At 41.9% G+C, this 115343-nt stretch carries 121 protein-coding genes and 1 other annotated feature (1 of these 122 cut by a window edge); of the genes, 3 read left to right on the forward strand and 118 right to left on the reverse strand.

Annotated features, from left to right (window positions below; all coding sequences use genetic code 11):
* The 62 genes from QT716_RS04040 to QT716_RS04345 all read right to left on the reverse strand — a co-directional run.
* Positions 1 to 807, reverse strand: the beginning of a protein-coding gene (locus QT716_RS04040; RefSeq protein ID WP_317934640.1) for a chemotaxis protein CheA. The gene continues 1236 nt to the left of window position 1, outside the view; only the first 807 of its 2043 coding nucleotides appear in the window; the start codon lies at positions 805 to 807; the stop codon falls past the left edge of the window.
* Between the two features lie 12 nt (positions 808 to 819).
* A complete protein-coding gene (locus tag QT716_RS04045) occupies positions 820 to 1926 on the reverse strand; it encodes a protein-glutamate methylesterase/protein-glutamine glutaminase (RefSeq protein WP_317934641.1) in 1107 nt (368 codons plus the stop codon).
* The gene (locus tag QT716_RS04050; protein ID WP_317934642.1) at positions 1923 to 2789 is read right to left on the reverse strand and encodes a MinD/ParA family protein; all 867 of its coding nucleotides are present in this window, start codon (positions 2787 to 2789) and stop codon (positions 1923 to 1925) included. Before QT716_RS04050 ends, QT716_RS04045 begins: the two co-directional genes overlap by 4 nt.
* On the reverse strand, positions 2782 to 3858 hold the full coding sequence (gene flhF / locus QT716_RS04055; protein ID WP_317934643.1) for a flagellar biosynthesis protein FlhF: 1077 nt from the start codon (positions 3856 to 3858) through the stop codon (positions 2782 to 2784). The genes QT716_RS04050 and flhF overlap by 8 nt, the downstream gene beginning before the upstream one ends.
* Before the next feature lie 38 nt (positions 3859 to 3896).
* Complete coding sequence (gene flhA, locus QT716_RS04060) at positions 3897 to 5930, reverse strand: flagellar biosynthesis protein FlhA (RefSeq protein WP_317934644.1); 2034 nt, start codon at positions 5928 to 5930, stop codon at positions 3897 to 3899.
* 25 nt (positions 5931 to 5955) lie between these two features.
* Positions 5956 to 7035, reverse strand: coding sequence for a flagellar biosynthesis protein FlhB (gene flhB / locus QT716_RS04065; RefSeq protein WP_317934645.1), 1080 nt, complete (start codon positions 7033 to 7035; stop codon positions 5956 to 5958).
* 4 nt (positions 7036 to 7039) lie between these two features.
* A complete protein-coding gene (fliR, locus tag QT716_RS04070; protein ID WP_317934646.1) occupies positions 7040 to 7816 on the reverse strand; it encodes a flagellar biosynthetic protein FliR in 777 nt (258 codons plus the stop codon).
* A gap of 5 nt (positions 7817 to 7821) precedes the next feature.
* Positions 7822 to 8091 (reverse strand): flagellar biosynthesis protein FliQ, encoded by a 270-nt coding sequence (gene fliQ / locus QT716_RS04075; RefSeq protein ID WP_317934647.1) that lies wholly within the window; start codon positions 8089 to 8091, stop codon positions 7822 to 7824.
* 12 nt (positions 8092 to 8103) lie between these two features.
* The gene (fliP, locus tag QT716_RS04080) at positions 8104 to 8769 is read right to left on the reverse strand and encodes a flagellar type III secretion system pore protein FliP (RefSeq protein ID WP_317934649.1); all 666 of its coding nucleotides are present in this window, start codon (positions 8767 to 8769) and stop codon (positions 8104 to 8106) included.
* Positions 8762 to 9343, reverse strand: coding sequence for a flagellar biosynthetic protein FliO (locus QT716_RS04085; RefSeq protein WP_317934650.1), 582 nt, complete (start codon positions 9341 to 9343; stop codon positions 8762 to 8764). Before QT716_RS04085 ends, fliP begins: the two co-directional genes overlap by 8 nt.
* 115 nt (positions 9344 to 9458) lie before the next feature.
* Positions 9459 to 9821 carry a response regulator gene (locus tag QT716_RS04090; protein ID WP_317934651.1) on the reverse strand — a complete coding sequence of 121 codons (363 nt, stop codon included), beginning with the start codon at positions 9819 to 9821 and terminating at the stop codon, positions 9459 to 9461.
* 18 nt (positions 9822 to 9839) lie between these two features.
* Positions 9840 to 11033: a flagellar motor switch phosphatase FliY gene (gene fliY, locus QT716_RS04095; RefSeq protein ID WP_317934949.1), complete on the reverse strand. Its 1194-nt coding sequence runs from the start codon at positions 11031 to 11033 to the stop codon at positions 9840 to 9842.
* Positions 11026 to 12027: a flagellar motor switch protein FliM gene (fliM, locus tag QT716_RS04100; RefSeq protein WP_317934653.1), complete on the reverse strand. Its 1002-nt coding sequence runs from the start codon at positions 12025 to 12027 to the stop codon at positions 11026 to 11028. Before fliM ends, fliY begins: the two co-directional genes overlap by 8 nt.
* A gap of 35 nt (positions 12028 to 12062) precedes the next feature.
* Positions 12063 to 12491, reverse strand: a complete 429-nt coding sequence (gene fliL / locus QT716_RS04105; protein ID WP_317934655.1) for a flagellar basal body-associated protein FliL — start codon at positions 12489 to 12491, stop codon at positions 12063 to 12065.
* Positions 12481 to 12702, reverse strand: a complete 222-nt coding sequence (locus QT716_RS04110) for a flagellar FlbD family protein (RefSeq protein ID WP_317934657.1) — start codon at positions 12700 to 12702, stop codon at positions 12481 to 12483. The genes fliL and QT716_RS04110 overlap by 11 nt, the downstream gene beginning before the upstream one ends.
* Before the next feature lie 132 nt (positions 12703 to 12834).
* Complete coding sequence (gene flgG, locus QT716_RS04115) at positions 12835 to 13704, reverse strand: flagellar basal body rod protein FlgG (protein ID WP_317934658.1); 870 nt, start codon at positions 13702 to 13704, stop codon at positions 12835 to 12837.
* A 98-nt stretch (positions 13705 to 13802) separates the two neighbouring features.
* Positions 13803 to 14177, reverse strand: coding sequence for a TIGR02530 family flagellar biosynthesis protein (locus tag QT716_RS04120; protein WP_317934659.1), 375 nt, complete (start codon positions 14175 to 14177; stop codon positions 13803 to 13805).
* Positions 14178 to 14198: 21 nt separating this feature from the next.
* Positions 14199 to 14846, reverse strand: a complete 648-nt coding sequence (flgD, locus tag QT716_RS04125; RefSeq protein ID WP_317934661.1) for a flagellar hook assembly protein FlgD — start codon at positions 14844 to 14846, stop codon at positions 14199 to 14201.
* A 2-nt stretch (positions 14847 to 14848) separates the two neighbouring features.
* Positions 14849 to 16189, reverse strand: a complete 1341-nt coding sequence (locus QT716_RS04130; protein WP_317934663.1) for a flagellar hook-length control protein FliK — start codon at positions 16187 to 16189, stop codon at positions 14849 to 14851.
* 45 nt (positions 16190 to 16234) lie between these two features.
* Entirely contained in the window at positions 16235 to 16840 is a 606-nt protein-coding gene (locus QT716_RS04135) for a MotE family protein (protein WP_317934664.1), read from the reverse strand.
* A 4-nt stretch (positions 16841 to 16844) separates the two neighbouring features.
* Positions 16845 to 17297 carry a flagellar export protein FliJ gene (gene fliJ, locus QT716_RS04140; RefSeq protein WP_317934665.1) on the reverse strand — a complete coding sequence of 151 codons (453 nt, stop codon included), beginning with the start codon at positions 17295 to 17297 and terminating at the stop codon, positions 16845 to 16847.
* A complete protein-coding gene (gene fliI, locus QT716_RS04145) occupies positions 17294 to 18625 on the reverse strand; it encodes a flagellar protein export ATPase FliI (protein ID WP_317934666.1) in 1332 nt (443 codons plus the stop codon). The genes fliJ and fliI overlap by 4 nt, the downstream gene beginning before the upstream one ends.
* A gap of 2 nt (positions 18626 to 18627) precedes the next feature.
* Entirely contained in the window at positions 18628 to 19401 is a 774-nt protein-coding gene (gene fliH / locus QT716_RS04150) for a flagellar assembly protein FliH (RefSeq protein WP_317934667.1), read from the reverse strand.
* The gene (gene fliG, locus QT716_RS04155; RefSeq protein ID WP_317934669.1) at positions 19394 to 20407 is read right to left on the reverse strand and encodes a flagellar motor switch protein FliG; all 1014 of its coding nucleotides are present in this window, start codon (positions 20405 to 20407) and stop codon (positions 19394 to 19396) included. The genes fliH and fliG overlap by 8 nt, the downstream gene beginning before the upstream one ends.
* A 13-nt stretch (positions 20408 to 20420) precedes the next feature.
* Complete coding sequence (gene fliF, locus QT716_RS04160) at positions 20421 to 22019, reverse strand: flagellar basal-body MS-ring/collar protein FliF (RefSeq protein ID WP_317934670.1); 1599 nt, start codon at positions 22017 to 22019, stop codon at positions 20421 to 20423.
* 62 nt (positions 22020 to 22081) lie between these two features.
* Positions 22082 to 22384: a flagellar hook-basal body complex protein FliE gene (gene fliE, locus QT716_RS04165; protein ID WP_398292319.1), complete on the reverse strand. Its 303-nt coding sequence runs from the start codon at positions 22382 to 22384 to the stop codon at positions 22082 to 22084.
* A 22-nt stretch (positions 22385 to 22406) separates the two neighbouring features.
* Positions 22407 to 22868 (reverse strand): flagellar basal body rod protein FlgC, encoded by a 462-nt coding sequence (flgC, locus tag QT716_RS04170; RefSeq protein WP_317934671.1) that lies wholly within the window; start codon positions 22866 to 22868, stop codon positions 22407 to 22409.
* 2 nt (positions 22869 to 22870) lie between these two features.
* The gene (flgB, locus tag QT716_RS04175; protein WP_317934673.1) at positions 22871 to 23263 is read right to left on the reverse strand and encodes a flagellar basal body rod protein FlgB; all 393 of its coding nucleotides are present in this window, start codon (positions 23261 to 23263) and stop codon (positions 22871 to 22873) included.
* Positions 23264 to 23621: 358 nt separating this feature from the next.
* A complete protein-coding gene (codY, locus tag QT716_RS04180) occupies positions 23622 to 24398 on the reverse strand; it encodes a GTP-sensing pleiotropic transcriptional regulator CodY (protein ID WP_317934674.1) in 777 nt (258 codons plus the stop codon).
* A 79-nt stretch (positions 24399 to 24477) separates the two neighbouring features.
* On the reverse strand, positions 24478 to 25878 hold the full coding sequence (gene hslU, locus QT716_RS04185; protein ID WP_317934675.1) for an ATP-dependent protease ATPase subunit HslU: 1401 nt from the start codon (positions 25876 to 25878) through the stop codon (positions 24478 to 24480).
* Positions 25875 to 26420: an ATP-dependent protease subunit HslV gene (gene hslV, locus QT716_RS04190; RefSeq protein WP_317934677.1), complete on the reverse strand. Its 546-nt coding sequence runs from the start codon at positions 26418 to 26420 to the stop codon at positions 25875 to 25877. Before hslV ends, hslU begins: the two co-directional genes overlap by 4 nt.
* Positions 26421 to 26432: 12 nt before the next feature.
* On the reverse strand, positions 26433 to 27332 hold the full coding sequence (gene xerC, locus QT716_RS04195) for a tyrosine recombinase XerC (protein WP_317934679.1): 900 nt from the start codon (positions 27330 to 27332) through the stop codon (positions 26433 to 26435).
* Between the two features lie 280 nt (positions 27333 to 27612).
* Positions 27613 to 28926, reverse strand: coding sequence for an FADH(2)-oxidizing methylenetetrahydrofolate--tRNA-(uracil(54)-C(5))-methyltransferase TrmFO (gene trmFO / locus QT716_RS04200; protein WP_317934680.1), 1314 nt, complete (start codon positions 28924 to 28926; stop codon positions 27613 to 27615).
* A 24-nt stretch (positions 28927 to 28950) separates the two neighbouring features.
* Entirely contained in the window at positions 28951 to 31029 is a 2079-nt protein-coding gene (gene topA / locus QT716_RS04205) for a type I DNA topoisomerase (protein ID WP_317934682.1), read from the reverse strand.
* A gap of 119 nt (positions 31030 to 31148) precedes the next feature.
* Complete coding sequence (gene dprA, locus QT716_RS04210) at positions 31149 to 32000, reverse strand: DNA-processing protein DprA (protein ID WP_317934683.1); 852 nt, start codon at positions 31998 to 32000, stop codon at positions 31149 to 31151.
* Between the two features lie 63 nt (positions 32001 to 32063).
* Positions 32064 to 32966, reverse strand: coding sequence for a succinate--CoA ligase subunit alpha (sucD, locus tag QT716_RS04215; protein WP_317934684.1), 903 nt, complete (start codon positions 32964 to 32966; stop codon positions 32064 to 32066).
* Between the two features lie 18 nt (positions 32967 to 32984).
* Positions 32985 to 34145 (reverse strand): ADP-forming succinate--CoA ligase subunit beta, encoded by a 1161-nt coding sequence (gene sucC / locus QT716_RS04220; RefSeq protein WP_317934686.1) that lies wholly within the window; start codon positions 34143 to 34145, stop codon positions 32985 to 32987.
* 128 nt (positions 34146 to 34273) lie between these two features.
* Entirely contained in the window at positions 34274 to 34555 is a 282-nt protein-coding gene (locus QT716_RS04225; protein WP_317934688.1) for an EscU/YscU/HrcU family type III secretion system export apparatus switch protein, read from the reverse strand.
* Positions 34552 to 36441, reverse strand: coding sequence for a hypothetical protein (locus tag QT716_RS04230; RefSeq protein WP_317934689.1), 1890 nt, complete (start codon positions 36439 to 36441; stop codon positions 34552 to 34554). The genes QT716_RS04225 and QT716_RS04230 overlap by 4 nt, the downstream gene beginning before the upstream one ends.
* A 71-nt stretch (positions 36442 to 36512) precedes the next feature.
* On the reverse strand, positions 36513 to 37295 hold the full coding sequence (locus QT716_RS04235) for a ribonuclease HII (protein WP_317934692.1): 783 nt from the start codon (positions 37293 to 37295) through the stop codon (positions 36513 to 36515).
* Positions 37296 to 37408: 113 nt separating this feature from the next.
* Complete coding sequence (ylqF, locus tag QT716_RS04240; RefSeq protein WP_317934694.1) at positions 37409 to 38260, reverse strand: ribosome biogenesis GTPase YlqF; 852 nt, start codon at positions 38258 to 38260, stop codon at positions 37409 to 37411.
* A gap of 17 nt (positions 38261 to 38277) precedes the next feature.
* On the reverse strand, positions 38278 to 38835 hold the full coding sequence (gene lepB, locus QT716_RS04245; protein ID WP_317934695.1) for a signal peptidase I: 558 nt from the start codon (positions 38833 to 38835) through the stop codon (positions 38278 to 38280).
* Positions 38836 to 38939: 104 nt separating this feature from the next.
* A complete protein-coding gene (gene rplS, locus QT716_RS04250) occupies positions 38940 to 39284 on the reverse strand; it encodes a 50S ribosomal protein L19 (RefSeq protein WP_025785070.1) in 345 nt (114 codons plus the stop codon).
* A 125-nt stretch (positions 39285 to 39409) separates the two neighbouring features.
* Positions 39410 to 40144 (reverse strand): tRNA (guanosine(37)-N1)-methyltransferase TrmD, encoded by a 735-nt coding sequence (gene trmD, locus QT716_RS04255; RefSeq protein ID WP_317934951.1) that lies wholly within the window; start codon positions 40142 to 40144, stop codon positions 39410 to 39412.
* Entirely contained in the window at positions 40144 to 40659 is a 516-nt protein-coding gene (gene rimM, locus QT716_RS04260) for a ribosome maturation factor RimM (RefSeq protein WP_317934696.1), read from the reverse strand. Before rimM ends, trmD begins: the two co-directional genes overlap by 1 nt.
* 91 nt (positions 40660 to 40750) lie before the next feature.
* A complete protein-coding gene (locus QT716_RS04265; protein ID WP_317934697.1) occupies positions 40751 to 40984 on the reverse strand; it encodes a KH domain-containing protein in 234 nt (77 codons plus the stop codon).
* A gap of 15 nt (positions 40985 to 40999) precedes the next feature.
* Positions 41000 to 41272, reverse strand: a complete 273-nt coding sequence (gene rpsP / locus QT716_RS04270; RefSeq protein ID WP_317934698.1) for a 30S ribosomal protein S16 — start codon at positions 41270 to 41272, stop codon at positions 41000 to 41002.
* A 101-nt stretch (positions 41273 to 41373) separates the two neighbouring features.
* Positions 41374 to 42729 (reverse strand): signal recognition particle protein, encoded by a 1356-nt coding sequence (gene ffh / locus QT716_RS04275; RefSeq protein ID WP_317934700.1) that lies wholly within the window; start codon positions 42727 to 42729, stop codon positions 41374 to 41376.
* A 13-nt stretch (positions 42730 to 42742) separates the two neighbouring features.
* Positions 42743 to 43075 carry a putative DNA-binding protein gene (locus tag QT716_RS04280; protein WP_317934702.1) on the reverse strand — a complete coding sequence of 111 codons (333 nt, stop codon included), beginning with the start codon at positions 43073 to 43075 and terminating at the stop codon, positions 42743 to 42745.
* 63 nt (positions 43076 to 43138) lie between these two features.
* Positions 43139 to 44155 (reverse strand): signal recognition particle-docking protein FtsY, encoded by a 1017-nt coding sequence (ftsY, locus tag QT716_RS04285; RefSeq protein ID WP_317934703.1) that lies wholly within the window; start codon positions 44153 to 44155, stop codon positions 43139 to 43141.
* 23 nt (positions 44156 to 44178) lie between these two features.
* Positions 44179 to 47742 (reverse strand): chromosome segregation protein SMC, encoded by a 3564-nt coding sequence (gene smc, locus QT716_RS04290; RefSeq protein ID WP_317934704.1) that lies wholly within the window; start codon positions 47740 to 47742, stop codon positions 44179 to 44181.
* A gap of 2 nt (positions 47743 to 47744) precedes the next feature.
* Positions 47745 to 48512: a ribonuclease III gene (gene rnc, locus QT716_RS04295; RefSeq protein ID WP_317934705.1), complete on the reverse strand. Its 768-nt coding sequence runs from the start codon at positions 48510 to 48512 to the stop codon at positions 47745 to 47747.
* Between the two features lie 125 nt (positions 48513 to 48637).
* The gene (locus QT716_RS04300) at positions 48638 to 48874 is read right to left on the reverse strand and encodes an acyl carrier protein (protein WP_317934706.1); all 237 of its coding nucleotides are present in this window, start codon (positions 48872 to 48874) and stop codon (positions 48638 to 48640) included.
* A gap of 231 nt (positions 48875 to 49105) precedes the next feature.
* Entirely contained in the window at positions 49106 to 49852 is a 747-nt protein-coding gene (gene fabG, locus QT716_RS04305) for a 3-oxoacyl-[acyl-carrier-protein] reductase (RefSeq protein WP_317934708.1), read from the reverse strand.
* Positions 49852 to 50793 (reverse strand): ACP S-malonyltransferase, encoded by a 942-nt coding sequence (gene fabD / locus QT716_RS04310; protein WP_317934709.1) that lies wholly within the window; start codon positions 50791 to 50793, stop codon positions 49852 to 49854. Before fabD ends, fabG begins: the two co-directional genes overlap by 1 nt.
* The gene (gene plsX / locus QT716_RS04315; RefSeq protein ID WP_317934711.1) at positions 50790 to 51782 is read right to left on the reverse strand and encodes a phosphate acyltransferase PlsX; all 993 of its coding nucleotides are present in this window, start codon (positions 51780 to 51782) and stop codon (positions 50790 to 50792) included. The genes fabD and plsX overlap by 4 nt, the downstream gene beginning before the upstream one ends.
* Positions 51779 to 52357 carry a transcription factor FapR gene (fapR, locus tag QT716_RS04320; protein WP_317934952.1) on the reverse strand — a complete coding sequence of 193 codons (579 nt, stop codon included), beginning with the start codon at positions 52355 to 52357 and terminating at the stop codon, positions 51779 to 51781. The genes plsX and fapR overlap by 4 nt, the downstream gene beginning before the upstream one ends.
* 141 nt (positions 52358 to 52498) lie before the next feature.
* Positions 52499 to 54547 (reverse strand): ATP-dependent DNA helicase RecG, encoded by a 2049-nt coding sequence (recG, locus tag QT716_RS04325; protein ID WP_317934712.1) that lies wholly within the window; start codon positions 54545 to 54547, stop codon positions 52499 to 52501.
* Positions 54528 to 55436: an L-serine ammonia-lyase, iron-sulfur-dependent, subunit alpha gene (gene sdaAA / locus QT716_RS04330; RefSeq protein WP_317934713.1), complete on the reverse strand. Its 909-nt coding sequence runs from the start codon at positions 55434 to 55436 to the stop codon at positions 54528 to 54530. The genes recG and sdaAA overlap by 20 nt, the downstream gene beginning before the upstream one ends.
* Positions 55437 to 55449: 13 nt before the next feature.
* Positions 55450 to 56112 carry an L-serine ammonia-lyase, iron-sulfur-dependent subunit beta gene (sdaAB, locus tag QT716_RS04335; protein ID WP_317934715.1) on the reverse strand — a complete coding sequence of 221 codons (663 nt, stop codon included), beginning with the start codon at positions 56110 to 56112 and terminating at the stop codon, positions 55450 to 55452.
* Positions 56113 to 56246: 134 nt separating this feature from the next.
* Entirely contained in the window at positions 56247 to 57911 is a 1665-nt protein-coding gene (locus QT716_RS04340; protein ID WP_317934716.1) for a DAK2 domain-containing protein, read from the reverse strand.
* A gap of 17 nt (positions 57912 to 57928) precedes the next feature.
* Entirely contained in the window at positions 57929 to 58291 is a 363-nt protein-coding gene (locus tag QT716_RS04345) for an Asp23/Gls24 family envelope stress response protein (RefSeq protein ID WP_317934718.1), read from the reverse strand.
* Positions 58292 to 58505: 214 nt separating this feature from the next.
* Here QT716_RS04345 and rpmB point away from each other — a divergent pair, with 214 nt between their 5' ends.
* Positions 58506 to 58694, forward strand: a complete 189-nt coding sequence (gene rpmB / locus QT716_RS04350; RefSeq protein WP_025785101.1) for a 50S ribosomal protein L28 — start codon at positions 58506 to 58508, stop codon at positions 58692 to 58694.
* A gap of 34 nt (positions 58695 to 58728) precedes the next feature.
* On the opposite strand, the gene spoVM is transcribed toward rpmB, so the two are convergent.
* From spoVM to gmk, 13 genes are all read right to left on the reverse strand, one after another.
* Positions 58729 to 58878 carry a stage V sporulation protein SpoVM gene (gene spoVM, locus QT716_RS04355; protein WP_317934720.1) on the reverse strand — a complete coding sequence of 50 codons (150 nt, stop codon included), beginning with the start codon at positions 58876 to 58878 and terminating at the stop codon, positions 58729 to 58731.
* 13 nt (positions 58879 to 58891) lie between these two features.
* On the reverse strand, positions 58892 to 59545 hold the full coding sequence (locus tag QT716_RS04360) for a thiamine diphosphokinase (RefSeq protein WP_317934721.1): 654 nt from the start codon (positions 59543 to 59545) through the stop codon (positions 58892 to 58894).
* Positions 59542 to 60210 carry a ribulose-phosphate 3-epimerase gene (rpe, locus tag QT716_RS04365; protein WP_317934723.1) on the reverse strand — a complete coding sequence of 223 codons (669 nt, stop codon included), beginning with the start codon at positions 60208 to 60210 and terminating at the stop codon, positions 59542 to 59544. Before rpe ends, QT716_RS04360 begins: the two co-directional genes overlap by 4 nt.
* Before the next feature lie 4 nt (positions 60211 to 60214).
* A complete protein-coding gene (rsgA, locus tag QT716_RS04370; protein ID WP_317934724.1) occupies positions 60215 to 61096 on the reverse strand; it encodes a ribosome small subunit-dependent GTPase A in 882 nt (293 codons plus the stop codon).
* A gap of 13 nt (positions 61097 to 61109) precedes the next feature.
* Positions 61110 to 63104 (reverse strand): Stk1 family PASTA domain-containing Ser/Thr kinase, encoded by a 1995-nt coding sequence (pknB, locus tag QT716_RS04375; protein ID WP_317934725.1) that lies wholly within the window; start codon positions 63102 to 63104, stop codon positions 61110 to 61112.
* On the reverse strand, positions 63101 to 63862 hold the full coding sequence (locus QT716_RS04380; RefSeq protein WP_317934727.1) for a Stp1/IreP family PP2C-type Ser/Thr phosphatase: 762 nt from the start codon (positions 63860 to 63862) through the stop codon (positions 63101 to 63103). Before QT716_RS04380 ends, pknB begins: the two co-directional genes overlap by 4 nt.
* A gap of 27 nt (positions 63863 to 63889) precedes the next feature.
* Positions 63890 to 65248, reverse strand: coding sequence for a 16S rRNA (cytosine(967)-C(5))-methyltransferase RsmB (rsmB, locus tag QT716_RS04385; RefSeq protein WP_317934728.1), 1359 nt, complete (start codon positions 65246 to 65248; stop codon positions 63890 to 63892).
* Positions 65245 to 66186 (reverse strand): methionyl-tRNA formyltransferase, encoded by a 942-nt coding sequence (gene fmt, locus QT716_RS04390; protein ID WP_317934730.1) that lies wholly within the window; start codon positions 66184 to 66186, stop codon positions 65245 to 65247. Before fmt ends, rsmB begins: the two co-directional genes overlap by 4 nt.
* Positions 66179 to 66700 (reverse strand): peptide deformylase, encoded by a 522-nt coding sequence (def, locus tag QT716_RS04395; protein WP_317934731.1) that lies wholly within the window; start codon positions 66698 to 66700, stop codon positions 66179 to 66181. Before def ends, fmt begins: the two co-directional genes overlap by 8 nt.
* A 26-nt stretch (positions 66701 to 66726) precedes the next feature.
* Positions 66727 to 69138: a primosomal protein N' gene (gene priA / locus QT716_RS04400; protein ID WP_317934733.1), complete on the reverse strand. Its 2412-nt coding sequence runs from the start codon at positions 69136 to 69138 to the stop codon at positions 66727 to 66729.
* Entirely contained in the window at positions 69138 to 70343 is a 1206-nt protein-coding gene (coaBC, locus tag QT716_RS04405; RefSeq protein WP_317934735.1) for a bifunctional phosphopantothenoylcysteine decarboxylase/phosphopantothenate--cysteine ligase CoaBC, read from the reverse strand. Before coaBC ends, priA begins: the two co-directional genes overlap by 1 nt.
* A gap of 88 nt (positions 70344 to 70431) precedes the next feature.
* Positions 70432 to 70656, reverse strand: coding sequence for a DNA-directed RNA polymerase subunit omega (gene rpoZ, locus QT716_RS04410; protein ID WP_317934737.1), 225 nt, complete (start codon positions 70654 to 70656; stop codon positions 70432 to 70434).
* Positions 70657 to 70660: 4 nt separating this feature from the next.
* Positions 70661 to 71278 (reverse strand): guanylate kinase, encoded by a 618-nt coding sequence (gene gmk, locus QT716_RS04415; RefSeq protein ID WP_317934739.1) that lies wholly within the window; start codon positions 71276 to 71278, stop codon positions 70661 to 70663.
* A gap of 137 nt (positions 71279 to 71415) precedes the next feature.
* Here gmk and QT716_RS04420 point away from each other — a divergent pair, with 137 nt between their 5' ends.
* Complete coding sequence (locus tag QT716_RS04420) at positions 71416 to 73107, forward strand: Rqc2 family fibronectin-binding protein (protein ID WP_317934740.1); 1692 nt, start codon at positions 71416 to 71418, stop codon at positions 73105 to 73107.
* A 359-nt stretch (positions 73108 to 73466) separates the two neighbouring features.
* Here QT716_RS04420 and pyrE read toward each other — a convergent pair whose 3' ends face one another.
* The 42 genes from pyrE to QT716_RS04630 form a co-directional block, all read right to left on the reverse strand.
* Positions 73467 to 74099 carry an orotate phosphoribosyltransferase gene (gene pyrE, locus QT716_RS04425; RefSeq protein WP_317934742.1) on the reverse strand — a complete coding sequence of 211 codons (633 nt, stop codon included), beginning with the start codon at positions 74097 to 74099 and terminating at the stop codon, positions 73467 to 73469.
* Positions 74096 to 74809 carry an orotidine-5'-phosphate decarboxylase gene (pyrF, locus tag QT716_RS04430; protein ID WP_317934744.1) on the reverse strand — a complete coding sequence of 238 codons (714 nt, stop codon included), beginning with the start codon at positions 74807 to 74809 and terminating at the stop codon, positions 74096 to 74098. Before pyrF ends, pyrE begins: the two co-directional genes overlap by 4 nt.
* Entirely contained in the window at positions 74806 to 75720 is a 915-nt protein-coding gene (locus QT716_RS04435; RefSeq protein WP_317934746.1) for a dihydroorotate dehydrogenase, read from the reverse strand. The genes pyrF and QT716_RS04435 overlap by 4 nt, the downstream gene beginning before the upstream one ends.
* On the reverse strand, positions 75717 to 76493 hold the full coding sequence (locus QT716_RS04440; protein ID WP_317934747.1) for a dihydroorotate dehydrogenase electron transfer subunit: 777 nt from the start codon (positions 76491 to 76493) through the stop codon (positions 75717 to 75719). The genes QT716_RS04435 and QT716_RS04440 overlap by 4 nt, the downstream gene beginning before the upstream one ends.
* A 54-nt stretch (positions 76494 to 76547) precedes the next feature.
* The gene (locus QT716_RS04445; protein ID WP_317934748.1) at positions 76548 to 77822 is read right to left on the reverse strand and encodes a dihydroorotase; all 1275 of its coding nucleotides are present in this window, start codon (positions 77820 to 77822) and stop codon (positions 76548 to 76550) included.
* The gene (locus QT716_RS04450; RefSeq protein WP_317934750.1) at positions 77788 to 78699 is read right to left on the reverse strand and encodes an aspartate carbamoyltransferase catalytic subunit; all 912 of its coding nucleotides are present in this window, start codon (positions 78697 to 78699) and stop codon (positions 77788 to 77790) included. Before QT716_RS04450 ends, QT716_RS04445 begins: the two co-directional genes overlap by 35 nt.
* Positions 78700 to 78855: 156 nt before the next feature.
* Complete coding sequence (locus QT716_RS04455; RefSeq protein ID WP_317934953.1) at positions 78856 to 80169, reverse strand: uracil-xanthine permease family protein; 1314 nt, start codon at positions 80167 to 80169, stop codon at positions 78856 to 78858.
* A gap of 28 nt (positions 80170 to 80197) precedes the next feature.
* Entirely contained in the window at positions 80198 to 80761 is a 564-nt protein-coding gene (gene pyrR / locus QT716_RS04460; RefSeq protein ID WP_317934752.1) for a bifunctional pyr operon transcriptional regulator/uracil phosphoribosyltransferase PyrR, read from the reverse strand.
* Positions 80762 to 80943: 182 nt separating this feature from the next.
* Positions 80944 to 81858: an RluA family pseudouridine synthase gene (locus QT716_RS04465; protein ID WP_317934753.1), complete on the reverse strand. Its 915-nt coding sequence runs from the start codon at positions 81856 to 81858 to the stop codon at positions 80944 to 80946.
* Entirely contained in the window at positions 81858 to 82337 is a 480-nt protein-coding gene (lspA, locus tag QT716_RS04470) for a signal peptidase II (RefSeq protein WP_317934755.1), read from the reverse strand. The genes QT716_RS04465 and lspA overlap by 1 nt, the downstream gene beginning before the upstream one ends.
* A 135-nt stretch (positions 82338 to 82472) precedes the next feature.
* Positions 82473 to 85229 (reverse strand): isoleucine--tRNA ligase, encoded by a 2757-nt coding sequence (gene ileS, locus QT716_RS04475; protein WP_317934756.1) that lies wholly within the window; start codon positions 85227 to 85229, stop codon positions 82473 to 82475.
* A gap of 79 nt (positions 85230 to 85308) precedes the next feature.
* Positions 85309 to 85521 (reverse strand) — a binding site (T-box leader).
* Positions 85522 to 85573: 52 nt separating this feature from the next.
* The gene (locus QT716_RS04480; protein ID WP_317934758.1) at positions 85574 to 86080 is read right to left on the reverse strand and encodes a DivIVA domain-containing protein; all 507 of its coding nucleotides are present in this window, start codon (positions 86078 to 86080) and stop codon (positions 85574 to 85576) included.
* A gap of 87 nt (positions 86081 to 86167) precedes the next feature.
* Entirely contained in the window at positions 86168 to 86944 is a 777-nt protein-coding gene (locus QT716_RS04485; protein ID WP_317934760.1) for a YlmH family RNA-binding protein, read from the reverse strand.
* Between the two features lie 68 nt (positions 86945 to 87012).
* On the reverse strand, positions 87013 to 87303 hold the full coding sequence (locus tag QT716_RS04490; protein ID WP_317934761.1) for a YggT family protein: 291 nt from the start codon (positions 87301 to 87303) through the stop codon (positions 87013 to 87015).
* A 19-nt stretch (positions 87304 to 87322) separates the two neighbouring features.
* Positions 87323 to 87805 (reverse strand): cell division protein SepF, encoded by a 483-nt coding sequence (locus QT716_RS04495; protein WP_317934763.1) that lies wholly within the window; start codon positions 87803 to 87805, stop codon positions 87323 to 87325.
* Positions 87802 to 88494, reverse strand: a complete 693-nt coding sequence (locus tag QT716_RS04500; protein WP_317934764.1) for a YggS family pyridoxal phosphate-dependent enzyme — start codon at positions 88492 to 88494, stop codon at positions 87802 to 87804. Before QT716_RS04500 ends, QT716_RS04495 begins: the two co-directional genes overlap by 4 nt.
* A 68-nt stretch (positions 88495 to 88562) precedes the next feature.
* The gene (locus QT716_RS04505) at positions 88563 to 88808 is read right to left on the reverse strand and encodes a PRC-barrel domain-containing protein (RefSeq protein ID WP_317934766.1); all 246 of its coding nucleotides are present in this window, start codon (positions 88806 to 88808) and stop codon (positions 88563 to 88565) included.
* A gap of 70 nt (positions 88809 to 88878) precedes the next feature.
* Positions 88879 to 89664, reverse strand: coding sequence for an RNA polymerase sporulation sigma factor SigG (sigG, locus tag QT716_RS04510; protein ID WP_317934768.1), 786 nt, complete (start codon positions 89662 to 89664; stop codon positions 88879 to 88881).
* A gap of 93 nt (positions 89665 to 89757) precedes the next feature.
* Positions 89758 to 90468 (reverse strand): RNA polymerase sporulation sigma factor SigE, encoded by a 711-nt coding sequence (gene sigE / locus QT716_RS04515; protein ID WP_317934769.1) that lies wholly within the window; start codon positions 90466 to 90468, stop codon positions 89758 to 89760.
* Positions 90458 to 91318 (reverse strand): sigma-E processing peptidase SpoIIGA, encoded by an 861-nt coding sequence (locus tag QT716_RS04520; RefSeq protein WP_317934771.1) that lies wholly within the window; start codon positions 91316 to 91318, stop codon positions 90458 to 90460. The genes sigE and QT716_RS04520 overlap by 11 nt, the downstream gene beginning before the upstream one ends.
* Before the next feature lie 147 nt (positions 91319 to 91465).
* Positions 91466 to 92650, reverse strand: coding sequence for a cell division protein FtsZ (gene ftsZ, locus QT716_RS04525; protein WP_317934773.1), 1185 nt, complete (start codon positions 92648 to 92650; stop codon positions 91466 to 91468).
* A 27-nt stretch (positions 92651 to 92677) separates the two neighbouring features.
* Positions 92678 to 93952 (reverse strand): cell division protein FtsA, encoded by a 1275-nt coding sequence (gene ftsA / locus QT716_RS04530; RefSeq protein WP_317934775.1) that lies wholly within the window; start codon positions 93950 to 93952, stop codon positions 92678 to 92680.
* Between the two features lie 91 nt (positions 93953 to 94043).
* A complete protein-coding gene (locus tag QT716_RS04535; RefSeq protein ID WP_317934776.1) occupies positions 94044 to 94415 on the reverse strand; it encodes a small basic family protein in 372 nt (123 codons plus the stop codon).
* A 2-nt stretch (positions 94416 to 94417) separates the two neighbouring features.
* Positions 94418 to 95131 carry a DUF881 domain-containing protein gene (locus tag QT716_RS04540; RefSeq protein ID WP_317934777.1) on the reverse strand — a complete coding sequence of 238 codons (714 nt, stop codon included), beginning with the start codon at positions 95129 to 95131 and terminating at the stop codon, positions 94418 to 94420.
* A gap of 28 nt (positions 95132 to 95159) precedes the next feature.
* Positions 95160 to 95885 (reverse strand): DUF881 domain-containing protein, encoded by a 726-nt coding sequence (locus tag QT716_RS04545; RefSeq protein WP_317934778.1) that lies wholly within the window; start codon positions 95883 to 95885, stop codon positions 95160 to 95162.
* Positions 95866 to 96663 carry a cell division protein FtsQ/DivIB gene (locus QT716_RS04550; protein ID WP_317934780.1) on the reverse strand — a complete coding sequence of 266 codons (798 nt, stop codon included), beginning with the start codon at positions 96661 to 96663 and terminating at the stop codon, positions 95866 to 95868. Before QT716_RS04550 ends, QT716_RS04545 begins: the two co-directional genes overlap by 20 nt.
* A gap of 16 nt (positions 96664 to 96679) precedes the next feature.
* On the reverse strand, positions 96680 to 97735 hold the full coding sequence (gene ftsW / locus QT716_RS04555; RefSeq protein ID WP_317934782.1) for a putative lipid II flippase FtsW: 1056 nt from the start codon (positions 97733 to 97735) through the stop codon (positions 96680 to 96682).
* Between the two features lie 68 nt (positions 97736 to 97803).
* Positions 97804 to 99159 carry a UDP-N-acetylmuramoyl-L-alanine--D-glutamate ligase gene (murD, locus tag QT716_RS04560; RefSeq protein WP_317934784.1) on the reverse strand — a complete coding sequence of 452 codons (1356 nt, stop codon included), beginning with the start codon at positions 99157 to 99159 and terminating at the stop codon, positions 97804 to 97806.
* 1 nt (position 99160) lies between these two features.
* Positions 99161 to 100132: a phospho-N-acetylmuramoyl-pentapeptide-transferase gene (gene mraY, locus QT716_RS04565; protein ID WP_317934785.1), complete on the reverse strand. Its 972-nt coding sequence runs from the start codon at positions 100130 to 100132 to the stop codon at positions 99161 to 99163.
* A gap of 56 nt (positions 100133 to 100188) precedes the next feature.
* Positions 100189 to 102084, reverse strand: coding sequence for a stage V sporulation protein D (locus QT716_RS04570; RefSeq protein ID WP_317934954.1), 1896 nt, complete (start codon positions 102082 to 102084; stop codon positions 100189 to 100191).
* Positions 102085 to 102160: 76 nt separating this feature from the next.
* Entirely contained in the window at positions 102161 to 104329 is a 2169-nt protein-coding gene (locus QT716_RS04575) for a penicillin-binding protein (RefSeq protein ID WP_317934786.1), read from the reverse strand.
* Positions 104330 to 104367: 38 nt separating this feature from the next.
* On the reverse strand, positions 104368 to 104736 hold the full coding sequence (ftsL, locus tag QT716_RS04580) for a cell division protein FtsL (RefSeq protein ID WP_317934787.1): 369 nt from the start codon (positions 104734 to 104736) through the stop codon (positions 104368 to 104370).
* A 16-nt stretch (positions 104737 to 104752) separates the two neighbouring features.
* Positions 104753 to 105685, reverse strand: a complete 933-nt coding sequence (gene rsmH / locus QT716_RS04585; RefSeq protein WP_317934789.1) for a 16S rRNA (cytosine(1402)-N(4))-methyltransferase RsmH — start codon at positions 105683 to 105685, stop codon at positions 104753 to 104755.
* 42 nt (positions 105686 to 105727) lie between these two features.
* On the reverse strand, positions 105728 to 106159 hold the full coding sequence (gene mraZ, locus QT716_RS04590; RefSeq protein ID WP_317934791.1) for a division/cell wall cluster transcriptional repressor MraZ: 432 nt from the start codon (positions 106157 to 106159) through the stop codon (positions 105728 to 105730).
* 182 nt (positions 106160 to 106341) lie between these two features.
* Positions 106342 to 107949, reverse strand: a complete 1608-nt coding sequence (gene bshC / locus QT716_RS04595; protein WP_317934792.1) for a bacillithiol biosynthesis cysteine-adding enzyme BshC — start codon at positions 107947 to 107949, stop codon at positions 106342 to 106344.
* A gap of 82 nt (positions 107950 to 108031) precedes the next feature.
* On the reverse strand, positions 108032 to 108424 hold the full coding sequence (locus tag QT716_RS04600; protein WP_317934793.1) for a DUF3397 family protein: 393 nt from the start codon (positions 108422 to 108424) through the stop codon (positions 108032 to 108034).
* Complete coding sequence (locus QT716_RS04605) at positions 108421 to 109311, reverse strand: 2-dehydropantoate 2-reductase (protein WP_317934794.1); 891 nt, start codon at positions 109309 to 109311, stop codon at positions 108421 to 108423. Before QT716_RS04605 ends, QT716_RS04600 begins: the two co-directional genes overlap by 4 nt.
* A gap of 58 nt (positions 109312 to 109369) precedes the next feature.
* A complete protein-coding gene (locus QT716_RS04610) occupies positions 109370 to 110923 on the reverse strand; it encodes an acyl-CoA carboxylase subunit beta (protein ID WP_317934795.1) in 1554 nt (517 codons plus the stop codon).
* A gap of 28 nt (positions 110924 to 110951) precedes the next feature.
* Positions 110952 to 111164: a biotin/lipoyl-binding carrier protein gene (locus QT716_RS04615; RefSeq protein WP_317934955.1), complete on the reverse strand. Its 213-nt coding sequence runs from the start codon at positions 111162 to 111164 to the stop codon at positions 110952 to 110954.
* 129 nt (positions 111165 to 111293) lie between these two features.
* Positions 111294 to 112052: an enoyl-CoA hydratase/isomerase family protein gene (locus QT716_RS04620; RefSeq protein WP_317934796.1), complete on the reverse strand. Its 759-nt coding sequence runs from the start codon at positions 112050 to 112052 to the stop codon at positions 111294 to 111296.
* A gap of 112 nt (positions 112053 to 112164) precedes the next feature.
* The gene (gene rpmF, locus QT716_RS04625; RefSeq protein ID WP_025785164.1) at positions 112165 to 112338 is read right to left on the reverse strand and encodes a 50S ribosomal protein L32; all 174 of its coding nucleotides are present in this window, start codon (positions 112336 to 112338) and stop codon (positions 112165 to 112167) included.
* A 23-nt stretch (positions 112339 to 112361) separates the two neighbouring features.
* Positions 112362 to 112895, reverse strand: coding sequence for a YceD family protein (locus tag QT716_RS04630; RefSeq protein WP_317934798.1), 534 nt, complete (start codon positions 112893 to 112895; stop codon positions 112362 to 112364).
* Between the two features lie 128 nt (positions 112896 to 113023).
* Here QT716_RS04630 and QT716_RS04635 point away from each other — a divergent pair, with 128 nt between their 5' ends.
* Positions 113024 to 114238, forward strand: a complete 1215-nt coding sequence (locus QT716_RS04635; protein ID WP_317934799.1) for a nucleotidyltransferase — start codon at positions 113024 to 113026, stop codon at positions 114236 to 114238.
* A gap of 2 nt (positions 114239 to 114240) precedes the next feature.
* Here QT716_RS04635 and QT716_RS04640 read toward each other — a convergent pair whose 3' ends face one another.
* On the reverse strand, positions 114241 to 115311 hold the full coding sequence (locus QT716_RS04640; RefSeq protein WP_317934956.1) for a SepM family pheromone-processing serine protease: 1071 nt from the start codon (positions 115309 to 115311) through the stop codon (positions 114241 to 114243).
* Positions 115312 to 115343 lie beyond the last annotated feature (32 nt).

The following is a 115343-nucleotide window of genomic DNA, read 5'->3' on the forward strand; positions in this document are numbered from 1 at the left end:
TTCGTTAACTGGAGCCTCTACAGATGCAGCAGTTTCTACATCACTAGTAAGAAATTGGACTGGCTGAATCTCAACTGTTTCAATCTCTGAAACTTTTAATACCTTCTTTTGGATATCGTCGGCATTCTCCTTTGAAATAAGAACTACAGTAAATAAGCTATCAAACTCCTCGTTTTCCAAACGTTCAACTGTAGGTGAAGTCTTAATGATTTCACCTGCTTTTTCAAGTATTTCGAAAACCATAAAGACCCTTGCTGCTTTCAGTAAACAATCTTCGCGTAGAAATATTTTTAACTCGAATGCGTGAAAACCTTGTTCGATAGATTGTGAGATAACTGTTTTCTCAAAATCGTCATAACTAAGCTCGTCAGTGTTCTTATATTTGTTTTCCGGGCTGTTTTTTTCGGTTGCTGCCTCGTTCGGTGATTGCCCTGCTTCTATTTGGTTGAGCATCTTCACTAAATTACCAACGTCTTTTTTCCCAGTTCCGCCCTCTTCAATATTTAGAATCATTTCTTCTAATGCATCGGAAGAAGCGAAAACAACATCTAGAATTTCTGCCGTAACTCTAATTTTAGAAGTACGGATAGCATCGAGCACGTTTTCCATTTTATGAGTTAGGTCAGCTATATCTTCATATCCCATCGTTGCGGACATACCTTTAAGAGTATGGGCAGCTCTAAATATTTCGTTCACTATTCCAAGATCATCCGGATTTTTTTCAAGTGCTAATAATTGTTCGTTACACGCTTGCACATGCTCTTTACTTTCTTCTAAAAACATATCCAAGTATTGGCTTGTATCCATCTCAAAACCTCCTTATAACTTCACTCGTTCTGTTAATAGCTTTCCGATATTTTGGACGTGTGCAGACATATCCGCAAGTCCCGCATCGTATATCGCTCTTGGCATTCCATATACAACTGAAGATTCTTCCGATTCCGTTATGGTATATGTATTGCAGTTATTTTTAAGGATCTTCATACCCTCTAACCCATCGTGCCCCATCCCTGTCATAATCGAAGTAACAAATTTCAGTTCCGGCAACTTCGCAATAGATTCCAGTAATACATCGACTGCTGGACGATGCCCCATGCGAGGAGGTTCTTCTTTGTCAAGATGAATGGCATAGCTTATCCCGATCCGCTTCACCTTCATATGTTTGCCGCCTGGAGCAATATAAGCAATATTCTTTTCAATTAATTCCCCGTTTTCTGCTTCCTTGACAGTAATATCACATAAAGTATTCAGGCGATCTGCTAAAGATTTCGTAAACCCGGCAGGCATATGCTGAACAATGAGAATAGGTACATTAATATCTTCTGGCAGGGTAGTCAGCACTTGCTGCAGTGCTCTTGGACCCCCTGTCGATGTGCCTATAACAATAAACTTTTTTACCGCAGAACGAGGATGCCCGCCTTCCTTATCAGTGTTAATCGCTTCTTTAGGAATTATTGCTGAAGGTATTTTGGGCGAAGCGGTCGATCTGCGGTGGAGAACTTTAGACATATCAATTTGAGCTGCATTGAAGACTTTGTTTACTATTATCTTTTCACTTTCACGCAAATTAAGTGAGATAGCACCACCCGGTTTTGCGATGAAGTCTATTGCTCCGTATTCCATTGCACGAATGGTATTTTCAGCGCCTTCTTTTGTCGTACTCGACAGCATCACAACGGGTAAAGGATTCTCCTTCATGATTTCTTGGAGTGCACTTAACCCATCGAGAACAGGCATTTCAATATCTAGTGTCAAAACGTCTGGATGGAGCAGACGAACTTTTTCAATTGCTTCCTTACCATTTCTTGCTGTACCCACCACATCTAATAAGGGATGAGACGAAACAATTTCAGTAATCAATTTACGCATAAAGGCGGAATCATCCACAACCAATACTTTTTTGGAGTTATTTGTATCCAAAGTCATCCACGCCCCCTCGCAAATAGTTTTTTTAACTGACCCAGAAATGTGCTAGTTTCTTTACTGTCTATATCGGTTCCGGAGGAAATATAATTAGCTGTAATTGCATTCATTCTTCTTGAGATTGTTGCATTTGGATATAAACTGACAAATGGCTGTTGAGCTACAACAGATTTATGGACTGCTGCATCTTCAGGGAGTGCTCCAAGCAAAGTAGTTTCCTTATTCAAAAACTTCCTCATTGCAAACTGTAAACGCGTGAATGCTTCATTTCCATCCTCTTTTGGCAGTACCCGGTTGTTTACGATGAAAAATTTCTTCTCCGGATCGCGAAGACAAATAAATTTCATCATAGAATAGGCGTCTGTAATGGAAGTTGGTTCAGATGTAGCAATCACAATAATTTCATCTACCGATAAAATAAGTTCAATTGCACTTTCTGAAGCTCCCGCTCCCATGTCAAATAGAATATAATCGTACTGTTGTTGTAAAGTTTCAAACGCACTTATTAAGCGTTGAAATCGACTTTCGGTCCACTCCAATACAGTTTCAAGACCAGAGCCTCCACATATAAAGTTCAATCCAAGCCGACTTTCTGCTACAACTTCTTCTAATGTACGCTCACCTGTTAAATATTCTCTAAGTCCATACTTTGCAGATGCGCCAAGAAGAATATGGACATTCCCCATGCCAATGTCCATATCTACAATGATCACGCTTTTACCTTGTGCCCGTAATGAACTTGCAAAATTCACAATGAAGTTAGTTTTACCAACTCCGCCTTTACCGCTAATTACTGCAAGGGAACGAGCTGTCCTGCCTTTAGATTGCATCATTTTAAGCCGCAGGGTTTCTGCCTGATCATTCATGTGGTTCCTCCTCTAGCAATAGAGTCAGTAACTTCTCAACAGTGGCTTCTTCCAGATCCTCCGGAACTTCTTGTCCGTCCGCAAAATATGCAATCCCCATGTTATAATCCCTCAACAAATTTATTACAGGACCAATGCTTCCGGTTTCATCTAATTTTGTAAAAATGAATTGTGATATTGGAAATTCCAGAAATTGATCTACAATCGACCTCATATCCGATTCCTTAGTTGTGGTAGATAGGACAAGATAAGATTCCATTTCCAAATTAAAATCAATAAGTTGCTTTAAATCATCAATAAACTTTTTATCTTTATAATTTCTTCCAGCAGTATCAATGAAAACAATATCCTTATTAGAAAGGGTGTTGAGTGCTTCTTTAAAATCCGATGCAGTATAAGCAACTTCAACAGGTGCTTGCAGAAGATTGGCGTAAGTCCTCAGTTGCTCGATTGCAGCAATTCGGTACGTATCTGTCGTGACAAAACCGACTTTCCTTTTGTTCTCAATTAAAGAACGTGCAGCAATTTTAGCGATAGTTGTAGTTTTCCCTACACCGGTAGGTCCGAGAACATTCACATATTTCTTTTTAAAATGAATACCGCCGAAAGGCAGATCTGCAAGTTCTTCTTTCAAAATATCGCGTGCAATCTTTTTTTGTTCCACTTCTGTAAAATCATTTTTCTCGCTTTTCATACGAGAAAATATGGTTTCCGCTATATTTTTTATCATCTCGGGATTTAGTTCTTGGGATCGTAATCTCGACAATAACGGCTGCATATCCTCTGGAAATCGATTAAAAGGGACGGGCTCATTATAATTTTTTAAGTACTGTTTCATTTCTTTCATTTCTTTTTTCATGTCGTGTATTATTTCATCTTGCTTCGTCTCAGGCTGGGGTTTGTTTAAAATTGATGAGGTGTGTTGGCTGTTAACTATAACCGGTTCGTCGTATCCAGCTATTACTTCCACACTTTTTTTCTTAAATAACCCTAAAAATCCTTTAGAACGGACAATTGTTGAACTTATAATAACAGAGTCCTCACCAAAGTCCTGACGAATTTGTTCCATCGCTTGGACCATTGTATCTGCTTTGTATTTTTTCAATTTCATGCGACATCCACCACTCCTACGCTCTGTACTTCAACTGATGCTTCTAACTCATTATAAGACAATATTGGAATTTGAGGGAAATAGCGTTCTGTTATTTGTCTTAGATACATCCTAACCGCTGGAGAGCATAAAATTACAGGTGATTGGTCTAACAGAGCAACTCGTTCAACTTCTCCTGCAATTGATTCTAAAATCGATTGTGAATCTTGTGGGTCGATTGTCAAATAATTTCCTTGTTCAGTCTGTTGAACGCTATCCGCTATCAACTTCTCAACTTTCCCCGAGACTGTCATAACTTTGAGTGCTTGTCCTTGTGGCGTATATTGTTCTGTAATTTGGCGCGCAAGAGATTGTCTCGCATATTCAGTTAGCAAGTCAACATCTCCTGTATATTTAGAGGAATCCGCAAGTGTTTCAAATATAATTGGCAAGTTACGAATTGAGATGTGTTCGCTTAACAATTTAGCCAGCACTTTTTGTATTTCACCAACAGATAACGGTGTCGGTGTAAGCTCTTCAACAAGAATTGGGTATGTCTCATGGACATGATCTATCAACTGCTTTGTCTCTTGACGGCCAATTAAATCTGCCGCATTCGCCCGAATGATTTCTGTTAAATGTGTAGACACAACACTAGGCGGATCGACGACAGTATAGCCCATAATTTCAGCTTCTTCTTTCACTTCTTCTGTAATCCATTTCGCTGGTAAACCAAAAGAAGGCTCTACAGTATCAATGCCGGGAATCGAGTCATCACCGCCAGGACTCATCGCTAAGTAATGATCCAAGAGTAATTCGCCCCTTGCTAATTCACTGCCCTTTATTTTTATTCGATACTCATTTGGCTGAAGTTGGATATTATCTCTAATTCGTACAACAGGAATGACTAAACCAAGTTCTAAAGCAAGCTGTCTTCTGATCATGACGACTCTGTCAAGCAAATCGCCCCCTTGTGAAGCATCGACAAGAGGTATTAAACCATACCCGAATTCAAATTCAATGGGATCGACATTCAGTAGATTGACAACGTTTTCAGGACTCTTTAATCCATCCGTCTGTTCGGCTTCTTCCAGTTCAAGTAATTCTTCCGGGTCCTCGTCTTTAGGACGGGACATTACGAATGCACTTACTGCTAACGCAATTGCAACTGGAATAGTTAAGATATCATTGATAGGAGTTGCGAGACCTAACAATAGAATTGTGATAGCTGCTACATATAATAACTTAGGCTGTCCGAGTAATTGACTTGTAATGTCAGTGCCCAAGTTCCCTTCTGATGCAGCGCGGGTCACAACAATTCCGGTTGCAGTTGAAATGAGCAATGCTGGAATTTGTGAAACAATCCCGTCACCCACCGTTAGTTTAGAAAATTGCGATGCGGCTTCTGCAAATGGCAGTCCAAGTTGAACAACACCAATTATCATACCAACCAGCAAGTTGATCATAACAATGATAATACCTGCAATTGCATCTCCTTTTACGAACTTCGTCGCACCATCCATCGCACCATAAAAGTCCGCTTCATTACTTACTTTTTCACGGCGTTCACGTGCCTGGGTGTCAGAAATCATTCCTGCATTCAAATCAGCGTCAATACTCATCTGCTTACCTGGCATTGCATCTAATGTAAAGCGTGCAGCAACTTCTGATACACGCTCTGATCCTTTTGTGATTACGATAAATTGAATGATGATTAAAATAACGAACACAACGAGACCTACGATGACATTCCCCCCGGTTACGAACGAACCGAACGTGTCAACAACTCCACCTGCACTTCCATCACTCAAAATCGCTCTCGTCGTCGAAACATTAAGTCCCAAACGAAAGAGTGTCAATAACAAAAGTAACGAAGGAAAGATTGAGAACTGTAATGCCTCTTGCATATTCATCGCAGTAAGTAAAACCATTAGCGCCAGTGTGATATTAATGATAATTAGGAAACTGAGCAGCCAATGAGGAAGCGGAATGACAAGCATCGCAACAATCATAATAACCGAGGCGAGTACACCTATATCTCTGAATTGCATGTCATCCCTACTTTCTGTTGTTCATTTAAATTTTTCGCTGTATTCGATATACATAGGCAAGCACTTCGGCAACTGCTTTGAAAAACTGATCTGGAATTCGGTCGCCAATTTCAGTATCTGAATAGAGCGCTCGGGCAAGTGGCCGATTTTCAACAGTAACAATATTATTTTCTTTTGCAATCAGCTTAATTTTTTGAGCAATGAAGTCCGCGCCTTTCGCAACGACAATGGGTGCATCCATTTCGCCGTCTGTATACTTAATCGCTATTGCATAGTGAGTCGGATTTGTGATGACTACATCCGCCTCAGGTACTTCCTGCATCATTCTTCGCATTGCCATTTCTCGTTGACGCTGCTTAATCTTTGATTTAATAAGCGGATCGCCTTCAGAATTTTTATATTCATCTTTAATGTCCTGCTTGGACATTTTTAAGTTTTTTTCATAGTCAAATTTCTGGTAAAGAAAGTCGAGAATTGAAATGAATAACAAGACAAAGGACGCGGTTATTCCCATAAGAGCAACAAGCTGCCCTACGGTTTTCATAACTGCAGATGGGGTTTTAAAAGCTAAATTTAGTACTTTGTCTATATTCATATACAATAGTAAGGAGGTTACGCCACCAATGAATGAAATCTTCAGCAGCGACTTCAATAACTCCACAATGGCACGGATGGAAAAAATCCGTTTCAACCCTTTAATCGGGTCAATTTTCTTTAAATCGAATTTCAGCGGTTCTCCTGTAAACAATAATCCAAACTGGATTAGGTTCCCTGCGATTGCAGCAATCATTGCAATAACCATGACAGGCAACAAAATGAAAGCCATTTCTTTTAGAACTTCAACGTATATGAGCATCGTCTGATTAATATCTAATTTGTCCATCAATATGTATGTATGAAAAGTTTCTTTGAAGAATTTGTAAAATCGTTCTTTCATAAATCCTGCTGCAAAAAAAAGAAAGAGAAAGACAGACAATAATACAATTGCGCTGGTAACGTCTTGACTTTTCAACACTTGGCCTTTTTTCCGAGAATCCTCTCGTTTTTTCGGAGTCGCTTTTTCTGTTTTCTCACCCGCAAAAAATTGAAGATTCAAGCGCAGCATATATTTATCCCCCTCCTAACAAAACCATGAGGTCCCTCATACTTATAGACATCACTTCAAAGATTTTTTGCATCATTGCAACGATGACCCCGCCCATGATGAAGAGAACCAAGAAGCCTACTCCAATCTTTATCGGAAAACCAATTACAAAAATGTTCAACTGAGGTACTGTCCGCGCTGTTATTCCTAATGCTAAATCGACGAGAAACAGAGTAGCAACAATCGGTACAGCCATTTGAAAAGAGATTGCAAACACCGCCGCCATTGTTGATAATACATGCTCAGCAACCCGTTCACTTCCAAAACTCGGCCAAACCTGATCCAATGGAAGGAATTGATAACTATAAAAAACTCCATCTAATAACACGTGATGCCCATTTATCGCGAGTAATAATAGCAAAGCTAAAGAATTGAAAAATTGTCCCATCAATGGAGATTGGGTCCCCGTTTGTGGGTCAATTACATTCGCAATAGCAAATCCCATTTGAAAGTCTATCAATCCGCCTGCTACTTGAATCGCCGACATGACAATAAAAGCAATAATACCTATGGATAATCCTACTATGGCTTCTTTCAAGACAAGCACTATATACTCTCCATTAATTTCAAGGCCGGGTACATTTAACGTAAACACCAGGGTCCATGCAAGTAATGCTGCTAATACAATTCTCATTACTGGAGGTATTGTGCGGTAGGAGAAAAGCGGCAGCGTAACAAAAAAGGCAGAAATACGAGTCAGAACTAACAAATAAGTGGCCACAAAAGGCAGAAATGCATCCATCTAAACTACCCTATATACCTTGTTAAATTATCAAAAATATCAGCTGCATAAGCAGTTACTTTAGATAACATCCACGGTCCAAAAAATACAATCGCAACCATCACAGCTACAATTTTAGGAACGAAAGCGAGTGTTTGTTCTTGAATCTGAGTCGTTGCCTGAAAAATACTTACTGCTAAGCCGGTCACTAATGCAACAATTAGTAAGGGCCCTGATGCCATTAAAATGACCCATACTGACCGTTCTGCCACCGAAATGATCATTTCTCCTGTCAATCTGAACCCCTCCTAAAAGCTTTGAAGCAATGATTTTACAATCAAATACCAGCCATCCACTAAAACGAACAATAAAATTTTAAACGGTAATGAAATCATAACCGGCGGCAGCATCATCATCCCCATTGACATAAGAACACTTGCCACAATCATATCAATTACTAAAAAAGGAATGAAAATCATAAAACCCATTTGAAACGCTGTCTTTATTTCACTCAAAGCAAATGCAGGCACCATCATCGTAAGAGGTATATCCTCCATTGTTTCAGGCCGATCTGCATTGTTATATCGTAAAAACAGTTCTAAATCTTTTTGTCGAGTATGCTTGCCCATGAATTCTTTAAAAGGAGCACTTGCTTTCTCATAAGCATCATCCAACGAAATTTCTTCTGCGAAAAGTGGTTTTAATGCTTCATCGTTCACTTGAGAAAACGTAGGGGCCATTATAAAGAAAGTTAAAAAGAGAGCAAGTCCAACAAGAACTTGATTTGGGGGCATTTGTTGTGTCGCGAGTGCTGAACGAACAAAAGATAAAACAATAATGATCCTGGCGAACGATGTCATCAGGATCAGAATCGCTGGAGCTAAAGATAGAACGGTTAATAGCAGAAGCATTTTTACGGATGTCGATACTGCACCCGGATCACTATCCGAAAAAAATTGCATGAACTCATTCATTCCGATTGCGCTCCTTCTCCGTTAGCTGATTAAGCTTTCGCTTCCTCTCGTTCTCTACTTCGGCCAATTTCGTTTTAAACAAATTTCTGAAGTCTTCTGTTTCATCTTGTTGCTCATAAGGATTCGTTTTTCTGCCTTTAAAACCATTTATCAATTTAAGGAGAGGACTTTGTTGCATAGTTTCGTCTTCCTCTGAATAATAAGAAGTGAGCTGTTCAAGCTCTTCAGGATTGGATAGTTCTTTTAAGAGACGGACATCATCCCCTACCCCTATCAAAAAATACTTCTCTCCGATTTTCACTAATTGAATCGACTTCTGCTGTCCTAAAGAAAGGCCGCCCATATTTTGCATAAGCTTTCCATTTTGCGTAATTCGATTTCGTGTGTTGATAAATTTCACCATACCGTAAATCAATACAATAACAAAAGCAAGTGCTAAAAGCGTTTTAATATAATCCCAAGCGGTCAAACCCACAGGAGCTGGCTCAGAACTTTGGTTTTGTTCAACCTCTGACTTTGCAGGTGTGTCTTCCCCCTGTGAAGGATCTTCGCTATTTTCTTTGTTCTGCTTCAAATAATCAGTAACAGATGAGTCCGTTTCAGCTTGAACAGTTGAAGGGGTTATACATATAGCGAAGACTAACGATAATATAACCAACAGGGCTCTGACTCGTGATGAAGTTTTATAGTTAGCTAAGTGCTTTTTCAATTGCTTCAACAACCCGGTCTGCCTGAAATGGCTTCACTATGAAGTCTTTTGCACCTGCTTGAATTGCATCGATTACCATTGCTTGCTGTCCCATAGCGGAGCACATAATAACAGTCGCATTAGGATCTTTTTCTTTAATTGCCTTCAATGCAGAAATACCATCCATTTCTGGCATTGTTATATCCATCGTGACTAAGTCTGGTTTTAGTTCAAAGTATTTCTCCACTGCTTGAACACCGTCTGCCGCTTCACCGACTACTTCGAAATTATTTTTAGAAAGAATATCCTTCACCATCATTCTCATAAATGCTGCATCATCTACTATTAGAATACGTTTTGACATTTTCATGACCTCCAAGGTTTATCGTAAATTGTTTAATCGTTCTGTTTGACTCAAGATATCCGTAATTCGAACGCCAAAGTTTTCATCAATGACAACTACCTCGCCTTTAGCAATTCGGCGATTATTTACAAGGATATCTACCGGTTCGCCTGCCAGTTTGTCCAATTCAATAATTGAACCACTCGACATCTCTAATATTTCTTTAACAGAACGTTGCGTGCGCCCAAGCTCCACTGTCACCCGCAGAGGGATATCCAACAGCAAATTTAAGTTAGACGCTTCCGGCTGACTTAGTGAAGGTGTTTCAAAACTCGCGAATTGAGCTTGCTGTACATTGGCATGCTGCTGTTGCTGCTGTCTCGGAGGTAATTGCTGGGATTCACGAGAATAATTAGTTTGCTGTTGAGAAACAGTATTTTCTTGTTCTGCGTATGGTTGTTCGGGCGCATTGTATTGTGGTTGTATTGGCGTTGACTGAGGAATTGCCGGTTCAGCAACGGTTGGTGCTTCCTCTGCAAATGCATCACCCACTAATGAAGCCACAAGTTCTTTACCTAGATTCAATGGGAATAATTGCATAATATTTGAGTCGATCAGTTCACCGACTTTCAAATTAAATGAAACACGAATTAGTAAGTTCTCATTCGGTATACTATCGGTTCCTGTATCCGCTTGTACATCCAATAGTTGGATTGTTGGAGGTGAAATGTCCACCTTTTTATTGAATAAAGTAGACATTGAAGTCGCTGCAGAACCCATCATTTGGTTCATCGCTTCTTGAACAGCACTCAAATGAATTTCACCTAACTCATCATTCGGTGACGTTCCATCTCCTCCAAGCATTAAATCAGCTATAATCGCTGCATCTTGATGCTTAATGACCAGTAAGTTTGTTCCACTTAAACCTACTGTATATTCAACACCTACAGCAACATATGGCTGGACAAATTCTCTATCAAGCTCGTCTCTATCAATAACACTGATTGTAGGTGTCGTGATTTCAACCTTTTGACCGAGAAGACTGGAAAGAGCAGTGGCTGAGCTTCCGAAAGAAATGTTTCCAATTTCCCCAAGTGCATCTTGCTGCATTTCATCCAGATAAACATCAGTTGAAATCCCCTGTGAATCTATTTCTGCTTCAGCACCTGTATCAATGGACTCTCCACGCAACAAAGCTTCTATTTCTTCCTGTGAAAGGATATTATCACTCATCATCGTCGTCATCCCCTCCAATCAGGGTATCTAGTATTTGGACAGCCATTCGATTACGTAAATGACCTGGTTGTGCTGTGAATTTAGGTATGCCGCTTACTTCAATTGTAAGTGGCGCGTCAATTGCACTATCTAACGCGACAATATCTCCAACTTGTAAATACAACAACTCTTCGACGGACATTTCACCTTCGCCTAGACTTGCAACAACTGGTAAACTCGCTTTTCTAATTCTCTTCTCTAAAACTATACTTTGTTCAGGCGAAGGTTCTTTTTTATTCGTTTGCATCCAATATTGAACGGATAAGTTTGGAATGATCGGCTCTAGTACCACATGAGGGATACAAATATTAATCATTCCGCTCGATTCACCTATAATAATGTTAAACGAAATAACAATTACTGTTTCATTCGGAGATATCATTTGTAAAAATTGAGGATTGACTTCCATTTCTGCTAAGAAAGGATCGATATCCGCAATATTTGACCATGCTTCACGCAAATTATCAAATGACCTTTCAAATAATCCCGTCAGTATTTTAATTTCTATTTCGGTCATATTATCGACTTTTCCAGAACTCTCGCCATAGCCGCCCATTAAACGCTCCAGCATGGAATAAGCAACATTCGGATTGACTTCCATGATGATATTCCCTTCAAGCGGAGGCACTTCAAAAATATTGAGGAGCGTCATGTTCGGGATCGATCGGATGAACTCTTCAAATGGTATTTGGTCAACCGATGCTACATTTATTTGAATATAGGTTCGTAATTTCGCCGAAAAATATGTAGTGAGCAATCGCGCAAAGTTTTCGTGGATCCTGGTCAAGCTGCGAATTTGGTCTTTTGAAAAACGTAATGCCCGTTTGAAATCATATACTTTAACTTTCTTCGTTTCATCTTCTTTTTTTATTTCCTCCGCGGTCATTTCTCCAGTAGAAATCGCTGACAGCAAAGCATCTATCTCATTTTGAGACAATATATCTCCCGACATTTAGCCACCTCCTAATTAAATAATCCGTAATCGTGTTATTGAATTATATAAGAAACGATATACACTTTTTTAATTTCTCCATCTTTCATGAGGGGGTTCAATTGAGCTTTAACTGCATCCTCAAAAGCTTGCTTTCCTGTTTTCCCTTCAAAATCTTTTGCTGTTTTCTCAGAAAGTTCCTGGATGACGATGTTGTTTACTTGGAAGTCTCTTTTTGTAAGCTCGGCAGCTGCTTTCTTGCTGTCCGTTTGAATTTTTAAAGAAATACGGATGAATTGTCGTCCCATTAAATTCGTTGTTATTTCAGGTACATCCACAGATGCTTCAAGTACTTCATCAATTGTTGGTTCTTTTTCAGTTCCATCGCCTTTGTTTAACTGAAGAAGTAAGATAAGTCCAACAACACCGACCAAGGTAATACATACTAAAATGATTAACGATACTGTTAAAACTTTATTCTTCATCTTCTTCACCTCGCAAATGTGGATTGGATAGTAATTGAACAGATTGATAAAAACGAGTAATCCGTTCATTTACTGCATCCAGCGAATCAAGTACGACATACTTGGTTCCGGTCGTTAACGTAATTGTTGTATCTGGAAACGATTCGATTTTTTCTATGTAGAGCGCATTCAAATGGAATGTCGCACCGTTTAAACGTGTAACTAGAATCATATGTAAAGGGCCAGGCTATAGAGCCGGCCCGACCCTCCTTTAACGAGCAGAATAGGGGTTGCTTGTAAAACATGCTCTTAACAGCAAGCACTTCTGTTTCAACATAAAATTTCAATCAACTGTATTGGTTAATTAACGTTTCAAATTGACAAGTTCTTGTAAAATTTCATCTGAAGTCGTAATGATCCGTGTATTCGCCTGGAATCCACGTTGCGCTACGATCATGTCTGTGAATTCTTCTGATAGATCCACGTTGGACATTTCTAGGGAACCTGATTTGATAGCACCTCGTCCAGCATCAAGTGGCTTACCGGTTATTGCTTCACCCGAGTTAGCAGATTGTTGGAAAAGGTTACCTCCTATTTTTTCCAGCCCCCCAGGATTGTTAAATGTTGCAATATTAAGTCGTCCTGCTACTTGAAGCTTTCCTTCTTGAACATAATTCACAGTACCATCTTGCCCAATCGACATGTTAGTCGCATCAGATGGTATTTTTATAGAACCAAAATTTGTAGCTTTATCTTCTTTCAACGTTGTGGTTTTCACGGCTGGATTTCCAGTAGATGTTTCTTCATTCTGCAATCCAAGTATAAATCTTCCATCGCCATCTACTAACGTTCCGTCTTTGTCCAAATAAAAGTTTCCTGCTCTTGTATATTGTACGTCTGTAGCAGTAGCTCCGTTTTGAACTATAAAGAATCCATCTCCTTCAATGGCTAGGTCCAAAGTGTTTCCTGTAAATTGCGTAGATCCTGCTGTGTGAAGTGTATCAATTGCAGCTAGCTGAGAACCCAGTCCAACTTGTTTCGGATTGACACCGCCTCGTGTATCACCCACTGGACCGCTCGCTCCAGCAACGGTTTGCGAATACAAATCTTTAAAGACAGTCCGCCCTTTTTTAAATCCGTACGTATTGACGTTTGAAATATTATTCCCGATTACATCCAGTTTCGTTTGAAAGTTTTTAAGTCCTGAAATTCCTGCGTACATTGAGCGTAACATAATAAGTTTTCCCCTCTCGGATTGTAAAATGCATCTGCTTCTGTCGGTTAGCAGTGCGATGGCATCCTTCTTCTAAGGTCCTGCCAATGATTATTTTTTTAACTCAAGACAATTGTTCCGTCAATATTTGTAAAAAGTTGGTCTCTCGCTTCAGTGCGGTCCATCGCTGTTATGACCGTGGAATTTTTGGCACTTACGATAAGTGCTGCTTGATCCATCAGTACGAGTGAGTCGCGAATTCCTTTCGCTTTAGCCTCGTTTACTTTATCCGTGACATGAGCCCATTCAGCTTCAGAAATCGTAATGTTACGTTCAGTTAAACGTTGTACCGCATGTTTGCTTACTTTTAACGTTTGTGGTGCAAGCGCGGTATTCAACTGTTCGACAAACGACTGTTTCGGCACAGGCTGTCTGCGTTGTCCAGGTCGTAGTTGCGGCTGCGATTGGAGACGCTGAATGTCAAGCTTTTCCATGCAATCGCTCCGTTCTGCCTTTTATTTGCTAATAGAAGTAAAGATATTCCCTTGTATTTTCTCGCCGTTTTCCAGAATATACATCAGTTTTCCATCTTTGTTTGAAACAGAAGTAACGATCCCTGTCTTTTCAACATCATCTTGTACATAGCCTACTGTTTTCCCAATAAGCATGCTCGCTTCGACTAGGCTATTTGAGTTCATACCGCCAGAAAGGACTTCTGAAATATTTCCGGGTGACAACTTTTGTCCATCCGCCATTGTGAATTCCACTGTTCCATCGACATATCTGACGGAAGTGATGGTCCCTGTTCCTTCAGTGATTACCGGCTTTCCGTTTTCATCCGGCTTTTCAGCTACTTGGTGCCATTTAACGTCCTTGCCTACAAACGAATTGTATTGAATCAACTGACTTTGGTTTTGAGTTTCAGCAAACTTTTCAAATGCCTTGGTAAGGTTCATCGTCTGTTCTAAAGAAGAGAATTGAGCCATTTGAGCAATGAATTCATTATCTTTCATTGGGTTTGTGGGATCTTGGTTTTGTAATTGTGCAATTAACAACTTCATGAAGTCATCTTTCCCCAGAGTGCCTTGACCTGTTTTACGTTCATCTCTTTGTTTGTTCATGAGATACATGGACTCTTTAATCGGTTGTTGACCATCTACCATTTCTACACCTCCAGATCTACTAAAAATTCCTGGAAAGATTGCATTTCTTCTGATTCCTGTTCAGTTTGTTCTTGTTGTTCTGGATTGCCTTTAAACTGATGCTGGCTGAAGTTTTGACTGCGATCATTTCTTGATGGATCTTGGACAGCTTGGGTAACATCAATCCGATCCACTTGAATATTTTGCTGTGCAAATGATTGCCGTAACTGATGCAGCTGACTATCTAACATCTCTTTTCCAAGTGATGTTGATGCGAGTATCCTAGCGGTCATTACACCATTCATTTGAATCAATTCAATTCGAATTTGGCCCAGTTGTTCAGGATTCAGTTTAATGAGCAAACGATTCGTCCCGCCAAATTGGCCAAAGTTAGTTTGCTTGAATATGCCCTGCAATTTGTTCATTAACGTTTCTGATTGACTCGGCGGTCTTGTTTCAAGTGAATCAAGATTGAAATTGTTCTTAGATTGTATCGGTTGAACACTTGAATTCTGAAGGAATTGAGATTGATTTTGTTCGCTTTTCCCTTCATTTGGTGCTTGTTCTTGACGATTTTCTGTAACATTTGTCATCGTCTGTATAAGTTGTCCCAACTCTGACTTAGCAGACCCTGTCGTTTGTCCAACTTTTAACGATTCAAGCGGATTAGCAGTAAGAAAAGCTGAAAACTTAGAATCAGTTGAGAAGCTTCCCGAACTAATCGATTCTCCTAAGCTAGTAAGTTGATCACTTAATTGACTTAAATTCGTTTCCTGCCAGCCAAGCAAATCTTTAGTCGGCAGCAGTGTTTCAACTGACTTCAAAAGGATGAGTAAATCCTTGGCTTGCTGCTGCAATTCTTTACCATTACTCAACATACTTTCAATAGACGTTGAGAGTGTCGGCGAGTAGTCACTTACAGCCTTTATCAATGACCAAATATCATTGGAATATTGAACTTCAGCCAATTCTTCTTTAGTTATCCCTGATTCATTCAAAATTGAAGTAATCGTTTGGAGCAACTCTTCCAAATCTAAGCCTAGTGATTCAGTCCAGTCTTTTAGGGTGCTGGATTGATTTAAACTTTCAAGTGCTTCTAATCCTTTTTCTTGTGAACTGCCTGTTAGTTCTTTTATTGCTTTAGTCAAAGAATGAACGTCAGCAGCGGTCAATAAGTCTTCTACTTTTGCTTTTAGCGATCCTATTCGTTCATCCTTAGAAACGTCAGCATGATGTTCATTGTTTTTAGTCATTTTAGCTACCATGCGGCCGAAAGAATTTGCGGGTTCACCACTTGTTCTAACAGAATTGCCGGCCTTAAGCCCTATTGCTGAAGATGGCAATTGCACAGAACTTATGTTCATTTTTTCACCTCCTAAGACAAATTCTATTACTTTATGATTATATCATTAATTCGATAAAAGAGCAGTATATTTTGCAGCATCTTCAGGGGACATTTTCTCAAGTACTGCCGCTAAAGTGTCCGCTTTCATTCTAGATAAAAGCTGGAGAGCTTTTGCATCATTCATCTTGGTAATTACTGGTGCCGCTGATTTTGGTGACATTTTTTCAAAAGTAGAAACCAGCTGTCCGAACTCTTTCTTGGTATCATCATTGGATTGTTGAAGTGCTGTAATTTCAGCTTGCAGCTTTTCTTGCGCTATTAACAACTTTTCATTTTTCTCATCTGACTTTTTCAAATCATCTTGAATATCCATTAACTGTTGTTCCTTTTGTTTTAATTCTTCCTTCATTACTGTAATTCGTTCAGCTAGAATTTTCTCATCTTTTTCTTTTGAAATACTCTCTTTTTTCTGTTCTACAGCAGGAATAGAGGATGTCCATTGCTTGGCCTTTTCCATCACATCTACATCTGCGACTTTTGCGATAATCAATAAAACAGCAATTGCGAAAATCAGCGGTATAACGAACCAAGCAAGTAACATTTGAAAAAAGCCACCCGCTTTTCGTTCTTGATTAAACGAGTCTGTAGTTTTATTTTTCGTTTGTTTCACCGGCTTACCACCTATTTTCATTTTTACGGAATTTTTGTGTCGCTAGTTCATCCAGACGTTGTGCTTCCTCATGCTCTAATTCGTCTTGATACGCATCGTGATCTTTTTCCCGCATTTTTTCGTATTTCTTCACTTCAATCGTTTTGTCGAGTAATCGCTCTTCATACCAGTTCATTTTCCCTCGCGCTTGAATCACTTGCTGTTGAACAGAATTGATCTTCACTTCTAAACTCTCTATAAATCTGGCGTAGTGATGAATTTCATTTACCGCAAACCCTTTTGTCATTTTCTTTTGCTGGACATCTAAGATATTCTCTTTTTTTTTCAATAGATCATACAACTCAGTAGCAACTTTTTCAAATGATTCTATAGATTGCTTATAAGCAGATTGAGTCTCGTTTTTTTCTTGTTCCTTGAACGTCAGCACTTTTTCAAAACGGTAGTTGTATGATTTCAAGTTTGACTCCCTCCTGATGCGAGAGCTATCAATTCTTCTATACTTTCTTCCATAGAGATATTGTCTTTATAGCTTTGCTTTAAAAATTTCGTAATAAGGGGTTCATATGCTATAGCTTGGTCAATTTCTTTAGAAGTTCCCTTTTTGTACGCGCCAATATTTATTAAGTCTTCCGATTTATCGTAGGTGTAATATAACTCACGCAGTTTTTCAGCAGCTTTCACATGATCAGAATCAGATATATGATTCATCAAACGACTGACACTTTTCAAAACATTAATAGCAGGATATTGTCCTTTATTCGCCAAGGTTCTGTCTAATACAATATGGCCATCCAATATTCCACGCACAGCATCTGCAATCGGTTCATTCATGTCATCGCCGTCCACAAGAACAGTGTAAAACGCAGTGATAGCGCCTAACTCATTTGTACCGCTTCGTTCTAATAACTTAGGTAAGATTGCGAAAACAGAAGGTGTGTATCCCCGTGTAGCTGGTGGTTCTCCTACCGCTAATCCAATTTCCCTTTGCGCCATGGCAACTCGTGTAACTGAGTCCATCATCAACATGACATTCAACCCTTTGTTTCGGAAATACTCCGCAATGGCAGTAGCAGTAAATGCACCTTTTATGCGCATTAGTGCTGGCTGATCAGATGTTGCTGCCACCACAATGGTTCGGCTGAGTCCTTCTGGCCCCAGATCCCGATCGATAAATTCACGAACTTCGCGACCTCGTTCACCGATTAGTGCGATGACGTTAATATCTGCTGTTGTATTACGAGCTATCATCCCGAGCAACGTACTTTTTCCTACCCCTGATCCTGCGAAAATCCCTACACGCTGACCATTTCCTACAGTAAGCATTCCATCTATCGCTTTAACCCCTACAGCTAATTTGTCATTGATAGTCGGCCGTGTTAAAACATTTGGCGGACTTTGCTCAGTACGAACAGTAGCTAGTCCTTTTGGTAATATCGATTGGTCTATCGGATTGCCGAGAGAATCCAGCACTTTCCCTATCAGGTTCATCCCTACTCTTACTTCAAGCGGCTTCCCAGTCCCTTCAACTAAACAGCCGCTTGATATATCCGTAACATTTGTGAAAGGCATTAACATAACAATTTCTTCTCGAAAACCGACCACTTCAGCTAAAATCTGCGAGTCTTGTGCACTCGAATGATTCAAATGAATGATACATAAGTCACCAATTGAACTTTCCGGACCTTTTGACTCGATCATTAATCCAACGACTCTAGCAACTCTGCCATATTTCTTAAAAGTTTTCACTTTAGCGATTTTGTTCGTTAGTTCTTCAGCTTTTTTCATGGTCAGCCCTCGCTTTCCAATAGTTCCACAAGGCGCTCTTTCATTTCATTTAACTGCTCATCTACACTGACTACGATTCTCCCGTGGTTTGTCTCAATGTAACAATCGGTTTCTTTAAAATCATCATTTACGAAAAGTAACAAAGGAACATCCGGCGGAAAAATGGAAGCGAGTTCCTCACGGTTATCTGAAACCAGTTTATAGCACTCCGGAGATACATAGAGTTTAACCTCACGCATCTCCCTCGCTTCTTTTAACCCTCTCTTAACTATCGATAAATACATTTCCGGATTATCGTCCAGTACATGGCCCAGAATACGTTCAGCAGATTTCATCGCAATTTCTAAAATAAGGCGTTCTTGGTGCTCCAAGTAAGACTGTCCGTTTTTTTCTGCAATCTTCACTGTTTCATTTGTCTTCTTAGTAATTTCTTGCATCTCTGAAATACTCTTTTTCGTTCCTTCTTCAAATCCCACTTGAAATGCTTCCTCATAAGCCTCTTGCTGCAACTGTGCTTTTTCAGTTTCCCAAGCGTTACGCATTGCATCAATGTCATCGTGTGCGGTTTGACGCATTTGTTCAATTTCCGCTTTTTCAACATTCACTTGCCTCTGCGCATCATTAAGCAGACGATCCCGTTCCATGATAACTTCAGCTAAATTCAATTGTGGTGCAGTTGAGTTCGACATCGGTTCTATCATCTGTTGGAGATTACGAATCCCTATTTTCTTCACACCGGACGTTTGTTCCATTCCAGGTCTGTAGATATTAGACAATCACATCATCTCCCCCGCCACGGGCAATAATAATTTCTCCTGCGTCTTCCAAACGTCGAATGGTTGCAACAATTCTTGTCTGCGCTTCTTCCACATCTCGCAGACGTACCGGCCCCATAACATCCATCTCTTCTTTAAATGACTCAGCCATGCGTTGAGACATATTTTTAAAGAGAATATCTTTAACTTCTTCACTAGATACTTTCATAGACAAAATAAGGTCTTCGTTTTCACAATCGCGGATAACTCGTTGAATTGAGCGGCTGTCCAATGTAATCATATCTTCAAATACAAACATGCGCTTTTTAATCTCTTCTGCCAATTCTGGGTCTTGGATTTCCAACGCATCAAGTATCGTTTTTTCAGTAGAACGATCTACCCCACTAAGAACTTCCACAACCGCATCTATGCCGCCTGTATCTGAAAAGTCTTGTGTCACAGTCGATGACAACTTACGTTCAAGGACTGCTTCAATCTCACTAATCACTTCAGGCGATGTCGACTCCATCTTAGCAATTCTCTTCGCTATATCTGCTTGAACTTCTTGTGGTAGAGAAGAAAGAATCATTCCCGCTTGTTCTGCTTCTAAATAAGACAAAATGAGTGCAATAGTTTGCGGGTGTTCGTTTTGTATAAAGTTTAAAAGCTGACTCGGTTCCGTTCTTCTCGCGAAATCAAACGGCTTCACTTGGAGTGAGGATGTTAATCGATTTATTACTGCTTGCGCGTGTTCTTTTCCTAACGCCTTTTCCAACACCGTTTTCGCATAACCAATTCCTCCTTGGGAAATGTAATCCTGCGCAAGGGCAATGTTATGGAACTCTTCAATGATTTCTTCCTTTACAGAAGATTCAACTTTTCTTACTCCTGAAATTTCTAGTGTTAACCGTTCAATTTCTTCTTCTGACAAGTGCTTGTAAATTGATGCAGAGACTTCAGGTCCGAGAGAAATCAATAGGAGTGCAGCCTTTTGTTTCCCTGACATATCTTTATCTTTTTTTACCACGTCTGCACTCTCCTTAATCCTCGGCTATCCACGTACGCAGTAACTTTGCAAATTCTTCCGGCTTATCTTTCGCCATTTTTTCAAGTTGTTTCCTGCGCATTGTAGCACCAGTTTCTTTTTCACTATTGATATCACTTACATCAATCGCTTCAAGCTGCTCCTCAAGCGCCTGTGCATCTATTAATGCTTGTTGCTCATCTTTGCGACGCTTCCTTACAACCAAAATCACCAACACAATGATAATTAACAATAATACCCCGCCAGCGATATAGACCCAAACTGGAACGACTGGACGTTCTGTACTAAAATCAGTTTGCTTTCCACGTATCGGCTGAATAGATACAGCGATTTTTTCGGCAAGCTGCTCATCGGTCAATTCTCCGACAGAAGCCTTATCAATCGACGTCCGGATTATTGTCTCAAGAATTCGCTCGATGTCTTCTTGAACGCCAGGTTCTAATGATCCTGGATCGTCTGCTGTTGGCGGCTCGACCATTACTTGCAATCCGATATCTCGGATTTTGTACGGACTTTCTACAATATCTTTACGAATCCGATTAACTTCATTATTAATCGTTTCTTCCATGCGTTCATAATCGCCGTTACCCGTAGAGCCCTCGACAATTGTTGTCCGATTGTCCGTTGGATCTTCTCCCTCAGGTGTTCCGCCCGGGACCGCTCCTTCACCTGTGAACGTCTCTGTAATACGCTGTACGCTCAGAGCAATCCCTTCCTTACTTTCCTCATCTACAGGAGTGACTAAATTTTCCTCGCGGTTTTCCTGTTGGAAGTCGATATCAGTAGTAACGGAGACCACTACCTTATCTTGGCCCATCATAGAACCTAACATCGTTTGAACTTGTCGCTGCAAATCACGTTCGATAGATTTTTTGATAGACATTTGGTCAGCCACGTTAGAACCAAATTGATCACCTTCGTGGTTCAAATCGTAGTAGTCGAAATACTGGTTCATGACTACAATATCTTCTTTAGCTAAGTTCGGAATACTTTTGGATATTAAATTGTATAACCCCTTAATTTGGGATTCAGTGAATTGTTGGCCCAGTTGAGTTTTTAATACAATAGAAGCGCTAGCTGACTGGACATCTTCATTGACAAATACGCCTTGTGTTGGAAGTGTAATCATGACCTTCGCATCTTGAACCCCTTCAATCCCGGTTATCAACTTAGCAAGCTCATTTTGCATTGTTGCAAGCTTGATCATATTAAATTCGTTGTCTGTCGTACCAAATCCGGCATTCTCTGAGAAAAATGAATAATCAATTCTACCGGAGTTTGCCAAACCCTGTGATTCAATAGATACAAGTAAATCATCCACCCGCTCTTCAGGAACAAGTATGGATGTTCCACCCGGCGCAATTTGATTGGGTACTGCTTGAGCATCCAATTCTTCCTTTATCCTGCCGATATCAGAGCGGGAAAGGTCTTTGTATAAAGGTACATAAGTGGTACGTGACAGGAAGAAAGTTAGGAGGGCAGCAACAAGTATAATCGCTGCCGCTACACTTATATATAAGGTTTTCTGCTTCGTTGTCCGGTTTGACCAAAACGCTTGAATGTCATTTTTGATCTTTGTCAATCTCTCTTTCATTCTGATCCTCCGGTCGGCAAACGTCATCCGTACAGCTGCTGCTGAATAACGCTATATTTTTCTTACACTGGCATTCTCATTACTTCTTGATATGCTTCGATCACTTTATTTCGTACTTCCATTGTGGCATTAAGAGCAATAGAAGCTTTTTGTGCAGTTATCATTACATTGTGGAGGTCTACATCCTCACCTCTCACCAGTTTCTCTGTCATCACGTCTGATTGTACTTGAGCAGTGTTGACATCTTGAATCGCTTCTTTCAAAAAGTTTCCGAATTTTTGCTGAGACTCAAATGTTGTTGGAGCCGTTTTCAGCGCATTAGGTGCTGCCCCCGAACCCATCGCCATTATTGAAGGTATAGCCATGATTTATCATCTCACTTTAAAATTATTTTCCTATCTCCAATGCTTTCATCAGCATTGCTTTATTGGAATTAAGTACTGTGATATTCGCTTCATACGATCGAGTCGCAGACATCATATCAATTGTTTCTCTTAGCGGATCTACATTAGGCATTTCTACATATCCTTCTTCATTTGCATCAGGATGTGTCGGATCAAAAACTTGTTTAAAGGGCGTCTCATTATCTTCTTGAATTCTCGAAACTGAGACGCCATTCCCGATTGCGCCACGGTCGCGATTCCCTATAGCAACGTTCAAAAAACTTGAAAATTGTCCTTGCTTCGGTTGAAAGGAAACTGATTTTCTTTGATAAGGCTTCCATTCCCCATCTACTAATTTCCCGCGTGTCGTATCGATATTCGCCATATTTGAAGAGATTACATCCATTCTGAGTCGCTGAGCAGTCAACGCGGATGCTGAAGAATTTAAACTGTGAAAGATAGACAAAGTTACCGTCCTCCTTTTATTACATTATTTAAAGAATTAAATTTACTGCTAATTCGATCAGCGAGAGCATTGTAGTAAATCTGATTGGCTGCTAAATCGGCTTGTTCTTTATCCATATCAACACCATTGCCGTTTTGGTTGAAACGAAAGCTCGAATAATTATGTGTGCTTGAACCAAATGTTGTAGGAGAAAATGGCAAATGGCGTCGGTCGGTACGATGCGCTTCTAGGTGAGCTGTTTTTGCTTCTTGCAAATAATTTTTAAAATCAACAGTTTTCACTTGATAGTTAGGTGTGTCAACATTTGCCACATTTTGCGAAATCGCTTTGGATTTGTCAGATGAAAAGTTAAGCCCTTTTTCCAAAGCTGAAATTGTGCCTCCATAAAGATCCATTTTCTCTCCTCCTTTGTCTATATATGTAAGGAATATATTAAATTCGACACAATCTATTATAATTTAACAATATAATTCATTGTATCGGATTATGAAGTATTTTGTCTATACCATGAATCTACTATTATGAGACCAGTTATATATAAAACCACTGTTTTTTCGACACAAACTTTGAATAACAAGACTTTGTACTTACTATTTTCCTTCCCTTTTTTCCAATAAGTATTACTCTTAATCTTGGAAATAATATCCTGCTTCTATTTTGTAATAAAATTTCATCAAAATTTCTCTTAAAAATAAAAACGAGCAAAAGCGAATACGCTTTTGCTCGTTACAACCAATTATTTATTGAATATCATTATGATTTTTGTTTTTCAAGTTCTTCTAGGAATTTACTGTTAAGAACCTTAATGTACGTTCCTTTCATTCCTAGTGAACGCGATTCAATTACGCCAGCACTTTCAAGTTTGCGAAGTGCGTTAACGATAACTGAACGTGTAATGCCGACTCTGTCCGCAATTTTAGAAGCAACAAGAAGTCCTTCGTTACCATCCAACTCGTTGAAAATGTGCTCAATCGCTTCATGTTCACTATAAGAAAGTGAGTTGATAGCCATTTGAACAACTGCTTTACTGCGAGCTTCTGTTTCAATTTCTTCAGACTTTTCACGAAGAATTTCCATTCCTACAACTGTTGCACCGTATTCAGCTAAGATGAGATCGTCTTCTTTAAAATCATCGCTTAAACGTGCAAGAATTAACGTACCAAGACGATCTCCGCCACCAATAATAGGTACAATAGTAGTTAAACCACTTTTGAAGAGTTCTTGGTTCTCCACTGGAAATACAGTGTATTCACTTTCGATACCAATATTTTGTGAAGTTTCACGAATGTTGAAAAGCTTGTTAGTGTAGTCTTCAGGGAATTTACGATCTTCAAACATTTGTTTCATACGTTCGTTTTCAATTTGGTGATGAATTTCTAACCCAAGCAATTTCCCTTTTCGGCTGACGATGAATGCGTTACAGTCGATAACTTCGCTTAGTTGCTCCGCCATTTGTTTAAAGTTTACTTGCTTACCTGCAGTTTCTTGGAGCATTGCATTAATTTTTCTTGTTTTGTCTAACAGTGTCATTATGTTTCCTCCTTATGATTTGGAACTGATAAGAATATTCTAAAGGTTTTTAATTGTTAAATAAACTATTTTGTTCTATTTACAAGATAAAATGTGACAAATCTTTGTCTTTCACGATATCTTGTAGTTTTTCGTCGACATATGCTGCTGTGATTTTAATACTGGTAGGCCCAATCTCAGAAGCCTCAAAAGAAAGCTCTTCGAGGAGACGCTCCACAATCGTATGAAGTCTTCTAGCACCGATATTCTCTGTGTTATCGTTCACTTCAAATGCAATTTCAGCTATTTTATCTATAGATTCATCTGTGAACTCTAACTGGACGTCCTCTGTAGCAAGAAGTTTCTCGTATTGACGAATAAGTGAGAAATCCGGTTCTTTCAAAATACGTACAAAATCATCTTTAGATAATTTGTCCAGTTCCACTCTTAGCGGAAATCTTCCTTGAAGTTCCGGAATGATATCGGAAGGTTTTGCCATGTGAAAGGCACCTGCAGCTATAAACAAAATATAATCTGTTTTAACGGACCCGTATTTCGTAGTGACTGTAGATCCTTCGACAATTGGTAAAATGTCGCGTTGTACGCCTTCACGTGAAACGTCAGCACTTGAAGAGCCGCCATTCTTACTTGCGATTTTGTCCATTTCATCAATGAATATTATCCCGGATTGCTCTGTTAGTTCTATAGCCAACCGTGCAATTTCATCATGGTCTATTAGTTTGTCCGCTTCTTCCGCTTCTAATACACGTCTTGCGTCTTTTACTTTTAGTTTTCGAGTAACCGTCTTTTTAGGCATAAGTGAAGACATCGCATCTTGCATATTCGCACCCATTTGTTCCATTCCCGAACCTTGTAGTGCATCAAACATAGAAGGTTGTTGTGACGCAACTTCGACCGTCACCTGTTGCTCTTCCAATTTCCCTTCCTTAAGTAGTTCAGCAAGCTCGCTGCGTTTCCTGGTGAGCTCCGTAACTTCTTGTTGTTCCTCATCATCACTGTCATCTTTTTGACCGCCAAATAACATTTCAAATGGGTTTTGCATAGTCCCTTTCTTTTTCTTAGAAGGAACTAATAATTCCACAAGCCGTTCTTCTGCTTGTATAGCTGCCTGGTCTTTCACTTTTGCACGCTGTTGTTCTTTAACAATGCGCACGCCCGTTTCCACTAAATCACGCACCATAGATTCAACGTCTCTTCCGACATAGCCTACTTCAGTGAATTTAGTTGCTTCAACTTTTACAAAGGGAGCATCCACAAGTTTAGCGATTCTACGTGCTATTTCAGTTTTACCTACCCCAGTTGGGCCAATCATTAAAATATTTTTCGGGATGATTTCGCTTTTCTCTTCATCTGTCAGCAAGTTTCTTCTATAACGATTTCGAATCGCAACTGCGACCGCCCGTTTTGCTTTATCTTGTCCTACGATATAACGATTTAAAAAAGAAATCATTTCTTTTGGTGTCAGTTGTTGTGAAGTCATTCTCCGAGCACCTCCACGATAATATTATCATTTGTAAATACACAAATCTCAGAAGCAGTCTCTAAAGACGCACGGGCAATCTTTTCTGCAGTCAGTGTATCTCCTGCATATTTAGCTAATGCACGTCCAGCTGCCAAAGCATAGTTTCCGCCTGAGCCAATCGCTAATATACCGTCATCAGGCTCAATAACTTCACCTGTTCCTGAAACAAGTAAGAGACTATCTTTGTTCATGACTAAAAGCATTGCTTCCAGCTTGCGAAGAATCTGGTCGCCTCTCCACTCTTTTGCCAGCTCGACAGAAGCGCGCTGCAAGTTTCCGTTATACTCGGTAAGCTTATCTTCAAAGAGATCGAACAATGTAAAAGCGTCAGCGACAGATCCTGCAAAACCAGCAAGAACATCGCCATTAAACAATCGACGAACTTTCCGTGCAGTATGTTTCATTACTACACTTTCTCCCATAGTTACCTGGCCATCCCCAGACATTGCACAAACACCTTTATGTCGAATGGCAAATATTGTGGTTGCATGAAATTCCATTTAAATATCCTCCTAAGCACGCGGATGCGTATTCATATAGGTTCTTCTTAAATGCTCTTTCGTTGTATGAGTATAGATTTGCGTTGAAGACAAATCACTATGTCCAAGCAATTCTTGTACAGTTCGCATGTCTGCCCCTGCTGATAACAAATGCGTTGCAAAGGTATGACGCAGCATATGCGGATAGATTTTAGATTGAATTGCTGCTCTTTCCACAATTGCATCAAGGACATGTCTCACACCCCGTTCGGTAAGAGGTCCGCCTCGCAAATTGACAAACAACTGATCATGTTTCACATTTTTCATTAATAGTAATCGACTATCTGCCATATAAAGTTCAATAGCCGACTGCGCATAGCTGCCAAACGGGACATAGCGTTCTTTTCTGCCTTTCCCCATAACCCGAACAATTCCCAATTCGTTATCAATGTCACCTAACTTTATAGACGTCAGCTCACTGACTCGAATCCCGGTAGCATATAACAGTTCTAGCAATGCGAGATCCCGAAAATCTCGGGGTTTGGATCCTTGGCATGCAACAAACAGTTTCTCAAGTTCCTCTACATAAAAAAAAGCCGGAAGTCGTTCTTCCTTTTTAGGATGATGCAACAGTCGGAATGACGTGTCATCAATATTATATCGACCATTCATATAATTGAAAAACGATCGAACTGATGAAATCTTTCTGGAGATTGTAGCTCTTGATAACCCTCGGTCATATAATCGGGAAGCAAAAAGCCGTGCTTCTTGATAAGTAATATCCTCTATAGTTGGAATGCCTTCAGCTGCCAAGAATTCAAGAAATTCATCAATATCTTTTTCATATTCCGATACAGTATGAACTGAATAATTTTTCTCCAAACGAACGTACGAAATGTATTCATTGCGTAATTGAAGGACCTTATCATCCATTTTCTGCACCTCCTGAAAAAGAAAAATACCTAATGCTACATCGTAATCGAACGACGAAATTCATGTACATAAACTATTTGAAAATGCGGACTACTCCTTAAATTCAAATTCATCCACGATTTACTATACACGATTCACATACTTTCATTCAACTTTAAGACTCTAAGATGTCTGACCTCTTTAAATCATTTTTGCACATCGTCACTAAAATTTCACAATCGCTTCATAGTTATTTAAAAAAGAAAAAGAAGAAAGGTAATCCCTTCCTTCTTTTCCATGTTTATGAGAACTGCTGTTCTTTCCTAAACAAATCAAGTGCTTCTAATGCACGTGCGGAATGCCTCTCAGCCCGTTCAAGTTTCGAACGGACACGCTCCCCCAAATCCGGGAAAAGACCAAAGTTAACATTCATCGGCTGAAAGTTTTTAGAATCGGCTTCCGTAATATATCTTGCTAAGCTGCCTAGTGCGGTCTCGTTTGGTAAAGTATATAATTCTTCACCTAGAGCCAATCTGGCTGCGTTCATTCCCGCTACCAGTCCAGCTCCTGCAGACTCCACATAACCCTCTACTCCAGTCATTTGGCCGGCGAAGAACAGATTCGGGTTCGCTTTCAACTGGTATGTCGGCTTTAAAACTCTAGGTGAATTGATAAACGTATTACGATGCATGACTCCGTAACGGACGATTTCAACATTCTCAAGACCCGGAATGAGACGCAGCACTTCTTTTTGAGCGCCCCATTTCATGTGGGTTTGGAATCCCACAATATTATAGAGTGTGCCTGCTGCATCATCTTGACGAAGCTGCACCACTGCTTTAGGTCGTTTACCTGTTTTCGGATCTTCTAATCCCACTGGCTTCATAGGTCCGAATAATAGAGTCTTTTCTCCCCGACTAGCTAGTACTTCCACAGGCATACAGCTTTCAAAGTAGATTTCTTTCTCGAATTCTTTTAACTCAGCAACTTCAGCCGCAACTAAAGCATTGTAAAAGACCGAAAATTCTTCTTCGTCCATAGGACAATTGAGATAAGCAGCTTCCCCTTTGTCATAACGCGATTTTAAATATACTTTATCCATATCAATTGAATCTTTCTCAACAATCGGGGCTGCTGCATCGTAGAAGTATAAATAGTCTTCTCCAGTAAGTTTTCGTACTTTTTCAGCTAACGCAGGCGATGTGAGCGGTCCTGTAGCAATCACAGTAATGCCTTCAGGAATTTCGGTCACTTCTTCATTTACAACTTCTACTAGAGGGTGGTTACGCACTTTGTCAGTTACATGAGCCGAAAACTCATGTCTGTCTACAGCAAGAGCACCGCCAGCGGGAACAGAGCATGCATCTGCAGCTGCAATGATTACAGAATCCAGACGCCGCATCTCTTCTTTAATGACCCCTACCGCATTTGTCAGGGAATTCGCACGGAGTGAGTTACTGCACACTAATTCCGCAAATTTGTCAGTATGATGTGCCGGTGTTTGCTGAACCGGTCTCATTTCATATAAACGAACGTTTACACCTCGGTTTGCAATTTGCCACGCTGCTTCACTTCCTGCAAGGCCCGCACCGATAACATTTACTATTGGTGTCACATTGATCCCTTCTTTCAAATACGCTTATTCTTGCGGTTTTTCTTTATAATCACATTCAGTACATTGAGTTTGAAGTCCTTTTTTCAAACGCTTTTCAACCAGTGTGCTTTCACATTTCGGACATGGCCTTGAAATTGGTTTGTCCCATGAAATGTATTCACAGTCTGGATAACGATCGCATCCGTAAAAGATTCGATTCTTCTTGCTTTTCCGTTCAACAACTTCCCCTTCTTTACAAAGCGGGCACGTTACGCCAATCGGCTTAATAATCGCTTTCGTATTACGGCAATCAGGAAAATTAGAACACGCCATGAACTTTCCGTAGCGCCCCATTTTATAAACCATGGGCGAACCACATTTCTCGCAATCTTCACCGGCAGGTTCGTCTTTGATTTCAATTTTCTCCATTTCTTCGTCGGCTACTTTTAAATGCTTTTCGAAGTCTTTATAAAATTCATCAATCACGGCTACCCATTGAATTTCACCTTCTTCAATATGGTCCAAACTCTGCTCCATTTTTGCAGTGAATTCTGCGTTCGTGATATCAGAGAAGTACTGATTGACGGCTGCATTCACGATTTCACCAAGCTCTGTCGGGACAAATCGTTTTGCATCCAGTGTAACGTACCCTCTCTTTTGAATTGTATCCAATGTCGGAGCGTATGTTGACGGTCGACCTATTCCTAATTCTTCTAACGTCTTAACTAACCTTGCCTCGGAATAACGGGGAGGCGGTTGTGTGAAGTGCTGTTTCGGATCAATAGTTGTACAAGTAACAGTTTCCCCTTCAGTTAAAGGCGGGAGAACATTATCTTTCTCCTCTTCCTTGTCATCGTGACTTTCAATATACACTTTCATGAAACCTGGAAACTTCACTTGTGAGCCTGTTGCTCTGAATTGAACATCGTTATTCACTAAGTCCGCGGTCACCGTGTCTAATATGGCAGGTGCCATTTGACTAGCAAGGAATCGAGACCAAATGAGCTTATACAATTTCAATTGATCTTTCGATAAAAACGCTTTCATCGCTTCAGGTGTTCGTAACACTGATGTCGGACGAACTGCCTCGTGCGCATCTTGAGTTTTTGCAGCTGAAGTTTTACTCGCCGCTTTTGTTTTACGCGTGAATTCCTCACCATACATCGTTTCAATATGCGCTTTTGCTTCACCTTGTGCAGTATCGGAAATACGTGTAGAGTCTGTTCTCATATATGTGATTAAACCCACAATGCCTTCTTTACCAATTGTGATTCCCTCATACAATTGCTGAGCAAGCATCATTGTTTTTTTCGCTCGGAAATTCAACTTACGTGCAGCTTCTTGTTGTAAAGACGAAGTGGTAAAAGGTGCAGCAGGATTACGCTTTCGCTCTTTCTTCACTACTTGCTGGACGTTGAAATCGTCACCGTCTAACTTCGCAAGAATTTCATCCACTTGTTTCTTATCCGACAGCTTAACTTTTTTTCCGGCTGTTCCATAGAAAGAAGCTTCGAAGTTGCCTTCTTTTTTACTAAAGCCAGCACCGATTGACCAGTATTCTTCAGGAACGAATCCTTTAATTTCATCTTCCCGATCAATAATAAGCTTTAATGCTACAGATTGAACTCTTCCGGCAGATAAGCCTTTTTTTACTTTTTTCCATAAAATAGGGCTGATGTTATATCCCACAAGACGGTCAAGTATACGGCGGGCTTGTTGAGCATCCACTAAATCAGTGTTGATGGGACGTGGGTGTTTGAAAGAATCTTTAATAGCATCTTTGGTAATCTCGTTGAAAACTACACGACAGTCAGAATGATCATCGACGCCAAGCTGATGCGCAAGGTGCCAGGCAATCGCTTCCCCTTCTCTGTCGGGGTCAGCCGCGAGAAAAATCTTTTTTGCTTTTTTTGCTTCTTTTTTCAATTCTTGCAATATCGGACCTTTACCCCGAATCGTAATATATTTTGGCTCATAGTTATTTTCGACATCTACACCCATTTGACTGCGGGGTAAGTCGCGTAAGTGTCCTAATGAGGCACGCACTTTGTATTTCTTTCCTAAATATCGTTCTATCGTTTTTGCTTTTGCAGGTGATTCCACGATTACTAAGTAATCTGCCATTCTATATGCCCCCCTTAAAGAGGTTCTTTGTATTTATTCATCAAAAAGAATATCTGTTGCAAAATGTATAACAGTTTTCATGGAAATGCAACTATTTCAGTGAAAAGACATTTTTCTCGTCAAGATTCGACAAGTATTTCTACTATTTGAAAGCCGCTCCAAATTGGTCGAGCTCCTTCATCTAATAACCGATTCGGTCCTAAAGATAATTCAGAGTCAATCGGGCCAGGTACTGCAAATACTTCCTTTCCATGATCGAGCGCATGCTCAATTGTACTCATCGTTCCGCTTTTAATGACTGACTCTGTAATTACGAGCGCATCTGATAACCCGCTAATGATTCGATTCCTCATGGGGAATGTCCATTTTGCAGGTGGATGGTACGGTGGAAATTCACTTAATAATAGGTGATCTTCCGCTATGATTGAAGCCAGGTGACTATTCTCTTTCGGATAAATGTGGAAAAAACCAGAGCCGAGCACTGCAATTGTCTTACCGCCATATTCAAGAGCGGCTTGATGAGCCATCGTGTCTGCTCCTTTCGCTAAGCCTGAGACAATTATCATTTCGTGTTCAATGAGTGGCGGGACAATCCTCTTCATAGCTCTTGATGAATAACTGCTCGCCTTGCGTGATCCAATAATTGCAATTTTATTTTCCTCTTTCAGTAATGTATAATCACCTTTCGTATACAATACAGCAGGTGGATCTATTAATTCTTTCAACTGTTCAGGATAGTCTGGGTGGGTGAAAGGAATGGGGATGATTCCTTCTTTCAACAATAAGTCTAACAGAGGAATCGGGGAAAGTTGGGCAAGTTTTTTAGTTAAGTCTTTAGGATATTTACTTGATAAATTCGGAATTTTTTTGGGTGTGTGCTTGGTTATTAACAAATCAGCTAATTTCGGGAAGGGGGCCGGCCAAGCATAATGTAATTTCAATAGCTCGTGGTCAGTCTCTGATAGTTTCATTAAACTCCTCCTACTGGTATTAAAAAAGCAGCGTATTCAATGAATACACTGCTTCTTCTATTCTTAGTGGGTTTTACACTTTTCGTATAGCCCTTTTTCTTTGATTACTTTAATCAATGTTTCACCAATAACTGATGGTGTTTCTGCAACCTCTACACCAGCGTTATTAAGCGCTTTGATCTTTTCGTCAGCTGTACCTTTACCACCTGAAATGATGGCACCAGCGTGGCCCATACGTTTTCCTGGAGGTGCTGTTTGTCCGCCAATGAAGCCAACAACAGGTTTCTTCATGTTCGCTTTAATCCACTCAGCTGCTTCTTCTTCAGCAGTTCCGCCGATTTCACCAATCATGACTACCGCGTAAGTGTCTTCGTCTTCATTGAATTCCTTCAATACGTCGATGAAGTTTGTACCGTTGACTGGGTCTCCACCGATACCAACAGCTGTAGTTTGTCCAATCCCAGCTTCAGAAAGCTGATGAACCGCTTCATACGTTAAAGTACCTGAACGTGAAATTACGCCTACGTGACCTTTTGTATGAATGTATCCTGGCATAATACCAATTTTACATTCGTCTGGAGTAATAACGCCAGGACAGTTCGGTCCAACAAGACGAGTTTTCTTGCCGTCCATATAACGCACTACTTTCACCATGTCCAATACTGGAATGTGCTCAGTAATACAGATTGCCATATCCAGATCAGCGTCTACCGCTTCCATGATTGCGTCTGCTGCAAAAGGAGCTGGTACGTAGATAACGGAAACGTTAGCGCCTGTCTCTTTGACAGCTTCTTCCATAGTGTTGAATACAGGAACACCGTCAACTTCTGTTCCGCCTTTACCTGGCGTTACACCTGCAACGATTTTTGTTCCATATTCAAGCATTTGCTGGGTATGAAATTTTGCAGTCCCGCCAGTAATACCCTGGACGACTACTTTTGTATTTTTATCGATATAAATACTCATCGTTTGTCCCTGCCTTTCTTAGCCTACGATTTCAACAATCTTTTGCGCGCCGTCTGCCATAGAGCCAGCTGCAATGATATTAAGTCCTGATTCGTTCAGCAATGCTTTACCTCTTTCCACGTTTGTTCCTTCTAAGCGAACAACTAGTGGTACTTCAAGGCCGACTTCTTTCGCTGCTGTGATAACACCTTCAGCGATAACGTCACACTTCATAATTCCGCCAAAGATGTTAACGAAAATCCCTTTAACATGCTCATCTGAAAGGATGATTTTGAACGCTTCAGTTACTTTTTCAGCTGTCGCGCCGCCCCCAACGTCAAGGAAGTTTGCGGGTGAACCGCCGTAGTAATTGATCGTATCCATTGTAGCCATAGCAAGTCCAGCACCATTGACCATACAGCCGATGTTGCCATCTAAAGAAATATAGCTCAAGTCGTACTTAGATGCTTCAATTTCTTTTGCATCTTCTTCTTCAAAGTCGCGCAACTCAACGATGTCCTTGTGACGGAACAACGCATTGTCGTCAAAGTTGAATTTTGCATCAAGCGCTAGCACTTGGTCGTCACCTGTTACTACAAGTGGGTTGATTTCAACGATAGACGCGTCTTTTTCAACAAATACTTGATAAAGACCAGTCATGAATTTCGCTGCTTTGTTCACTAGATGTGCAGGAATATTCATGTTGAAAGCCATACGACGCGCTTGGAATCCTGTCAATCCAACAACTGGATCGATGACTTCATGGAAAATCTTTTCAGGAGTCGCTTCTGCAACTTCTTCAATGTCCATTCCGCCTTCTTCAGAACCCATAAGTGTGACACGGTCTGTAGCCCGGTCAACTACTAGACTGATGTAGTATTCTTTTTTGATGTCAGCGCCTTCTTCAATTAGTAAACGCTTAACTTCTTTACCTTCCGGACCTGTTTGGTGAGTCACCAAAGTTTTGCCCAAAAGTTCTTTTGCGTACGCACGTACTTCGTCTAGATTCTTGGCAATTTTTACTCCGCCTGCTTTACCGCGGCCGCCTGCGTGAATTTGCGCTTTTACGACAAATACTTCAGTGCCAAGTTCTTTTGCTGCTTTTACTGCCTCTTCTGGAGAAAATGCTGCAATCCCTTTTGAAGCTGCAACTCCATAATCACGAAGCAGTTGTTTACCTTGATATTCATGGATATTCATCTTATATCCTCCAATCAAACTGATAACTATTCTTTACTGCGTACTCTATTGTAGTAAACTTGTCATACTATGTCCATATTTGTACTCGTTATCTGCGAAATTTCTGTACTATTACAGCTTATAACTGTTTAACTCATGCTTTTTGATCGATCTAATCGATATACATAAGCCAGAACTTCAGACACGGCCTGATAGAGCTGATCTGGTATTGTCTCATTCACTTCGAGCTGTCCCAGTAACTGCACAAGCGACGGATCTTCTTGAATCGGTATATTATGCTCACGTGCCTTTTCAAGTATATTTTCCGCAATCTGCCCTTTGCCTTTAGCTGTGACTTTAGGTGCTTCATTCAGCTCTGGTAAATAGGTTAACGCAACTGCTTCACGTCTTTTGTATGGCTTTTCGTTCATATTCTGTAATCGACTCCTTGCTGTTTCTTATCCGTAGCAAAGTAGGATTGGTTCGTTTTCTGTATTTCTTCTTGAAACGGTTTGAATCTTACGCTGGACAACCGATAGCCCTCTGCACTTAATCCATCTTCCAGTTTCTCCTGAAGGACTTCGCTAAGTAGTTTCAATGTCGAATCATCATTGAAAATAGTAAGTGTAACGACTTTGTTTTGTACTTGCATATCGACGACTGTTTTTTGAAGTGCTTCTAGATCCAAGTAGAACAAAACACGAGCATGATCCGGATCAATTTTTCCATCTTCTTTCATGCGTCCATTCCACTGGATTGTGGCATCCATTTTCCTGCCCTGCAAGCTTAGCGGTACTTGCATAATGATTTGTTGTTGACCACCTGAATCTGTCGACTGCAGCTGTTGCCCATTCAATCTGGAGACAACTGTTTCGGCTGCTTCTCGAAGCGCTGCTCCTGCTATGCCTTCGTGTAATAGTGCGACGAGTTGAGGTTTCAATGAATCTTGGATTTGCGACAATTGCAACTCTTTTGATGCAAGACCCGCCTCATAATGGACACCCAATTTACTTAATACAGCTTGGAGCGCCTGTTTGATGGTACTGCCCGACAATTCTTCATTTACAGCGGTTTCCGCTGCAGCTAAGAACGATTGAATGACAGGTGAATCTGAACGCAATGCCTGCTTCGCAAGTTGTGCTAAGTTCCCTTGTCCGTCTTGAGAGTGCAGCATTGATTGCAGCAGCGGTGATTGTTCAGATTTTACTGTATTCGAACTTGAAGTAGCCGAAAAAGAGGCAGCTGGACTTGAGTTGGATAACAGCTGGCGTGCAGCGTCACTGAATAATACTTCACTGAATTTCGAAAGCAAGACACCTGCTGTTTCATTTGTTTGAGAATGTTTCGTCAAAAAGTTTGTGAGCTGGTTTTTCACATTCGCCGGTAAATCCAATTGTTGAATGTTACGCTGAAGCTGTGTAATCGTCTCTACAGGCATCTTGGTTACGCTCACGGCTGTTTGTTGCAACGTCGCTAACAATTGCTTTACATCCGTATTAGGTTGCCCTTCAGCTTGCAGTGCTTGCGGATTTGCGTGCGTTGTATTGACAGCAGTTTGTGACTGGAAGTCTGTACTCAGCTTCGCTAACACTGCCGATAAATTAGCAAGTGAGGTATGCGCAGGTACCAAACCTGCTGTTTTTAAAAACTGTACCGCTTGGAATCGAAGTTCAGGCGAGACAGTTTTGTCTAAAGCAGTTAACAAAGTCTGCGCTAACAGCCTTTCTCCAGCGGCCTCGAGTAGAGGCTGCTTCACCAGCTGTAAGGTGGTTTGCAGGTCCGACTTTTGTATCGCAGTAATTTTGTTATCTCCTTGTATTGCTTGCTGCAGTGTATCCAAAACTCCTTGAAGCCCCGCTTTTGTTTCAATGCCCATCATTGCTTGAAAAAGCTCACGTGTTATCGGTAACTTAAGGGATGCTAATTTCACAATCGATTGCAGTGCTTCCTGATGTTGTCCGGGTTCTGTTTGCTTCAACAGCCCTTCTCCCGCAAGCAACGATTCCCGAGTAATGGGAATCTGTTGTTTCATAAAAAAATCGACCAGTTTACGCATTTCAGAAGACTTAGTGAGTTGAAGCGTCTCAAGCAAACTTCCCACTTTCACACTCTGACTTTCTCCTTGAGTGTGCGGTCCCGATACCAATTTCAATTGCAGTTCAGGCTCCGTTTCTTTCACTTGAAAATAATAAGAGTCACTTGCTTTTAGGGGTACTTCCAGTTTAGCAGTTAGTTTTTGCGTCCCTATTTGTATCTCTGCCATATTACCAGGATATAATTGTTTAACTTGTCCATAAAACAGCTGACCTTTATTCATTTGCACAGATTGCGAAGAGTGAGTGCTCCCTAAGGCTGACTTCCCAATATTAGACGTTATTTGTGAATTATTCATTGGTGTGTTGCCAATCTCGCAAGAATTGTTTTAACTGGTTCGAATGTCTTTCTATGATGGATACACGGCCCATACTCTTCAATCGCTGTCAAATGTTCCGGGGTCCCGTAGCCTGCATGTTTGTCAAAACGGTACATGGGATACGTTTCATGTAATTCATCCATAAGATTGTCCCGTGTTGTTTTTGCAAGTATCGAAGCAGCTGCAATCGTTAAGCTTTGTGCATCTCCCTTTACTATTGAAACAGCTGGACAGTTTACGTTTAACTTCATGGCGTCTGCCAGGACCTGATTAGGTGAAATTGATAAAGTATTGATGGATTGTTCCATTGACTCGCGTGTCGCGGCATAAATATTCAGTTCATCGATACGTACTGTCGGTTGGATATGAACAGACCATGCAACGGCAATGCGTTTGATAATTTCGGCCAATCGTTCCCTTTCTTTTTTAGATATCTTTTTAGAGTCGTCCAGCCCTATAAGTTCGTCTGTGTCATCCGGCAATATGACTGCGGCCGTTACTACTGGTCCCGCTAAGGGTCCTCTGCCCGCTTCGTCCGTCCCGGCGATTAGAGCCCCCTGAAACGGGGCATATGAATTATCAAATCGCTTCTTGTCTTCATGACTCTTCTTAACTTCAGAACGTTTTTCGTATGCTTTATGCCAGCTTTTCAAGGCTTGTTGAACACCTGCGCGCGTGTCACTTTCCAATTCTTTGATCCATGGTGCTGGTTCAAATGTTTCTTTCAGCTCTGCTTTTAACGCTTGGATCGTCTTCATATGCTCACCTTCCATTCTTTTTCATATGCTTTATCTCTTTTATCGGCAAATTATCTTTGTTTTAGATATGCAAAAAGCCGCAGCCGGTTTTTGTGCCGGCTCCGGCTAGTATCTTATAGTTGTTCGGTCCAATCAAATGTCAGACGACCAAAGTTACCACTTCTAACGTCTTGTATTATCAGCTCTGCAACTTTGTCGTAGTCGATTTCTCCACCAGTTGTATAGGCTTGCCTTCTTGCCCCAACAGCATCAAAAAGGTCTGCTGTATTTTCTTCAGCAGATGAAAACCCATAACGATCTTCTAGCCGTTCTGTATAATGGTCTGAGAGAAAACGCAGTCCATATACAGCTAGATCCTCCATATTGACAATGGTATCTTTAATAGCGCCAGTCAATGCTAATTTTTGTCCTATCTCAGGGTCTTCAAATTTCGGCCATAGAATACCAGGTGTATCGAGTAATTCCAGTTCTTTTTCGTATTTGATCCACTGCTGTGCTTTCGTAACGCCCGGTTTGTTTCCAGTTTTCGCAATGTTTTTATGGGCTAATCGGTTAATGAGTGTGGATTTCCCAACATTAGGAATACCTACAATCATAGCTCGGATTGCACCTGGACGTATTCCCCGTTTTTTCATGCGCTCTATTTTAGGAGCTAATACTTCTTTCGCTGCCTTAGTGACCGCTTGAAGCCCTTTGCCTTCAAAAGAGTTAATCGCGATGGCGCGAATTCCTTGTTCATCAAAATATCGGATCCAGCGTGCGGTTTCATGTTCATCCGCCAAATCCATTTTGTTTAATATCAGCAACCTCGGTTTCTGATGAATGACTTCATCAATCATCGGATTTCGTGATGATAAAGGGAGCCTGGCATCAACTAGCTCAAAAACGATATCAACAAGTTTTAACTGCTCTGTAACTTCTCTTCTGGCTTTCGCCATGTGTCCGGGAAACCATTGAATGGTCATCTGTAATCCCTGCTTTCTTATTCCACTAGTCCGAATTCTTCCATCGGCCAGAAAACAAATTTTGTACTGCCTATAACGTCATCAATATTCACAGCGCCAATGTGTCTGGAATCCTTACTTTTTCTTCGATTGTCCCCCATTACAAATACATATCCTTCAGGGACGGTTTCTCGCTGAATCTTCTCAACCAGAGTGAAATCTTCAGTCAGTGTCCCTTCAGATATTTCTTTTTTATATGTATCCAAATAAGGCTCTTCATAAGACTTGCCATTTATATAAAGAACATCATCTTTGTATTCAACTGTATCGCCCGGAAGTCCAATTACACGTTTAATAAAATCTTTTCCTTCAGGAGCATGAAATACAACGATATCGAAGCGGTCCGGTTCACCGATTGTATAACTGATTTTATTCACAATCATTTTATCCCCATGCTCGAGCGTCGGCATCATAGAAATTCCATCTACGACAATCGGCGTAAAAAGAAACAACCGAATGATAGCAAAGATACCAAATGCAATAAGAAGCGCTTTCACCCATTCTAAGGTTTCATTTTTCTTTTTTGTCTCGTCCATGCCATTGCCTCCTGCAGTCTAATATTACTAGTGTACCTTTTAATCGAGTTGCAGGCAAAAAAGAAAGGAGGCCGTAAAAAAACGGTCTCCTAATCTTACTATTCTTATCGAAGTTCTTTGATACGTGCAGCTTTTCCGCGCAGGTTGCGAAGGTAGTACAATTTCGCACGACGTACTTTACCACGACGAGTCACTTCTAATTTTGCGATTTTTGGTGTGTGTACAGGGAATGTACGCTCCACGCCAACACCGTTGGAGATTTTGCGAACTGTGAATGACTCACTGATTCCGCCTCCACGACGCTTAATAACGACACCTTCAAAAAGCTGAATACGCTCGCGCGTTCCCTCAACGATTTTTACGTGCAAACGCACAGTGTCTCCCGGACGGAATGCCGGTAGATCGCTTTTAAGCTGATCTTTTGTAATATCTGCAATTAGTTGTTGCATAATGTATTCTCTCCTATCCTTAGAGGCTCTTGCAGCGAAGTTGCCACAGCGGAACATCAGTTAAGTATGTGCTTGCATAGAAGCACGTATATCATATTAGCATATACACACGCTGTATGCAACACTCATCGTTTAGATTTCAGTCGTTCTATTATCTTTTTTTGTTCAGGCGACAACGTAAGTTCATCTAACATATCCGGCCTGCGTTCAAGCGTCCTTTTCAGCGACTGCTCCATCCGCCACTTTTCAATTTCACCATGATTTCCTGAAAGCAAAACACTAGGCACAGCATGGCCATCATACGTAGCGGGACGTGTATAGTGTGGATGTTCCAGCAAACCTGTTGAAAAAGAATCCTCCACAGAAGAAGCATGATTACCGAGCACGCCAGGCAACAAGCGGACAACACTGTCCACGATAGCCATTGATGCAATTTCCCCGCCAGTTAATACAAAGTCACCAAGTGAAAGTTCATCTGTAACGAGATGTTCACGAATTCGCTCGTCATAGCCTTCATAGTGTCCGCAGATAAATACCAGGTTCTCTTCTAACGCCAGTTCCTCGGCTTTAGCCTGGGTGAACCGTTCCCCCTGGGGACACATTAAAATAACGCGCGGAGGCTTTTTGGCACCTTCTGTGACGGCTGCAACGGCATTGAATAGGGGTTCTGGCTTTAACACCATTCCCGCACCGCCGCCATACGGATAATCGTCTACTTTATGATGTTTGTTTTCGGAGTACTCTCTGAAATCCGTCACTGTAAATGAAACTGCCTCGTTCTCCTGAGCCTTCTTTAAAATCGAAGTATGGAGCACACCTTCAAACATTTCGGGAAACAACGAGAGGATACTGATATTCATCATGAAAGAAGCCCATCCATAACTTCAATTGTAATTTTCTTATTTTCAATATCGATCTCTTTCACGATATCTTCAATGTATGGAATGTAATGGGGTTTGCCTTTATCAGGTGTAACCGTCCAAACATCATTCGCGCCAGTCTCTAAAATATCTGTGACTGTGCCAATAGAGCCGCCTTCAAGTGATATGACTTCGCAGCCAATAATTTCATGGTAATAAAATTCATTTTCGTCAAGTTCACCAAGTTCTTTTTCAGAGATTTTAAGCATCCCTGTTTTATATTTTTCAACGTGGCTGAGATTGAAGTGGTTTTCAAATGTAAGCAAGTAGAAGTTTTTGTGACGTCTTTGAGTTGCGATTTTAAGTTGAATTGGTTTTGTCTCGTTCGGCATGAACAATGACAGTTCACTTCCTACCGCAAATCGTTCTTCAGGAAAATCGGTGCGTGAGATGACTCTCACTTCCCCTTGAACGCCATGTGTATTGACGAGTTGTCCGACGTTAAACCATTGCATAATCGATTCACTTCCTTAGTTCATTTATAGTAAGTTACTAATCGTTTGTATAGAAAAAGAGAGGAACCGAGGCTCCTCCCTTTACACAGTGTTAGTCAACGATATCCAAGTAAACTCGTTTACCTTGGTGGCTGCCTGCAGCTGATGTAACAATTGTGCGTATCGCACTAGCGACACGCCCTTGCTTTCCTATAATCTTACCCATGTCTTCTGGGTGTACAGAAAGTTTGTAGGCAACCCGTGTTGTTTGCTCATCCTGTTCGACGTGAATCGCTTCGGGATAATCGACCAACGGTTTTACGATTGTATGAATCAGCTGCTCCATGAGCACACCTCCTGATTACTTGCTGTGTTTTGCGTTATGGAATTTCTCCATGATGCCTTGTTCTGAGAACAAGTTACGAACTGTATCAGATGGCTTAGCGCCTTTCTGCATCCAATCCAAAACTTTTGCTTCGTCAATTTTCACTTCAGCCGGCTTTGTAAGCGGGTTGTAAGTTCCAACTGTTTCGATTTGACGGCCATCACGCGGTGAACGTGAATCTGCTACTACGATACGATAGAAAGGTGATTTCTTTGCACCCATACGTTTAAGACGAATTTTAACTGACATAATTGTTGCACCTCCGAATAGTTTCACACAAGATAGTATATTATCAAGCTTTTTGTTGTTTGTAAAGTGTTTTTTCTTAACACCTTGTTTTTTTAGATGAATTACTTAAAAAAAGCATCCATTCCTGGCATTTTCATCTTCTTTTTACCACGCTGCTGTGCACCGGTCATTTGTTTGACCATCTTTTTCATTTCTTCAAATTGCTTCAGTAACCGATTCACTTCCTGGATCGAAGTACCTGATCCTTTGGCAATCCGTTTTTTTCTGCTCGCGTTGATCATCTCTGGGGTTGTGCGTTCTTGGGTAGTCATCGAATAGATCACGGCTTCTACTTTCCCCATCTGACTTTCATCCACTTTGGCATTGTCGAGTCCTTTAATCTTGTTGAAGCCCGGCATCATCTTCAAAATCTCATCAAGGGGTCCCATTTGTTTTACTTGCTGCAGCTGATCGAGAAAATCATCTAACGTGAAACTTTGCGTTCTAAGTTTCTGCTCCAGCTCTTTTGCCTTATCTTCATCCACATTTTCTTGTGCTTTTTCAATGAGGGACATGACATCACCCATACCAAGAATTCGGGATGCCATACGTTCAGGATGGAATGGTTCAAGCGCATCCATTTTTTCACCCATACCCACGTACTTTATCGGCTTTTGTGTAACGGAACGAATTGAAAGCGCAGCACCGCCACGCGTATCGCCATCCAGTTTCGTGAGCACAACCCCTGTGATGCCAATCGCATCATCAAAGTTTTTCGCTACGTTCACAGCATCCTGCCCCGTCATCGAGTCTACTACGAGGAACACTTCATCAGGCGAAGACAGTTCTCGAATGTCCTTCAACTCTTGCATGAGAGTTTCATCAATATGCAAACGTCCCGCTGTGTCGATGATAACAACGTCATTGTGCTCTTCATCCGCTTTTTTAAGTGCCTCACGGACGATTTCCACAGGTGACACATCCGTACCCATTGAAAATACAGGAAGCGTCAACTGCTTTCCTATTGTTTCCAATTGTTGTATTGCCGCGGGCCGGTAAACGTCTGCTGCAACGAGTAAAGGAGATTTGTTATTTTTCTTACGCAGCGAATTTGCAAGTTTTCCAGAAGTTGTTGTTTTACCGGCACCTTGTAATCCAACCATCATTATAACGGTTGGCGCCTTTCGAGCAAACTGGATTGCTGTTTGCTCTTCTCCCATCAACTTTGTAAGTTCGTCTTTAACAATCTTCACGACTTGTTGTCCAGGTGTCAGACTCTTCATGACATCCTGGCCGACAGAACGCTCACTAACTGTTTTAACAAACTCTTTTACGACTTTCAAATTGACGTCCGCCTCAATTAGGGCAAAGCGGACTTCTCTCATCATTTCTTTTACATCTGCTTCACTAATCTTACCCTTGCCTGTGATTTTCTGAAGCGTCCCTTGCAGGCGCTGCGCTAATCCTTCAAAAGCCATGCATAGAACCCCCTTAGTCGTGTTCTTTAATTTGCTGTAATAACATTTGCACGTCATCTGTCAGTGCTTTTTCAGCAGTTAGACGCTGTTCGATTTGTTCAATAATGCCGGTTCGTTCTTGAAATTTATTAAACAACGATAGTTTCGCTTCATAGTCTTCGAGCATCGCTTCAGTTCGGCGGACATTATCATAGACGGCTTGTCGGGACACTTTGTATTCCTCGGCAATTTCGCCTAAAGACAAGTCATCCAAGTAATACAGTTCCATATAAATTCGCTGCTTATCCGTTAATAACGACTGATAAAAGTCAAATAGGAAGTTAATACGTGTTGTTTTCTCTAGCATGCACAATTCCTCCCTAGACCTTCTCTTAATAGTAGCTGTTGGAAAAGAACCCGTCAAGGTATTTTACTTGTCTTCATCCTCTTCGTGTTCCTCATCTGCTTCTAATTCCAATCCATCCGCAAAAAGGCCGTAGACATATTTCTCAGGATCGAATGGCTGTAAATCATCGATTCCTTCACCTAACCCAACAAACTTAACAGGAATGTTCAATTTGTTACGGATTGCAAGAACAATTCCGCCTTTCGCAGTCCCATCTAGCTTTGTTAGAACAATACCGGTTACATCCGTTGCTTCTTTAAAGGTTTCAGCTTGAATCAATGCGTTTTGACCCGTTGTAGCATCAAGTGCAAGAAGTACTTCATGAGGCGCACCTGGAATTTCGCGGCCAATAACCCGGTGAACTTTTTGCAGTTCATTCATCAAGTTCACTTTGTTTTGCAATCGTCCGGCTGTATCACAAATCAGGACATCCACATTGCGTTTTTTTGCAGCATTAACGGCATCAAACATAACAGCAGCGGGATCCGACCCTTCAGACTGCCGAATGACATCCACTCCCGCACGTTCACCCCAAACTACTAGTTGGTCAATGGCGCCGGCACGGAATGTATCGCCTGCAGCAAGCATGACAGTCTTCCCTTCAGCCTTCAAGCGTGATGCCAGTTTACCGATTGTTGTCGTCTTACCAACTCCGTTTACTCCTACCATCAGAAGAACCGTAATACCGTCTTCTTGGATATTCAAGCTATTGTCACTCTCACCTTGAGAATTATAGATTTCAACTAGTTTTTCAGAAATGACAGATTGAATTCCAGCTGTATCTTTAATATTTTTACGCTGAACTTCGACTTTTAATAGGTCAATTAATTCCATCACCGTTTCAAATCCAACATCAGCTTGCAGCAAGACTTCTTCCAATTCCTCGAAAAACTCTTCATCGATTTCGCGGAATCGTGCGACTAAATCATTTACTTTTGAAGTAAAGGAATCCCGTGTTTTAGTCAATCCATCTTTGAATTTGCCAGTAACGGCATCATTCGTACCCGTGATTTTTTCTTTCATTTTCTTAAAAAAAGACATTTTTCTCACATTCCTTTATCAAGTTATGGTGTACTTAACGCAGTTTCGGGAACTTCAGACATTTTAACGGATAGGAGTCGTGACACACCAGATTCCTGCATCGTAATACCATACAAGACATCAGCGCCTTCCATCGTACCTTTCCGGTGTGTGATGACGATGAACTGTGTATCCTCCGAGAACTTTTTCAAATAGCGGCTGTAACGAATGACGTTCGCTTCATCCAACGCAGCTTCCACTTCGTCCAATATACAAAATGGTACTGGGCGTACTTCAATAATTGAAAAGAGCAGCGTTATAGCGGTTAATGCGCGCTCTCCTCCTGACAGCAGGCTTAAGTTTTGCAATTTCTTTCCTGGCGGGCGAGCAATGATATCTACCCCTGTTTCGAGCAGGTTCTCAGGATTCGTTAACACGAGATCCGCTTCTCCTCCGCCAAACATTTCCTTGAACACAGTCCGGAATCGTTGCTGGACAGCTTCAAAAGTAGAACTAAATCTAGTTTTCATTTCCAGATCCATTTCAGACATTGCTTCTTCTAAGGTCGTTTTCGCTTCCAACAAATCGTTTCTTTGGTCTGTTAGGAACGTGTGTCTTTCAAGAACTTCCTTATATTCTTCTACGGCACCAGGATTCACTGGACCTAAAGATTCTATTTCTCGTTTTAACTGTTCCACACGAATGCGTGTTTCGGATGCATTAAAATCTTCAGGCACTTTATAATCAGGATGAAGTCCATAATCCTCAAGCAATCGGATGAGAACAGACTCTAACTTCACTTCATTTCTCGAAAAAGCGACGTTCAAATTGCTAAGTTCTGATGTAATGAATCGAATCTGGTCCGAAGTTTGTTTAAGTGCAGCCTCTTGCTTATCACAAGAAAGCGCCAGCTGTTCCCGTTTAGAACGGTTAGCTACTAATTCCGATCTCACATTTGCAACGATTTGTGTTTCCTCTGAGATTCGTTTTTCAATTTCTTCAGGCGCCAGAACTTCTCCTTCTTCCTGACTTGTCAAAAATTGAAGTTCTTCTTCTGTTTGAGCAAATTTACGCTTTGCATCCTGTAATTCTTGTTCAGCAGCTGTCGCAAGGGAAGAACGATTGGTTACTTGTTCACGTAAGATGGCAGTTTCTTCACGAAGTTCACTATAGCGTTCTCTAAGTGTTTGTTCTTCATTGCGACGATCTGCGGCTAGTCGTTCTAGAGATGCGACTGAAGTTTGAAGTTCTTGTTGCTGAGCTGCCAAACGTTCACTCTGTAAATGGAGTTCTTCCCGTTTAGCAACCAATGCACTCCGCGTATCTTCTGATCCTCTTCTTCCAGCTTCAATCGTTTTCCATTCATTTTCAGCAGTTCGAATTTCAAAAGTTGTTTCTTGAAGATACGAGTCAAGCCGGGTAATTTCAACCTGAAGTTCATCTGTTTTAGTTGAAGATACCGATGCTTTTTGCATCTCTCCGGCAATATTCAATTTGATAGCACTTAACTTTTCCTCGGCGGCAGCTATAGAATGATTCAGCTGATCGAGCTGTCCCGTCAATGTTTCCAATTCTGCTTTACGGGAGAACACGGTCGATTGAACTTTCGAACCACCGCCAGTAAGTGAACCACCCGCATTCACAACATCGCCGTCTAATGTAACGACTCTGAATCGATAACCAGAAAGCTTAGCGATTTCTGACGCTCCATTCAGTGTTTTTGCAATTATAGTAGCTCCCAACAAATTAGCTGCAACATTACGATACGCAGCTTGAACGTTCACAAGCTGTTCACCCGTCCCTATAAAGTCAGGATGCTGCTGGACTTTCGACAACACATCTTTCGAAATATAACGGGCTTTCATGACATCTAGTGGTAAAAATGTCGCTCGTCCTGCATTCTTCTTTTTCAGAAAGCCAATGGCCGCTCTGGCATGCCGCTCAGTTGTTGCGATAATATGCTGCATGGCACCGCCAAGGGCAGTCTCTACAGCTTTCATATGTTTTTTATCAACAGAAATTAATTCCGCTACAGCTCCTTCAATTCCTTGAAGTGTGTCCGCTTGTTTGGCGACAAGTACTTCTTTAACTCCAGAATAAAAGCCAGAGAAATCAGCTTCCATACTTTTTAACGCACGCAGTCTGCCTTGTAGCTCATAGCGCTTATTGACGGCTTGCTGGTGCATGGTCTGAGTCTCTGTTAACTGATTCTCTGTTTTTTTAAGTTGTATCCGATTCATTTCAGCTTGCTGTGCTGCTTCTTTCATGTTTTGCTTTAAGGTTTCAAGTTCAGCAGTCTGCTGTTCCTTTAATTCGGTTAACTTGTCGAGTTTGGATCGAAGAACTTCCGTTTGTCTGCCTGTTTTTTCAGTGGAATACTGCTCACCTGCAAGGCGCTCTCCAATGTGTTTCAACTCATTGCGGACAGTTGCTTCTTCGTTTAGAACTTCAATATACGTTGACTTAAGATTTTCGATTTCTTGTTCAGTTTCAGCAAGTGAGCGTTTCAGTTTTCTTGAAATCGAAGTCATTTCTTCTGTCTTAATAGATAATTGAAGTTCTGTTTCGTGATTATGATCTGTTAGCTCTGCTTTTTTCACTTCTAACTGTTGAAGTTGTTGTTTCAAACTATCCAGATCTTCAGAAAGACGCGTCGAGCGATCATTCACGTTACGTTGTTTTTCCAATGACAGAAGTCGTCGGCCTTCCCATTTTTCCGCTTCTGAACTTGATACGACATGCTGTTCTTGAAGATCTGAAATTTTCTTATCTAAGTTCGCGAGTGTGGCTTTGTCCAGCTGAAGTCTATGTTCGGCGGTACTTGCTTCTTTTTCTAATTCTACTTTCATTACCGTTTTTTCTTCCACACTGTTTTTATTCTCAAGAAGTTCTGATTGGAGGTGGGATGCTTCAACATTAAGAAGACGTACATCTGAATCCCTTAACTCAGCAACCAGCTGTTCATGACGTTCAGCTGCTTTGGCATTCTCAGCGAGCGGCTCCATTCGATCATCCAGTTCTTTTAGGATATCTAAAATGCGGTCTAAGTTATCGTCCGTTTCAATAAGTTTGAATTCCGCTTTCTTCTTGCGCATGCGATACTTCAAAACGCCTGCAGCTTCGTCAAATATGCTACGGCGGTCTTCAGGACGACTGTTCAATATTTCATCGACGCGTCCTTGTGAAATGATAGAAAAGGCTTCTTTACCTAATCCAGAGTCTACAAACACATCGTTAATGTCTTTTAATCGACAGGTTTGACCATTCAGTTGAAACGAGCTTTCCCCTGAACGAAATACACGTCTGCTTACACTGATTTCAGTATAATCGAGCGGAAAAAGTCCCATTGTATTATCCAAAATCAATGTTACTTCCGCAAAGTTTAAAGGCTTTCTGGAGTCACTACCTGCAAAAATAACATCTTGCATCTTCGCTCCGCGTAATGATTTAGCAGATTGTTCACCCAGTACCCATCGAATCGCATCGATTACATTGCTCTTCCCGCTGCCATTTGGTCCCACAACTGCAGTGACACCTGGAACAAATTCTATGGAGACTTTTTCAGCAAATGATTTAAATCCAATAATTTCAAGACGTTTTAAAAACACGTTCAGCTCTCCTCTTTCGTATGCTCATCCAATAACTGCTGGATCGCTTGACGAGCTGCTTCCTGTTCTGCTTCTTTTTTCGACCTTCCGATACCTTCGCCGAGCTTAGTATCTCCGAGCTGTACATAGGTTAGAAACTTTTTCGCATGTGCAGGACCTGATTCTTCTACAATCCGATAGTTCAGTTGTCCATGATTTGTTTGCTGGACAATTTCCTGTAAACGGCTTTTATAATCCATCACATGCGAAAAAGCTCCAAGTCCAATTTTAGGGAATACCGTACGTTCAAGGAAGTCAATGGAAACATCGAATCCCTGGTCGAGATAGAGAGCCCCTATGAATGCTTCAAATACATCCGCTAGCAGCGCTGGACGTGTCCGGCCACCTGTAAGTTCTTCTCCTTTACCTAAAAGAATATAGGCACCGAAATTCAGTTCTATCGAGAATGTAACAAGAGAAGGCTCACAAACAATCGCTGCGCGCAATTTCGTCAATTCTCCTTCACTTTTTGTCGGTTCCGTTGAAAATAAGTATTGGGAAACAGCAAGTTCCAGCACCGCGTCCCCAAGAAACTCCAACCGTTCATTGTCGGAAAACTTCTTTCCTCGGTGTTCATTCACATAAGAGGAGTGAGTAAATGCATTATATAACAAATTCACATTATCAAAGTGGACATCCAGTCTTTCCTGTAATTCATCGAATCTTTTTCGTGCCGCTGCAGGCAGTACCATTTTTGTTGATTTGTCTTTCGGTCTCTTATGAGTGCTCATTCATTAAATCCGCCCTTCTTTACAACTTCTCCTTTATTCTACCCTGTACGGGAGCGTAGTGCAAAATGGAAAAGAGACACTTTCGAACTTCCTAAGGAAAGGACGAAAGAGTCTCCATGCTACACTCATTTAGTTTTTTCTTCGATATATGAGACAGCACTTCCAACTGTACTGATTTTCTCAGCATCATCATCGGAAATTTCCATGTCGAATTCGTCTTCTAATTCCATAACTAATTCAACGACATCCAAAGAGTCTGCGCCAAGATCATCACGGAAAGAAGCTTCTGGTTTCACTTCACTCTCATCGACACCTAAACGGTCGACAACTACTTTAGTAACACGCTCTAAAACTGTAGCCACTGCATTCACCTCCTTTCGCTGAATAAAACCAACCTCAAAGTATTCTAGCACTCTACCGTTGATTTCCGTTGCAGGCGGACGCTTTCCGAGGGGCTTGGTTTCAGCCTCCTCGTTTCGCTTCGCTCCCTGCGGGGTCTTCAACCTGCGCTTATCCCTCCGGAGTCGCCGCCTTCCACTGCAATCAACTACGGGTCAGTTAAATCATTTTAATTCACTTATCCAATAATCTCATTACATCACCATACCGCCATCTACATTCAACACTTGTCCGGTTATGTAGGACGCATCGTCTGACAAAAAGAATGCAACGGCTTTTGCTACATCTTGAGGCTCACCAAGTGATCCCAGTGGGATGCCGCTAAGCAGCTGTTCTTTCATATCGTCACCGAGTGCATCTGTCATATCCGTGGTGATAAATCCTGGCGCTACTGCGTTAACAGTAATACCGCGGGCAGCAAGTTCTTTTGCCGTCGTTTTCGTCAGACCAATGACACCTGCTTTAGCTGCCACATAGTTCGCTTGCCCCGGATTGCCCGCAATCCCAACTACAGATGCTAAATTTACAATACGGCCTGCGCGCTGTTTCATCATTTGACGAGATACAGCTTTCGTACAAAGGAATACACCTTTCAAGTTCGTATCGATAACAGCATCCCATTCGTCTTCTTTCATACGCATCAAAAGATTGTCTTTCGTAATTCCTGCATTGTTGACTAAAAGATCAATGGTGCCAAACGCTTCAAGTGTTTTCGCCATCAGTTCTTTTACACTATCTGCAGACGTTACGTCAGCTTGTACCGCAATGGCATGTCCGCCATTTGATGTAATTTCCTGTACGACTTCCTCAGCGCGCTGCTGACTCCCGCTGTAATTGACAGTAACATTCGCCCCTTCACTCGCGAGTAAGAGCGCTACGGCACGTCCAATACCTCTTGACGCCCCTGTTACAACTGCCGTCTTACCTGTGAACTTCCCCATTAAGACCACTCCTTTGCTGCTTCTACTACAGCAGTTAGTGTTTCTTCATCATAAACTGGCCAAACCGTGACGCTTCGGTCGATTTTACGGACAAGTCCGCTCAAAACTTTACCTGGACCACATTCTATGAATTGAGTAACTCCTAAATCCAACATTTGTCGAACTGATTCTTCCCAACGAACAGGAGAGTACAATTGTTCGATTAGCAGCTCTTTCACTTCATTACTGCTAGTAACAGGGTTCGCGGTTACGTTTGCAATGACAGGCACGTCTAAATCCTTCATTTCAATACTTTCTAATACTTCACCGAGTTCCCCTGCAGCCGGACGCATTAATTCCGAATGGAATGGTCCGCTAACATCGAGCATCAGTGCACGTTTTGCACCAGCTTCTTTTAAGCTCACACAAGCTTTATCCACACCTGCTTTAGTACCGGAAATCACAATTTGTCCGGGACAGTTGAGATTTGCAGGCTGAACGAGATCACCTTCAGCAGTTATCTTTTGTGTAACTTCTGTCAAAGTCTCTTTATCTAAACCGAGGATAGCAGCCATCGCTCCTTCTCCCGCTGGCATTGCTTCGTTCATGAACAATCCACGTTGGTGAACCGTTTTAACTGCATCTTCAAAAGTCATCGCACCAGATGCGTACAACGCGGTGTACTCACCCAAGCTATGTCCCGCCGTATAAGAAGGCTGAATACCGGCTTGCTTCAAACGGTCTGCTATCATCGCGCCTACAGTCAGCAGTGCAGGTTGCGCATTATACGTAACCGTCAATTCTTCTTGTGGTCCTGTTTCCATAAGTTCACTTAGATTAAATTCAAGAACACGATCAGCACTTTCAAAAAACTCGCGGCTACCCTCGTGTGCTGCTAATTCTGTTCCCATTCCAACTTTTTGAGACCCTTGTCCCGGAAATAGAAAAGCTACTTTTGTCATCGTGACTCCTCCTCTTTAATGGTTTCACGAATCGTTTCACTTACATGATGCTCTGCCATAATTCGTGCCTGCTTAATTGCATTTTTAATCGCTGTTGCATTTGAAGATCCGTGGGCTTTGATAACGGGTGAATTCAACCCAAATAGCGCCGCGCCGCCGTACTCCGTGTAATCCATCTGTTTTTTCAATCCACGCAGATCATCTTTCACAAGCGCTGCTGAAATTTTGGTTTTAACTGAGGAAGCAAATATATCTTTTATCATGGAAAACAATCCGGATGCCGTTCCTTCAATTGTTTTCAAAACCATATTCCCTGTGAATCCATCGGTCACTGCTACATCGGCAGTACCCGTTAACAGATCACGCGCCTCAATATTGCCGATAAAGTTAAGTGGCGCTTTCGTCAGTTCATCGTAAGCAGCTTTTGTTAAGTCATTGCCTTTGCCCGCTTCTGTACCGATGTTTAAAAGCCCTACACGTGGATTTTGAATGCCGCGTACTTTTTCTGCATAAATACTTCCCATAATCGCATATTGCACGAGATGACTCGGCTTAGCATCTGAATTGGCTCCAACATCAAGCAAGACGAATCCTTCTCCTCCGATTGTCGGAAGTGTTGGCGCAAGTGCTGGACGTTCAATACCATCGATACGACCGACAACGAATAAGCCAGTTGCCATAAGCGCACCTGTATTTCCAGCAGATACACACGCATCTGCATCCCCATCTTTCACCGCTTGCGCCATTCGTACCATGGAAGCATCTTTCTTCCTGCGCACAGCACGCACAGGCTCATCCTCCGGTGCAATCACTTCACTGCAATGGTGAACAGTGAGTCGCTCGTTGGGAGTTAGAAACGGTTTCATCGCTTCTTCATCACCATAAAGCTGTATATGTATATCGTTAAATTCCTGTAAGCTCTTTACAACACCTGCGATAATTTCTTTCGGCGCATGATCTCCGCCCATCGCATCTACTGCGATTCTCATTGACCTTCCTCCTGACTCATTCCTGTAGACCGGAACATTTGGAACTCCCCGCTGAATACTTTTTCATCTCCAACTGTGGAAGTCACTTCGACAAGAGATCGATTATCCCTCTTTCCGCGCACGATTGCTCTAGCTATTACACGGTCTCCGGCCTTAACTGGCTTGACAAAGTGTAGCACAGATTTCGCTGTCAATGCGAGCTCATCATCAAGAACTGCAACGGCTAAGGAGTTCGCCTGTGCGAACAAATGATGTCCCCTCGCGATTCCACTTTTTTGGAATACATGAAGCGGAGTTATATCAAGGATTGAAATCGCTTTACTATCCAATTCGATATCGATAATTTCACCAATCACTTCTTCTTGCTGAAGAGCTTTCACTTTGTCTGCAATTGTTTCAGTTGCCGCTGTTCTCATGCGTTCCCGCAATTCCGGAATCCCACATTCGAGGCGGTCTAACCGTATCGTTTGGACGCTCACGTCGAAGTGCTGTGCGATTTCCTCATCTGTCAAAAAAGGGGTAGCATCTAACAGCTGAGACAGCTGTTGCTGACGTTCTTTTTTCGGTACTCGCAACATCGTCACTCCTCATGTTTAGCACTTGGTAATAGTAACAGTATATAAAGATAAAAAAAAGAATGCAAGAGGGTCATTCTCTCAGCATTCTAAAACCGATTGGATTCAAACGTTTGTGGATACAAATCATTCATTTCTTCGTTAGTCAATCCTTTCATTTTTCAAGACTCCCGACGCTTCAACTGTTGCGCGAAGACTCGCATATTCAGAGTCATTCCAGAAAGAATCCAGTTCCAGCATTTTCTCTGCATCTTGTCGGGCAGTTTCCAATGCTCGATAGTCGTGAATTAAATCTGCCATTTTAAATTCAGGTAATCCGCTTTGCTTTTTCCCGAAGAAGTCCCCAGAGCCACGAAGTTCAAGATCTTTTTCAGCTAATAAAAACCCGTCGTTCGTTTCAGCCATGGTCAGCATGCGCTCTTTCCCTTCTTCTGTTTTCGGATCTGCCAATAGCACACAATAAGACTGATCTGCTCCTCGACCTACTCGCCCTCTCAATTGGTGGAGTTGAGCAAGGCCGAAACGGGTCGCATCGTAAATTAGCATGAAGGTCGCATTTGGTACGTTTACACCCACTTCCACTACAGTCGTGGATACTAAACAATCGATTGTGCCTTCACTGAAAGCACGCATAACCTCATCTTTTTCGTCACTATGGAGCCTTCCATGCATGAGACCTACTGTGAATCTACCCGCAAAGTACGTTGATAGCTGTCCAAAAACTTCCACAGCATTTTGCACGTCCAGAGTATCCGATTCTTCAATTAATGGGCAAATGACATAAGCTTGTCTTCCAGCCTGCAGCTCCTTCTCCATTCTGCGAAGCACGGGCCCAAGTGAATCCTCTTTCAGCCAATGTGTTTCAATTTCTTTTCTGCCCGCTGGCATTTCATCCAATATCGAGACATCCATTTCCCCAAATACCGTGATCGCCAATGTCCGGGGAATCGGAGTCGCAGTCATAAAGAGTACATCCGGGCTTTCCCCTTTGTCTCGGAGAACACGTCTTTGTTCAACACCAAAACGATGCTGCTCATCGGTAATAACCAGACCAAGCCGGTGAAAATTCACATCAGGCTGAATTAGAGCGTGTGTACCGATAAGCAGGTCGATTTCACCAATTTCGAGTCTTGAAACGATTTCCTTGCGAGCTTTCCCTTTTGTAGATCCTGACAAAAAGGCGACAGTTACACCGAATGGCTCCAGCCAACTTGCAAGCGTTTCAGCATGCTGTTCAGCAAGTATTTCCGTCGGTGCCATGAGTGCGCCTTGATAGCCTGCTGTAATCGCGGCGTATAAAGCGATTGCAGCAACTACGGTTTTTCCTGATCCAACATCACCTTGAAGGAGACGATTCATCCGCAAAGGACTTTTCAGCTCAGCACATAATTCATTGACGACTCTTTTTTGGGCACCCGTCAAGTCAAATGGAAGCTTTTCGATAAACTGTTTTAATTTCTCCAAATCGTACGTAATTGAAATTCCTTTTCCCGCTTCTTTCCGCACTTTCTTAAGGGCTGCCATTTTCAATTGAAAGTGAAGAAGTTCTTCATATACCACGCGGCGCCGTGCTTGTTTGACATCGTCAGGGCTGCTTGGAAAATGGACCATTTCCAAGGTGGCGGAGAGGCGAGGAAGTTTATACGTTTCTAATAACTGTTCAGGCAGTGTCTCTGGCATCTCATCTGCCACTTCATCTAAAGCAGTTCTCATCCATCTTCTGAAAGTGGGCTGCTTCATAACACCTTTTAAACTATAAACAGGCTCGAAATCTGCTTGGCCAATTTTAGGTCCTTCTTTAAAATTACTTACGTTTATGAGCTGCCGGCCGCGGTCCCATTTACCTGTAATCGTTACAACCTGTCCAGGATTAAGACGATCCTTTAAATAGTGCTGATTAAAAAATACCGCTTTAATAAGGTGATTGCCTACAAGCAATTGTACTTGTAGACGAGAACGTTTTTTACCGGTAAACAGGACGGATGGAATACTTTCCACCCGTCCTTCGATTGTTACGCGTTCTTCGTGCGGCGTTTCAGACAAATCTTTCAATCTGAAATCTTCATGCCGATATGGAAACATCATAACTAACTCTTCAATTGTGTGAATTCCTAAGGTTTCAAGCTGCTCGCCAGCTGTTTTCCCAATTCCTTTTAAAGATGTTACTGGATCATTTAGTGACTGTGTCACGTGATTCTTTGTCCTTGCCGAAAATTTCAGCTTCTAACGCTTTTCCAGTCGGTGTAGCAGCGAGACCGCCTTTTGCCGTTTCTCGCAAAGCAGATGGCATCGATTGTCCAATTTTGTGCATGGCTTCAATCACTTCATCTGTAGGAATGACACTGACAACACCTGCAAGCGCCATATCCGCACCAACTAGCGCTTTAGCTGCGCCCATTGCGTTTCGTTTTACACACGGCACCTCGACGAGCCCTGCGACTGGATCGCAGACGAGACCGAGCATATTTTTCATAACAATTGAAAATGCCTCTGCACTTTGCTGAGGAGTTCCTCCTGCCATTTCAACAATTGCGGCAGCTGCCATAGAAGCGGCAGAACCTGTTTCTGCCTGACATCCGCCTGCAGCCCCGGAAATAGATGCATTGTTCGCAACGATGAATCCAAAAGCACCTGTTGTGAACAAATAATTAACCATTTCTTCTCGAGTTGGGTTCAGTTTGTTTTTCACAGCGAATAAGGTACCCGGAACGATACCGGCAGCACCCGCTGTTGGCGTAGCACAGATCAATCCCATTGCTGCATTGACTTCGTTCGTTGCAACAGCCTTACTTACAGCGTCCAGCAGCAATTCTCCAGATAACGATTTACCTGTTTTCATGTAATCTTGAATAAGGACCGCGTCGCCGCCAGTTAAACCAGAAGGAGAGTGGACACCTTTCAATCCTTCTTCAACAGAGCTTTCCATCACTGCTAAATTGTTCTCCATTTGTTCAACGATTTCCTCACGGGATCTCCGCGTTAACATCATTTCTTGCCGAATCATTATCTCAGAAATCGGCTGCTGATCTTTTTCAGCAATCGCTACAAGTTCTTTTACATTTGAAAACAAAATATCCATTATAGTTGCCCCCTTAGTTAGCCAATGTCGATACTTGTGTGACATTTGGCAACGCTCGTAATTCTTGTATCAATTCATTATTAACGACCTGATCGACTTCAATAACCATAAGTGCCATCTTCCCTTTTTCTTTACGTCCGACTTCCATATGTGCAATGTTCATATCTTGTTTTGCAATTGCGTTTGATACATTTGCAATAACACCGGCACGGTCATCATGGACAACAAGTAATGCAGGAAAATGTCCAGATAGGCGTAACGGAAAACCATTCAGCTCGACAACTTCCATCGTTCCTCCGCCAATCGAGATTCCAATGAGTTCCATGGCCCCTTCTTTGTCTCCAATAATTATTTTTGCAGTATTCGGATGATCCATTTCTTCTTCTTCAGCTATGAAGTCAAAGGACATCCCTAGTTTTTCTGCGTCTTCGAATGCAGTACGAATGCGTTCATCGAACGTATCATAGCCAAGCAATCCCCCGATAATAGCCACATCGGTTCCGTGACCTTTGTAAGTTTCCGCGAAAGAACCATATAAGTGGATTGTCGCCCATTCCGGCTGACGACCAAATAAATCTCTAGCTACAAGTCCAATACGTGCTGCTCCTGCTGTATGTGATGATGACGGTCCAATCATGACCGGTCCGATAATTTCAAAAACGGATCTGAATTTCAACAATAACTCCCCCTTTTGCCCATATTCCTAACTTCCATTCTACACGATGCACCGCTAGAAAACAAAAATGTCATCTGTTCTATAAGTACACAAAAAGCGCCTGAGACAGGAGTCACGGCGCTTTTTACGTATTCTTATTCTACTGATAAAATATATGGATACAATGGCTGTTTTCCATTGTAGAGTTCAATTTCAACATGGTCGAATTGTCCTTCGATATAGGCTGTCATTTCTTTCGCATCTTGCTCTGCAACGTCTTCTCCGTAAATGACCGTTACGATTTCGTCGTCAGCTGTAATCATTCCATCAATTAAAGATTTCATCGTTGTTTCAAGAGATGGTGTCGCACTTGTGATTTTGCCATTCGAAATTGCCATATAGTCATCTTTATGGATTGAAACGCCATCAATCGACGTATCTCTGACTGCAGTTGTCACTTGTCCTGTTTTGACCACTGAAGCAGCTGAAGTCATTGATTTTGCATTTGAAGTGACGTCAGTCTCGGGATTAAAAGCTAAAATTGCCGCAAGTCCTTCCGGCACTGACTTCGTCGGTACAACAGCCGCCTCTATTCCTGCAACTTCCGCCGCTTGTTCAGCTGCCAATACAATATTTTTGTTGTTCGGTAAAATCAGTACCCGCTCAGCACCCACTTCTTGAATTGCTTTTACGATATCCTCTGTTGACGGATTCATCGTTTGACCGCCTTCAATTACATAAGACGCTCCAATGCTTTTCAGCAATTCCGCAATTCCTTCTCCCATTGCAACTGTAACGATTGCATAAGGAGTCTTCTTGACGACATCCTTCTCTTTTTTTCGAGTTGAGTTATCGCCTACAATGTCCATATGCTGTTGACGCATGTTTTCAATCTTAATGTTAATGAGTGAACCAAACTGTTGTCCAAAGGAAAGCGCATCTCCAGGATCTTCAGTGTGGATATGTACTTTTGCAATCTCGTCATCGGAAATCACTAATAATGAATCTCCTAACTCACTCAATTGCTGCCTGAAATTATCTTCATCAAATGGCTGGCCTTTTGTTTTTTCATCTTCAAACCGCACCATGAATTCTGTACAGTATCCGAACACAATGTCTGCCGTGTCCATGAATCCTTGTACATTACGATGGTGTTCAGCACTTACAAGTTCGTCCATTGACTGGGCAACTGTGCGTTCAGGTAATTCCTCGCCTTTTAAGCAAGCTAAAAACCCTTCATATACGTAAACGAGGCCTTGTCCGCCCGAATCGACAACTCCAACTTCTTTTAACACGGGAAGTAGGTCCGGTGTCCTTTTGAGAGACGCCTTTGCTTCAGTCACAATGGCTTCCATTAAGAGAATGATGTCTGTTTCTGTTATCGCTGTGTCCACCGCAACATTTGCAGCGTCTTTCGCAACTGTCAGAATCGTACCTTCAACGGGTTTCATTACAGCTTTATAGGCGGTTTGAACACCGTAGCGTAATGCTTCAGCAAATTCGCTTGCTGTAAGTGTTTCTTTTTCTTCAACAGCCTTGCCGAAACCTCGAAACAATTGAGATAAGATAACACCAGAATTTCCTCGGGCACCCATCAGCAATCCTTTTGACAAAGCTTGTGATGTTTCTCCTAGATGTGCCGAAACATGTGCTTCCGTTTCTTTTGCACCCGAAGTCATAGATAAATTCATGTTGGTACCTGTATCACCATCTGGTACAGGAAATACATTTAAAGAATCTACGTAATCTGCATTTTGCTTTAAGTGGTGTGCACCCATTTTCACCATCTCTGCAAACTTATAACCATCCATCAATTTCATAGTACTGTGTTCCTCCTTCACAGGTTCGTTACCCGAACGCCCTGTACATAAATATTGACGGAATCGATCGTCAATCCAAGTATTTTTTTTAGTGTATAGCGCACTTTCGATTGAACTTGATAGGAAACTTCAGTAATTTTCGTGCCGTAACCTACAATCAAATATAGATCGATTTGCGTATCAGCACCTGCATTTCTTACAACTACACCTCTACTGAAGTTTTCTTTCCTCAAAATTTCTGTCAGTCCGTCCCGTATTTGATGCCTGGAGGCCATTCCGACAACTCCATAGCATTCAACTGTAGCTTCACCGACGACCCGGGCGATTGTCTCATTCGTTATATCAATTTTTCCATAATCATTTTCAATTTGAATCGACATGCTACTATCCCTCCTGAATCCAGTTTCACTGTTCACATTGTACTATATACATGGCTATAAGAAAAGAAAGCAAGCGTTTTCTTTATTGTGTAAAGCAAAAACACTTGAGAGAACAGAGAAAAAAGCTTGCATGCAATAGACGAATATGATAAATTAATCTAGTATGCGAAGTATAAGTGAAACGCTTAATCATCATTCGCGAGGAGGTTGTAAAATGGCTAAGGAATGTGTAATTACTGGTCGCAAAGCACGTGCAGGGAACAATCGCTCCCATGCAATGAACTCTAGCAAACGTACTTGGGGTGCAAACCTTCAAAAAGTCCGTATTCTTGTGAACGGCAAGCCGAAGCGTGTTTGGGTTTCTGCCCGCGCACTCAAATCAGGTAAAGTTCAACGCGTATAATAGACCGCACTAAATAAAAACGCCAGGCTGAAATTCAGCCCGGCGTTTTTTCGTGTCGCTTTTTTCGTTTCTTTACTGCAGTTGAGGAAGACTTTTTAGGTGTCTCCTCTTTAGAAAATACAACCATACACTTTCGCACAATTCCACTTACAAACTTAGGCAATGTAAAGGTATAAATCCGCAACTCCCCACTCCTTTCAGGAATCTGAGCTCCTTACCATTAAACATATGCCGCTCTGTATCGAGATAGTACAAGATGCTCTCAATATCTCGTTGCTTGTAAAGCGAGTATCTCCTAGATCAATGTCTTCGGAATGTACTTCATATTTAACTCCAGTGATTGAGATCCCTTGTACAGCTTCACTTATACTGAAGAATGATAGATAAGGAAACTTCATGTCACGTTGGACTTGATGAGTTCCTTCCTGCAGCAGCATCAGTTCATTTTGCTGATTTGCAATTAAAAGCTGTGTTTGCTTTTGGACATCTAAATGGCGTACTAAAAGCTGTAAGGCTGAAAACATATGGTCCAGGCGTCCGCCAGTAACCCCCGTTAAAATAATTTTTTCGGGTTTCCATGAGAAGGCGAGATCCAAAGCGAGTTCAGTATCCGTCTCATCCTTTTCAGCTGGACGACGTTCTATGAAGCAATTTGTATCTACTATTTTCTTCATTTCCTCTACACTGACAGAATCAAAGTCACCTACTGCGGCATTTGGAATAATTCCTGCATCCAGCAATTGCAAAGTTCCGCGATCAGCGCCAATAAACCGGGTTTCGCTGTCTATAAAGGGAGCCAGAGGAATAAGCTCTTCCTCTGGCCCTCCTGCACATATAATTACCTTCTTCACTTGACTCGTGCCTTTTCTCCAGCACTGCGGATGTTTTGAATTGCAACTGCGCGGTCTGTTTGGTTATAGATAGCAGACCCCGCCACGAATACCGTAGCGCCAGCTTCTACACACTGCCCGATTGTTTCAGGTGTAATTCCGCCATCAATTTCAATTTCAATAGACAAATTTCTTTCCTTAATTAGCTTCGAAAGCTGTTTAACTTTCGGAACAACTGTAGGAATGAACTTTTGTCCGCCGAACCCGGGATTAACTGTCATAAATAGAACAAGGTCAATATCTTCCAGCACATGTTGTATCGTTTCAATAGGAGTATGCGGATTAAGTACCACCCCCGGCTTAACTCCGTGTGATCGAATCAGCTGTATCGTTCTGTGAAGATGGCGGCACGCTTCCACATGGACCGTAATATAGTCTGCGCCGGCTTTAGCAAATTGCTCGATGTATTGATCAGGTTCTTCAATCATTAAGTGTACGTCTAAAGGTAACTTAGTTACAGGGCGGACCGCTTCGACAATTAGAGGACCCATTGTAATGTTTGGAACAAAATGTCCATCCATAACATCAACGTGAATCCAATCAGCTCCCCCACGTTCAACTTCCTGAATCTCTTCGCCTAGCTTGGAAAAATCCGCTGATAATATTGAAGGTGCTATTTTTATCATCGTGTTAATACCTCGGCTTTCTATCCATTATTTCTTGCATAAACTGAAGGTAATGATCATATCGACTTTTTAGGATTTCGCCAGATTCGACTTGTCTTTTCACTTCACAAGAAGGTTCTTTTAGGTGCAAGCACCCTCTGAATTTACACTGTTCAGCTGCTTTTGCGAATTCCGGGAAACAGCTTCCCACTTCTTGTTTTTCAAGCGTCTCAAATTCAAGCGAGCTAAATCCAGGTGTATCCGCAACTAGGCCTCCCGCCACTTCATGCAATTCTACGTGACGGGTTGTATGTTTACCACGTCCTAAGGATTCTGAGATTTCACCAGTTTCAAGTGAAAGACCAGGAAGCAATGTGTTTAATAAAGTTGACTTTCCGACTCCTGATTGACCGGCCAGTACCGTAGTTTTTTCTTCAAGATATGGACGAATCTTGTTTAGTAAGTCAGGTTCATTAATGGAGGTTAGTAATACATCATAACCAATCGATCTGTAATACGTAGCAGCTTCTTCAGCCGCCTGTAGTTCAGATTCGTTCGTTTTGTCTTTTTTAGTCAAACAGATAACAGGTTGAATCCCATGAGATTCGACCAGTACAAGGAACCGATCTAACAAACTGGAACTGAACGCAGGCTCTACAATTGAAACCGCAAGTAATGCCAGGTCAATATTCGAAACAGGTGGCCTGACTAACTCGTTTTTTCTAGGATGAACTTCTGTAATCGTCGCATCTTCTTGCCCTTCTTGAACATACGTCACCCAGTCACCGACGAGCGGCGTAATTTTTCGTTTCCGGAAAACGCCGCGCCCTCTACAACGAACTGTACCTCCATCATATTTCACGTAGTAAAATCCGCTGATTGCTTTTCGAATTTGTCCTTCTGGCATCCTATCCCCATCCTTATTGAATGTCTTTGTAGTCAAATGTCTTTTCTTCGATAACTGTGGTGTCTCGAAGGATTCGATAACCGCCGCGCTGGCCTTCTTCAAGTTCGACAGTAATTTGTTTTTCCGTATCCTCGGTAATTTCAAATTCTTCAATCGGATCCGTCATCGAATGCTCACGATCTTGAATGTAGATCCGTACCGTTTGTGGGACTTTTTCTTTTTCACCATCTGTATCGTCTTCACCATCAGGTGGATCTGTTTCTTCAGCAATTTGATATGGGATTTTCACACTTTTCACATATAATTTAACTGGTTTTTGTGCTGGCCCTTTTGATACTGTGACATTGATTTTAGATCCAATCGGAAGAGATTGCCCTGACGACGGATCTTGTTTCATCACTTGTCCGGCCGGAATCGTATCCGAATTGGATTGCTTCACCACTTCAATATTGAATCCAGAAGAAGTCGCATACTCATTTATCTGGTCGTCTGTGTAGCCAATTAAGCTTTCTACAGTTTTTAATTCAGGTCCTTTACTGACTGTAAAGACTACATCGGTTTCTCCCGGTACAACTTCTGTATCTGGATCGGGATCCTGCTTTAAGATTGTCCCTTCAAGTTCATCATCGTAAATTTCATTTGCCTCAATAGATTTAAATTCATAAGTTTCAAGACGTTCTTTTACTGAACTATATTCTCTTCCCGTATAGTCACTAAACGACATCGTTTCTTTTCCTGTACTAATGTATAACTTAACTGCACTGCCTTTATCACGCTCTTTGTTGGCTTCAGGGATTGTTCTGAACACTTCCCCTTTTTCATACTCTTCAGATGGCTGCGGCACTTTATCATCCACGACAAATCCACTTTCTTCAAGCATTGCAATAGCATCTGCTTCATCTTTACCTAACACATCAGGAACAGTAACCTTTTGGTCAAAAACTCCAGTGAGAAACAAAATTGAGATCACTGCCGCTGCTGTGAGCAGCAATCCTACAAAAATTGGCCACTTTTTCCGTTTTTTCTTAGCAGGTTCTTCCGCGGCTTGCGGTGCTGTCTTCTCAGTTTGTACAGGCGTAATTCTTACAGTTTCCTCGGAATCCATTAATCTAGGGGCATTTTTAATAACTGGAATAGCCATCGTTTCATCTTCATCGAATGGAATGACAAACTTCTCTTCGTTTACACGGTTTGCGTCAAGAGCGGTTAATAAGTCTTCATACATTTCATCTGCAGATACATAACGATGTCTGGCATCTTTAGTCGTTGCTTTCAGTATAATGTTTTCTACACTTTGCGGAATCGCTGGAAAATCCGCACGTACTGAAGGCGTTTCTTCTTGTAAATGCTTTAAAGCTACAGCTACTGCGGATTCTGCAGAAAAAGGAAGTTTCCCTGTCAATAGCTCATAGAATACAATCCCTAGTGAATAGATATCGGATTTTTTGGTAGCCATTCCACCTCTTGCTTGCTCGGGTGATAGGTAATGAACCGTTCCAAGAACAGAATTTGTTTTCGTATGCGAGGTGGCTGTAAGCGCCATTGCGATTCCAAAATCCGTGATTTTCACTGTTCCTTCTTCATCCATTAATATGTTTTGTGGCTTTACATCCCGATGGATAATACCGTTATGATGTGCATTAGAAATTGCAGCTACCAGTTGCAACATAATAGGAATTGCCTGATCAGGTGCAAGAGGACCATTTTCATGGATGTACCGTTTCAATGTTAATCCTTTTACGTATTCCATTACTAAATAATGGAGTTCCCCTTCTTCTCCTACGTCATAAATATTGACGATATTCGGATGGGTCAATGAGGTTGCTGAAAGCGCCTCACGCTGAAATCTCCGTTTTAACTCTTCCTCATTTGCAAAATCATAATTCAGAACTTTAATGGCAACATCACGATCTAAAATCAAATCATGCGCCAAGTATACTTTAGACATACCGCCTTCACCGATTGTTCCAATGATATCGTAGCGATCACCGATTCGATTTCCCATCATAAGACATCAGCTCCGAGCTTGGATGCGGACAATAATACTGCAGTAATGTTGTCCTCCCCACCCCTGTCGTTAGCCAAATCGATCATTTGAATTACTTTTTCCTCTAATGTTGCATCTGTATTGACCATTTGATGGAGTGTTTCAGCATCCACTTTGTTGCTAAGACCATCGGTGCAAAGTAACAAATAATTTCCATCTTCTTTAAAAGGTACATGATAGAAATCAGGATCAATGCTTTTCTCGGATCCTACAGCACGCATAATCCAATTACGCTGTGGATGGACTTCTGCTTCTTCTTCCGTAATTTCCCCACTCGCAAGTAACGCATTGACATAAGAGTGGTCTTTTGTCACTTGAGTCGCGTTTTCAGCATCAATCAAGTACACGCGACTATCCCCAACATGCGCAATGTAGCATTGGCCCTTAGCGATAACGGCTGCTTCAAGTGTTGTACCCATTCCTTCATGCTCAGCAGATGACTGGGCTTTTTCATAAATCAGATGATTGACATTCCGTACATTTTCGCTCAGCCATTCATTCCACTGTTCTCGTGAATCAGGGATCTCTGTTTTAAGCCCAGTGAAATACTCTCCCATTAAACGGACGGCCATGGAACTCGCTACATCACCGCTCTTATGTCCGCCCATTCCATCTGCGATGACAGCTAATATGTACCCATTGTCAAGTACAAAAACCGCAGCTTGGTCTTCGTTAAACGTACGCTTTTTGCCAATATCTGTTCGAACACTAAAACACATTTGGCTCCCCCCATTCTCCCCGTTTAGTTATTCACTAATTGCCGGTTTTTGTAAAGTTGCAGCAAAGAATCCATCACTGCCAAAATGTTGAGGCAATACTTGGAGCATACCATTTGGCGTCGATAATCCTGCCTCTTTGAAAAATTCAGGGACTAGTTTTTCAGCTTCAGGATGTCGCTCCAGAAATTGAAGAACAACACCATCGTTTTCAGTTTTATCTACTGTACATGTACTGTAAACTACTTTACCGCCCGGTTTAAGAAGGGTCCATGCCACTTCCAGCAATTCTGATTGAATTTTCGTAAGTGATTCCAGGTCGGCTTCTGTCTTATTGTACTTGATTTCAGGTTTTCTTCGAATGACACCAAGTCCACTGCATGGTGCATCCACTAAAATACGATCGAATGTGTTCGGTTCATACGTATACCCGAGTTCACGGCTATCACCGCTTGAAGTCCAAATCGATTTCAACCCAAGTCGCTCTGCATTCTCTTCGATCAATTCGAGTTTGTGCTCATGCAAATCATGTGCGTGAACTTCTCCTGTATCTGCTAAATGCTCAGCAATTTGTGTCGTTTTCCCACCAGGCGCTGCACACATATCGAGCACTTTCATGCCTGGCTGCACGTCAAGTGCATAGACAGGAAGCATTGAACTTTCATCTTGAACAGTGAGCCAGCCTTTCGTGTACGTATAGGTTTTCGCGATATTTCCTGAATGACAATGGATTGCTTCAGGCACCACTTTTCCTAACTCCACTTTTGCACCTTCACTCTTTAACTGATGCATCGCTTTTTCAACAGTTGTCTGCGCGATATTGACGCGTGCTGTATTCAATGGCGGTTCATTATTAGCACGTGCCATTTCTGCAGTTGTATCCATGCCATACTGATCCACCCATCGTCGGATCAGCCATTCCGGATGACTTGTCTCCAAGGATAAACGCGTAATTCCGTCCGTGATTTCATCCAGTGATCGGACTCCCTGACGCAATACTGATCGAAGCACTCCATTTACTAGCCCTGTTGTTCCTTTATGTCCTCTTACTTTGGCAATTTCCACAGCCTCATTTACTGCAGCATGGGGAGGAATCTTTGTTAAGTAAACGATTTGGTACAACGACATACGCAGCAATTCACGGACCCAATCATCGAGTTTTCCTTTGATGAATGGGGCTAGATAATAATCCAGCGTCAATCGATACTGTAACGTGCCGTATGTTAAATTGGTTAACAACGGCTTATCCTGTTCTTTAATTGCATAGGATTTCATCGTCCTAGTCAGTAATAGATTACTGTACGCTTGGTTACGGCTCACTTCTAGCAGAATGGAAAGTGCCGCATCGCGGACATTCCCCTGCATCATTATTTTCTTCTTTGCTGTCATAGGAAAAGGTCTCCTTTTTTCCACTGTCCGCCTGAACCATTTAAGAACACTGCGGATGTCATTCGTTTTTTACCTGAAGGCTGTAATTCGGTGATTACTACAGCGTTTTCATCGCCTGACTTTACAATGATTTGATCTTTTGTCAGTTCCAGAATCTCTCCTGGTTTTCCGTCCGCATTACTTTGTACAACTTCAGTCTTCCAAATCTTTACGTTTTCATCCGCAAATGTTGTATAAGCGGTCGGCCAAGGAGTAAGTCCTCTTACTTGGTTATGAATATCGATTCCAGAGCGGTTCCAATCGATTCGTTCTTGCTCTCTAGAAATGTTTTTGGCAAAAGTGACGAGTTCTTCATTTTGCGGAATTCGTTCATTCGTACCTTCTAAAATTGAGGGTAACGTTTCTTTCAACAGAAGTTCCCCAGTTCGTGATAGCTTCTCAAACATACTGCCCGTGTCGTCTGTTGCCAAGATAGGTTCGGCAGCCTGCGAAATAATATCACCTGCATCAAGCTTTTCAGCCATATACATTATGGTGACACCCGTTTCAGCACATCCATCCATCACTGCTTGATGGATAGGAGCGCCTCCTCTATAAGCGGGCAGCAAGGATGCATGAACGTTGATACAACCTAATTCAGGGACATCGAGCAGTTCTTTCGGCAATAGTTGACCAAACGCAGCTGTGACGATCAAGTCAGGTGCTAGCTCTTTAATTTTCTCTAATTCAGTTGACCCTTTCAGCTTCTCAGGCTGAATAACAGGAAGACCTAGTCGGAGAGCTTCAGCCTTTACTGGCGGTGGTGTCAATACACGTTTTCTTCCGACTGGTCTGTCAGGTTGTGTAACGACACCTACAATGTTATATCCCTCTTCATGCAGCATGCGTAATATCGGAACTGAAAAATCAGGAGTTCCCATAAACAATAATTTACTCAATGTCTTCTCCATCCTCTCCGAGCTTTACAAGTTCCTCGTCCAATTCATTGAACTCAGAAGCATCTACAATACGACTGATTTTAGTGTTGAACAGGATACCGTCTAAGTGATCGATTTCGTGCATGATGGCACGGGCTTCAAAACTTTCTGCCTCAATTTCGTATAGTGAACCATCCCGCTCTTGCGCTTCAACACGCACGAAAAATGGTCGTTTTACTTCACCATATAATTCTGGAAAGCTTAAGCAACCTTCCAAATCGACATCTTCGCCGCCAATTGCTGTAATGACTGGATTGATGAGTTCTATTGGTGCGTCTCCTTCGCCGATATCCACAATTGCAGCGCGTATGGAATGGCCAACTTGCGGCGCAGCAATGCCTACCCCGTCCGCTGAAATCATCGTTTCCAGCATATCATCTAAAAGCTTGTGTAATTTCCGGTCAAATTTCGTTACTTCTGCAGTCTTCGTTTCAAGTATTTCAGCAGGATACTTTACAATTTCTAATACAGTCAAACAAATTCCTCTTTTCTCACTCCTGGTTAATAAATAACGACAGGGGATTTATCGACAGAAAGCTGCAAACCATCTTTGATCCAATCCGTCCGGTAAAAACGAATGAGTGCTTGCAGCGTTTCGGTAAGTTTTGGTTCTTTTTTGTATTTTATCAAACATTGATAGCGATATCTATTATTCACACGGCTAATTGCAGATGCAGTGGGTCCTATAATGACGCTTTCAGGACTAAGACCTTCCGCTAAAAAGCGGGCTGCTTTTTCTGCATAATCGACGACTTTCATTAACTCTTCATGGCTAAATTGAATATTGACGATATAAAAGAATGGAGGGTAACCGAATTGTTTTCTTGAACTCATCTCCATATGATAAAAAGGCTCGTACACTTGAGCTTTGGCAAGTTCAATCGCGTAATGTTCTGGCGTATACGTTTGAACAAATACTTCTCCCGCCAAATCATGGCGGCCCGCTCTTCCGCTTACTTGCGTCAATAGCTGAAACGTTTTTTCCGCTGCGCGAAAGTCTGCTAAGTGCAGCGTCGTATCTGCAGCTAGTACTCCTACTAACGTAATGTTCGGGAAATCGAGCCCTTTTGCAATCATTTGTGTCCCAAGTAAGATATCGGCTTGTCCTTCGCTGAACTTTTGCAGCAAACGGGCATGTGAACCTTTTTGACGGGTTGTATCAACATCCATTCTCAATACCCGTGCTTCAGGGAATAGTTTCGCAATCTCTTCTTCTGCTTTTTGAGTCCCCGTTCCGAAAAAACGAATATGCTCACTTTCACATTCTGGACAAATCGTTGGAACACGTTCTTCATGCCCGCAATAATGACATTTCAAATTTTCGGTAGCGCGGTGGTACGTCAAAGAGATGTCGCAATTTGGACATTGGATGGTTGTTCCGCAATCCCTGCATAAAACAAACGATGAAAATCCGCGTTTGTTCAGAAACAAAACTGTCTGTTCGTGTCGATCCAATCGTTCACGAATTGCCTCCGCCAAAGACACCGAAAACATGGAACGGTTTCCTTCTTGCAATTCCGCACGCATATCAACAATATTCACCGTGGGCAACGCTTGTTCCTTCGCTCGTTTCGGCAGTTCCAATAGCTGATAAACACCTTTCGATGCTCGGGCATACGATTCAAGTGCCGGTGTTGCACTTCCTAACACGACAGGACATCCGTTATAATTCGCACGCCAAATAGCAACGTCCCTTGCATGATAGCGCGGTAAGTCTTCTTGTTTGTATGTCGATTCATGCTCTTCATCCAATATAATAATGCCCAGTTTTTCAAAAGGTGCAAATATTGCAGAACGCGCACCAACGACTACTTTTACTTCTTTGCGATGAATTCTGCGCCATTCATCGTACTTCTCTCCAGCAGAAAGAGCACTATGCATCACTGCAACTTGGTCACCAAAGCGTTCTTTGAAACGGGAAGTCATTTGAGGGGTTAGTGAAATCTCCGGTACGAGTACAATTGCTTCCTGTCCCTTGGATAGAACTTCTTCAATTGTGCGCAAGTACACTTCTGTTTTTCCGCTTCCTGTAATTCCATGCAACAAAAAAGTTGTATCTTGTTTTTTATGAAACGCATGAAGAACTTCATCAACAGCATACTGCTGATAGCTAGTTAACCGAGTCGGAACAGCCGTTTCCCGTAATTGGACAACTTCTGGCTCACGATATACTTCTACTTTCTTTTCATGAGCAGCTCCTTTGTCGATCAACGTCTTTAATACAGTTGCGGACACACCAGCATCCTTCAACAGTTTGCCAGCTTCAATCGATTCACCTGCATGACCAATCATCCAGGTCACCAGTTCTCGCTGCTTCACAGCTTGTTTACTTAAAGAGTTTAATAACTCTTCTAGAATTGGTGCCTTCACTATATGAATCATACGCACTTTCTTCATAGCGGTTTGTTGTTTCACTAGTGTATCGACTTGCACAGCACCGCTTTTCACATAGGCCTTCAGCTGTTTCAATAATATAGGTGAATCCGCGTATTTTAACGGTACGCGGTCTCGCCCTTTTAACATAGTTAAAAAATCCGGTTCAGTTATAGCGTCCAGTTGTTCAACTTGAATGAACTTTTCGTACTTTGCTCTCATTGCTGCAGGCAGCATTACTTGAAGAGCTTCAATCCTGTAGGCAAGCGTATCTTCTGCAAGCCATTTAGACAGCTCTAGCAATTCGGGCGACAGAATCGCATCAAAATCGATTAATTCTTCGAGTGGCTTTATCTTATTTTCCGCTAGTTCACTTTCACCTTTCACATCGACTACATATCCCACTACTTTACGTGGGCCAAACGGAACTTTTACTCGCATGCCTGGTTCCACAAATCCTTCAAACAACTCTGGAATTTTGTAATCGAATGGACGGTCTATCGGATATGCAGCGACATCTACAATAACTTCTGCAAACATTAATGCTTTTGTCCTTCTTGTACAATCGTTTCAAGGAGCTGTTTAGCTAGTTTTTTCTTTTCCATCGCTGGGAAACGCCGCTCTCTGCCTGAACGGGATAGAAGCGTTACAACATTTGTATCACTGCCGAACCCGCCGCCAGGGTCTGTTACATCATTGACAATAATCCAATCCAGATTTTTAGACTCTAACTTCCCTTTCCCATATGAAATCGCATCTGTTGTTTCCGCCGCGAAACCAATCAGACACTGCGAAGTTTTCTGCTCTCCTAATGTTTTTAAAATATCAGTTGTGCGCTCTAGTTCTATAGAAGACGCTCCTTGTTTTTTCTTCATTTTTTGATTGTGCACTACTGCTGGACGATAATCAGCAACTGCTGCAGACTTCACTACATAGTCTGCATCTGCATACTGGTTTACAACTTCTTGCAGCATCTCCTCGGCACTTTCAACACGAATCAGTTCTGCCCCTTTAGGTGGCTCAAGTGAAACAGGACCTGAAATCAGTACAGTCTTAGCTCCCATTTCAACGGCTGCCTCTGCCATGGCGAACCCCATTTTTCCACTTGAAAAGTTTGAAATGTAACGTACCGGATCAATTCGTTCTAATGTCGGTCCTGCCGTTACAACCACTTTTTTTTCAGCCAAAGGTAATACTCTAGATTCATTAAAGAAAGATACCACTAATTCAGTAATACGCTCAGGTTCTTCAAGACGTCCTTTTCCTACATACCCGCATGCTAAAAAACCTTCAGAAGGTTCGATGAATCGATAGCCATCTTCATACAGACGGTCGATGTTTCGAAGAACTGCAGGGTGTTCGTACATATGTACATTCATAGCGGGAGCAATCCAAACAGGTGCTGTTGCCGCTAGTAATAAAGTTGAAGGCATATCATCTGCTATGCCATTCGCCAGTTTTCCGATGAAGTTTGCAGTAGTCGGAGCAACAATAATGAGATCTGCCCAATCAGCTAGATCGATATGTGCAATGACGGATGAATCCTTTTCATCGAACGTATCCCAATAAACGTCGTTTCGAGACATCACTTGGAATGACAATGGCTGAACGAACTCCATTGCTGAGCGAGTCATGACGACTTTGACTTCAGCTCCCGATTGACTCAATTTACTAACTAACGCAACTGCTTTGTAGACTGCAATGCCTCCCGTGACACAAAGCAGTATTTTTTTACCGGATAACATGGCTTTCATCCTTTCTTAAAATGACAAACTCCCAAAGAAAGTACGTTTTCTAAGGGAGCCATCCATATGTGTATTCAACTAAAATCGTTTAAATTTCGTCTTCGTAGACTATGGAATCATCTGTTTTCCGTTTGTTCAGGAAGCCAGCCGCCACTTCTTCAAGTGCTTTCCCCACATTTTTGTGTGATTTGTAAGAAACCAATTGCTCATCTTTCTTTTCCTGCATTTCACGCGCACGCTTTGCAGCAAGTGAGACGAGTGTGTACTTCGAGTCGATCTTTTCTTTTAATGAATCTACAGACGGATATAACATAGTCTTATTCCCCTTCCAACATGGCTAAATAGCGTTCTTCAACGCGTTCTCTTCTACAATGCTCAGCAGTGACAATGGCATTAATGCGGTCACACGCTTTTGTTACTTCATCATTTTCCACTACATAATCATACAAATCCATCATTTCAAGTTCATCGCGAGCCTTAGCTACGCGTGATGCAATGACTTCAAGAACTTCCGTACCGCGTCCGACGAGCCTTTGTTCTAAGTGAGACAAGCTTGGCGGTGCTAGGAAAATGAACAGCCCGTCCGGCATCTTTTCACGCACTTGGGCAGCACCAACGACTTCGATTTCCAAGAAAACATCTCTACCGGAATCGAGTGTTTCGTTCACATAGTCTAGTGGTGTACCGTAGTAATTCCCGACATACTCGGCGTGCTCAAGAAGTTTTCCTTCTTCGATCAGTGTTTCAAACACTTCACGCGGTCGGAAGAAGTAATCGACTCCATCGACTTCGCCTTCTCTGGGGTTCCGTGTAGTCATCGATATGGAATATTCGTAATTTGTGTTCGGAGAAGCAAACAGCTCTTTTCGAACAGTACCTTTCCCGACTCCTGAAGGGCCGGAAAGAACAATCAAAAGTCCTCGTTGTTTAAACATGCAATCCCTCATCTAATATAGTCTCTCCATTCAAATCAGCCCTCTAACTAGAACGATCCGAAGTTTGTATTCGTATTATACCATATGTTAGAGCTGTAGTGCTAAAATGGAGGAAACGAAAAGAAAGAGGAATTCATATGGCATTTGATGGGTTGTTCACAACCGCGATGAAACGCGAACTACAAACAATTGAAAACGGCAGGATCACTAAAATCCACCAACCGAACTCGCAAGAAACCGTATTCATTATCCGCGCAGGCGGTCAAAACCGAAAATTGCTTTTTTCGGTGCACCCTTCCTATGCGCGCATACAATTTACAGAAGAAACGATTCAAAACCCGAAAGAGCCGCCAATGTTTTGCATGACGCTTCGAAAACATTTGGAAGGTGGAACGATTACTGCTGTTGAACAAGTTGGTACAGATCGTATTTTAAAGTTCACCATCCGTTCGAAGAATGAAATCGGTGATGATATGGAGCGCATCATCATAGTTGAAATCATGGGCCGTCATAGTAATTTCATACTGATTGATCCTGAACGGGAGATGATTATTGATAGTATGAAACACTTGCCTCCAAGTGTAAACAGTTACCGAACAATCATGCCTGGACAGCCTTACATCCCAGCTCCGCCACAAGATAAACTAAATCCATTTACACTGACTCAAGAAAATTTTGATGAACTGATTTCTAGCTTTGACACACCAAAAGCTGTCGTACAAGTGTTATCCGGATTTTCTCCTGTACATGCAGAGGAGCTATTGTACAGAATCGCCAATGCATCTGGGCAATCACCATACAAAATATATCAGGAGTTTGTCGGAATTTTTTCCAATGGACCATTCCATCCGAATACCGTTGAAAAGGATGGTAAGTTATTATTCTCCGCAGCAGAATTGAAATTTACACAAGTCCCAGCTACGGTTTATCCAACACTCGGAGACTTGCTCGACAAAGTCTATTTTGCTAGGGCCGTTAGAGAGCGGGTAAAAGCCCAAGCTGCTGATTTAGAACGCTGGCTCGATAATGAAATAGCAAAATTGAAATTGAAAGTACAAAAGCTAACTAAAGAACGTAAAGATGCTGGTCGTTTGGATACATTCCAGTTATATGGAGAATTGCTGACTGCTAATAGTTATGCGATTGAAAAAGGTCAAAAAGAAGCGGTAGTCGAAAATTATTATGAGCAAGGGACAACTGTAACGATTCAGCTTGATCCGCGAAAGACAGTAATCGAAAATGCACAACGATACTTTTCCAAATATACGAAAGCAAAAAATGCCTTGATCCAAATAGCGAACCAATTGGAAAAAGCTCAAGAAGACATTGAGTATTTCGAAATGGTAAAGCAGCAGGTCATGCAAGCCTCAACTGATGATATCGACGAAATCCGTGATGAGCTTGCTGAACTTGGTTTAATGAAGGCACGTAAGGGCAAGAAGAAAGTGAAGCCGAAGAAACCAATGCCGGAGTCTTACCAATCGACGTCCGGAGTCAAAATTTCCGTCGGAAAAAACAACCGTCAAAATGACTGGCTGACCTCAAAGTTAGCTGCACGAAATCATATTTGGCTGCACACTAAAGATATCCCTGGTTCCCATGTTGTCATTCACGATGAGGAACCAAGTGAAGAGACGATTCAAGAAGCCGCTACGCTCGCTGCCTACTTTAGTAAAGCTCGCGGATCCGCTTCTGTGCCTGTCGATTTCACACAAGTTCGTCATGTGAAAAAACCAAACGGTTCAAAACCTGGTTTTGTCATTTACTTTGAGCAAAAGACGATTTTTGTGACGCCTGATGAAGATGTCGTAAGACAATTGAAAGCTTAAATTGAACCAGCACGGCTCCGGCCATGCTGGTTTTTTGTCGAATTTGCAAGTTGCTCATAACTCCCCGAATTTGCTCATAAAATGACGATTCTGATCATAACTTCTCAAATCTGCTCATAAAATCCTGAAATTGATCATAACATGGTAAATGTGATCATAATCCCTATATTATGCTCATAAACTCCAAATTGTGATCATAATTTGCAGAATTCATCACAAACCCTTCCATCTCAACAAGAATCACTGTTAATCTACAAACATATTAAAAATTAGACATGATACGACACTTATCAAATGCTGTCGAAACTCAAAACTCCATAAAAAAAAGAAGCATAGCGCAATCCGCCAGCTTCCGTCATTTATTGCAAAGTGCCTGTTTTTAACTTTTCGTGCCAGTCAAGAAGCGGTCCAACCGAGTCCTCGCGGATTGCTCCTGAACGTGTTGCCACTTCAGCAAGAGCGTTAAAATCTGTAAGACTCGTATAAGATAACCCTGCTTTTTCAAATGCCTGATCTGCACTTTCCAATCCATATGTAAAGATTGATACGACGCCTTCAACTTGTAACCCTGCTTCTTTCAAAGCATCTGCAGCTGTCAAACTGCTGCCGCCTGTAGAAATTAGGTCTTCCACAATAATTGCTCGATCGCCTTCTTTAACTTTACCTTCAATCTGCTTGCTGCGGCCATGACCTTTTGCTTTAGATCGCACGTAAACCATTGGCAACCCTAAAATATCAGCAATCCAGGCCGCGTGCGGAATCCCTGCTGTTGCAGTACCTGCAATTACGGTTGTATTTGGATAATTTGCCTTGATGGAAGCGGCCATTCCCTCAGCAACACGTCTTCTTCCACCTGGGTCCGACATGATAAGACGATTATCACAATAGATTGGTGATTGGATACCCGATGCCCATGTAAAAGGTTCATCTGGATTTAGAGTAACAGCACCTACGTGCAATAGTATTTTCGCAATTTCTTGTTTTGTCATCATTCAGCCATTCCCTTCCATTGTCGTGCAATTTCTTGATAGGCAACTAGTGGATCCGCAGCTCCTGTAATCGAGCGGCCGACCACGATATGCGTTGACCCCATTTTTTTCGCTTCAGCTGGTGTTGCGATTCGCTTTTGGTCATGCGCTGCATCATTTGCAAGTCGAATTCCAGGTGTCACTTTTAAAAATTCACTGCCACATAAATCTGCGATAGATCCAGCTTCCAAAACGGAACACACTACCCCGTCCAGCCGTGCACTTTGCGCAATTTTGGCGTAATGAAGAACTGAGTCATTCAATGATTTGTGAATCAGTTGTTCTCGCTGCATCTGTTCTTCTGTAGTAGAAGTCAGTTGTGTAACCGCGATAATTGAAGGGCGTTTCTTACCTGCTGCTGTTCCGATTTCCAATCCCTCAACTGCCGCCTCCATCATGAAAGATCCACCTGCTGCATGGACGTTCACCAAATCTGCACCTACGGATGCAAGTGAAGTCATCGCTGACTTTACAGTGTTCGGGATATCATGTAATTTCAAATCCAAAAATACGTCAAACCCTTGCTCTTTTAGACGATAAACAATCGCAGGACCTTCCTTGTAAAAAAGTTGCATGCCCACTTTGACAAACGTACCGCTCTCAAAAGGTGTTAAGAAGGATAATGCGGCTTCTTGGTGTTCAAAGTCCAATGCTATGATTGGGGATGTGTTCATACCGCATGGCTCCTTCCGATTAAGTCTGTAATTTTTTCAAGTCCCAGTTCATCGAGTACACTTGGCAGCGCGTGAATAATCTCGGGACAGACGAATGGATTAACAAAGTTTGCTGTTCCGACTGCCACTGCACTCGCACCTGCAGACATAAAGTCGATGACATCATCAGCGTCCGTGACACCGCCCATTCCGATAATTGGAATATTGACTGCTTTACTCACTTCATACACCATACGGATAGCCACTGGTTTTACCGCTGGTCCTGAAAGACCTCCAGTACCATTTGCGATGACCGGCTTCCCTGTTTTCCGGTCAAGGCGCATACCCACTAATGTATTGATCATTGTAATGCCATCAGCTCCCGCTGCTTCCACTGCTTTTGCAATCACTGTAATATCTGCGACATTCGGAGATAACTTCACATAGACAGGAACACTTGAAACTGCTTTTACAGCAGCTGTCAGCTCAGAAGCAAGTTTAGGGTCAGTACCAAAAGCAATTCCCCCGCACTTAACATTAGGACAAGATATATTTAACTCCAATGCATTGACATTCGATGCTTTGGAAATTTCTTCAGCAACTTTTACATAATCTTCAATTTCTGAACCGGCGACGTTGGCAATGATGGGCACATCATGATTTGCAAGTCTTGCTAACTCTTCTTCCATCACTCGTTGTAATCCAGGATTTTGCAGGCCGATTGCATTTAACATCCCGGAAGCCGTTTCAGCTACACGGGGTGTTGGATTCCCAAATCGAGTTTCAAGTGTCGTAGCTTTAATCATAATCGCACCTAGCTGTGATAGATCGTATAGATTCCCATACTCTTTACCAAAGCCGAAACAACCAGAAGCTGGCATGATCGGATTCTTAAGTGACAATCCTGGTAGTTCAACTGCTAATCGATTCATATCGCGACCACCCCCGCTGGAAATACAGGCCCGTCTGAGCATACTTTTACGTATGCTGCATCTTGGCCTTGCTGTGTTTCACAAACACAGGCAAAGCAAGCACCGATTCCGCAACCCATTCGTTGTTCAAAAGAGAGAAATCCTTTTTGCTCTTGAAATGCTTGCTGAACTGCATGAAGCATTGGTGTGGGGCCGCATGTATAGTATGTAGTGAAGTCGACTGGATTTCTAGCCAGTGAATCTGTAACAAACCCGGACTCACCCGTACTTCCATCCGCTGTGACAATGCGTGTTTGACCTAGTGCAGCAAATTCCTCCTCATAAAACACTGCGGCAGCTGTTTGGAATCCGAGCACATGAACGCATTTAACTCCTTTAGCTGTCAGCTCTTTTGAAAGCTGATACAATGGAGGAACACCGATCCCGCCGCCGATCAATAATGCCGTCTCACCTGATTCAGAATGATCCGCAGAAAAACCGTTTCCAAGCGGACCAAGCACATTCAATGTATCACCAACTGCTTTTGCAGCTAACAGTTGTGTTCCCTTACCTTCTGCTCTAAAAATAAGTGTCATTTGTTCGTTTTCTTTATCATAAGAAGCAATTGAGATCGGGCGTCTCAGTAAGGGTTCAAGCGTATCCGTTACACGAATGTGTACAAACTGACCGGGCGACGTAATTTCTTTCACTAAACTTCCTTCTAAAACCATTTCAATGATATTATTGGCTATTTGGCGTGTCGAGCAGACTTTCATTCGATCCTGCAGTATCATGCGAGAACCTCCTTCATAATTGTCCTGCCTGTTTCAGCTGGATCGTTTTTTGTATCAGTTGCGTTCTGAGAAAACCGTTTCACCGCCGAAAAGAGTCAACACCGGCCATCCTGTGCATGTAGTACCGGTGAAAGGTGTGTTTTTTCCTTTCGACAAAAATGTACTTGGATCGACATCGTGCTCCGTGTTCAGGTCCAACAACACTAAGTCAGCGATAGATCCTTCTTTGATTGAACCGTAAGGAAGTTCAAAAACGTCACACGGTTTCTTTGCAAACCAGTCAACTAATTGTTTTAATGTCCAATCTCCGTTTTTCACAAAGTTTGTGTAAAGTAATGGGAACGCCGTTTCAAATCCAGTTATGCCGAAAGGCGCTTTCTTGAATCCTGCAGCTTTTTCTTCTGCACTATGAGGTGCATGATCCGTTGCGATGAAGTCAAGTGTTCCGTCGAGCAAGCCTTCTCGAAGCGCTGCAAGATCTTCGTTTCCACGCAGTGGCGGATTCATCTTCCATACTGCATCATCTTCTGGAATGTCATGCTCAGTCAGCAATAGATGATGTGGCGTCACTTCAGCTGTGACATGGACACCTGCACGCTTCGCATCTCGGATTACACGAACAGATTCTTTCGTACTGACGTGGCAAACATGATAGTGCGCACCCGCTGCTTCAGCAAGCAGAATATCCCGGGCGATGTGAACAGACTCTGCAACAGAAGGAATACCCGGAAGTCCAAGTTCCTTATTCCGGATTCCTTCATGCATCGCTCCGCCATAAATTAGAGTATTATCTTCACAATGAGCAACAACTGCCATATCAAGCTTTGCAGCGTCTTGCATCGTCTCGAGCATCATCCCTGCTTCTTGGATTCCTACACCGTCGTCCGTAAAAGCGAAGGCTCCGTGTTCTTTTAACTCCGCTAAATTAGTCCGCTCTTTTCCAGCTTCACGGATTGTAATTGAAGCATATGGTAAGACTCGAATCACTGCATTCTTTTCAATCAACTCATTGACATGTTCAATATTCTTAATTGTATCTGGTACTGGACGAGTATTCGGCATTGCACAAATGGTTGTATATCCGCCTTTTGCAGCAGCCTTCGTTCCACTTTCGATCGTTTCTTTATGCTCTCCGCCCGGCTCCCGTAAATGCACGTGCACATCTACAAACCCTGGTGCGAGACAATTTCCTTTACCGTCAATCACTTCTGCGTCTTTCGCTTCCAAATCTTGACCAATCTCTGTGACCTTACCATCTTGAATTCGAATATCCTTCAAATCATTCTGTGTTTCATCATATAGCCAAATATTTCGGAGCAGCTTGTGCATGTACATTTCCTCCTCTTAATATCATTTCCATTGCAGCTGCGCGGATGTAAACTCCATTTTCAACAGCTTCATAAACCCGTAATTTCGGATGAGTAGTAAGTGATTCAGCAATTTCAACACCCCAGTTGATTGGAGCTGGGTGCATAATAATGGCATTCTTTTTCAACTTAGACGCACGCTCTTCAGTTAATCCGTATTGTGCGTGGTATTCTTCTTTAGTAAAGCTCATTTGTTCATCATGACGTTCATGCTGAACTCGCAGCAACATCACAACATCTGCTTCTTCGATTACGTGATCCCAACATGAATTTGTTTCATAATCACCAGACCATTCGTCTGGACATACAAACCGGACATTTGCTCCGAGTTTTCTCAAAGCTTCCGCATTAGATGCAGCGACTCTGCTGTGCGACAAATCACCTGCAATCACTACGTTTAATCCTAGGAAGTATCCGAACTCTTCTTTGATGGTAAATAAGTCAAGTAATGATTGGCTCGGATGCTGCCCTGTTCCGTCTCCGCCATTGAAAACCGGAATTTTAATTCCTTCGAGCTGCTTATAGTACTCTTTTTCAGGGTGACGGATGACCACCGCATTTACACCTAGCGCTTCAAGCGTCCTGACTGTGTCGAATAACGTTTCACCTTTAGTAGTGCTTGAGTGCCCTGGATCGAATTGAATAATCTCTAATCCTAACTTTCTTTCCGCAATTTCAAAGCTTAGCTTTGTACGGGTACTCGGTTCAAAAAACAGATTACTCACTAAATATTTCCCGGGCAATTCACGAATCCCGTGCCGTTTCAAGTACTCCGCATAATTTAAGATTTCCATAATGTTCTCTTCACTGAATTGTTGCATTGTTAGTAAGTTATCCATGTTGTTGTCCTCCTCTTAGGTTGGGGAAGGTTTTAAAAAAACCTTCCCAGCATATAGGAAGGCCATTTATGTATGCAGGTGTCCCGATTTAATAGGTCACCTAGTCACATAAACCTTTCCTTGTCTCTCAGTACAATGTTAAAAGGTCTAACGTATTTAGTTGTCTTTATCTACAAGCAATGGTTCTTCAGGTACATCTTCTAACGTATTATTCTCTCTTCCAGGAAGTACCAAGTTCAACACTACTCCGACTATTGCAGCTAACGCCATGCCTTCAATGTGGAATGTTTCACTGAAGTTGATGGACGCGCCACCAATTCCAACTACTAAAATGACAGACGTGATCACTAGATTTCGTTGATTATCAAAATCTACATGGTTGTCGACTAGCATCCTGAGTCCTGACGAAGCGATGATTCCGAACAGCAAGATTGAAATACCGCCGAGAACCGCTGTCGGGATAGTTGCAATAAGTGCCATCACTTTCCCCATGAATGAGAAGAGGATCGCGAACACCGCAGCCCCTACTATGACGTAAACACTGTAAACCCGAGTGATTGCCATGACACCGATATTTTCACCATATGTCGTCTTCGGCGGTCCACCAAGCAACCCGCTAATTAACGTTCCTAGTCCGTCACCAAGCAGTGAGCGATTTAATCCTGGGTCTTTTATGAAATCACGCTCAACAACTTTCCCAAGAACAAGTTGGTGTCCGATGTGCTCTGATATCGTTACAATCGCGATTGGCACCATGATGAAGAGCAAGGTTGGTGTGACAACGAAGTCATAGTGCACACCCGGAATTAGAAAATCTGGAACTTGAATCCACTTTGCTTCTAATACTGGTTTAAAGTTTAAAATCCCGATCGCTGCGGAATAAATATATCCTACAATGATACCGATCAAGACTGGCATCAAACTAATAACTCCTTTGAAAAACATAAGACAAATGATTGCTGCAGCTAATGTCACGATCGCGGCTGAGAAATGAAGCAAACTATAAGTGGAGACACCGTCAATATCGATTCGGCTCGCCATTCCCACTGCTGTAGGTGCAACGGCCAGACCGATTACCATAATAACCGGACCTACAACAACGGGTGGCAGGATGTTCATTATCCATTTATGACCTGTTTTCCAAATTAGCAAGGAAACAAGTGCATAGACCAGTGCAACAAACATACTTCCGATCATCGCACTGCCAATTCCGCCAGTCTTTGTCGCTACTGTAATTGGAACGATGAAAGCAAAAGAAGATCCGAGATATGCTGGCACTTTCCCTTGAGTTATTACAACAAAAATCAGTGTTGCAATGCCGCTCGTCAGTAATGCGATGGCAGGACTTAACCCGACGAGCTGCGGTACAAGAATCGTTGCACCAAACATGGCGAACATGTGCTGGAGACTTAATACAAGCCATTTTGCGCTTGCTGGTTTTTCGTGAATGTCTAATACTTTTTGTGCCATTTTCAGTATGCCTCCAAGCGGTTTCCAATTAACGTGAATGGATGGTAACGTTATCTTCTCCATCTGATTCAATTACATTCACAACGACTTGTTCATCGCTCGATGTCGGGATGTTCTTTCCAACAAAATCTGGTCGAATCGGCAATTCACGATGACCTCGGTCAACTAAGACAGCGAGTTGAATGGAAGAGGGTCTTCCTAAGTCCATGACAGCATCCATTGCTGCACGAACAGTTCTTCCAGTGTAAAGGACGTCATCCACTAAAATTACTTTCTCATCTGACAAGTTGTACTTAATGTCTACTTGTTTAACAAGCGGTTCTTTGTTTTCGTATTTCATGCCAAGATCGTCTCGATAAAGTGATATGTCGAGTTCACCGATGCGGATTGCCTTACCTTCGATTTGCTCAATCTTTTCTGCCAATCGGTTGGCAAGAAAAGCCCCTCTAGTTTTGATGCCCACTAAAATACAATGATCGATTCCTTTGTTGCGTTCAATAATTTCGTGTGCAATGCGTGTGAGTGCTCGATTGATGGCACTTTCGTCAAGAATATTTGCCTTTTCTACCAAATCATCCGCCTCCTTTTCCATATAAAAAACCTTCCGGCCGTCTATCAGGCAGGAAGGTTTACGTGCGTAAATACATTTCAGCGATAAACGCTCAGCAAGCGCTCATCCTGAAATACCGTGCATCCTTCCCAACCTCTCTGGATTGGCGTTAAAGGTTCGCTATTTAGTTTCTACAACAAGCATACAGGTTGGTGTTTCTGCAGTCAACCCTTTTTAGCTCTAAGCTCATTCAGTAATTGTTCATAATTTTCCGGCAGCGGAGCCTTGAATTCCATATATTCTTCAGTAACAGGATGAACAAAACCTAAAGTGCCTGCATGTAAGACTTGGCCATCAAACTCAATCGTCTTTTTAGGTCCGTACTTCGGATCGCCCGCAAGCGGATGTCCGATATACTTCATATGCACACGAATCTGATGAGTTCTGCCCGTCTCTAATCGACATTCTAAAAGTGTGAAATCACCAAAACGTTCAAGTACTTTAAAGTGAGTGACTGCATTTTTCCCTTGGTTTTCAACAGCCATACTTTGACGATCTTTTTGATTTCTGCCGATTGGCGCATCAATCGTACCGTTATCATGTGGAATATGCCCGTGCACAAGTGCAGTATACACGCGCGTAACTGATTTCGCTACGAGTTGATTTACAAGCGACGTATGCGCATTGTCGTTCTTAGCAACCATAAGCAAACCTGATGTATCTTTGTCAATACGATGTACAATTCCAGGCCGCATGATGCCATTGATTCCCGATAGGTCATCACAATGATACATAAGCCCGTTTACAAGTGTCCCCGTTGTATGACCTGGTGCTGGGTGAACAACCATACCGCTCCGCTTATTTACTACAAGTACATCGCTGTCTTCATAAATGATTTCCAAGTTTAAATCTTCTGCAGGCATATCCAGTTCTTCCGGTTCTGGTTCATCGACGGTTAAGACATCCCCATTTTTAACTTTATAATTCGCTTTCACTTTGCTTTCATTCACCAAGACAATTCCATCTTTTACCCATTGTTGAATAAGAGTACGTGACCAATCCGCGTTCAATGTTGCAAGCGCTTTGTCGATCCGTTCACCTGCATTTTGCTCTTCAATTACAAATTGAAATTGTTCCATTATGCCACCTTATCTTTCTTGTTCTTTTTTTCATCTAAAAACAAATAAATTATGACGAGTATTACACCTGCTGTTAACGATGCATCTGCGACATTGAATATAGGAAAGTCATAGTTAATGACTGGGACAAGTACGCTGACAAAATCGACAACTTCACCTCGAACCATTCTATCTATAAAATTCCCAACCGCCCCTCCAAGTAAGAGCATTAAACTCCATGCAAATAACGGATTGTTCTTTCCTTCTTTTTGAAAGTAATATACGATGCCGCCAACGACGACAATTGTAACAATGGCAAATAACCACATCTGACCTTCCAACATACCCCAAGCCGCACCACGATTCCGGTGTGATAACAAGCTGAGATAAGGGTCAATTAAAGGAATACGTTCCCTAACTTCCATATTTGTTACGACCAGCCATTTAGTTAGCTGATCTATTATAATCACGAGCGCCGCAATACCATAATAAATGAACAAACCGGTTCCCTCCGTCCTGCACTGTCCTGTTTAGTTTATCATACCCAGTACGCATCCGTGCAAGTCTAATTTCAAAGAATGAAAAAGAGCGCTGCTAACCCGAAACAGACGGATTGCAGCGCCATTTAGTATTCGTTATGCGTAATGGTGTGCTACAACGTCTGCACATCGTTGACACAGCTCTGGATACTCTGTATTCTTTCCGACTGTTTCAGAAATAGTCCAGCAGCGTGCACATTTTTCTCCTGCTGCTTTTTCAACAGCTACTTTGCCCGTTGAAAGGGAAAGCGCGTTTTCAGGAAGTTCAGATGCAGCTACTGCGCTGAATTTAGAAACGATGAAGAATTGAGCAAAGTCGACTGTATCTGTTTCAAATAGTGAAACAAGATCTTCTCGTACAGCTACAGTAACATGAGCTTCAAGTGATTTACCGATTACTTTGTTGTTTCGTGCTTCTTCCAATGCTTTTAACACATCATCGCGAACAAGCATTAACTGGTCAAATTTAGTGCGTAGATCGGCTGCTTCCAATTCTTGCACATCCGGCATATCAGTAAGCTGAATACTTTCTTCTTTTTCGTTTTCCAAGAATGCCCACATCTCGTCAGCAGTATGCGGCAAGATTGGTGCAACTAATTTCAACAATGTAATTAATGAATCATACATAACGGTTTGCATCGCACGGCGATGCGGATGATCTGCCGCTTCGATGTAAACCACGTCTTTAGCGATATCGAGATAGAACGAACTCAATGTACCCGTACAGAATGTGTTAATCGCATGATAGACTGTTGCAAATTCGTATTGCTCGTAAGCCGTTCTCACTTCACTAATCAAGTCCTGAAGCTTCACATACACGTATTGGTCAACTTCGCGCAAGTCCTCGAATGCCACTGAGTCTGCTTCTGGTGTGAAATCAGATGTGTTTCCATGAAGGAATCGAACCGTATTACGAATTTTACGATACACTTCAGATACTTGTTTGAAATTCGAATCTGAAACGCGTACGTCGGCTGTATAATCGACTGATGCTACCCAAAGACGCAGAATGTCTGCTCCGAATTGATTGGTAACTTTGGATGGTAAAATTACGTTACCGATAGATTTACTCATTTTGCGACCCTCGCCGTCAAGAGTGAATCCATGGCTTAAAATACCTTTGTATGGTGCAATTCCATTAATCGCAACACTTGTAGTTAATGAAGAGTTAAACCATCCGCGGTATTGGTCAGAACCTTCAAGGTATAGATCTGCTGGATACGAAAGATCATCGCGCTCTTCAAGAACTCCTTGATGTGTTGAACCTGAGTCAAACCAAACGTCCATGATGTCCGTTTCTTTCGTAAACGTACCATTCGGACTGCCTTCATGTGAAAAGTCTTTTGGCAATAAATCTTTCGTTTCCCATTCGAACCAAATATTCGATCCATGTTCGCGGAACAACGCAGAGATATGATCGATTGTTTCGTCTGTGATAATCGGTTCTTCATCTTCGCCGTAAAAGACAGGAATCGGAACGCCCCATACACGCTGACGTGAAATACACCAATCTCCTCGGTCCCGTACCATGTTGTAAAGACGTGTTTCGCCCCATGTAGGTGTGAAAGATGTTTTGCGGATTGCTTCTAGCAGTTCACCTCGGAATGATTCAATCGATGCAAACCATTGTGCAGTCGCACGGAAGATGACAGGCTTTTTTGTACGCCAGTCGTGCGGATACGAGTGAGTAAAGAAAGATAGCTTCTCAAGTGCTCCCACTTCTTTTAGTTTCTCGGTTACCGCTTTGTTCGCGTCTTCATAAAACAGTCCTTCAAACAAAGGTGCTTCTGCAGTCATCACACCTCGGTCATTGATAGGTGATAGTACACCAATACCATATTGTTTTGCTACATAGAAGTCATCCTCACCATGACCTGGAGCTGTGTGAACGCATCCTGTACCGGCGTCTGCTGTAACGTGTTCACCGAGCATAACAAGAGATTCGCGATCATAAATCGGATGACTTGCAGTGATTCTCTCAAGTTCGCGTCCTTTTAATTCACCAGTCATCGTGTATTCTTCCCATTCCAATTCTTTTGCTAGATGTTCAACTAAATCTTTCGCAACTAAGAACTTCTTACCTTTCGTTTCAACAATTGTATAGATGAAATCAGGGTGTACAGAAATTCCAAGATTTGCAGGAATCGTCCAAGGTGTTGTTGTCCAGATTAAAATGTTAACATCTGCATCCAACACACCTTTTCCATCACGGACTGGGAAGCCTACGTAAATGGAAGGAGACTTTTTATCTTTATATTCAATTTCAGCTTCTGCTAATGCAGTTTCTGATGAAGGTGACCAGTATACCGGCTTTAGACCCTTATAGATGTAGCCTTTTTTCGCCATATCACCGAATACTTTGATTTGACGGGATTCGAATTCAGGCTTGAGCGTGATATATGGATTTTCCCAATCGCCTCGTACTCCAAGACGTTTGAATTGAGTACGCTGGCTGTCGATTTGTGATAGCGCATAGTCTTTACACATTTCACGGAATTCTGCAATGCTGTGTTCTTTACGTTTTACACCTTTGTTAACAAGCGCTTGTTCAATTGGCAAGCCGTGTGTATCCCAGCCTGGCACATAAGGCGCGTGGAATCCTGTCATGGACTTGTGACGGACGATGAAGTCCTTAAGTACTTTATTGAGCGCGTGGCCCATGTGGAGGTCACCGTTAGCATATGGAGGTCCGTCATGAAGAATGAACGTCGGTTTTCCCTTTGTACGCTCTTGAACTTTTGCGTACATATTTTCGCTATCCCATTTTTCTTGCATCTGAGGTTCTTTTGTAGGCAAACCGCCTCTCATCGGAAAGTCAGTTTTCGGCATAAGTAACGTATCTTTATAATCCATTCCAATTCCTCCTTTTAAATTAACAGTACATGAATAACAGTTGTTTCAACATAAAACATTAAAAAATCCCCGTCCCTGTAAAAGGGACGAGGATTGTGCTCGCGATACCACCCTAGTTGCAGCCGTTGTAAACGACTGCCTCTCGAACACCATAACGGGGTGTGCTCCGGGATTGTGAATACAATCCGGCTCCAGAGTGATCTTCCTTTCCATTCTGCAGCCGGGCTCTCACTACCCCCGACTCGCTAGTTCGCAGTCTTATGAAAAGTACTATCTCTTTCAGCGCCTGTCTTTCAATATGAAACATATTATAGGTGTAACTTACTTACTAAGTCAAGTGTAGATTACTCTTTATCGGCTGCAGCTTCAAGCTTGCGCGTATCCGTTTCATACTCCAGAAGTGCATCCCAATCGTCCATCTTCACTAAATCAAGCTGTGCTTCGATCAGCATCCGGAAACGATTGCGGAAGATTTTAGATTGTTTTTTCAAGTCTTCAATTTCCATTGTGATTTCACGTGAACGTGAAAGAGCTTCGTTTACAATACGGTCTGCGTTCTTTTCAGCTTCTTTAATAATCAATTTAGACTCTTGCGTTGAATTTCTACGCACGTCTTCTGCTGCTTCTTGAGCAATCAAGATAGATTTTTGCAATGTTTCTTCAATTGCATTGTAATGTGAAACTTGGTCTTCTGTTTCTTTCAATTTGCGTGTCAGTTCTTTGTTTTCCGTAAGCACGTTTTCATAATCCTTCATAAGTTGCTCAAGGAATTCATTAACCTCGTCTTCATCGTATCCACGCCATCTGCTTCCGAACGTTTTATTATGTATATCAATTGGTGTAAGCGCCATGCAAGTCTCTCCCCTTTTGATGAACTTTATAAGTTATATCGTTGACTATAACAGAAATCTGTCTTTTTCTAAAGTCTGTCGAAAAAATTATTCCAACTTACCTGTCATTAAACGAATTTTATCTTTTTTCGTCCTGCCTTCAATTGCAATCATTTTAAACCGGCCATGCCCTCTAATTGACAATATATCAGATTCGTTCAACTCAAACGCAGGTTGTTCTACCACCCGCCAGTTCACCTTCACTTTCCCGCCAGATACATACGATGCAGATTTTTGACGGGACACGTTTAATAACGAGGCAATCACTGTATCAAGACGCAAAGAACTTATAATTTGAGTTTCTTCCAGCCACACTTCTTCAAGCTCTATCCACTCTGTACGATTCGTCAATTCTGTAACATGAATCTTCGCTTTGCCTGCTGTAGTGAAATTCGCCGTTAAATAAGTGCTAAGTTCTGTCACTGTAGCAAACTGAACGTCGCCTGACATGAAACGGATATCTCCAAATTTAGATCGGTCAAGGCCTAGTCCCATTAACGAGCCTAGCATCATTGGATGCTCAAGTGTTAAAAACTTTGATGCATATCTAACATCGAACACCGTTATTTGAAAATCTTCATGCGTGGGCACATAGTAATCTGGATAGATCAACATGCGCTTTCTTTCAGCACCTGAAAAGCCGCCATCTTCTGATACTAATAAGCCACTTCCCCCGACAACCGACTCCACAATAAAACGTTGGCGAGGATCGAGGAAATCAGTCAGTTTAGGCGAATATAAATCCTCAACTTCTCTCATCCACCCCATTGCCATTTCAATAAAAGGCTGTTCTTCTTTTCTGAAATGCTGCAAGATGCCATCCATTGTTTTCGTCTCCTTATAGAAAAATCCCCACTGCGTGAGGATTGGTTCAACTATAATCACTTAAATCATCAAGAATAAGTGAACTTCAAAATCATTTTAAACAGTGCTAAAATCCCACCGGAGATTAATCGTAAAGCAATTAATGCAACAATCGGAGAAATATCAATCATTCCTAGTGGCGGAATGAACTTTCTAAAAAACCCCAAGTAAGGTTCAGCGATCTTCTCGAGAAATCTTCCAATCGATGTGTCTCTGGACGCAGGAACCCAAGACATCAAAATATAGATGACAAGAGCTATGGAGTAAACGGATATTGCTACCGAAATTACTTGGTAAACTTGACTCAATATAGCATACATTACAGTCGGTACACCTCATTTAGTTTCTTTCATTCATATAGTCGGAAATTGAACCATTTACTTCTACGTTTTCCGGGACGCATAGAAAGATATCAGTACCAATGCGTTGAATATCTCCATTCAGAGCATACACTGCTCCGCTTAGAAAATCGACGATTCGGATTCCCTGCTCTCGGTCGATACGTTGTAAATTTACAATTACCGCACGTTTGTTGGTCAAATGTTCAGATATGTCTTGTGCTTCCGCATAAACGCGCGGCTCTACTAAAATAACCTTTGACGCTTTTTGGACGCTTTGCAGACTCACAATGTTCCCGGTTCCGGTCGATTGAGGGTCTTTGCGTTTCTGTTTTGGCATTGGAGCATTTTTTGCAGTTGGCTGCTTACTGAAGTTCCGCTCTTGTTGAACAGGGGCTTGTTTCTTTGCTACTGCTGCTTCCTTTTCTAATGCTTCTTCTTCGTCAAGGTAGAACCACTTCTCGAATTTGTTTTTAATACTCATCCGTCTCCCTCACTCTCCGAACCGACGAGCGCCGTCCCGATACGCACATGGGTCGCTCCCTCTTCGATTGCAATGCTGTAATCATTAGACATTCCCATGGACAATTTGGTGACGGGTGCATGTTGCATCTTTTTCGCGGCAAGTTGATCTCTTAGGATGCGCAGTCTTTTGAAAACATCACGAATGACTTCCTGATCTTCAGTTAACGGAGCCATCGTCATGAGCCCAATCACTCGTATTTTATCGTAATCGCGTAAAGCTGAAACAAATTCTTCCGTTTCTTCTGGTGTCATGCCAGATTTTGAATCTTCACCTGATACATTTACTTGTACAAAACAGTCAACTGGTTCAACTGCACGTTTTTGAATTTCCTTTGCAATACTCATTCGATCGAGTGAATGCAAGTAATCAATTCGTTCAATAATATCCTTCACTTTCCGGCTTTGAACATTTCCTATGAAATGCCAAACAGCTCCTTGAGGAATCGCATGTTGTTTGGCTAGAAGTCCTTCTGGACGATTTTCACCAAGATGAAGCATTCCAGCATCCAAAACATCGCGTGCGCGTTCTTCGGACACTTGTTTCGTGACAGCAATAATCGTAACATCATCACGATTTCTTCCTGCCCGTTCACAAGCTTGACTGATTTTCTCTTCGATTGTTTGTATGCGTTGTTGTAATGGTTCCATATTGATCACTACTTTTCTCGATACTTTGTTCTATTGTATCAAGCAAACACTTAGTTATCAACGATAAGTCACTCTTTTGGCTGTTTCTTTTGAATAAGTACGATATCTTTTCCAATCGTTACGACTTCATCGTATCCGAATTGCTTTTGGTCCTTAACCCGCGTTTCAAGAAATAACGATCGCTCTGTATCGCCGATATGCAACGTGTTGATCTTTCCGCTGTTTATGTCAATCGCTGCATCTTGGATGAACCCCAGAAATTTTCCGCGCTGCATATCAATCACTTCTTTTTTTTGAAATTCAGAAAAGCGCATAAAACTCCTCCTTTACCTCAGTATATGCGTAAGGGACATAAAAAAAACGCAATGCGCTATTCGCATTGCGTTACTTACTTTGTTCCATCCCTTCACGAATTTGAGCAATAGCCTGTTTCTCAAGTCGTGATATTTGTGCTTGTGAAATACCAAGCTCTTGTGCAATTTCCGTTTGCGTTTGACCGAGGTAAAACCTCTTTGATAATATCAGCTGTTGTCGATTATCTAATTCCGTCATAGTTTCTTTCATAGACACATACGTTAACCAGCGTTCTTCGGACACTGTTTTATCATGAAGCTGATCCATCATATAGATTGGATCCCCGCCGTCACCATTCATCGGTTCATGGAGTGACATCGGGTCTTGGATCGCATCCAGTGCGAACAGGATATCCTCTTCTGGAATGTCTGTCATACGTGCCAAATCAGAGATTCTCGGTTCCTTTTGGTTTTCATTGATGTATTCTTCTTTTGCCCGAATTGCTTTATACGCAATATCTCTTAATGATCTGGATACGCGAACTGAATGATGATCTCTCAAATGCCGTTTTATTTCTCCCACAATCATGGGAACTGCATACGTTGAAAATCTAACGTTATGCTTTAAATCAAAGTTATCAATGGATTTAAGTAAACCTACACAGCCGACTTGAAACAAGTCATCGGCCTGTTCTCCACGATACGCAAATCGTTGTACTAGACTTAACACAAGACGTAAATTGGCTGTGACAAGCTCATCTCTTGCTGATTCATCTCCACTTTGCAAACGGATAAACGTTGCTTTCATAACTTCACTCGACAGAAGCGGCAAGCTAGATGTGTCGATACCGCAAATTTCCACTCTTGTACGTACCATCTGAATTCCTCCGTATTCTGTAGATGACTGTACGAGATAGCTTATCCTCTGAGTGAAGTTCTATGCGGTTTTTTGAAACGCCAATTTCAACCATTATGCAATTGGATGATTTAAACGCTCCCGAAGTTCTGAAATTATCTTCTTTTCTAAACGTGAAATATACGACTGTGAAATGCCTAATAGATCTGCCACTTCCTTTTGAGTCATTTCAATCTGACCTGTCAGACCGAATCTGCATTCCATAATGTGCCGTTCACGATCACTAAGAGTCGTCACCGCATCGATCATGTGCTGCCGTTCTAGTTTCTTTTCAACGTCGTCCGTAATAATGTCTTCATCCGTCCCTAAAATATCGGACAATAATAGCTCGTTGCCGTCAGCATCAGAATTTAAAGGTTCATCGAATGATATTTCAGAACGCGTACGATTTGTCTTCCGTAAATGCATTAAGATTTCGTTTTCTATACAGCGTGATGCATATGTCGCCAATTTAATATTTTTATCGCTTTTAAATGTTTCAATAGCTTTTATAAGACCGATGGCTCCGATACTTATTAAATCTTCAATATGGGTATTTGTATTGTCAAAGCGTCTCGCAATGTAAACAACGAGCCGTAAGTTTTTCTCGATCAGCCGATCTCTTGCTTGCTGATCACCTGCCATATAGGCAGCGATCGTTTCGGCTTCTTCTTCTCTAGTTAACGGTTTTGGCAACGATTCATGTCCACCGATATAATAGGTTCCATTCTTCTTTTTGAAAAAACCTGCTAGTACGGCTATCCATTTTTTAATTTCATGTAGCATGGAGTAATCCCCTTTCTTCTTCTTTAGTTTCCAATGCAGAGACGTGCAATATTGCGGACGCACTATGTGGATATCGTGCATTGTCAGCAGTTAATACGATATAGCCTTTTTCAAGTGAATGTTTGCCTTCTAATTTCCAATCATCAAAACGAATACCGACTGCCCAATTTGCTCCTTCTACAGTTTGAATACGAATAAGGCGTAATTTCTTTCGAAACTTTTCCGGGAACTTCGACAAATCGGGAATCGCAGTTTGACTGACTTCAGCAGCTTCTAAACATGAGAGCAGTTCTTCGGGAAGGATCGGTTTGACTGCTTTAAGAGAAACAAAATGTACAGCATCATTTGATAGCGGTTCAGTACAACTGTTTCCAGTGTCGATGAATACTTGTAACTTTACAGAAGTACCAAAGAGAACCAATTCCGAGCTGCAGGCAAATTCTGAAAATCTACTGATTTTACGCACGTCCAACCACTTAACCTTCACCAGCTGCAAACATCCATAAGCGAGAACTGCATAGAATAACAAACGAAATTTGAAATCCTGTCCCCACTGAGTAAAAGGAAGAGCTGATAATAATCCACCTGCTAAAAAGGCACCGATTAAAACTAATACACCAGAGGCTTTCCAACGATGGGCTGAAAAACCAAATGCACAGACTGTCATAAAGGCGAACGCTATAAATGACGCCGTTAAAGATCCTGGGAAAACAACAGCAGGAATGGCGCCTGCAAAAGCCGCTAGAACTAATTGCTTTTTACCGATTTTTGCATTACCGGTCGTATTGGCAAATGACAGAACTGTATAATTGAAGACCATATTAATGCCGATCATGACTTCTCCATACATAGGCTGTCCTCCTTATTTGCAAGATTATCATTTCCGCTGCAAGAGTTTTGTCAGTTCACGGCATGAAACTAAAAAAGAGTTCGACAGATTGTACGAAAGAAAGCACAAAAAAACCTCCAGCAAAGTTGCTGAAGGTTTTTTAGTTGATTATTTACGGCGACGATTACGTAAGAATGTTGGGATATCCAGGCCATCGTCTTGTGGTGTCTGCTGCTGGTTGCGAGCAGGCTCTTGTTGATGTGACGGCTGCTGTTGTACCGGCTCTTCATGTCGGTGCTGGTTGGATTGTGGTGCATGGTTTTGCGGAGCTTGTGTTTCCCGCTGACGCATGCCTCCAAATCCAGCAGAGCGATTTCCGCTGCGAACTTGAGTGATCTGCTCATCTGTAAATCCTGTTGCAATAACAGTTACAATGATTTCATCCTTCAAGTCATCATTAATGACAGAACCAAAGATCATGTTAACGTCTTCATCAGAAGCAGATGCTACGATATCCGCAGCTTCTTGTACTTCGAATAGACTTAAGTTTGAACCGCCAGTGATATTCATCAATACACCTTTTGCTCCATCGATAGATGTTTCGAGCAATGGACTTGAAATTGCTTTTTTCGCTGCTTCAGAAGCACGGTTTTCTCCTGTTGACATACCGATACCCATAAGAGCGGATCCTTTGTTAGACATGATTGTCTTCACATCGGCGAAGTCCAAGTTGATCAATCCAGGCACAGCAATCAAGTCTGAAATACCTTGTACACCTTGTCGAAGAACATTATCCGCTTCGCGGAAAGCTTCTAACATTGGCGTGTTTTTGTCAACAATTTCAAGCAATTTATCATTAGGGATTACTATTAGAGTGTCCACAGATTCTTTCATAGCTGTGATTCCGCCAATTGCTTGTGTGGAACGTTTGCGTCCTTCGAAAGTAAACGGACGAGTTACGACACCTACTGTTAGTGCGCCAAGATCTTTAGCGATTTGTGCAATAACGGGCGCAGCTCCTGTACCTGTACCGCCGCCCATTCCAGCAGTCACAAATACCATGTCTGCCCCTCTGAGCGCTTCTTCTAGCTGTTCACGGCTTTCTTCAGCAGCTTTCTTCCCTACTTCAGGATTAGCCCCTGCACCCAAACCGCGTGTAAGTTTCCCGCCAATTTGTAATTTCACTTCTGCTTGAGACAAGTTTAGTGCTTGTGCATCTGTATTCACCGCAATGAACTCTACACCTTGTACTCCGTGCTCTATCATTCTATTTACTGCGTTATTTCCACCGCCACCAACACCAATAACTTTGATGACCGCGAGCGCTTCAATATTCGTATCAAACTCTAGCATCTCTTTTCCTCCTAATCACTCACCGTTTTATTCAAAAAAACTATCGAAAAATCGTTTTGTCTTGCCGAGCAATGAATCTTTTGACTGCTTTGGTTCTTGACTTTTCCTAGACGGAGCTGCAGTATCTTGTTCGATTGCTTGTCCCATCGGTTCTGAAGACATTTGTCCAAAGAATGCATCTTCCATATAGGCATAGCGAATGAGACCGACAGCTGTAGAATACATCGGTTCGCGAACACCAATGTATTCAGGTGTGTGGATGCGCACACGTGTGTTCAATACATGACGCGCTAGCTGCAAAACACCATCCATTTTAGTAGTCCCGCCAGTTAGCACAACACCACCCGGCAGATCACGGATACCTAAACGGTACATTTCTTCAAGGACAAGTTCAAATAGTTCTTCAAGTCTTACCCCGATAATCTCCGATATGTATTTTTGGCTATACTGATCTTTTGTATCTGCACCAATTACCGGAACTTCAAATAATTCATCATCAGATGCATCATCGTAAAATGCGTGGCCGTATTGGTGCTTAATCTTTCTTGCTTGTTCAGTTGGTGTCTTTAAAATGATGGACAGATCTTTTGTAATATGATCTCCTCCAACAGGTAACACCGTTGTAGCTGCAAACCGATTTTCCCAAAATACGGAAACCGTGGTAGAACCTCCACCAATATCAATGAATGCTGTTCCGTGATTCATTTCGTCTTCTGTTAATGCAAACATTCCAGAAGCGAGTGGCTGCAAATAGATTTCACGGATTGATAAGCCTGCACGTTCAACACAACGAAGGATATTGTGTACAAGCGTTTTAGAAGTCGTAATCATTGTGCCGTCCATCTCAAGACGCACGCCGATCATCCCTCTTGGATCTTTTATTTCATCATAATCGTCCACAATAAATTGCTTAGGAATAATATTGACAATTTCTCTTTCGGGTGCAACGGACATCACTTGCGCCGACTCCATTACACGATCTAAATCGTCATCTGTAATTTCCCGATTAACGGAGTTTACAGCGACAACACCTTTAACGTCTTGTAATGTAACACCATTCGATGGTATTCCAAGAACAACTTCTGTTATGCGCAATCCTGTCATTCGTTCTGCTTGCTCCACTGCCTTGCGAATAGACTGAACTGTTGCATCGATGTCCACAATGGATCCTTTTCGAATGCCAGCGGATTGAACATTGCCGACCCCAATAACATGCAGGGATCCGCCATCCATCTCACCGATTAGGACTTTGATAGTGGAGGACCCGATGTCGAGCGATACATACATATTTGACTGACTCATCTTTGGCACCTCCCATTGTTACTCTTCTTCCATTCTATTGTATTCTTACTGCGTTGTCTAAATATTTTCGCCATCTCTTCTCAAAATCCCTTCATTTTGTCGAATTTGTAGTAGAAACTTTACGATATTCTGACCATTTGGTTAACAGTACTCTACGTATCACGGCAAGATTCTGGAATAACCGAACTCCAAATGCAAAAATGGCGGCCAAATATAAATCTACGCCTAGGTGTACTCCAAGGAATGCGAGTCCAGCAGCCAGCAAGATATTAAAGAAAAATCCTGTGACGAATACCTGGTCATCATACACTCTTTGCAGATGTGCCCGTATCCCTCCAAGCAATGTATCAAGTGCTGCCAACACGGCGATTGATAGATAATTACCATATTCCTGAGGTATTTGGATATCTGATAAAAACCCAAGTGATACACCAAGTATTAAACCTAATATCGGTAACCACATTGTCAGCCCCCCTTTGGCAGTTCTTTCAGATATCGATTTTCAGATTGATCTGAGCGACCGTTAATCTTCACATTGTTTTCAGGTTCATTGATTTCTAATATAAAATCATCTAAGTAAAAATCATCTAAAATCGATGAGGACTGCAAAAAGTTATACAGCTTTTCACTTTTCTCGATATCTGGTGACAAGATCTTGATTTGGAATGGAGGAATTGTAACCGGCAAGCCGTTCACAGTTGTCTGTCCATTGATGTCTCTAATAGCACTTAACGCAGTCACACGCTTTCCATCAATATCCATATCAAGCCCTTTGAATCGGTTTACTTCATTCACAAAGCGAGTTAGTAATTCCGGACTGATTTCATGAAGCGGAGTTCCCATAGCTACACTTTCTTGGGAGGGTACAACGTCAATTACAATTCCAGGACCGCTTTGTTCAGTTATTCCCGCTTGCTGACGGAGATCTTCAACAGTTTCAAGTAATGCTTGTCCTTTGTTGCCTTCTTCTGAAGCATTGTATTTGTCTAATGTCTCATCCAAAGCCCGTACTTCAGTTAATAATTCCGAATGAAGTTTACGCTCTTTAGCTAATTCGTTTCGGATTGCCCAAATATCACGGGTATCTCTTTCTGATGGCTGCTGGACAGTATTGTACTGCACTGCCACCATGAACCCGACTACGAGCAGAATGAAAGTAAACATCCATTTGCGCTGCATAAGCTCTCATCCTCCCTCGTCGGATTAGTTAACCTTCAATATCATCTCGTAATGCAGGCATTAAAATTTCTTTTTTCTTTTCAATCGTCATGACAATATTGTCGGACATCACACTATCCATCACGCCGCCTTTTAACGTTAAGGAAGAGTTTAGCGCATCCGTATCTCCAATTGCTTCTACTACAAATGGTGCGGGGAATGTTTGTCCATCTATCGCAATGACAGGACCTGTACATTTAATACTAGAATTCGAATTAATTCTCTGACCATTGATTGACAAAGCCTGAGCACCGGCAATTTTAAGCTCATTTACTACCATTAACACTTGGCTTTCATGAACAATATATTCATTGGGATTTTGCTGAGTAGGATCGTAATCCCCATCTTCCAATTCGACCCGAATCCCTTGTCCGCTTGCAGGTACTACGCCAAGTAATAGTCTTAAACTTTTTGCTTCTTTAACGAGTGCGTCGTGATTTTGTTCTGAGTTACTAAGCAGCTGTTCGACGTCTGCTATAGATTTTTGCTTCTTCGAAATTTCATCTGCCAATTGTTTGTTACGCTCTTTTTGTTCAATCAAATCTTTACGAAAGGTCTCTTCACGATCATTCACTTCTAACTTCATCTGCTGGGATTCTGAACCTGGCCCTAAAGTTCTGTATGAAAAGGAAAAGATGAAACCTAATACTAAAAAAACGAGCGCATATAAAATACGATTGTTGCGCTTCTTACGATCACTCGTCTTCAGACTCATCGACATCACCTTCTTCTTCCTCTGCTGCATCTTCACTCCCGTATAATTTACTGTAAGGTGTAAAATACGTCCCTACTTCAACGTCTATCACACCTTTTTCTGAACCGTTGAGCTGATTCACGATATCTGGATAGTACGAGAGCTTGTCCGCCATTGTAGATAGTGAGGCGTGGACTTCGAAGCCGTCATTCATGTAAAGAATAACTTGATCTCCATCAGAATCTGCTGGCTCCCGTATTTCTGAAACGAGCTGATACACTGATTCATCTAGTTCCAACAACTGTGAAGAAAGGATTTCCCGAGTCGAATCTTCTTCGAAGCCGGTAACAATTGGAATATCTGCTGCGGGCTCATGGTTCGGCTTAAATATATCCCCATTTTCAAGAATAAAAGAGTATTGTCCTTTTTGGTCAATCCATGCGATGGGACGCCACTCTTTAATTGATATTGATACCTCACGAAACCATTTTCTCTTCACAGAAGCCTCTTCGACGCCTTCAACACTTTGAAGACGCTTTTCAGCATCTGTCTCCTTGAATCCCCACATCGATACACCTGGTGCAAGCCCAGCTTGTTTTAAATAGAACTCTTTGTCATGGAGAACCGTACCCGTAAGATTTATAGTTTCGATTTTGCTCGCTTGTGATTGAAAGTAAAGGAGGATGAGGAGCACGACTACAAAAACGAGTAAAATAATGACAAACTTTCTATTCGTTTTTTTACGCCGTTTTTTTCTCATAGAAGGTATACGGTCTTCAATGTCGATAACTTTTTCCAATTCCTCCCCCTCCTTTTCACTCAATCTTTTGTTTTCTAGAGAAATGTAAAATTGCTCCTACAGCTAACCATGTTGTCAACATCGAAGAACCGCCATAGCTTATGAATGGCAAGGTTACGCCTGTTACAGGCAGCAAGCCTGACACAACACCGATGTTTAAAAACGTTTGAAAAATAATAATGGATGTCATTCCCGCGACAACAAGGCATGAGTTCCAGCCAACAGTGCGGATTGCAATCCCGAATGCTGCTATCAAAAGACAGACGAATAATAATATGACGGCTGTTGCTCCTAGAAAGCCTGTTTCTTCCGCGATTATCGAAAAGATAAAATCATTTTGAGGTTCAGGCAGATACAAATACTTTTGCCGGCTGTTGCCAAAACCATGTCCCAGCAAGCCTCCAGGTGCAATGGCAAAAAGTGATTGTATTCCTTGAAATCCTTTTCCTAACGGATCACTCCATGGATCGATATAAGACTTAATACGATCCAAGCGATACGGAGCAGCCAATATCAAAGCAGTAAACGCGCCAACTCCTGTCACTCCTAAGATAGAGAAGAAAGAGAGCGGATAGCCGGCTACAAACAAAACTATGAAAGCAGAAACGATCATAATGACGGCTGAACCCAAGTCAGGTTGCATCATAATTAGGGTAAATGGCAAAAGAATCAATGCGAAGTGGCGCCAATCCCAAACTTTTCGGCCAGATTTTTTCTTCATACTCATCGCTAATTTGCCGATCAATGCAACTTTCACAAATTCTGCCGGCTGCAAACTCAAAGGACCTAATGCAATCCAACTTTGTGAACCATTCCTAACAGCCCCAATACCAGGTATTAAAACTGCTGCTAATAAGACAATCGTGACCACATAAAATAGTGTCCAAAACTTTTCTGTAGATAATACAGGTGACCGCATCATCATGTATGCAACTGTAATGGAAACAGCTATGTAAATGAGTTGCTTGACTGCAAACGGAGCAGATTCCGCATATCGGATTTCTCCCCAATAGGCAGCTGCCGAATGAACGAATAGCACGCCTATCAAAGTTAGGGCAACAGCAGAAATCATAAATAGTGTTCTATACTTAGAAAGCAGTGGATGCATCCTTTCGCTGTTGGATTTACCAATTCATTAAGTTAGATTTTTAATTGTTGAACAGCTCCAATGAACTCGTCGCCTCTTGCTTCGAAATTTGGATACTGGTCCCAACTTGCACATGCCGGGGAAAGTAAAACTGTATCTCCCTTCTCTGACACTGCATACGCTTCTTTCATCGCTTCCGGAAGTGTACCCGCTTCTTTTGCAACACGAACGCCACATGAATAAGCGAATTGTACAAAGCGGTCTCCAGTTTCACCAATCCCAATTACTGCTTTAACATTATTCATGTGAGGCCGTAATTCTTCAAACGAGTGTCCGCGGTCTAATCCGCCAGCTATAAGTATCGTCGGTGTCTCAAAAGAAGAGAGTGCACTTTTCGTTGCCAGTGTATTTGTAGCTTTCGAGTCGTTATAAAATTTCCGGCCATTGAATTCCTTAACAAACTGCATGCGATGTCTAACCCCTGTAAAAGAGCTCAGTACGCTTTCAATCGCACTGCGTTCACACCCATATAATAATGCTGCCGCAGTTGCTGATAAGATGTTTTCTAAGTTATGAGCACCTGGCAGTGTGATTTTCTTACGAGAAATAATCGGCTCACCCAGCCAGTAAATGGATAATTCATCTGCGGAAATCCCTTGTACAGACCTTCCCTTTGTTGTAAAAGGAACTAAAGTAGCATTGGTCTCAGAAATGTATCGTTGAATTTCAGGCTGATCTGCGTTAAAAATCAAGAAATCTGTTGCTGTTTGATTTTTTGTAACTTGGGCTTTCGCTTCTGCATACGCTTCAGCACTCCCATGATAATCCAAGTGTGCTTCGTACAAATTGGTCCAAATTGCAATATGCGGCCGGAATGCATCCACCCCCATCAATTGGAACGAAGAGGCTTCCAGGACGATTGCCTCCTCTTTCGTTGCATGACGAGCAACCGTACTTGCGACAGTCCCTATATTGCCGGCTATCAGAGGATGCAGATTGCCGATATTTAACATATGGTACAACAAAGTGGTTGTCGTCGTTTTGCCATTCGATCCAGTAATCGCAATTATTGGAGCATCACTTATAAGATAAGCAAGTTCGATTTCTGTCCAAATAGGCACGCCCAATTGTTCAGCTTGTATAATGACAGGATTGCTATATGGAATTCCAGGATTTTTGACAATGAAATCAAAACCTTCATGTAAAATCGTATCCGGATGTCCTCCACAAATCACAGTAACACCTTTATCTCTGAGCTCAGCAACGAGCGGATTGTTATCTTCAGGTGCAAAATCATTTAAAGTTACAACTGCACCGCAGTCTGATAGTAAGGTTGCAGCCGCGTGCCCGCTCTTTGCTAATCCGAGTACAAGTGCTTTCTTTCCTGCAAATTGAGTTCCGTTTTTCATGTTACATCACCTCCATAAGTACAGGTACGATTGCTGCTAGGAATGCAATTCCCCAAAAGACAAGGACCACTTTCCATTCGGACCATCCTGAAAGTTCAAAATGGTGATGGATAGGACTCATCTTAAATACCCGTTTGCCTGTCGTTTTAAAACTAATGACTTGAATAATAACAGACAACGTTTCAATCACATACACAATCCCAATAATCAGAAGTAAAAACTCCTGTTTAATAAGGATGGAAATCATTGCGAGTGCACCGCCAAGTGCTAGAGAACCTGTATCTCCCATGAAGACTCTGGCTGGTTTCATATTAAACAACAGGAAACCGAGCATTGCACCCGAAACGACAAATGAAAACATCGCAATATCTTGTTGGTTGAATGAAACTGCAAGAATACCAAACGCAGAAAATGCAATGGAAGATGTCCCTGACACGAGACCGTCCAAACCATCTGTCAAATTGACGGCATTTGAAAATCCTACTAGCCAAAAGATCAAGAACACAACATAGAAGATACCCATTTCAATGTCAATCTCTGTAAACGGGATAGAAATGACTGTATCGAATGGTCCTAATTTCAAAAGGAAAAACGCGAATATCGCAATAATGATTTGACCGATAAGTTTTTGTATTGAAGTTAATCCAAGATTCCTTTTCATTACGACGATGATGAAGTCATCAAGAAATCCGATTGCACCAAAACCGACCAAAACAAGCAGTAACACGATTGTTTGGGTGGTCAGCACACCATTTATGTAAGACAAAACAGGCGTAGCGATCAGTATCGAGACTAGAAAAATCAGTCCGCCCATTGTTGGTGTCCCTGCTTTTTTCAAGTGTGCTTGTGGTCCTTCTTCCCTTATACTTTGACCGAATTTCATCCGTCGCAGTAAAGGAATGATGGCATAGCCTAGAATAGCCGTAAGGCCAAATGTAACGGCAATAGCCGTAATTGTTGTGACGAGCGTCATGTGTAGATCTCCTTCTATGTTCCCAAACAAGTTGTTGGTTCAATTATATTAAACGATTAGTCTGTATACACATGTATAACATCTTCCTCGTTCATTTCAGTTCCTGATATAGGTAATTGTTTGTTAATTTTCTTGCCATCTCCATGCCATTCAATACGCATCGTGAGCTGCTGTTTCGCTACTTCATCTTTTGTCAGCCCTTTAAGATCTGGAACTTCGAATGTGATAGGGTCCCCCCAGCGATATTCTTTTTCAATTTGACCCTTTTGCGCTGAAATTCCTGCTAATGGTGCGATTTCATCAATAATTCTCCCAACAATCGGAGCAGCAATCACGCCACCAAACTGAACAGAATTTTTAGGACTGTCTATCGCAATGTAAACGACTAATTCAGGGTCGTTAGCAGGGGCGATTCCAATGAAAGACACAATGTAATCTCCCTCTTTATACTTCCCGTCCTCCACTTTTTGTGCGGTTCCAGTCTTACCGCCTACTCGTATACCATCAACGTAAGCGTTCCGTCCCGAGCCGTTTGCAACGACTGATTCCAGTGCTTTCCGTACTTGTGCAGATGTCTCTTCACTAATCACACGGCGTTTCATTTCTGGTACATAAGATTGCGATGCCTTTCCATCTGGTCCAATTATCTCTTTAACTATATATGGCTTATACAGCATTCCTCCATTAACAGCTGCCGCTACAGCTTGCACCTGTTGGATAGGAGTCACCGAAATACCTTGACCAAATGCGGTAGTTGCCTGCTCTACAGGACCAAATGCATCCTTCGCAAACAATATCCCTTTTGCTTCGCCTGCGATACCGGATTCAGTAGACTCACCGAATCCAAAATCTCGAATATATGCAGAAAGTTTCTCTTCACCCAACCTGCGTCCCATCTCGATAAATCCCGGGTTACAAGAGTTCTCAACGACCTCAAGATACGTTTGATGACCATGTCCCTCGCGTTTCCAGCAACGCAAACGCGCACCGCCTACCATAGTATACCCTGGATCATTGAAGGTTTCATTCTCTAAGTCTATAAGATTTTCTTCCAGCGAAGCTGCAAGTGTCATAATCTTAAACGTGGAACCCGGTTCAAACGTCATCCAAACTGGTAAATTCCGGTTATAAATATCCGGATTCGCATCTTGATAGTTTGCCGGATCGAACGATGGTGCAGAAGCTAATGAAAATAATTCTCCTGTTTTTGGATTCATTACAATGGCCAGCGCTTGGCTAGCATCGTACTTCTCCATCGCTTGAGAAAGTTCCCGTTCTACAATCTTTTGGATTTCTGAATCGATTGTCAGTACAACGGAGGAACCTTCTACGCCATCTTTAAAATCATCATCTACATGAGGAAGGGATATCCCTCGCGCATCGGTATACATCCGTATTTTGTCTCCGGTTCCGTTTAGAAATTCGTTGTACGCATACTCGATACCTGCAAGTCCTTCCCCATCATAGCCTGTGAACCCTATAAGGCGTGAAAGAAGTTCTCCATTCGGGTAACTGCGCATGAAGTCCACTCCAGTATACAAACCTGGAATTTTCAATGCTGAAATTTCGTCAGCTTGAGCTTTTGAAATATTTTTTGCTTCGGGCGCTAATTTAACCATATAATCTTTTTTATTCATTTTCTTTGCTAACTTTTTTTGATCTACTTTTATAATCGGAGCAATCTTCGCTGCCGCACCTTCAGGGTCTGGATTTTGTGCAGGCATGAAATACAAAGTGGGGGCGAGTTCGTTTCCGACAATTAACTTGCCATGCCGGTCAACGATCTCTCCGCGCACTGGTCCGAATGGTATTTCGCGGTCCCAATTCGCTTGTGCTCGCTCTTTTAACCATTCATGTTTAATGATTTGTGCATGAAATAATTTACCTATCGTTGCGCCGAGCAGCAGTATAAAAATAATGAACACGGCACGCAGCCTCTTTTTAGACTGCATTCCGATTATTCCTTTCAAAGAGCTTCACACCTCTCGTTTTATTTCTAATTTATGAGAGAGTATGCTCAGCTATTCATCATCCGCCAATAATCTCAGGCTCTTCGTCCGGTTCAGGCTCAGGTTTTGTTTGATTACTTTGTTCAGGATCTTGAAGTGTTATCACAATCGGATCTCCATCTGAAACGGATGCGCCTTTAGAAAGGCTTTGTTTTACCACAAATCCTTCACCATTTAAACGGATGTCTAATCCTGAGAAGCTCTTAAATACCATAACTTGCTTCTTTGACCAGCCGGTAAAGTTAGGAAGTGCTGTTTCACCAGAAGTCTTTAAAAGTACAATCGAACCTTTAGTTAGTTTCGTTTTTGCTGCAGGGGATTGTTGAACTACTTCTCCCGGCTGTCCAACTACAATTGGTTTCATGCCCTGTTCTGTTAACTCAGCAACCACTTTTTCTGATGTCTCTCCTTGATAATCTTGAATTACTGAAGATGCATCCGGTTGTTTACTGTCTGGTGCTATATTCAGGTATTTCAAGCTGCTTTCCATAACTGATGTAAATATTTCGGAAGTAGGATCTGAACCATACTTCCCTTCTTTCAGTTTCGGCTTTTGTACAAGGACATAAGTCAACAGTTGAGGATCATCGATAGGGGCCATCCCTAAAAATGAATACAAGTAGTTACCATTTCCTGAAATATACCCTCCGCCAGTTGTTTTCGGGATTTGGGCAGTACCCGTTTTCCCTCCAGCATCATAGCCATCTAGCGCAAATTTCTTTCCAGTTCCGTGCTCAGATGTAATCGTTGAAGCTAGAATCTCACGGACTTGCTTCGCAGTATCTTCTGAGATTGGACTCTTTTTTTCTTCAGGTTCGTGCTTTTCAACTACTTCATCTTTATTCGGGTCAATGATTTGGTCAATAACGTACGGTGTCATCATCTTTCCATCATTAGCAATAGCTGTAGCAGCCTGCACCATCTGAATGGGGGTCACTGTAGAGCCTTGACCGTAGGATGTCGTTAAACGTTCGCTTGGGAAGTTGGCGAGAAGAACCCCTGGCGCCTCATTCGGCAAGTCAATCCCAACCTTTTTTCCAAAACCAAACTCTTCGAAGTATTCAATGAGTGTTTGGTCTCCTAATCGTTCAAGTAAATAAGCCATAGAGACATTTGAAGACCGCTGGAAACCTTCCAAAAAGGTAATCATGCCCCAGCCAACTCGGTTTACATCACGAATCGTTCTGTCGTAAATTTTGTATTGTCCAGATTTATAGTACGCATTCGGATCCCATCTATTTTCTTGAATAGCTGCTGCTAATGTAAACATCTTCATTGTAGAGCCCGGTTCGAACGTTTCTTCGACCGCTTCATTTAACCAGTTCTCCGTCAATCCTTCACGCGTTCCAGGATGAAAGGAAGGTCGTTGACTCATTGCTAAAATTTCTCCAGTCTTAGGATTTACAACAACAGCCATCATTTTTTCAGGGCTATATTCCTTTTCTGCACGATTCAATGCATCTTCCACGAAGTTTTGTATTGTTTTGTCCAATGTCAGCTGAATTGTCTGACCATCTTGAGGAGCTTGAATATTTTTTTTCGTATCCCGAAGTTGGATTCCCCATCTGTCAGTTTTGAAATCGGCTTTTCCATCTGTTCCTGTCAATTGTTTGTTATATGTCTTTTCAAGCCCCATCTTTCCGATAGTTTCAACGGAATCACCTTCAGTTTTTTCCGGCATTGCAAACCCGACTAAATAAGATGCGAAATTCCCATTTGGGTACAGTCTTTTCTTATCTTCAAAAAAGCGGATACCTGGTAATTCTTCTTTCTTTATAGCATCGGCCGTTTCGTTTGATATAGAACGGCCTGCTTTACCGAATTCAACTTGATAAGCATCAGGAGAAGCACTTTCAAATCTTTCTAAAATTTCTTCTTTGTCCATATCGATATACTTACTTAATACTTCAGCAGTTTGCTCGAAGTCTGTAACGTGTAGCTGCTTTTTAGAACCTTTTGTTGCTTTTTCGCTCAGAACAGCGATTAGCCGGTAGCTGAGTGTGTCTGTTGCGATCACTTCACCCGCCCGATCGACTATTTTACCACGATCTGCCCGTAAGACACTTTCTTTTAAATACTTTTGGTCTGCCATGGCAGCCAGCGCACGACCGTCAATTTGTCCAGTGACTTGAATTTGAAGCATTCTTCCGAACAAAAGGAAAAAGAGCCCTCCAAATAACAAAAGCATTAGAAAGGCTCCACCTTGAAATCGAAATTTCTTTTTGTTCATCGTCCAGGCACGACCTTTACGTTACTTTCATTCAGATTCAAGCCAAGTTCCTTCGCTTTTTCCCAAATTCGCTCGTATGTCGATTTCTCGCTTACTTGATTGGACAATTCGATATTCTGTTTTGATGTTTCCTCGATTTGGTTGGATAGATAGTACATATCTTTGTTTGTATCATTTATTTGTGCTTGAGTATGCAAAACTGTTGTAGAAAACAATACAACAGCTGCTGTGAATACGACAGCTATAAACTTCTCTCCCGGCGAGAAGAACTTCCGGGGTTTCGGTACAGGACTAACGTTTGGACTTGCCTGAATCTCCTGTTCCGGTTTGTAATTAGGTTGTATCTTACGTTGCTCTAATACCATTCTCCATCATCCCCTCTTATTTTCTTTCGGCTATACGAAGTTTTGCAGATCGCGCTCTCTTGTTTACTTCAATTTCTTCTTCGCTTGGCAATATAGGTTTACGCGTAATCAGTTTTAATTTAACATCAAGTCCTTCAGGTATTACAGGTAAATTAGGCGGAAGTTCTGGCAGTGAAGATGCTTCTTTGAAAATCGTTTTGCAGAGACGATCTTCCAATGAATGGAACGTTATGACGCTAATTCGTCCCTGTGGATTCAACAGTTCAATTGCATCCGTTAGTGAAGTTTCCGCAGCTCCCAATTCGTCGTTTACTGCAATTCGTATAGCTTGAAAAACCCGTTTCGCAGGATGTCCACCTGTTCGACGCGCAGCTGCAGGAATACCTGTTTTTATCAACTCAGCTAGTTCTGCTGTTGTTTGAATTGGTTTTTCCGCACGGGCTTCTTCGATTCTCCGAGCGATGCTTTTTGAAAACTTCTCCTCTCCATAACGGAAAAAGATACGTAAAAGTTCCTGATAACTCCATTCATTCACAACTTCAAAAGCAGTTAATGGTGCTGAAGTATCCATACGCATATCAAGCGGGGCATCGTGATTGTAACTAAAACCACGCTCTGGTGTATCCAGCTGCGGTGAAGAAACACCCAGGTCATACAAAATTCCGTCTACTGATTCAATTCCAATGTCATTCAGTTCTTTTTTTATCTGACTGAAATTCGCATGAATGAACGTTACCTTTTCCAAGTAATCAGCCAATGTCTCTTTGGCAGCTTCAATTGCAGTCATATCTTGATCGAAACAAATCAGTCTTCCATTTCCTTTTAAGCGCTTAGCAATTTCCATACTATGACCTGCTCCACCAAGTGTGCAGTCGACATAAATGCCATCAGGTTTTATGGAAAGGCCTTCTACAGCTTCGTTCAGTAATACTGTTGTATGATCGAACACACATACCGCCTGCTTTCTAAAATCTACAATTTAAAGTTCATATCAAAAGTCAAAATCCATAATGTTTTCTGCAATGTCATTGAACGATTCCTCTGATTCCTCGTAATAGGTCTGCCAATTCTCTTCAGACCATATTTCAAATCTTCCCGAAACGCCAATAACCATACAATCTTTCGAAATCTTAGCATACCCAAGCAGTGAAGGCGGGATGTTGACGCGTCCTTGCTTGTCCAGTTCAACCTCGGTTGCACCAGAGAAGAAAAAACGCGTAAATGCTCGGGCATCTTTCTTAGTCACAGGTAACGCTTTCAATTTCTCCTCAAGCTTTTTCCACTCTTGCATTGGATAGCCAAAGAGACAATTGTCGAGCCCACGAGTCAACACAAAACCATCCGAAAGATCTTCCCTAAATTTTGAAGGGATTATCAAACGGCCTTTTGCGTCGATTGTGTGCTGATATTCACCCATGAACATACCCTTCACCCCACTATATGAATTTAATGTACCACATCCCCCCACTTTCCTCCACCAATTTTGTAAAATGCAATAAAAATGTATCAATAGTACTTCATTCATTGAGATTATTACAATTATTACAAAGAAAAGCATCCCTATATACACAAGTGCTGTGCATAAGAGATGCTTTTCTAAATTGCTTATAAGTAAACGACTAAGTGCTCCCCATTCATCGGCAGTGACTCTTGTAACAAGTCATCCACCAAAGTCGGTCCGTAGACATTCAAATAAGGATAAGGGGTATACGTACGGTCTTGAAGATTGCGTTCCGGGTATAAGTCTCCTTCAATCTGACTGTAGTTTCGAAGAACTGCCGCATATTTCCGCAGCAATGCATCTTCAGCTTTGTCGTGAAGGTATTTAACTTGCCGTAAGTGATAGGCTCTGTTCTTTTCGGCAAGGTTCGTTAAATCTTCGTCTGAAATATGATCTGTAATTTTATTGTACTGCTCTTGAATTGACTCTTCTGTTTCTTGCAATAGCATGTCCAGCTGACTATCACGATTTTCATCTAGAAATTGTTCTCTGCGCACAATTACTTCACCGGACATGACGTCATCCCACGATAGCTCGGATTTGTTCATGGCGTGTTTAGTTTCAGGCGTAATCAATGTCATTGAAATTCTAGGAACTACTATCGGCATTTTCATTTCCAGATGATTGAAGGCCTCTTTCAATAAGGACCAATAGGCAATTTCACCGGGACCTCCAACAAATGCTAGTACAGGAAACACCATATCCTGCATTAACGGTCTTGTTGCTACGTTATTACTAAGAAGCCACGGAGTTTGCTCGGCAACTGCCAATAGCTCATCTGTTGTAAACTGAACTCCTGCTGACTCATTGACGAACAGTTCTTCTTTTCGGGTAAGTAACACGCGGCCCGTATCATGCACGTAAAACAAATGCGCTGCGTCAGCTGTCGCTTGAATAGGTGTCCCGTATCCTTGTTCTTCAAATAGCTGTTCTTTACTTACAATTTTTTCAGCAAGCGCTTTAGATTCCTGTATGAACAGTTTAAAATATTCAGCTTCAAGTTCACGAAGTGATTTGTCCGCGGAGTCTATGAATAGCAGACCGTGTTGTTGAAATAAGTTATTCATGAGTCTTACGAAAAAGCCCGTAAACGTTTTTTCCTGTTCAACTGCATAAAGTACTTCTTTTAATAAATTCTTAGTATACGCTGTTTCTTCATAATCTCTGAAAACCAATCGGATGTAAGATGACATCGTGTCGGCATCATACGGGGTATCCGAAGCCATCGTTTTTAAAACATACCGTTCAGGATATTGCTGTTTAACGGGGCGGCCGTCTTGTTCAGTAAAAACATGATTAATTTCTTCTAAATCATGATCTTCCCCAGCTACCCAAAAAACAGGAATAACAGGAATGTCCAACACTTTCCGTTGCTGCTCAGCAAGCAATATAACAGTAATCGCTTTGTGTACGGAATACAGCGGTCCGGTTAATAAACCCGCTTGCTGGCCGCCAATGACAACAACACCATCGTTTTCAAGTTCATTTAAATGGACTCCAGCTGCTTCGGAAATACCGAAAGGCTCCATGAATGAACGAATCGTTTTTACGAGTTTTGTTCTTTGGAACGAGCGTTTTTTTAATTCCGACACCCGTTTTGGGTAACTGTTTTCACTTAGTTTGTAGTCATAAAACGTTTTGTTGAACTGTTCGTCCTGTTCAAACGCTTGCATGACAGCATTTTTATGTACGTTTTGTGTTACAATTTCCATCATTCAAGCCCCTTTTTCACTTTCAATATATGGGTTGAGTATATCACTCCACTCTAATTGTTTAAAAACATACGCTTAGTCTTTACTTGGTTAGGTATTCAAAAACGGTTTTTATAACCCCTACCAACAGTAAAAGTATATAAAGTATAGATAGTACGAGGAACAGCATTCTCCATAAGTTGCGGATCATTCTCTTCATTCTAAATTCTTTACTTCGAACTCTTTCAGCAGTTGCATACCCAATCGCAATTAAAAGAATACCGATCATCAAAATGATATTGGTTTGCATCCCGGCAATCATTGATAATAATATGCTTACCGATACAAACAAAAACGGAACCGTTACGTCCGCTGCGATGCGAAGTGATCTAACTGAAGAATGATGAGTTACTTTGAAAATGACAAACAAAAGTAATGTAACTGCGTATGGTGCGATTACAAAAATCGCCAATAAGGGCTGAAAAAAATCTTTCATGTACTCTCGGTCCCTTCATCAATTGCTTTTAATAACATTTCTAATAGAGCAAGTGTCGGCATCTTGTGTCGATACTCGCCGAGAGTGGCACTTACAATCGTGTCAATTTCCATCGGCACGTGATTAGTTCTGTCAATCAGCATTGAAGAACGATTACTTGCAGTACTGTCGCAAACCTTTTCTATAACAGAAAACGGCAACCTTTTTATAGTTTCCGGATAGACAAGAGCGAGCTCATTATACACGGCTTTCATCAGTCTACGAGATGTTTCGTGTTGAAGCAACTCTCCATTGGTTTTCCCTAAAATTGCAGTTAGCGGATTAATGCAGCAATTAATGATTGCTTTTTCAAGCAGCATTCGGAACCCGTCTGTATGAAGACGAATTGGAAAGCCTGGTGAATTCACGGTAAGTAATTGATCGGTAAGCTCCTTATCCCCTCTTAGCTGAGCAAGATTCATCACTCCGATTCCTTTATGTATAACTGATGTATCCGTTTCTTTACCGGCACCGTGCGTAAGGGATGCGAAACCAATTGAAGATACGGAGGATTGCTTACCCATCTCAAAATGACGAAGGCCATTTTGAACAAATAACAAATGCGCGGGTTGTGCTTTGTTCTCTATAGACACGATCAGTTTAGAAAGATCTTTGGATTTCACAGCGAGTATCCAGAGCGCACCTTCGGGGGCATCCTTCAGTTCCGAAAAAGCATTCACCTGCACTGTCTTAGATTCTCCATCCAGGATTCTTGTGACCCCATTTACTCTAAGTTCTTCTGCTTGAGAATCCCTTCTTGTAAAAAAGGATACGGATAAGTTCGACTCTGCTAAATAAGAACCGATTAAAAGACCCATCGCACCAGCACCTGCAACGACAACTTTCATACTTCCACCCCTTTCAATAGAAAAGTCCGCCCTATAGGCGGACGAATACACTTTTAACTTACACTGGATAGACCGGGTGTTTCCGAGGAGGCTGGGGAATCGTCTTCGTGCTGTACAATTCAAAACGGGCAGCGAGAACTTCTCTTAAGTCAGAAGGTTTGACGATTTCATCGATAATCATTTCTGATGCAAGACGATAAATGTCAATCTCTTCTTTGTATTCCTGCTGTTTTTGCTGCACATAGGCACGGCGTTCTTTCGGATCTTCAATCGCTTCAATTTTGTTTGAGTAGACAGCATTTACAGCCGCTTCTGGTCCCATAACCGCAATCTGAGCTGTAGGTAAAGCAATACATACATCCGGTTCAAACGCCGGACCAGCCATTGCATATAACCCTGCTCCGTAAGCTTTTCTTACTACAACTGAAATTTTAGGCACAGTTGCAGAACTCATCGCCATGATAAGTTTAGCTCCATGCCGGATGATGCCCTCTTTTTCAACTTTTGTTCCAATCATAAAGCCTGGTACATCCGCTAAAAATAACAATGGAATTGAAAACGCATCACATAGGTTGATGAATTTCGCACCCTTGTCTGCAGAATCCACGAACAGAACTCCGCCTTTAGCTTTCGGCTGATTCGCAATAATTCCAACTGACTTCCCATTAATGCGTGCTAACCCTGTAATCAGTTCTGGCGCAAATTTCTTTTTCACTTCAAAGAAACTCTCTTCGTCAATCAATGTATCAATAGCTTCGTACATATTGAATGGGGCATTTTGGTTCTCAGGTATAATTTCTTCCAACGTGCGCCCAACCTTTGCCTCTACCGCTTCTGCGATTGGAGCAGGCTCGGTGAAGTTTGCAGGGAAGAAGGCTAAGTAACGTTTCGCTTCAGATATCGCTTCTTCTTCGTTTTCCGCTAAAACATCACCACATCCACTGATAGAACAATGCATTTCGGCTCCGCCCATTTCTTCTAGGGTTACTTTTTGACCAATAACTTTCTCAGCCATTCGAGGGGACCCTAAATACATAGAAGCATTCCCTTTCACCATAATAACAATGTCACAGAACGCGGGTATGTATGCACCGCCAGCAGCAGATGGTCCGAATAGAACACATATTTGCGGAATGAACCCCGATAACCTTACTTGGTTGTGGAAAATCCGTCCGGCCCCTCTGCGATTCGGGAACATGTCTAGCTGATCTGTAATTCGAGCACCTGCTGAGTCAACTAAATACAACATCGGCACACGGTGCATTTCAGCTGTTTCTTGAATTCGGATTATCTTTTCTACAGTGCGAGAGCCCCAAGATCCCGCTTTAATTGTAGAGTCATTCGCCATGACGCAAACAGTTTGACCTCCAACTTTCCCCATTGCAGTCACAACACCGTCTGCTGGTAAGTCTCCTGCTTCACAGTTTGCGAAACGTCCGTCTTCCGTATATTTTCCATCATCAAACAACATAGCAAGACGTTCGCGCACGAACATTTTACCTTGCTGGGCTGCTTTTTCATGATACTTCGGCTGTCCACCAGCAAAGATTTTTTCCAATTGTTGTTCTAATTTATGATTATACCCCTTTTGTTCTTCTGTATTACTCGTCATGTGAACTCCCCCCTTACGAATTTAACCATCATTCAAACGTTAGGATAAGATCCCCTTCATCAATGAAATCTTCCTCTTTAACAGCAATTGATGCTACTTTTCCATCCATTTCCGCTTCTACAGGAATCTCCATTTTCATTGATTCGAGAATAACTACTGTATCCCCTTTTTTCACTTCTTGCCCAACTTCAACTTCAATTGTAAAAACTGTTCCAGTCATTGTAGATAGTACTTGTGCCATATTATTTTCCTCCTCAACTTTTGTCACTTTCAGATAGATGATTTTTTTCATCTATCTATAGTTTATCTGATAATTGAAACCGTTTTCAACTATTCAATCATCTTTTGAATTTTCAATCTTTTGAACTGGCTAAGCTCGGCTTCGAAATTTAGCTACCGCCGCATGATGTGCATCAGATTCCCACAAAGTTGAACACTGTTTGCACTCTGCGAGCATTCGCTCTTTCAAGCCCGTTTTCTCCCATTTCCGAATCGCAATTGACTTATAGGCCTGGAGTACTGCTGCATCGACATGTTCTGAATTTGCTATAAACTTAGCGAGTGCATCCTCTTTAGATTCACTGTATACGTCAGTAAGCCATCCCCACTCATATAGAGATTGTGAATCATGAACTCGCGCTTCAGTTAGAAAACGGAGAACCCTGCTGTGTAATTGTTCTTTTTCGTAGAGTAACGAAGCACCGCCCCACCCTGTCGTAATGGCAAGAGTCCCTTGGATGAACCCCGCTTTAGCGCCTGTCTTCATCAAACGATAATCACAAGCTGCTGCAATTTCACAACCGCCGCCAACAGCAGTACCATCCATCAGTGCAATAGTAGAGATCGGTGAAGCGGCAAGACGATAGAGTAACTTGGTCATTCGAGATAGCATAGGTAAGGCTTCCGCAGACGTTTCAAGCGCATGAAACTCGCCTAAATCACCACCTGAACAAAATGCTTTCCCACCTTCAGAAGTGATGATTCCCCACTTCAAGGAAGTGTCGCGTTCCAGTTGATCAATGAATTGCTCTAACCCATCCATCACTTCATAGTTTACTGCGTTCCTTACTTCGGGACGAGAAATTGTAAATGTGATTTTGTTTATTTCTTTTGTGATGCTATAGGACATAACACGGCCTCCTTAAACACAATTTATGTATACAAAAAAGACTACCGTGAGCCATGGTCTCACGGTAGTCTTACGATAGCCGGAGCTATCAGGGGGTTGAGGCAGAATCTTGTTATTCGCCTACAACGACTTTCCCTTTGTATTGACCGCATGATTTACAAATGCGGTGTGCCAATTTCATTTCGCCACAATTTTCACAAGTTGTCATACCTGGAACCTGTAACTTGTAATGTGTACGGCGCATATTCTTTTTGGTTTTAGATGTTCTTCTCTTTGGTACTGCCATTAGAGGGCACCTCCTTAGTTCGACTAGTCGTTATCGGATTCAAAAAATCTTGCTAAGCCTGCAAGTCTAGGATCCGTTTTTTTATCCTGCTCTTCCGTTAGCTTTTCATTGTACACTTCGTCAGTCGTATACGACCAACCCGTACCGGAGGCTTCCGTTACGGTATCCGCGTCATCACAGTAAACCTGCAATGGCACTTCTAAAAGAATAAGCTCTTCAAAGACTGGCATTGGATCGATTGTATCCCCCACTATTGGGTGGATTTCATCGTCTTGCGCCAATACTTCTTCGTCCCAGCTGAATTGTTCATCTGTTTCTATAGAGAAAGGAAAATGAACATCCTCCCACGTTCTTGCACAAGGCAGCGTCATGGAACCTTCCAAATGGAAGTGAAATGAAACTTTTTTCGAACCTACTGTACAACTTCCAGTTAACCGAACCGGTGAAATTGCTCGGATTTCCGAGTTTCTTTCTCTTACAGATCCAAGATCAACCACTTCGTCAAGCGGCATTGCTCCCTGCCTGAACTTACGCAATTGATGAATTGACCATTTCATGCCTATCACCTCAAGACAACACTTTTGATTATATAGCGGATAAAAAAAGATGTCAAGATATTTTCTTGTCACTTCAACGCTTAGTTCATTATACTAAAACAATAGATATATTGAAAGGAGTGAGCTTCATGAAAGCTGTAGGAATCGTAGTTGAATACAACCCGTTTCATAATGGACACTTGTACCATGCGGCTGCTGCAAAAGCACAAACTGAATCTGACTTGGTAATTGCGGTCATGAGCGGAAACTTTCTTCAAAGAGGTGAGCCTGCACTCGTAGATAAATGGACAAGAACTTCTATGGCATTGGAGAATGGCGTGGATCTAGTGTTTGAGCTGCCATATGCCAGCGCAACATCAAATGCTCCCGCTTTCGCAGCCAGTGCTATTCAATTGTTAGATGCAGCACAATGCGACAGCTACTGTTTCGGCAGTGAGGACGGGTCCATCACTTCATTTATCGAAACGTTAAATAGGATTTCCACTTACCAAGCGGACTATGATGACGCAATTCGAAGTTCGGTTCAAAAGGGAGTAAGTTACCCCCAAGCACTCAACGAGGCCTATTCATCAATCACACAACCAGCCGATGGGAATCCAAGTAAGTTTGTGGATTTATCACTGCCTAATAACATTCTTGGATTTCACTATATGGAATCTGCTGCAGCCCTAAAATCTACAATGACTCCAGCAACACTTCCGAGGCTCGGGGCAGGGTATCATGACGATGTATCTCCAGATACAAAAATCGCAAGTGCCACAGGAATTCGTAAAGAGTTTTTCACAACACAAAATACCGAACACATTCGACAGTATGTGCCGAATCGAACTTTTCATGAACTTGAACACTGGCTTGAGCAGAGAGGCAATTTCGGCAGCTGGGAACGATTTTATCCGCAGTTAAGATTTCAAATTCTCAGAGATGGCCCAGAACGTCTGGCGCGTATTGCAGATGTTAAAGAAGGAATTGAAAATCTATTCTACAAAGCAGCTAAACAAGCTGAATCGTTCCAGCACTTCATGAGCATCGTGAAATCTAAGCGATATACTTGGACTCGTATTCAACGAATGCTGACACATATCTATACCGGTTTTACATACGAAAAACGGAACGTTATGCAAAATCCTGATCATTTAAGACTGCTCGGAATGACACCACTTGGCCAAGCGTATTTAAAAGAGAAGAAAGAAGAAGTGAAACTGCCAGTAGTGAGCAGACTTGCAAATTTCGAAAGTGCTTCAGCAGCGTTTTCTGCTACTGTATCTGATTTGTATGCACTTGGTATCGATCCTTTAACACCTTCGCTCGGCCTTGATTTCCGGACGCCGCCTATCCGGCTCTGATATCACTTTTTAGGCTTCAACTTGTCTAAATACTCCAACGCGTCATCTACTGTTTTAACAGGCACGATTTTCATCTTCGTGCCTATTTTTTTTGCTGTTTCAGCAGCTTCTTCGTAGTTACTCTTAATACCCGGATTCGCTGCCTTTACTTCTTCCGGCAATTCATCATCCGGTGCAAAGAAAATCTCCATTCCGTCTCGATCTGCCGCCATCACTTTAAAGTCAATTCCTCCGATACGTCCAACCGTACCGCCTGGCATCATCTCTCCTGTTCCTGCAACAGTATAGCCTTTTGAAATGTCTTTGGTATCAAGCTGATTGATGATTTCCAGCGTAAACATTAACCCTGCAGACGGTCCGCCTATTTCAGAAGTATTAAAGTTTACCTTTGGAATCGTTTTTAGCGAGCGATCCACTAAAAATTGAATTCCGAGTCCTACCTTACCTTCCGTTTCAGGGATTTCTTTCAAAGTGATGTCCGTTTCAAACTTTTCCCCGTCACGTTCTGCTTCTACTTGAATCGTATCCTCTTTACGCTGGTCTGCAACGTAAGTGGCAAACTGATCTGGCTCAAGCAGCGGTTTGCCATCTACTCCGACAATACGGTCCCCTGCTTGTAATTTACCATCAGATGCACTTCCCTCAACCACATGTTGAATGTAAATGCCCGTAAAATCGATTTCTACCGGCTTACCCGCTTTTTCAAATGCAACAGAAATTGCATTGAATTGGGAATCGCTCATTAAACGCAGCTGACGCATATTGTATTCCTGATCATTCTCTCCTCGCCGTCTGACTTTGCTGGCCGGAAGGAGTTTCATCTTATCTGAAACCTTCGACCAAAAATATGTAGCTGGTGTCGCCTTGCCAACTGAAATGGTCATTAGACTAAAAGTTCCTTTGTCTTCTTCATCTCCATTTTCAACTTTCACTAGCGGGGATAATTCATATGCTCCGCCTGGTTGAGATACATAGCTGTCTAGTGGATAGACCATAAAAAGAGCAATGAGCACCGTAATAATTGCGGTGATTCCGATTCGTTTAATTGTAATTTTACCTGCACCTCCATTAATAGCCTGTACCTCTTTAACATATGGTTAAGTGT

It is taken from the genome of Sporosarcina aquimarina (genome assembly GCF_033253705.1).
GTDB lineage: Bacteria > Bacillota > Bacilli > Bacillales_A > Planococcaceae > Sporosarcina > Sporosarcina aquimarina.

Excerpts from the sequence above, each read along its gene's own strand:
- QT716_RS04045 (WP_317934641.1), bottom strand. The coding sequence starts at position 1,926 with ATGACTTTGGATACAAATAACTCCAAAAAAGTATTGGTTGTGGATGAT.
- QT716_RS04050 (WP_317934642.1), bottom strand. The coding sequence starts at position 2,789 with ATGAATGATCAGGCAGAAACCCTGCGGCTTAAAATGATGCAATCTAAA.
- flhF (WP_317934643.1), bottom strand. The coding sequence starts at position 3,858 with ATGGAACAAATTCGTCAGGACTTTGGTGAGGACTCTGTTATTATAAGT.
- flhA (WP_317934644.1), bottom strand. The coding sequence starts at position 5,930 with ATGCAATTCAGAGATATAGGTGTACTCGCCTCGGTTATTATGATTGTT.
- flhB (WP_317934645.1), bottom strand. The coding sequence starts at position 7,035 with ATGCTGCGCTTGAATCTTCAATTTTTTGCGGGTGAGAAAACAGAAAAA.
- fliR (WP_317934646.1), bottom strand. The coding sequence starts at position 7,816 with ATGGATGCATTTCTGCCTTTTGTGGCCACTTATTTGTTAGTTCTGACT.
- fliP (WP_317934649.1), bottom strand. The coding sequence starts at position 8,769 with ATGAATGAGTTCATGCAATTTTTTTCGGATAGTGATCCGGGTGCAGTA.
- QT716_RS04090 (WP_317934651.1), bottom strand. The coding sequence starts at position 9,821 with ATGTCAAAACGTATTCTAATAGTAGATGATGCAGCATTTATGAGAATG.
- fliY (WP_317934949.1), bottom strand. The coding sequence starts at position 11,033 with ATGAGTGATAATATCCTTTCACAGGAAGAAATAGAAGCTTTGTTGCGT.
- fliM (WP_317934653.1), bottom strand. The coding sequence starts at position 12,027 with ATGTCGGGAGATATATTGTCTCAAAATGAGATAGATGCTTTGCTGTCA.
- fliL (WP_317934655.1), bottom strand. The coding sequence starts at position 12,491 with ATGAAGAATAAAGTTTTAACAGTATCGTTAATCATTTTAGTATGTATT.
- QT716_RS04110 (WP_317934657.1), bottom strand. The coding sequence starts at position 12,702 with ATGATTCTAGTTACACGTTTAAACGGTGCGACATTCCATTTGAATGCG.
- flgG (WP_317934658.1), bottom strand. The coding sequence starts at position 13,704 with ATGTTACGCTCAATGTACGCAGGAATTTCAGGACTTAAAAACTTTCAA.
- QT716_RS04120 (WP_317934659.1), bottom strand. The coding sequence starts at position 14,177 with ATGGAAAAGCTTGACATTCAGCGTCTCCAATCGCAGCCGCAACTACGA.
- flgD (WP_317934661.1), bottom strand. The coding sequence starts at position 14,846 with ATGGTAGATGGTCAACAACCGATTAAAGAGTCCATGTATCTCATGAAC.
- QT716_RS04130 (WP_317934663.1), bottom strand. The coding sequence starts at position 16,189 with ATGAACATAAGTTCTGTGCAATTGCCATCTTCAGCAATAGGGCTTAAG.
- fliI (WP_317934666.1), bottom strand. The coding sequence starts at position 18,625 with ATGAAAAAAGCTGAAGAACTAACGAACAAAATCGCTAAAGTGAAAACT.
- fliF (WP_317934670.1), bottom strand. The coding sequence starts at position 22,019 with ATGAAAGAGAGATTGACAAAGATCAAAAATGACATTCAAGCGTTTTGG.
- fliE (WP_398292319.1), bottom strand. The coding sequence starts at position 22,384 with ATGGCTATACCTTCAATAATGGCGATGGGTTCGGGGGCAGCACCTAAT.
- flgB (WP_317934673.1), bottom strand. The coding sequence starts at position 23,263 with ATGGATCTTTATGGAGGCACAATTTCAGCTTTGGAAAAAGGGCTTAAC.
- codY (WP_317934674.1), bottom strand. The coding sequence starts at position 24,398 with ATGACACTGTTAGACAAAACAAGAAAAATTAATGCAATGCTCCAAGAA.
- hslU (WP_317934675.1), bottom strand. The coding sequence starts at position 25,878 with ATGACTTCACAACAACTGACACCAAAAGAAATGATTTCTTTTTTAAAT.
- hslV (WP_317934677.1), bottom strand. The coding sequence starts at position 26,420 with ATGGAATTTCATGCAACCACAATATTTGCCATTCGACATAAAGGTGTT.
- xerC (WP_317934679.1), bottom strand. The coding sequence starts at position 27,332 with ATGGATGATAAGGTCCTTCAATTACGCAATGAATACATTTCGTACGTT.
- topA (WP_317934682.1), bottom strand. The coding sequence starts at position 31,029 with ATGGCAGATTACTTAGTAATCGTGGAATCACCTGCAAAAGCAAAAACG.
- dprA (WP_317934683.1), bottom strand. The coding sequence starts at position 32,000 with ATGAAACTATCAGAGACTGACCACGAGCTATTGAAATTACATTATGCT.
- sucD (WP_317934684.1), bottom strand. The coding sequence starts at position 32,966 with ATGAGTATTTATATCGATAAAAATACAAAAGTAGTCGTCCAGGGTATT.
- sucC (WP_317934686.1), bottom strand. The coding sequence starts at position 34,145 with ATGAATATCCATGAATATCAAGGTAAACAACTGCTTCGTGATTATGGA.
- QT716_RS04225 (WP_317934688.1), bottom strand. The coding sequence starts at position 34,555 with ATGAACGAAAAGCCATACAAAAGACGTGAAGCAGTTGCGTTAACCTAT.
- QT716_RS04230 (WP_317934689.1), bottom strand. The coding sequence starts at position 36,441 with ATGAATAAAGGTCAGCTGTTTTATGGACAAGTTAAACAATTATATCCT.
- QT716_RS04235 (WP_317934692.1), bottom strand. The coding sequence starts at position 37,295 with ATGAAGACGATCCAAGCGTTAAAAGCAGAGCTGAAAGAAACATTTGAA.
- ylqF (WP_317934694.1), bottom strand. The coding sequence starts at position 38,260 with ATGACCATTCAATGGTTTCCCGGACACATGGCGAAAGCCAGAAGAGAA.
- lepB (WP_317934695.1), bottom strand. The coding sequence starts at position 38,835 with ATGGACGAGACAAAAAAGAAAAATGAAACCTTAGAATGGGTGAAAGCG.
- rplS (WP_025785070.1), bottom strand. The coding sequence starts at position 39,284 with ATGCAACAACTAATTGCAGATATTACAAAAGATCAGCTTAAAAGCGAT.
- trmD (WP_317934951.1), bottom strand. The coding sequence starts at position 40,144 with ATGAATATCAGTATCCTCTCGTTGTTTCCCGAAATGTTTGAAGGTGTG.
- rimM (WP_317934696.1), bottom strand. The coding sequence starts at position 40,659 with ATGCAATGGTTTAACGTCGGACAACTCGTCAATACACATGGCGTTCAA.
- QT716_RS04265 (WP_317934697.1), bottom strand. The coding sequence starts at position 40,984 with ATGGAGCAGCTGATTCATACAATCGTAAAACCGTTGGTCGATTATCCC.
- rpsP (WP_317934698.1), bottom strand. The coding sequence starts at position 41,272 with ATGTCAGTTAAAATTCGTCTTAAACGTATGGGTGCAAAGAAATCACCT.
- ffh (WP_317934700.1), bottom strand. The coding sequence starts at position 42,729 with ATGGCTTTTGAAGGATTAGCGCAGCGCCTGCAAGGGACGCTTCAGAAA.
- QT716_RS04280 (WP_317934702.1), bottom strand. The coding sequence starts at position 43,075 with ATGCTAGAGAAAACAACACGTATTAACTTCCTATTTGACTTTTATCAG.
- ftsY (WP_317934703.1), bottom strand. The coding sequence starts at position 44,155 with ATGTCTTTTTTTAAGAAAATGAAAGAAAAAATCACGGGTACGAATGAT.
- rnc (WP_317934705.1), bottom strand. The coding sequence starts at position 48,512 with ATGAGCACTCATAAGAGACCGAAAGACAAATCAACAAAAATGGTACTG.
- fabG (WP_317934708.1), bottom strand. The coding sequence starts at position 49,852 with ATGGGGAAGTTCACAGGTAAGACGGCAGTTGTAACAGGGGCGTCAAGA.
- fabD (WP_317934709.1), bottom strand. The coding sequence starts at position 50,793 with ATGACAAAAGTAGCTTTTCTATTTCCGGGACAAGGGTCTCAAAAAGTT.
- plsX (WP_317934711.1), bottom strand. The coding sequence starts at position 51,782 with ATGAGAATCGCAGTAGATGCGATGGGCGGAGATCATGCGCCGAAAGAA.
- sdaAA (WP_317934713.1), bottom strand. The coding sequence starts at position 55,436 with ATGGATATTTTGTTTTCAAATGTAAAAGAACTTGTAGCGATTGCTGAA.
- QT716_RS04340 (WP_317934716.1), bottom strand. The coding sequence starts at position 57,911 with ATGAAATTGATGGATGGTTATAAGTTTGCAGAGATGGTGAAAATGGGT.
- QT716_RS04345 (WP_317934718.1), bottom strand. The coding sequence starts at position 58,291 with ATGTCGATTCAAATTGAAAATGATTATGGAAAAATTGATATAACGAAT.
- rpmB (WP_025785101.1), top strand. The coding sequence starts at position 58,506 with ATGGCTAAGGAATGTGTAATTACTGGTCGCAAAGCACGTGCAGGGAAC.
- rpe (WP_317934723.1), bottom strand. The coding sequence starts at position 60,210 with ATGATAAAAATAGCACCTTCAATATTATCAGCGGATTTTTCCAAGCTA.
- rsgA (WP_317934724.1), bottom strand. The coding sequence starts at position 61,096 with ATGCCAGAAGGACAAATTCGAAAAGCAATCAGCGGATTTTACTACGTG.
- pknB (WP_317934725.1), bottom strand. The coding sequence starts at position 63,104 with ATGATGGGAAATCGAATCGGTGATCGCTACGATATCATTGGAACAATC.
- QT716_RS04380 (WP_317934727.1), bottom strand. The coding sequence starts at position 63,862 with ATGTGTTTTAGTGTTCGAACAGATATTGGCAAAAAGCGTACGTTTAAC.
- rsmB (WP_317934728.1), bottom strand. The coding sequence starts at position 65,248 with ATGACAGCAAAGAAGAAAATAATGATGCAGGGGAATGTCCGCGATGCG.
- priA (WP_317934733.1), bottom strand. The coding sequence starts at position 69,138 with ATGTTTGCAGAAGTTATTGTAGATGTCGCTGCATATCCGATAGACCGT.
- coaBC (WP_317934735.1), bottom strand. The coding sequence starts at position 70,343 with ATGTTATCCGGTAAAAAAATACTGCTTTGTGTCACGGGAGGCATTGCA.
- rpoZ (WP_317934737.1), bottom strand. The coding sequence starts at position 70,656 with ATGTTATATCCGTCTGTAGATTCATTAAAAGAAAAGATCGACTCGAAG.
- gmk (WP_317934739.1), bottom strand. The coding sequence starts at position 71,278 with ATGTTTAAACAACGAGGACTTTTGATTGTTCTTTCCGGCCCTTCAGGA.
- QT716_RS04420 (WP_317934740.1), top strand. The coding sequence starts at position 71,416 with ATGGCATTTGATGGGTTGTTCACAACCGCGATGAAACGCGAACTACAA.
- pyrE (WP_317934742.1), bottom strand. The coding sequence starts at position 74,099 with ATGATGACAAAACAAGAAATTGCGAAAATACTATTGCACGTAGGTGCT.
- pyrF (WP_317934744.1), bottom strand. The coding sequence starts at position 74,809 with ATGAACACATCCCCAATCATAGCATTGGACTTTGAACACCAAGAAGCC.
- QT716_RS04435 (WP_317934746.1), bottom strand. The coding sequence starts at position 75,720 with ATGAATCGATTAGCAGTTGAACTACCAGGATTGTCACTTAAGAATCCG.
- QT716_RS04440 (WP_317934747.1), bottom strand. The coding sequence starts at position 76,493 with ATGATACTGCAGGATCGAATGAAAGTCTGCTCGACACGCCAAATAGCC.
- QT716_RS04445 (WP_317934748.1), bottom strand. The coding sequence starts at position 77,822 with ATGCACAAGCTGCTCCGAAATATTTGGCTATATGATGAAACACAGAAT.
- QT716_RS04450 (WP_317934750.1), bottom strand. The coding sequence starts at position 78,699 with ATGGATAACTTACTAACAATGCAACAATTCAGTGAAGAGAACATTATG.
- QT716_RS04455 (WP_317934953.1), bottom strand. The coding sequence starts at position 80,169 with ATGGCACAAAAAGTATTAGACATTCACGAAAAACCAGCAAGCGCAAAA.
- pyrR (WP_317934752.1), bottom strand. The coding sequence starts at position 80,761 with ATGGAAAAGGAGGCGGATGATTTGGTAGAAAAGGCAAATATTCTTGAC.
- QT716_RS04465 (WP_317934753.1), bottom strand. The coding sequence starts at position 81,858 with ATGGAACAATTTCAATTTGTAATTGAAGAGCAAAATGCAGGTGAACGG.
- ileS (WP_317934756.1), bottom strand. The coding sequence starts at position 85,229 with ATGGATTATAAAGATACGTTACTTATGCCGAAAACTGACTTTCCGATG.
- QT716_RS04480 (WP_317934758.1), bottom strand. The coding sequence starts at position 86,080 with ATGGCGCTTACACCAATTGATATACATAATAAAACGTTCGGAAGCAGA.
- QT716_RS04485 (WP_317934760.1), bottom strand. The coding sequence starts at position 86,944 with ATGGATGGCATCTTGCAGCATTTCAGAAAAGAAGAACAGCCTTTTATT.
- QT716_RS04490 (WP_317934761.1), bottom strand. The coding sequence starts at position 87,303 with ATGTATGCTATATTGAGTCAAGTTTACCAAGTAATTTCGGTAGCAATA.
- QT716_RS04495 (WP_317934763.1), bottom strand. The coding sequence starts at position 87,805 with ATGAGTATTAAAAACAAATTCGAGAAGTGGTTCTACCTTGACGAAGAA.
- QT716_RS04500 (WP_317934764.1), bottom strand. The coding sequence starts at position 88,494 with ATGGAACCATTACAACAACGCATACAAACAATCGAAGAGAAAATCAGT.
- QT716_RS04505 (WP_317934766.1), bottom strand. The coding sequence starts at position 88,808 with ATGCGCTTTTCTGAATTTCAAAAAAAAGAAGTGATTGATATGCAGCGC.
- sigG (WP_317934768.1), bottom strand. The coding sequence starts at position 89,664 with ATGGTACGTACAAGAGTGGAAATTTGCGGTATCGACACATCTAGCTTG.
- sigE (WP_317934769.1), bottom strand. The coding sequence starts at position 90,468 with ATGCTACATGAAATTAAAAAATGGATAGCCGTACTAGCAGGTTTTTTC.
- QT716_RS04520 (WP_317934771.1), bottom strand. The coding sequence starts at position 91,318 with ATGTATGGAGAAGTCATGATCGGCATTAATATGGTCTTCAATTATACA.
- ftsZ (WP_317934773.1), bottom strand. The coding sequence starts at position 92,650 with ATGCTAGAGTTTGATACGAATATTGAAGCGCTCGCGGTCATCAAAGTT.
- ftsA (WP_317934775.1), bottom strand. The coding sequence starts at position 93,952 with ATGAGTCAGTCAAATATGTATGTATCGCTCGACATCGGGTCCTCCACT.
- QT716_RS04535 (WP_317934776.1), bottom strand. The coding sequence starts at position 94,415 with ATGTGGTTACCGATATTAGGTTTAATACTTGGTGTATCACTTGGGTTT.
- QT716_RS04540 (WP_317934777.1), bottom strand. The coding sequence starts at position 95,131 with ATGCAGCGCAAATGGATGTTTACTTTCATTCTGCTCGTAGTCGGGTTC.
- QT716_RS04545 (WP_317934778.1), bottom strand. The coding sequence starts at position 95,885 with ATGAGTCTGAAGACGAGTGATCGTAAGAAGCGCAACAATCGTATTTTA.
- ftsW (WP_317934782.1), bottom strand. The coding sequence starts at position 97,735 with ATGATTTCTGCTGTTGCCCTAACTTTGATAGGCGTGCTATTCGTTCAT.
- murD (WP_317934784.1), bottom strand. The coding sequence starts at position 99,159 with ATGAAAAACGGAACTCAATTTGCAGGAAAGAAAGCACTTGTACTCGGA.
- mraY (WP_317934785.1), bottom strand. The coding sequence starts at position 100,132 with ATGACGCTCGTCACAACAATTACGGCTATTGCCGTTACATTTGGCCTT.
- QT716_RS04570 (WP_317934954.1), bottom strand. The coding sequence starts at position 102,084 with ATGCAGTCTAAAAAGAGGCTGCGTGCCGTGTTCATTATTTTTATACTG.
- QT716_RS04575 (WP_317934786.1), bottom strand. The coding sequence starts at position 104,329 with ATGCTTTTGTTATTTGGAGGGCTCTTTTTCCTTTTGTTCGGAAGAATG.
- ftsL (WP_317934787.1), bottom strand. The coding sequence starts at position 104,736 with ATGGTATTAGAGCAACGTAAGATACAACCTAATTACAAACCGGAACAG.
- mraZ (WP_317934791.1), bottom strand. The coding sequence starts at position 106,159 with ATGTTCATGGGTGAATATCAGCACACAATCGACGCAAAAGGCCGTTTG.
- bshC (WP_317934792.1), bottom strand. The coding sequence starts at position 107,949 with ATGGAAATTGTAACACAAAACGTACATAAAAATGCTGTCATGCAAGCG.
- QT716_RS04600 (WP_317934793.1), bottom strand. The coding sequence starts at position 108,424 with ATGAAAGATTTTTTTCAGCCCTTATTGGCGATTTTTGTAATCGCACCA.
- QT716_RS04605 (WP_317934794.1), bottom strand. The coding sequence starts at position 109,311 with ATGAAAGTTGTCGTTGCAGGTGCTGGTGCGATGGGTCTTTTAATCGGT.
- QT716_RS04610 (WP_317934795.1), bottom strand. The coding sequence starts at position 110,923 with ATGACGAGTAATACAGAAGAACAAAAGGGGTATAATCATAAATTAGAA.
- QT716_RS04615 (WP_317934955.1), bottom strand. The coding sequence starts at position 111,164 with ATGGCACAAGTACTATCTACAATGACTGGAACAGTTTTTACAATTGAA.
- QT716_RS04620 (WP_317934796.1), bottom strand. The coding sequence starts at position 112,052 with ATGTCCTATAGCATCACAAAAGAAATAAACAAAATCACATTTACAATT.
- rpmF (WP_025785164.1), bottom strand. The coding sequence starts at position 112,338 with ATGGCAGTACCAAAGAGAAGAACATCTAAAACCAAAAAGAATATGCGC.
- QT716_RS04630 (WP_317934798.1), bottom strand. The coding sequence starts at position 112,895 with ATGAAATGGTCAATTCATCAATTGCGTAAGTTCAGGCAGGGAGCAATG.
- QT716_RS04635 (WP_317934799.1), top strand. The coding sequence starts at position 113,024 with ATGAAAGCTGTAGGAATCGTAGTTGAATACAACCCGTTTCATAATGGA.